This window comes from Pseudomonas syringae group sp. J248-6, from assembly GCF_032586995.1.
Classification (GTDB): Bacteria; Pseudomonadota; Gammaproteobacteria; order Pseudomonadales; family Pseudomonadaceae; genus Aquipseudomonas; species Aquipseudomonas amygdali.
Genome location: NZ_JAWHOP010000007.1, coordinates 1 through 106,843, shown reverse-complemented (window position 1 = coordinate 106,843; position 106,843 = coordinate 1). Strand labels below are relative to the sequence as shown.

99 protein-coding genes are annotated in these 106,843 nt (G+C 58.7%); 54 read left to right on the top strand and 45 right to left on the bottom strand.

Annotation, left to right across the window (positions count from 1 at the left end):
* Positions 1 to 390 precede the first annotated feature (390 nt).
* The 8 genes from RYC17_RS11900 to RYC17_RS11865 all read right to left on the bottom strand — a co-directional run bounded on the left by RYC17_RS11900 (position 391) and on the right by RYC17_RS11865 (position 7,847).
* Positions 391 to 1,323: a glutathione S-transferase family protein gene (locus RYC17_RS11900; RefSeq protein WP_058409297.1), complete on the bottom strand. Its 933-nt coding sequence runs from the start codon at positions 1,321 to 1,323 to the stop codon at positions 391 to 393.
* 103 nt (positions 1,324 to 1,426) lie between these two features.
* The gene (locus RYC17_RS11895) at positions 1,427 to 1,729 is read right to left on the bottom strand and encodes a GIY-YIG nuclease family protein (RefSeq protein WP_058409298.1); all 303 of its coding nucleotides are present in this window, start codon (positions 1,727 to 1,729) and stop codon (positions 1,427 to 1,429) included.
* Complete coding sequence (locus RYC17_RS11890) at positions 1,722 to 2,213, bottom strand: nuclear transport factor 2 family protein (protein WP_316903166.1); 492 nt, start codon at positions 2,211 to 2,213, stop codon at positions 1,722 to 1,724. The genes RYC17_RS11895 and RYC17_RS11890 overlap by 8 nt, the downstream gene beginning before the upstream one ends.
* Positions 2,214 to 2,286: 73 nt before the next feature.
* A complete protein-coding gene (locus RYC17_RS11885; protein ID WP_316903163.1) occupies positions 2,287 to 3,516 on the bottom strand; it encodes a CynX/NimT family MFS transporter in 1,230 nt (409 codons plus the stop codon).
* A 167-nt stretch (positions 3,517 to 3,683) separates the two neighbouring features.
* The gene (locus RYC17_RS11880) at positions 3,684 to 4,448 is read right to left on the bottom strand and encodes an amino acid ABC transporter ATP-binding protein (RefSeq protein ID WP_003365366.1); all 765 of its coding nucleotides are present in this window, start codon (positions 4,446 to 4,448) and stop codon (positions 3,684 to 3,686) included.
* A gap of 10 nt (positions 4,449 to 4,458) precedes the next feature.
* On the bottom strand, positions 4,459 to 5,556 hold the full coding sequence (locus tag RYC17_RS11875; RefSeq protein ID WP_058400626.1) for an amino acid ABC transporter permease: 1,098 nt from the start codon (positions 5,554 to 5,556) through the stop codon (positions 4,459 to 4,461).
* Positions 5,557 to 5,566: 10 nt separating this feature from the next.
* Positions 5,567 to 6,748 (bottom strand): amino acid ABC transporter permease, encoded by a 1,182-nt coding sequence (locus tag RYC17_RS11870; RefSeq protein WP_002552269.1) that lies wholly within the window; start codon positions 6,746 to 6,748, stop codon positions 5,567 to 5,569.
* Between the two features lie 70 nt (positions 6,749 to 6,818).
* Entirely contained in the window at positions 6,819 to 7,847 is a 1,029-nt protein-coding gene (locus RYC17_RS11865; RefSeq protein ID WP_002552268.1) for an amino acid ABC transporter substrate-binding protein, read from the bottom strand.
* A 485-nt stretch (positions 7,848 to 8,332) separates the two neighbouring features.
* On the opposite strand from RYC17_RS11865, the gene RYC17_RS11860 reads away from it, so the two are divergent.
* Complete coding sequence (locus tag RYC17_RS11860) at positions 8,333 to 8,992, top strand: alpha/beta hydrolase (protein WP_316903161.1); 660 nt, start codon at positions 8,333 to 8,335, stop codon at positions 8,990 to 8,992.
* A 116-nt stretch (positions 8,993 to 9,108) separates the two neighbouring features.
* Complete coding sequence (rhlB, locus tag RYC17_RS11855) at positions 9,109 to 10,563, top strand: ATP-dependent RNA helicase RhlB (RefSeq protein WP_316903160.1); 1,455 nt, start codon at positions 9,109 to 9,111, stop codon at positions 10,561 to 10,563.
* 79 nt (positions 10,564 to 10,642) lie between these two features.
* Here the strand turns inward: rhlB and RYC17_RS11850 are convergent, their stop codons facing one another.
* The 8 genes from RYC17_RS11850 to RYC17_RS11815 form a co-directional block, all read right to left on the bottom strand.
* Positions 10,643 to 11,302: a DUF799 domain-containing protein gene (locus tag RYC17_RS11850; RefSeq protein WP_005746009.1), complete on the bottom strand. Its 660-nt coding sequence runs from the start codon at positions 11,300 to 11,302 to the stop codon at positions 10,643 to 10,645.
* The gene (locus RYC17_RS11845) at positions 11,299 to 11,670 is read right to left on the bottom strand and encodes a DUF4810 domain-containing protein (RefSeq protein ID WP_005778092.1); all 372 of its coding nucleotides are present in this window, start codon (positions 11,668 to 11,670) and stop codon (positions 11,299 to 11,301) included. Before RYC17_RS11845 ends, RYC17_RS11850 begins: the two co-directional genes overlap by 4 nt.
* Positions 11,671 to 11,697: 27 nt before the next feature.
* Positions 11,698 to 12,348, bottom strand: coding sequence for a CsgG/HfaB family protein (locus RYC17_RS11840; RefSeq protein WP_044423792.1), 651 nt, complete (start codon positions 12,346 to 12,348; stop codon positions 11,698 to 11,700).
* Positions 12,349 to 12,608: 260 nt separating this feature from the next.
* Complete coding sequence (moaE, locus tag RYC17_RS11835) at positions 12,609 to 13,055, bottom strand: molybdopterin synthase catalytic subunit MoaE (protein ID WP_044323196.1); 447 nt, start codon at positions 13,053 to 13,055, stop codon at positions 12,609 to 12,611.
* Positions 13,056 to 13,057: 2 nt separating this feature from the next.
* Positions 13,058 to 13,303: a molybdopterin converting factor subunit 1 gene (gene moaD / locus RYC17_RS11830; protein WP_004658311.1), complete on the bottom strand. Its 246-nt coding sequence runs from the start codon at positions 13,301 to 13,303 to the stop codon at positions 13,058 to 13,060.
* Positions 13,300 to 13,785, bottom strand: a complete 486-nt coding sequence (gene moaC / locus RYC17_RS11825; protein ID WP_044320541.1) for a cyclic pyranopterin monophosphate synthase MoaC — start codon at positions 13,783 to 13,785, stop codon at positions 13,300 to 13,302. Before moaC ends, moaD begins: the two co-directional genes overlap by 4 nt.
* 115 nt (positions 13,786 to 13,900) lie before the next feature.
* Positions 13,901 to 15,295, bottom strand: coding sequence for a PhoH family protein (locus RYC17_RS11820; protein ID WP_002552259.1), 1,395 nt, complete (start codon positions 15,293 to 15,295; stop codon positions 13,901 to 13,903).
* Between the two features lie 294 nt (positions 15,296 to 15,589).
* Positions 15,590 to 16,768, bottom strand: a complete 1,179-nt coding sequence (locus tag RYC17_RS11815) for a polysaccharide deacetylase family protein (protein ID WP_316890579.1) — start codon at positions 16,766 to 16,768, stop codon at positions 15,590 to 15,592.
* Between the two features lie 202 nt (positions 16,769 to 16,970).
* Between RYC17_RS11815 and yaaA the strand changes: the two genes are divergently transcribed.
* The 16 genes from yaaA to RYC17_RS11735 all read left to right on the top strand — a co-directional run bounded on the left by yaaA (position 16,971) and on the right by RYC17_RS11735 (position 37,036).
* Positions 16,971 to 17,750: a peroxide stress protein YaaA gene (gene yaaA, locus RYC17_RS11810; RefSeq protein WP_058400621.1), complete on the top strand. Its 780-nt coding sequence runs from the start codon at positions 16,971 to 16,973 to the stop codon at positions 17,748 to 17,750.
* An 812-nt stretch (positions 17,751 to 18,562) separates the two neighbouring features.
* Complete coding sequence (locus RYC17_RS11805) at positions 18,563 to 19,879, top strand: nucleotide sugar dehydrogenase (protein ID WP_002552256.1); 1,317 nt, start codon at positions 18,563 to 18,565, stop codon at positions 19,877 to 19,879.
* A gap of 100 nt (positions 19,880 to 19,979) precedes the next feature.
* Complete coding sequence (gene alg8 / locus RYC17_RS11800; protein WP_002552255.1) at positions 19,980 to 21,461, top strand: mannuronan synthase; 1,482 nt, start codon at positions 19,980 to 19,982, stop codon at positions 21,459 to 21,461.
* A 40-nt stretch (positions 21,462 to 21,501) separates the two neighbouring features.
* The gene (locus RYC17_RS11795; RefSeq protein ID WP_002552254.1) at positions 21,502 to 22,674 is read left to right on the top strand and encodes an alginate biosynthesis protein Alg44; all 1,173 of its coding nucleotides are present in this window, start codon (positions 21,502 to 21,504) and stop codon (positions 22,672 to 22,674) included.
* A 2-nt stretch (positions 22,675 to 22,676) separates the two neighbouring features.
* Positions 22,677 to 24,089, top strand: coding sequence for an alginate biosynthesis TPR repeat lipoprotein AlgK (gene algK / locus RYC17_RS11790; RefSeq protein ID WP_230017611.1), 1,413 nt, complete (start codon positions 22,677 to 22,679; stop codon positions 24,087 to 24,089).
* Complete coding sequence (locus RYC17_RS11785) at positions 24,086 to 25,570, top strand: alginate export family protein (protein ID WP_058409304.1); 1,485 nt, start codon at positions 24,086 to 24,088, stop codon at positions 25,568 to 25,570. Before algK ends, RYC17_RS11785 begins: the two co-directional genes overlap by 4 nt.
* Before the next feature lie 26 nt (positions 25,571 to 25,596).
* Positions 25,597 to 27,207 (top strand): mannuronan 5-epimerase AlgG, encoded by a 1,611-nt coding sequence (gene algG / locus RYC17_RS11780; protein ID WP_058409305.1) that lies wholly within the window; start codon positions 25,597 to 25,599, stop codon positions 27,205 to 27,207.
* Positions 27,208 to 27,221: 14 nt separating this feature from the next.
* On the top strand, positions 27,222 to 28,661 hold the full coding sequence (locus RYC17_RS11775; protein WP_316903157.1) for an alginate O-acetyltransferase AlgX-related protein: 1,440 nt from the start codon (positions 27,222 to 27,224) through the stop codon (positions 28,659 to 28,661).
* Positions 28,662 to 28,669: 8 nt separating this feature from the next.
* A complete protein-coding gene (locus tag RYC17_RS11770; protein ID WP_005752927.1) occupies positions 28,670 to 29,806 on the top strand; it encodes a mannuronate-specific alginate lyase in 1,137 nt (378 codons plus the stop codon).
* A gap of 190 nt (positions 29,807 to 29,996) precedes the next feature.
* Positions 29,997 to 31,553, top strand: coding sequence for an MBOAT family O-acyltransferase (locus RYC17_RS11765; RefSeq protein WP_058400616.1), 1,557 nt, complete (start codon positions 29,997 to 29,999; stop codon positions 31,551 to 31,553).
* A gap of 10 nt (positions 31,554 to 31,563) precedes the next feature.
* The gene (locus RYC17_RS11760; RefSeq protein ID WP_031595142.1) at positions 31,564 to 32,739 is read left to right on the top strand and encodes an alginate O-acetyltransferase; all 1,176 of its coding nucleotides are present in this window, start codon (positions 31,564 to 31,566) and stop codon (positions 32,737 to 32,739) included.
* A 12-nt stretch (positions 32,740 to 32,751) separates the two neighbouring features.
* Complete coding sequence (locus RYC17_RS11755; RefSeq protein WP_002552248.1) at positions 32,752 to 33,420, top strand: alginate O-acetyltransferase AlgF; 669 nt, start codon at positions 32,752 to 32,754, stop codon at positions 33,418 to 33,420.
* A 118-nt stretch (positions 33,421 to 33,538) separates the two neighbouring features.
* Positions 33,539 to 34,990, top strand: coding sequence for a mannose-1-phosphate guanylyltransferase/mannose-6-phosphate isomerase (locus tag RYC17_RS11750; protein ID WP_004663964.1), 1,452 nt, complete (start codon positions 33,539 to 33,541; stop codon positions 34,988 to 34,990).
* Between the two features lie 259 nt (positions 34,991 to 35,249).
* On the top strand, positions 35,250 to 35,609 hold the full coding sequence (locus tag RYC17_RS11745) for a hypothetical protein (RefSeq protein WP_058400613.1): 360 nt from the start codon (positions 35,250 to 35,252) through the stop codon (positions 35,607 to 35,609).
* Positions 35,610 to 35,735: 126 nt separating this feature from the next.
* Positions 35,736 to 36,200 (top strand): hypothetical protein, encoded by a 465-nt coding sequence (locus tag RYC17_RS11740; protein WP_054077852.1) that lies wholly within the window; start codon positions 35,736 to 35,738, stop codon positions 36,198 to 36,200.
* A 17-nt stretch (positions 36,201 to 36,217) separates the two neighbouring features.
* Positions 36,218 to 37,036 carry an SDR family oxidoreductase gene (locus tag RYC17_RS11735; RefSeq protein ID WP_058400612.1) on the top strand — a complete coding sequence of 273 codons (819 nt, stop codon included), beginning with the start codon at positions 36,218 to 36,220 and terminating at the stop codon, positions 37,034 to 37,036.
* 309 nt (positions 37,037 to 37,345) lie between these two features.
* Here the strand turns inward: RYC17_RS11735 and RYC17_RS11730 are convergent, their stop codons facing one another.
* Genes RYC17_RS11730 through RYC17_RS11715 form a run of 4 tightly spaced genes read right to left on the bottom strand, consistent with a single transcriptional unit; the run spans position 37,346 to position 42,084 of the window.
* Positions 37,346 to 38,206: an HlyD family secretion protein gene (locus RYC17_RS11730; RefSeq protein WP_058400611.1), complete on the bottom strand. Its 861-nt coding sequence runs from the start codon at positions 38,204 to 38,206 to the stop codon at positions 37,346 to 37,348.
* A 23-nt stretch (positions 38,207 to 38,229) separates the two neighbouring features.
* Positions 38,230 to 38,430 carry a DUF1656 domain-containing protein gene (locus tag RYC17_RS11725; RefSeq protein ID WP_058408858.1) on the bottom strand — a complete coding sequence of 67 codons (201 nt, stop codon included), beginning with the start codon at positions 38,428 to 38,430 and terminating at the stop codon, positions 38,230 to 38,232.
* On the bottom strand, positions 38,420 to 40,606 hold the full coding sequence (locus RYC17_RS11720; RefSeq protein WP_316889935.1) for an FUSC family protein: 2,187 nt from the start codon (positions 40,604 to 40,606) through the stop codon (positions 38,420 to 38,422). The genes RYC17_RS11725 and RYC17_RS11720 overlap by 11 nt, the downstream gene beginning before the upstream one ends.
* Complete coding sequence (locus RYC17_RS11715) at positions 40,603 to 42,084, bottom strand: efflux transporter outer membrane subunit (RefSeq protein ID WP_316889938.1); 1,482 nt, start codon at positions 42,082 to 42,084, stop codon at positions 40,603 to 40,605. Before RYC17_RS11715 ends, RYC17_RS11720 begins: the two co-directional genes overlap by 4 nt.
* 183 nt (positions 42,085 to 42,267) lie before the next feature.
* Between RYC17_RS11715 and RYC17_RS11710 the strand changes: the two genes are divergently transcribed.
* Together RYC17_RS11710 and RYC17_RS11705 are read left to right on the top strand one after the other, a co-directional pair.
* Positions 42,268 to 43,215: a LysR family transcriptional regulator gene (locus tag RYC17_RS11710; RefSeq protein WP_002552240.1), complete on the top strand. Its 948-nt coding sequence runs from the start codon at positions 42,268 to 42,270 to the stop codon at positions 43,213 to 43,215.
* 87 nt (positions 43,216 to 43,302) lie between these two features.
* Positions 43,303 to 44,277: a 2-hydroxyacid dehydrogenase gene (locus RYC17_RS11705; protein ID WP_122258164.1), complete on the top strand. Its 975-nt coding sequence runs from the start codon at positions 43,303 to 43,305 to the stop codon at positions 44,275 to 44,277.
* Between the two features lie 36 nt (positions 44,278 to 44,313).
* Here the strand turns inward: RYC17_RS11705 and RYC17_RS11700 are convergent, their stop codons facing one another.
* Positions 44,314 to 45,216, bottom strand: coding sequence for a DMT family transporter (locus tag RYC17_RS11700; RefSeq protein ID WP_057422374.1), 903 nt, complete (start codon positions 45,214 to 45,216; stop codon positions 44,314 to 44,316).
* Positions 45,217 to 45,352: 136 nt separating this feature from the next.
* Between RYC17_RS11700 and RYC17_RS11695 the strand changes: the two genes are divergently transcribed.
* Positions 45,353 to 46,228: an AraC family transcriptional regulator gene (locus RYC17_RS11695; RefSeq protein ID WP_058400606.1), complete on the top strand. Its 876-nt coding sequence runs from the start codon at positions 45,353 to 45,355 to the stop codon at positions 46,226 to 46,228.
* Here the strand turns inward: RYC17_RS11695 and RYC17_RS11690 are convergent.
* From RYC17_RS11690 to RYC17_RS11680, 3 genes are read right to left on the bottom strand one after another with little or no spacing between them, the layout of a single operon-like run.
* Positions 46,217 to 46,549: a DUF3325 domain-containing protein gene (locus RYC17_RS11690; RefSeq protein WP_122258162.1), complete on the bottom strand. Its 333-nt coding sequence runs from the start codon at positions 46,547 to 46,549 to the stop codon at positions 46,217 to 46,219. The genes RYC17_RS11695 and RYC17_RS11690 overlap by 12 nt on opposite strands.
* Positions 46,549 to 48,090, bottom strand: coding sequence for a PepSY-associated TM helix domain-containing protein (locus RYC17_RS11685; protein ID WP_193600935.1), 1,542 nt, complete (start codon positions 48,088 to 48,090; stop codon positions 46,549 to 46,551). The genes RYC17_RS11690 and RYC17_RS11685 overlap by 1 nt, the downstream gene beginning before the upstream one ends.
* A 20-nt stretch (positions 48,091 to 48,110) precedes the next feature.
* Entirely contained in the window at positions 48,111 to 48,455 is a 345-nt protein-coding gene (locus tag RYC17_RS11680; RefSeq protein WP_122258160.1) for a DUF3649 domain-containing protein, read from the bottom strand.
* 201 nt (positions 48,456 to 48,656) lie between these two features.
* On the opposite strand from RYC17_RS11680, the gene RYC17_RS11675 reads away from it, so the two are divergent.
* The 6 genes from RYC17_RS11675 (at position 48,657) to RYC17_RS11650 (ending at position 55,532) form a co-directional block, all read left to right on the top strand.
* Positions 48,657 to 49,160 (top strand): sigma-70 family RNA polymerase sigma factor, encoded by a 504-nt coding sequence (locus RYC17_RS11675; RefSeq protein ID WP_005746036.1) that lies wholly within the window; start codon positions 48,657 to 48,659, stop codon positions 49,158 to 49,160.
* Entirely contained in the window at positions 49,157 to 50,134 is a 978-nt protein-coding gene (locus tag RYC17_RS11670) for a FecR domain-containing protein (protein WP_058408865.1), read from the top strand. Before RYC17_RS11675 ends, RYC17_RS11670 begins: the two co-directional genes overlap by 4 nt.
* Before the next feature lie 428 nt (positions 50,135 to 50,562).
* Positions 50,563 to 52,911: a TonB-dependent Fe(3+) dicitrate receptor FecA gene (gene fecA, locus RYC17_RS11665; protein ID WP_004658341.1), complete on the top strand. Its 2,349-nt coding sequence runs from the start codon at positions 50,563 to 50,565 to the stop codon at positions 52,909 to 52,911.
* Between the two features lie 274 nt (positions 52,912 to 53,185).
* A complete protein-coding gene (locus tag RYC17_RS11660) occupies positions 53,186 to 53,614 on the top strand; it encodes an HPF/RaiA family ribosome-associated protein (RefSeq protein ID WP_002552231.1) in 429 nt (142 codons plus the stop codon).
* Positions 53,615 to 54,528: 914 nt separating this feature from the next.
* The gene (locus tag RYC17_RS11655) at positions 54,529 to 54,861 is read left to right on the top strand and encodes a DUF3509 domain-containing protein (protein WP_122258176.1); all 333 of its coding nucleotides are present in this window, start codon (positions 54,529 to 54,531) and stop codon (positions 54,859 to 54,861) included.
* Between the two features lie 338 nt (positions 54,862 to 55,199).
* Positions 55,200 to 55,532 (top strand): YXWGXW repeat-containing protein, encoded by a 333-nt coding sequence (locus tag RYC17_RS11650; protein ID WP_011167889.1) that lies wholly within the window; start codon positions 55,200 to 55,202, stop codon positions 55,530 to 55,532.
* A gap of 60 nt (positions 55,533 to 55,592) precedes the next feature.
* On the opposite strand, the gene RYC17_RS11645 is transcribed toward RYC17_RS11650, so the two are convergent.
* Complete coding sequence (locus RYC17_RS11645) at positions 55,593 to 56,081, bottom strand: phosphate-starvation-inducible protein PsiE (RefSeq protein WP_054077840.1); 489 nt, start codon at positions 56,079 to 56,081, stop codon at positions 55,593 to 55,595.
* A gap of 428 nt (positions 56,082 to 56,509) precedes the next feature.
* On the opposite strand from RYC17_RS11645, the gene RYC17_RS11640 reads away from it, so the two are divergent.
* The 7 genes from RYC17_RS11640 to RYC17_RS11610 all read left to right on the top strand — a co-directional run bounded on the left by RYC17_RS11640 (position 56,510) and on the right by RYC17_RS11610 (position 66,994).
* A complete protein-coding gene (locus tag RYC17_RS11640) occupies positions 56,510 to 56,776 on the top strand; it encodes a YebG family protein (RefSeq protein WP_005615333.1) in 267 nt (88 codons plus the stop codon).
* 698 nt (positions 56,777 to 57,474) lie between these two features.
* Positions 57,475 to 58,731, top strand: a complete 1,257-nt coding sequence (wecB, locus tag RYC17_RS11635; RefSeq protein ID WP_058400600.1) for a non-hydrolyzing UDP-N-acetylglucosamine 2-epimerase — start codon at positions 57,475 to 57,477, stop codon at positions 58,729 to 58,731.
* A gap of 166 nt (positions 58,732 to 58,897) precedes the next feature.
* Entirely contained in the window at positions 58,898 to 61,111 is a 2,214-nt protein-coding gene (locus RYC17_RS11630) for a cellulose biosynthesis cyclic di-GMP-binding regulatory protein BcsB (protein ID WP_122258156.1), read from the top strand.
* A gap of 12 nt (positions 61,112 to 61,123) precedes the next feature.
* Entirely contained in the window at positions 61,124 to 63,244 is a 2,121-nt protein-coding gene (locus RYC17_RS11625) for a glycosyl transferase family protein (RefSeq protein WP_316903153.1), read from the top strand.
* A complete protein-coding gene (locus RYC17_RS11620) occupies positions 63,241 to 65,205 on the top strand; it encodes an NfrA family protein (protein ID WP_316903151.1) in 1,965 nt (654 codons plus the stop codon). Before RYC17_RS11625 ends, RYC17_RS11620 begins: the two co-directional genes overlap by 4 nt.
* Before the next feature lie 31 nt (positions 65,206 to 65,236).
* The gene (locus tag RYC17_RS11615) at positions 65,237 to 66,109 is read left to right on the top strand and encodes a hypothetical protein (protein WP_316903149.1); all 873 of its coding nucleotides are present in this window, start codon (positions 65,237 to 65,239) and stop codon (positions 66,107 to 66,109) included.
* 81 nt (positions 66,110 to 66,190) lie between these two features.
* Positions 66,191 to 66,994, top strand: a complete 804-nt coding sequence (locus RYC17_RS11610) for a SirB1 family protein (protein WP_219171021.1) — start codon at positions 66,191 to 66,193, stop codon at positions 66,992 to 66,994.
* Between the two features lie 212 nt (positions 66,995 to 67,206).
* On the opposite strand, the gene RYC17_RS11605 is transcribed toward RYC17_RS11610, so the two are convergent.
* The 3 genes from RYC17_RS11605 to RYC17_RS11595 form a co-directional block, all read right to left on the bottom strand.
* Positions 67,207 to 67,752 (bottom strand): hypothetical protein, encoded by a 546-nt coding sequence (locus tag RYC17_RS11605; RefSeq protein ID WP_058400594.1) that lies wholly within the window; start codon positions 67,750 to 67,752, stop codon positions 67,207 to 67,209.
* A gap of 223 nt (positions 67,753 to 67,975) precedes the next feature.
* Entirely contained in the window at positions 67,976 to 68,887 is a 912-nt protein-coding gene (locus RYC17_RS11600; RefSeq protein ID WP_058408868.1) for an SDR family oxidoreductase, read from the bottom strand.
* 111 nt (positions 68,888 to 68,998) lie between these two features.
* Positions 68,999 to 69,451 carry a flavodoxin gene (locus RYC17_RS11595; protein WP_002552219.1) on the bottom strand — a complete coding sequence of 151 codons (453 nt, stop codon included), beginning with the start codon at positions 69,449 to 69,451 and terminating at the stop codon, positions 68,999 to 69,001.
* A 209-nt stretch (positions 69,452 to 69,660) separates the two neighbouring features.
* Here RYC17_RS11595 and RYC17_RS11590 point away from each other — a divergent pair, with 209 nt between their 5' ends.
* From RYC17_RS11590 to RYC17_RS11560, 7 genes are all read left to right on the top strand, one after another.
* Positions 69,661 to 70,266 carry a hypothetical protein gene (locus RYC17_RS11590; protein WP_002552218.1) on the top strand — a complete coding sequence of 202 codons (606 nt, stop codon included), beginning with the start codon at positions 69,661 to 69,663 and terminating at the stop codon, positions 70,264 to 70,266.
* 151 nt (positions 70,267 to 70,417) lie between these two features.
* Positions 70,418 to 70,984, top strand: a complete 567-nt coding sequence (locus tag RYC17_RS11585; RefSeq protein WP_058408869.1) for a hypothetical protein — start codon at positions 70,418 to 70,420, stop codon at positions 70,982 to 70,984.
* Between the two features lie 233 nt (positions 70,985 to 71,217).
* Positions 71,218 to 71,928 (top strand): dihydromonapterin reductase, encoded by a 711-nt coding sequence (gene folM, locus RYC17_RS11580; RefSeq protein WP_316903146.1) that lies wholly within the window; start codon positions 71,218 to 71,220, stop codon positions 71,926 to 71,928.
* A 21-nt stretch (positions 71,929 to 71,949) separates the two neighbouring features.
* Complete coding sequence (gene folE / locus RYC17_RS11575) at positions 71,950 to 72,513, top strand: GTP cyclohydrolase I FolE (protein ID WP_058400591.1); 564 nt, start codon at positions 71,950 to 71,952, stop codon at positions 72,511 to 72,513.
* Complete coding sequence (folX, locus tag RYC17_RS11570) at positions 72,513 to 72,884, top strand: dihydroneopterin triphosphate 2'-epimerase (protein ID WP_002552214.1); 372 nt, start codon at positions 72,513 to 72,515, stop codon at positions 72,882 to 72,884. The genes folE and folX overlap by 1 nt, the downstream gene beginning before the upstream one ends.
* Before the next feature lie 43 nt (positions 72,885 to 72,927).
* Positions 72,928 to 73,224, top strand: a complete 297-nt coding sequence (locus tag RYC17_RS11565; RefSeq protein WP_316889958.1) for a DUF1244 domain-containing protein — start codon at positions 72,928 to 72,930, stop codon at positions 73,222 to 73,224.
* Complete coding sequence (locus RYC17_RS11560) at positions 73,217 to 73,558, top strand: HopJ type III effector protein (RefSeq protein ID WP_230017560.1); 342 nt, start codon at positions 73,217 to 73,219, stop codon at positions 73,556 to 73,558. Before RYC17_RS11565 ends, RYC17_RS11560 begins: the two co-directional genes overlap by 8 nt.
* A gap of 67 nt (positions 73,559 to 73,625) precedes the next feature.
* Here the strand turns inward: RYC17_RS11560 and trxB are convergent, their stop codons facing one another.
* On the bottom strand, positions 73,626 to 74,588 hold the full coding sequence (trxB, locus tag RYC17_RS11555; protein ID WP_004659967.1) for a thioredoxin-disulfide reductase: 963 nt from the start codon (positions 74,586 to 74,588) through the stop codon (positions 73,626 to 73,628).
* Between the two features lie 366 nt (positions 74,589 to 74,954).
* On the opposite strand from trxB, the gene cysZ reads away from it, so the two are divergent.
* Both cysZ and RYC17_RS11545 read left to right on the top strand, forming a co-directional pair.
* Positions 74,955 to 75,716 (top strand): sulfate transporter CysZ, encoded by a 762-nt coding sequence (cysZ, locus tag RYC17_RS11550; protein WP_058400588.1) that lies wholly within the window; start codon positions 74,955 to 74,957, stop codon positions 75,714 to 75,716.
* A gap of 181 nt (positions 75,717 to 75,897) precedes the next feature.
* Positions 75,898 to 76,242 (top strand): hypothetical protein, encoded by a 345-nt coding sequence (locus RYC17_RS11545; RefSeq protein ID WP_004659963.1) that lies wholly within the window; start codon positions 75,898 to 75,900, stop codon positions 76,240 to 76,242.
* A 97-nt stretch (positions 76,243 to 76,339) separates the two neighbouring features.
* Here RYC17_RS11545 and RYC17_RS11540 read toward each other — a convergent pair whose 3' ends face one another.
* On the bottom strand, positions 76,340 to 76,936 hold the full coding sequence (locus RYC17_RS11540; protein WP_122258150.1) for a hypothetical protein: 597 nt from the start codon (positions 76,934 to 76,936) through the stop codon (positions 76,340 to 76,342).
* Between the two features lie 348 nt (positions 76,937 to 77,284).
* On the opposite strand from RYC17_RS11540, the gene RYC17_RS11535 reads away from it, so the two are divergent.
* Positions 77,285 to 77,773, top strand: coding sequence for a hypothetical protein (locus RYC17_RS11535; RefSeq protein ID WP_316903143.1), 489 nt, complete (start codon positions 77,285 to 77,287; stop codon positions 77,771 to 77,773).
* Positions 77,774 to 77,814: 41 nt separating this feature from the next.
* On the opposite strand, the gene RYC17_RS11530 is transcribed toward RYC17_RS11535, so the two are convergent.
* Entirely contained in the window at positions 77,815 to 78,237 is a 423-nt protein-coding gene (locus RYC17_RS11530; RefSeq protein ID WP_316903141.1) for a flagellar protein FlhE, read from the bottom strand.
* A 343-nt stretch (positions 78,238 to 78,580) separates the two neighbouring features.
* On the opposite strand from RYC17_RS11530, the gene RYC17_RS11525 reads away from it, so the two are divergent.
* The gene (locus RYC17_RS11525) at positions 78,581 to 79,801 is read left to right on the top strand and encodes a glycosyltransferase family 1 protein (RefSeq protein ID WP_316903138.1); all 1,221 of its coding nucleotides are present in this window, start codon (positions 78,581 to 78,583) and stop codon (positions 79,799 to 79,801) included.
* On the opposite strand, the gene RYC17_RS11520 is transcribed toward RYC17_RS11525, so the two are convergent.
* The 3 genes from RYC17_RS11520 to RYC17_RS11510 all read right to left on the bottom strand — a co-directional run bounded on the left by RYC17_RS11520 (position 79,770) and on the right by RYC17_RS11510 (position 82,164).
* Positions 79,770 to 80,873 (bottom strand): NADH:flavin oxidoreductase, encoded by a 1,104-nt coding sequence (locus tag RYC17_RS11520; protein WP_316903136.1) that lies wholly within the window; start codon positions 80,871 to 80,873, stop codon positions 79,770 to 79,772. The genes RYC17_RS11525 and RYC17_RS11520 overlap by 32 nt on opposite strands.
* A gap of 184 nt (positions 80,874 to 81,057) precedes the next feature.
* Positions 81,058 to 81,546, bottom strand: coding sequence for a glutathione peroxidase (locus RYC17_RS11515; protein WP_002552206.1), 489 nt, complete (start codon positions 81,544 to 81,546; stop codon positions 81,058 to 81,060).
* A 132-nt stretch (positions 81,547 to 81,678) separates the two neighbouring features.
* Positions 81,679 to 82,164 (bottom strand): peptidylprolyl isomerase, encoded by a 486-nt coding sequence (locus tag RYC17_RS11510; RefSeq protein WP_002552205.1) that lies wholly within the window; start codon positions 82,162 to 82,164, stop codon positions 81,679 to 81,681.
* A 14-nt stretch (positions 82,165 to 82,178) separates the two neighbouring features.
* Between RYC17_RS11510 and RYC17_RS11505 the strand changes: the two genes are divergently transcribed.
* The 3 genes from RYC17_RS11505 to RYC17_RS11495 all read left to right on the top strand — a co-directional run bounded on the left by RYC17_RS11505 (position 82,179) and on the right by RYC17_RS11495 (position 85,621).
* A complete protein-coding gene (locus RYC17_RS11505; protein ID WP_005733216.1) occupies positions 82,179 to 82,484 on the top strand; it encodes a DUF3565 domain-containing protein in 306 nt (101 codons plus the stop codon).
* Between the two features lie 77 nt (positions 82,485 to 82,561).
* Complete coding sequence (gene pta, locus RYC17_RS11500; protein ID WP_058400583.1) at positions 82,562 to 84,652, top strand: phosphate acetyltransferase; 2,091 nt, start codon at positions 82,562 to 82,564, stop codon at positions 84,650 to 84,652.
* Between the two features lie 63 nt (positions 84,653 to 84,715).
* Complete coding sequence (locus tag RYC17_RS11495; RefSeq protein ID WP_316903134.1) at positions 84,716 to 85,621, top strand: acyltransferase; 906 nt, start codon at positions 84,716 to 84,718, stop codon at positions 85,619 to 85,621.
* Between the two features lie 143 nt (positions 85,622 to 85,764).
* Here the strand turns inward: RYC17_RS11495 and RYC17_RS11490 are convergent, their stop codons facing one another.
* The 6 genes from RYC17_RS11490 to rutR all read right to left on the bottom strand — a co-directional run bounded on the left by RYC17_RS11490 (position 85,765) and on the right by rutR (position 92,148).
* Entirely contained in the window at positions 85,765 to 86,454 is a 690-nt protein-coding gene (locus RYC17_RS11490) for an OmpA family protein (RefSeq protein ID WP_005733218.1), read from the bottom strand.
* Between the two features lie 113 nt (positions 86,455 to 86,567).
* The gene (locus RYC17_RS11485; RefSeq protein WP_316903131.1) at positions 86,568 to 87,494 is read right to left on the bottom strand and encodes an ABC transporter permease; all 927 of its coding nucleotides are present in this window, start codon (positions 87,492 to 87,494) and stop codon (positions 86,568 to 86,570) included.
* Positions 87,494 to 88,609, bottom strand: a complete 1,116-nt coding sequence (locus tag RYC17_RS11480) for an ABC transporter permease (protein ID WP_316903129.1) — start codon at positions 88,607 to 88,609, stop codon at positions 87,494 to 87,496. Before RYC17_RS11480 ends, RYC17_RS11485 begins: the two co-directional genes overlap by 1 nt.
* Positions 88,602 to 90,110: an ABC transporter ATP-binding protein gene (locus RYC17_RS11475; protein ID WP_316903127.1), complete on the bottom strand. Its 1,509-nt coding sequence runs from the start codon at positions 90,108 to 90,110 to the stop codon at positions 88,602 to 88,604. Before RYC17_RS11475 ends, RYC17_RS11480 begins: the two co-directional genes overlap by 8 nt.
* Positions 90,107 to 91,198: a BMP family ABC transporter substrate-binding protein gene (locus tag RYC17_RS11470; protein ID WP_058408872.1), complete on the bottom strand. Its 1,092-nt coding sequence runs from the start codon at positions 91,196 to 91,198 to the stop codon at positions 90,107 to 90,109. The genes RYC17_RS11475 and RYC17_RS11470 overlap by 4 nt, the downstream gene beginning before the upstream one ends.
* 221 nt (positions 91,199 to 91,419) lie before the next feature.
* Entirely contained in the window at positions 91,420 to 92,148 is a 729-nt protein-coding gene (gene rutR, locus RYC17_RS11465; protein ID WP_005752985.1) for a pyrimidine utilization regulatory protein R, read from the bottom strand.
* Between the two features lie 270 nt (positions 92,149 to 92,418).
* On the opposite strand from rutR, the gene rutA reads away from it, so the two are divergent.
* From rutA to RYC17_RS11435, 6 genes are all read left to right on the top strand, one after another.
* Positions 92,419 to 93,501 (top strand): pyrimidine utilization protein A, encoded by a 1,083-nt coding sequence (gene rutA, locus RYC17_RS11460; RefSeq protein ID WP_058400631.1) that lies wholly within the window; start codon positions 92,419 to 92,421, stop codon positions 93,499 to 93,501.
* Positions 93,501 to 94,238: a pyrimidine utilization protein B gene (rutB, locus tag RYC17_RS11455; protein WP_316903125.1), complete on the top strand. Its 738-nt coding sequence runs from the start codon at positions 93,501 to 93,503 to the stop codon at positions 94,236 to 94,238. Before rutA ends, rutB begins: the two co-directional genes overlap by 1 nt.
* A 10-nt stretch (positions 94,239 to 94,248) precedes the next feature.
* Positions 94,249 to 94,632 (top strand): pyrimidine utilization protein C, encoded by a 384-nt coding sequence (gene rutC, locus RYC17_RS11450; RefSeq protein WP_002552194.1) that lies wholly within the window; start codon positions 94,249 to 94,251, stop codon positions 94,630 to 94,632.
* A gap of 44 nt (positions 94,633 to 94,676) precedes the next feature.
* The gene (rutD, locus tag RYC17_RS11445; RefSeq protein ID WP_316903123.1) at positions 94,677 to 95,456 is read left to right on the top strand and encodes a pyrimidine utilization protein D; all 780 of its coding nucleotides are present in this window, start codon (positions 94,677 to 94,679) and stop codon (positions 95,454 to 95,456) included.
* Positions 95,457 to 95,469: 13 nt separating this feature from the next.
* Positions 95,470 to 96,006 carry an NADH-dependent FMN reductase RutF gene (gene rutF / locus RYC17_RS11440; protein ID WP_316903121.1) on the top strand — a complete coding sequence of 179 codons (537 nt, stop codon included), beginning with the start codon at positions 95,470 to 95,472 and terminating at the stop codon, positions 96,004 to 96,006.
* 287 nt (positions 96,007 to 96,293) lie between these two features.
* Positions 96,294 to 97,481, top strand: a complete 1,188-nt coding sequence (locus RYC17_RS11435) for an HD-GYP domain-containing protein (protein WP_058408873.1) — start codon at positions 96,294 to 96,296, stop codon at positions 97,479 to 97,481.
* Between the two features lie 24 nt (positions 97,482 to 97,505).
* On the opposite strand, the gene RYC17_RS11430 is transcribed toward RYC17_RS11435, so the two are convergent.
* The 5 genes from RYC17_RS11430 to RYC17_RS11410 all read right to left on the bottom strand — a co-directional run bounded on the left by RYC17_RS11430 (position 97,506) and on the right by RYC17_RS11410 (position 106,572).
* The gene (locus RYC17_RS11430; protein ID WP_193601337.1) at positions 97,506 to 100,235 is read right to left on the bottom strand and encodes a LuxR C-terminal-related transcriptional regulator; all 2,730 of its coding nucleotides are present in this window, start codon (positions 100,233 to 100,235) and stop codon (positions 97,506 to 97,508) included.
* A gap of 209 nt (positions 100,236 to 100,444) precedes the next feature.
* Positions 100,445 to 101,809, bottom strand: a complete 1,365-nt coding sequence (locus tag RYC17_RS11425; RefSeq protein WP_193601336.1) for a DUF1329 domain-containing protein — start codon at positions 101,807 to 101,809, stop codon at positions 100,445 to 100,447.
* 28 nt (positions 101,810 to 101,837) lie between these two features.
* On the bottom strand, positions 101,838 to 103,775 hold the full coding sequence (locus RYC17_RS11420) for a DUF1302 domain-containing protein (protein ID WP_005778004.1): 1,938 nt from the start codon (positions 103,773 to 103,775) through the stop codon (positions 101,838 to 101,840).
* A gap of 313 nt (positions 103,776 to 104,088) precedes the next feature.
* Positions 104,089 to 105,771 carry a fatty acid--CoA ligase gene (locus RYC17_RS11415; RefSeq protein WP_316903119.1) on the bottom strand — a complete coding sequence of 561 codons (1,683 nt, stop codon included), beginning with the start codon at positions 105,769 to 105,771 and terminating at the stop codon, positions 104,089 to 104,091.
* A gap of 168 nt (positions 105,772 to 105,939) precedes the next feature.
* Positions 105,940 to 106,572 carry a LysE family translocator gene (locus tag RYC17_RS11410; protein WP_002552186.1) on the bottom strand — a complete coding sequence of 211 codons (633 nt, stop codon included), beginning with the start codon at positions 106,570 to 106,572 and terminating at the stop codon, positions 105,940 to 105,942.
* Between the last annotated feature and the right edge of the window lie 271 nt (positions 106,573 to 106,843).

Sequence of the window (106,843 nt, the reverse complement as noted above, 5' to 3'; positions counted from 1 at the left end):
CGAGATTACGGCATGTCGGCGTGGCTCCGCACGATAGTCGAGATTATCGTTCCTCACGCTCCAGCGTGGGAATGCCTTGGGTGACGCTCCGCGTCACAGATCTGTGCCGCATTGCACACTCAAGAGAGGACGCAGAGCGTCCAGAACGGCATGCGACGCAGAGCGTCGCACGATAATCGAGATTACGGCATGTCGGCGTGGCTCCGCACGATAGTCGAGATTATCGTTCCTCACGCTCCAGCGTGGGAATGCCTTGGGTGACGCTCCGCGTCACAGATCTGTGCCGCATTGCACACTCAAGAGAGGACGCAGAGCGTCCAGAACGGCATGCGACGCAGAGCGTCGCACGATAATCGAGATTACGGCATGCAACACAGAGCTTCGTAACCTTCAGCGCTTCTCGACCCGGAATCCCATTCTCGGGAAGTGCACATGCACGACGCCAGCGCGTTCATCTTCGCGGCGCAGGATCAACTCTTCGCGCCCGGTAAAGATCAGTTCACCCTCAACCGCCTCGACGCCATAGTCGACTGCCGAGACAGCGACCTCGTCGCCCGCCTTGAAGCCATTCGGATCAACAAAGACTTCGTCGGGCAGTGGCGCAGGCGTTGCATTTCTGGCGACTTCAATGGCATCAGCCGAACTCAGGTCGCTGAACGTGCCATGCCCAAACCCCAGAACGCGATCAAGCCAGGCACTGACACCCGGATAATCATCGACAAAGGGCGCAGTCACTGGCGTTTGCTTGAGAAACCACAGCGTATGGGCAACCGAAAAATCGGCAATCGAGGGTACGCCAAACAGAAAATCACCACCGCGCGACAACTGCAACTCCAGGCGTGACATCAGCGTGGGCCATTGATGCTTGACCTGCTCGACAGGCGGGCGTGAAGCCGTACCACCGTTGAACAGCGTGGAACGGTCAGCAATGAACGCCTTGGCAGCGTCTGGCGGCACTTTGGCAAATCGTACAGCCATAGATTCAGGCTGAAACACCAGGCTCACGGCATGCAGGAACAGCACCGAATCCGCCCAGGCGGCCAGACCGGCAACCGAAAACTCCTGACCTTGCGGATAAAACGCTGGCGAAGCCTTTTCCTGCTCAAGGCGGCGTGCCATCAATGCCGTGTCACAGTAGATATCTGCGCCAGCCTGCAACACGGGCGTCCTGCGATAACCGCCTGTCAGCGCGGTCAGGTCGGGCTTGGGCATGATCGACGGGATAGTCACCGAGCGCCATGTGAGGCCTTTGAAACCCAGCATCAGGCGGGCTTTTTCGGCAAACAGTGACGTGGGGTAATGGTGAAGAATCAACTCGGACATGTTCAGCCTCTGCGCACTCGGGAAGCACACAGCTTAACCCGCAGTACCCTGCCCGCCCACAGACTCAAGCTGATGGCACGACATCACGCTCATGGATCGGGGGTCAGGCGTAACTGGCTGCCAGTGCCTCTTTGGCGCTTTTTCTGAGTTTCTTGATCAGCCGCTCCTGACGCAACGCCTCACCCTTGCTGGGCCACTGTTCGACGTAGACCAGCGCCATTGCCGGGCTGGAAGAGAAAAAGCGCGCGCCCTTGCCGCTCTTGTGCATAGCGAATCGGCGCTGCGGATCATCACTGATGCCACAGTACAGCGAGCCGTTGGCAGCGCGCACCAGATAGACAAACCAGGGTTTGCCGACCGCCTGTTCGGAAGTCGGCGCACTCGCGGTGCTGGCAACCTCAGGCACGGCGATTCTCTGAAAAGGTCTTCAGGCCCTTGAGCGCCTGAGCCCTGACGGCATTGCGTACCAAAGGCGTCCAGCCCAGCAGCAGGCCTTTCAAACCCAGTGCCTGACGCGACCAGCGCCACATATCGAAGTGATCGTGATGCTCGCAGATCTTCCCATCACGAAACATGAAACGGGCCTGAATATCGTTGACCACCGTGCGCCCGGTCTGACTGAACAGATAGGTCGCCACCCAATGCGCAGTGCCCGCGCGGTCATCGGCACGCACCTGATCGAAGACCACCGAGAAATTTTTCGCCCGGGAAGTCAGCATGCGCCACATGTCGCCGACCTGAGCGCCACGCAATTCACCAAATGCCGGGTCGCTGAACAGCACGTCCTCGGTGTAACAAGCGCTCATCGCCTCTGCATCGAGTTGAGCGAACGCTTCGTAAAAGCGAGTGATCAGAGCACTGTTGGCCTGGCTTTGTTCTTCGTAGCTCATGCATGCAAATCCCTTGGCGAATTATGCGTGCACGATAAGCGGCGCGGAGAAAAATGGCGAGAGATTGATGGCCTTATACCTTCTCGCTGTTCACCTGCACCTGCAGCGCCCGACCGGCACCCATGCCCGCGATGATGGCACCCAGCCCCAGCACTGCGAAGATCCAGCCAATCGCGTTCCAGCTACCGGTCATGTCGTGAACCACGCCCACGGCAAATGGCCCGGTCGAGGCGATGGTGTAGCCAAAGCCTTGCGCCATGCTCGACAGGTTGGCGGCGACATGTGAGTCACGCGAGCGCAGGACGATCAAGGCCAGCGCCAGACTGAACGTGCCGCCCTGCCCGATCCCCAGCAGAATGGCCCAGCCCCACAGCCCGCCGAGTGGCGCGTACAGGCAACCGAACAGGCCGGTCAGGGTGAGCGACATGACCAGCATGATCGCCAGACGCTGATCCTTGCCGCGTGTGGCCAGATACGGCACCGCCAGGGCGCTGATGACTTGCGCGATGATCGAGCCGGACAGCAGCAGACCGGCCTGGGTCGGCGTCAGGCCGCGACCGATGAGGATCGACGGCAACCAGCCGAAGACAATGTACGACAGCGACGATTGCAGGCCCATGTACAGCGTGACCTGCCACGCCAGCGGGTCACGCAGCAGGCCGCGCACCCGATAGACATCACGGTGTGAACCATGCATTTCACGCGCCTGTGGGAACCAGAACAGCGCCGCAATCAAAGCCGGGACCAGCCAGAAACCCAGACCTATTTGCCAGCTGTCGCCGACGTACTGGCTCAGCGGCACCGTCGAACCGGCTGCAATCGCAGCGCCCAGGCACAGCGCCATGGTGTAGACACCGGTCATCGCCCCGGCCTTGTGCGGGAAATCGCGCTTGACGATACCGGGCAACAATACGCCGATGATCCCGATGCTCGCGCCCGCCAGCAGGCTGCCAGTAAACAGGCCGACTTCGCCGAACAGGCTGCGTACTGCCAACCCCGACGCCAGAGTCAGGAGGACCACCAAAACCACCCGCTCACTGCCAAAACGCCGGGCAAGAATCGGTGCCAATGGCGCGAACAGGCCCAGACACAAAACCGGCAAGGTGGTCAGCAAACCCGCTTCGGCAGCCGACATCCCAAGGCTTGCGGACACCTCGTTAAGCAACGGCGCAACGCTGGATAACGCGGGGCGCAGGTTGAGGGCGACCAGCACCAGCCCCAGCAGCAATAGCCAGGGGCGCTTCAGAACAGGATGGGCTTGATCGGTAATCGGTTGGGGGCTGGATTGAGCCTTGGCAGTCATCGGTTTCTCGGTAATCAGGTATGTCGACCCTTTTCAGGGGGGCGGTATCCTGTTGGAGAATCATCGCGAATACAAGGTTCAGCCAGAATTGCATACAAGATGCATGGCAAATGCAGGCGAAAAAAAACCGGGCGCTTGGCCCGGTTTTCCGTGGAGCAGCTACTGACTCAGTGAATGATCTGACTGAGGAACAGCTTGGTACGATCGCTTTGCGGGTTGTCGAAGAAGTCGTTCGGCGCGGCCTGTTCGACGATTTCGCCTTTGTCCATGAAGATCACCCGGTTCGCCACGGTGCGGGCAAAGCCCATCTCGTGAGTCACGCACAGCATGGTCATGCCTTCTTCTGCCAGGCCAACCATGGTGTCGAGCACTTCCTTGACCATTTCCGGGTCAAGCGCCGAAGTCGGCTCATCGAACAGCATGATTTTCGGCTTCATGCACAAGGCACGGGCAATCGCTACACGCTGCTGCTGACCACCGGAAAGCTGACCCGGAAACTTGTGGGCCTGCTCCGGAATACGCACACGCTCCAGATAATGCATGGCGATTTCTTCGGCTTTCTTTTTCGGCATGTTGCGTACCCACATCGGTGCCAGCGTGCAGTTCTGCAGAATGGTCAGGTGCGGGAACAGGTTGAAATGCTGAAACACCATGCCGACTTCACGGCGGATGGTCTCGATCTGCTTCAAGTCGGAAGTCAGTTCGGTGCCATCAACGATGATACGACCCTGCTGGTGCTCTTCCAGACGGTTGAGGCAACGAATGGTGGTCGATTTGCCCGAGCCCGATGGGCCGCACAGCACGATACGTTCGCCCTGACGCACGTTCAGGTTGATGTCCTTGAGTACATGGAACTGGCCGTACCACTTGTGGACGCCCTCCATGCGGATCATGCCTTCAGCGCCCAGAGGCTTATTGATAACTTCACTCATCACAAAACTCCTAACGCTTGTGGCCTGTGTCCAGCTTACGTTCCAAATGCATGGAATAGCGGGACATACCGAAACAGAAGATCCAGAACACCAGGGCCGCGAAGACATAGCCTTCAGTGGCCATACCCAGCCATGCCGGGTCGGCGGTGGCTTGCTTGACGCTGTTGAGCAGGTCGAACAGGCCGATAATGATCACCAGACTGGTGTCTTTGAACAAGGCAATGAAGGTGTTGACGATGCCGGGAATGACCATCTTCAACGCCTGCGGCAAAATCACCAGCCCCATGCTGCGCCAGTAACCCAGGCCCATGGCCGCGGATGCTTCGTACTGGCCCTTGGGGATGGCCTGCATGCCGCCGCGTACCACTTCGGCGATGTACGCCGACTGGAACAGAATCACGCCGATCAGCGCCCGTAGCAGTTTGTCGAAGTTCATCCCTTCGGGCATGAACAGCGGCAGCATCACCGACGACATGAACAGCACGGTGATCAGCGGCACGCCGCGCCAGAACTCGATGAACGTGACGCACACCACACGCACAGCCGGCATGTTGGAGCGACGGCCGAGCGCCAGCAAAATACCCAGCGGCAAGGCACCGACGATACCCACGGTGGCAATCACCAGGGTCAGCATCAGGCCGCCCCACTGGCTGGTCGGTACGTTGGTCAGACCAAAAGCACCGCCGTGCAGCAGGTAGAAGGCGACAATCGGGTAAATCACCAGAAAGGCAATACCGTAGACAGCCTTGCGCTGAAACTTCGAGATGAACAGCGGCGCAGCACCGACAATCGCCAGGACGGCGGTCAGGTCGACCCGCCAGCGCAGCTCATTGGGGAAGTAGCCGTACATGAACTGGCCGAAGCGCTGCTCGATGAACACCCAGCAGGCGCCCGCCTTGGTGCAGTCTTCCTTGGTCGTGCCGACCCAGTTGGCGTCCAGCAGAGCCCAACTGATGATCGGCGGAACGACCAGATAGATCAGGTAGAGCGAGAACAGGGTCAGCAGGGTGTTGATCCAGCTGGAGAACAGGTTCTGCCGCATCCACGCCATCGGGCCGAACACTTTGCCCGGTGGTGGCATATCAGGTTTGAAAGTATGAGTCGTCATGCGCGTTTCCTCACCGCTCGATCAGCGCAATGCGCTTGTTGTACCAGTTCATCAGCAGGGAAATGCTGATACTGATCGCCAGGTACACACTCATGGTGATGGCAATGACTTCAATGGCCTGTCCGGTCTGGTTGAGCACCGTACCGGCGAACAGGGAAACCATTTCCGGATAACCGATGGCTGCTGCCAGCGAAGAGTTCTTCGCCAGGTTCAGGAACTGACTGGTCAACGGTGGAATGATCACTCGCAGCGCCTGCGGAATGATGACCTTGCGCAGCGTCGGCCCGGGGCGCAGCCCCAGCGAGCGGGCAGCTTCGGTCTGACCGTGACTGACCGACTTGATGCCCGAACGCACGATTTCAGCGATGAACGCCGCCGTGTAGATGGTCAGTGCCAGGGTCAGGGAGATCAGTTCCGGGATCAGCACCCAGCCACCGGTGAAGTTGAAGCCCTTCAGTTGCGGCAGTTCCCAATGCACCGGGCTGCCGAAGACCAGCATGCTCAGGCCCGGGATCACCAGCAACAACGCCAGACCGACCCAGAACTTGTGAAACGGCTGACCAGTGGCTTCGAAGCGCTTGTTGGCCCAGCGCACCATCATCACGATCGCAATCACGGCAACCACGATGCTGATCAGGAACGCCCATGCACCTTCGGCCGGCAACGCTCTGGGCATATTGAGCCCGCGGCTGCTGACGAAGAACATGTCCAGATAACCATGCGCCTGACGCGGACCAGGCAGCGTGAGGAATACGGCGGTGTACCAGAAGAGGATCTGCAGCAGTGGCGGAATGTTGCGGAAGACTTCGACATAAACAGTTGCCAGCTTGCTGATCATCCAGTTCGGAGACAAGCGAGCGACACCAATGACAAAGCCCAGCAAGGTCGCCAGGACAATACCGATGACCGACACCAGCAAGGTATTCAGCAAGCCGATGACGAATACGCGGGCATAACTGTCCGCTTCGCTGTAGTCGATCAGGTGTTGAGCAATACCGAAACCGGCACTGTTCTCAAGAAAACCGAAACCCGAGGTAATACCACGGTGTTGCAAGTTGGTCTGGGTATTGTCGAAGATGAACCAGCCCAACGCGATCACCGCCACGACAGTGATGATCTGAAATAACCACGCGCGCACTTTCGGATCGCTCAGAGAGAGCTTTTGCTTGGGTGCGACGATTTGCTTTTCCATGAAATGCCCCAGGAAAAATCCAACAGAACAACGCCCGACAGGCTGGGAAGCCTGTCGGGCGCCGGGTCAATCAACGAATAGGTGGAGCGTACTGAATGCCGCCGGCATTCCACAGAGCGTTCTGGCCGCGCTTGATTTTCAGCGGGGTACCTTCGCCCAGGTTGCGTTCGAACACTTCGCCGTAGTTACCGACCTGCTTGACGATCTGCACGACCCAGTCTTTCGGCAGCTTGAGGTCCTTGCCGTAAGTACCGTCGGCACCCAGCATACGGGCTACGTCAGGGTTCTTGGTCGACTTGGCTTCAGCTTCAACGTTCTTGGAAGTGATTTTGGCTTCCTCGGCGTTGAGCATGGCGAACAGGGTCCAGCGAACGATCGAGAACCAGTCTTCGTCGCCTTTACGTACGACAGGACCCAGCGGCTCCTTGGAGATCACTTCAGGCAGAACGATGTAATCGTCCGGCTTGGCCAGCTTGCTGCGCTGTGCGTAGAGTTGCGACTGGTCGGAAGTCAGTACGTCGCAACGACCGCCTTCCAGCGACTTGGCGCTTTCGTCGGAGGTGTCGAAGGTGATCGGGGTGTATTTCAGGCCGTTCGAACGGAAGTAGTCGGAGACGTTCAGCTCGGTAGTGGTACCGGCCTGGATGCAGATGGTTGCACCGTCCAGTTCCTTGGCGCTTTTGACGCCCAGCTTGTTGTTTACCAGGAAGCCGATACCGTCGTAGTAAGTTACGCCGGTGAACACCAGGCCCATGCCCGCATCACGGGAGCTGGTCCAGGTGGTGTTACGCGAAAGGATGTCGATCTCGCCGGATTGCAGTGCAGTGAAGCGCTCCTTGGCGTTCAACTGGCTGAACTTGACCTTGGTGGCGTCGCCGAATACTGCGGCGGCTACTGCGCGGCAGACATCAGCGTCAATACCGGTGATCTTGCCGGTGGAGTCCGGAACGGAGAACCCTGGCAGGCCATCGCTGACGCCGCACTGAACAAAACCTTTCTTCTGAATAGCGTCAAGGGTGGCACCGGCGTTGGCAGCCCCGGTTACACCAAATGCGGCCAGGGCGGTGACGACAGCCAGGGTGGATTTCAACATCTTCATTCAAAAACCTCCAGTTTGCTCTTTGTTGTGTAGGTGTTTAAGTCGCGTCGCACCTTTGTGAGGCGCTAATGACCCGTGCTGGCTTATTTTTGGGTCATGCAACGCTGGGCCTGAATCACGAATCGTCTGCGGGATCATCCCGTCATTCGTCTTCATCATTCAGAATCGGCCCCGTGGACTGAAACCCCATGATTTTCCCGGACCAGAGCGGTACAGGTTGAATCTTGCCGCGAATCCTGACGCATGGACTCCCGAGCTGCTTTTCGATCGCTATAAGTACTAGCCTTATAGTGTTACCGAACGATGAGAGCGCCTCGACTCCAGTCCTGCTGTAGCAAAGCCCGTACCAGCATGCTGGCTATGTCGAATTAGCGACAGGTCAAGACAAAAACTTGTAATCTTGCGACATCTTCTTTCATTTTTAATCTAACCGCGCACCCTATTAATGCGCTCTAAATGAGCCAGCGCACACAAATGGAGCAGACATGAGCGAACCTTTGATCATCCAACCTTCAGGCATAGCGGATGCCTGCGTTATCTGGCTGCACGGGTTGGGCGCCGACCGCTATGATTTTCTTCCGGTCGCCGAGATGCTGCAGGAGTCGCTGACGACCACACGTTTCGTCCTGCCTCAGGCACCGACACGCGCCGTAACGGTCAATGGCGGCTATGAAATGCCAAGCTGGTACGACATCAAGGCCATGAGTTCCGAGGCCCGCGCCATTGATCACGATCAGATGGAAGCCTCGGCACAGAAGGTGCTGGACCTGATCGAGCAACAACGCGACAGCGGCATCGACCCGTCACGGATATTTCTGGCAGGCTTTTCCCAGGGCGGCGCGGTGGTGTTACACGCAGGCTATAGACGCTGGCAGGGTCCGCTGGGCGGTGTACTCGCGCTGTCCACTTATGCCCCGACATTCAGCAATGAGATGACGCTGTCTGCCAGCCAACAGCGCATCCCTGCCTACTGCCTGCATGGCCAGCACGACGAAGTGGTGCACAACCCCATGGGCCGGACGGTGTACGAGCAACTCAAAGCTCAGGGTGTAACCGCTCAATGGCAAGAGTACCCAATGGGGCACCAAGTGTTACCGCAGGAAATCCATGACATCGGCGTCTGGCTGGCTGACAAGCTGCGCTAAAGCGCCCTGGGCCCGCCTGCAACTGACCGCTTTTGTAGCTCGCCACGGATGGCACTACGCCGAGCACGGTTCTTGCTTTACACTGCTCGGCGTACATTCCTTAACCAATTGATGAGATGACCGTGCTCAAAGCACTTAAAAAGATGTTCGGTAAAAGTGAGGCTGAGCAGCGCGCGCCTGGTCCGACAGCCTTTATTCCCGCCTCCCCCGCTGCCGCAGGCGACACACCGGATCATGCCCAGACTCAGCTTTCGGACACCGTCAACGAGCCCTCCAAAGCCAGAGCACCGCGCACCGACAAGCCAAGGGCCGAGCGCCCGCGTCGTGAGCGCATGGTAAAACCGCCTGCGCCAGCATGGAAACTCGAAGATTTCGTCGTCGAACCGCAGGAAGGCAAGACCCGCTTCCACGATTTCAACCTTGCGCCTGAACTGATGCACGCGATTCAGGACCTTGGTTTCCCGTACTGCACACCGATTCAGGCGGGCGTACTGGGCTTCACGCTCAAAGGCAAGGACGCGATCGGTCGCGCCCAGACCGGTACCGGCAAGACCGCTGCGTTCCTGATCTCGATCATCGAGCAACTGACCCAGACGCCACCGCCAGCCGAACGCTACATGGGTGAGCCCCGAGCGCTGATCATTGCGCCCACTCGCGAACTGGTGGTGCAGATCGCCAAGGACGCTGCCGACCTGACCAAATACACCAACCTGAACGTCATGACGTTCGTCGGTGGCATGGATTTCGACAAGCAGCTCAAACAACTTGAAGCACGGCACTGCGATATTCTGGTGGCCACGCCTGGCCGCCTGCTGGACTTCAACCAGCGCGGCGAAGTGCATCTGGACATGGTCGAAGTGATGGTCCTGGACGAAGCCGACCGCATGCTCGACATGGGTTTCATCCCGCAGGTGCGTCAGATCATTCGCCAAACCCCACACAAGGGTGAACGCCAGACGCTGCTGTTCTCCGCGACTTTCACAGAAGACGTGATGAACCTCGCCAAACAGTGGACGACGGACCCTTCCATCGTCGAAATCGAATCGTTGAACGTCGCCAGTGACAACGTCGAGCAGCATATCTATGCCGTTGCCGGTGCCGACAAGTACAAGCTGCTCTACAACCTGGTCACCGACAACGGTTGGGAACGGGTGATGGTCTTTGCCAACCGCAAGGACGAGGTGCGACGCATCGAAGAGCGCTTGGTACGCGACGGTGTCAATGCCGCGCAACTGTCGGGCGATGTGCCGCAGCATAAGCGCATCAAGACCCTTGAAGGCTTCCGCGAAGGCAAGATCCGCGTACTGGTAGCCACCGATGTCGCCGGTCGCGGTATCCACATTGATGGCATCAGCCACGTGATCAACTTCACCCTGCCTGAGGTGCCGGACGACTACGTGCACCGCATCGGCCGTACCGGTCGCGCAGGTGCCGATGGCGTATCCATCAGCTTCGCCGGCGAAGACGACTCCTACCAGTTGCCCGCCATCGAAGAGAAGCTGGGTCGCAAGATCAGTTGTGAAACGCCGCCGACTCACCTGCTCAGAGCAGTAGTGCGGCAAACGACCTGATACATGTGGCCAACAAAAAAGCGCAGCCCTTACGGGGCTGCGCTTTTTTTGTGCCTGCCGGAAATCAGCAGCGTGAGGGTCAGTCAGTACCGTACTTCGGCGAACGTGGACCATAAAGCAGGCCCGCCGGCCGACCAGCAGTGAGCAGTCGGTTGCTGGCTATCCCGGCGATGGGATGACCGGCATCGGTCGAACTGTTGATGATCTGCTTGACCGCCGCTGTAATCAGCATACCCACCAGACCGCCACCGCTGTTGTTGCCGCCCTCTTCACTGGACGCCGACGCGGTACCCGTCCACAGCGCAGTACCGGTGCGCAGATCAACCAGCTTTGCCGTGACCGTCACGACGGTCTGGCTACTGATGACCACGTAACTGGTGCCGTATTGCTTGACCGTGATGTACATCGCAGCATCGGCGCCGAAGATCTCGCGTAGCTTGGCAGGCGATGTTGCCTGAATATCGTTGGCATTGGTCAGGCCGTTGTTGCGAAATGTCTCGTCAACCAGCGCCACAGGCAACACGTAGTAGCCCGACTCGGCCAGCGGGTAGGTCACCTGCGAGAAGGTGCTGTACGTCGCCTTGACGTCAGGCGATTCGTTGACCGGCGGCAGTACCAGAATCGAACGCGGTTTGCTTTCCTTGAAGGCCGAGTAGTCCACCGTCGGCGGGGTAACGCAACCCGACAGCAGGGCAACGGCAAACAGGCTTACAGCAACTTTCAGATGAGCGAGGTTCATTTGACGACTCCTGCGTGGGCGTTCTTGAGCAGGAAGTCCATATAAGTGGCCGACTCGGGAAACAGTGCCTTTTCCGTGCGCAACTCCTGAACCATCTGGTCATCCTTGCCAATGCTGCCGTATAGCATGCCCAACTGAGCATGGTAGCCCGGTGGCGGCGTTGCGTTGGTAGAGCGGATTTTCTGCAGGTCTTCTTCGAGCTTGGCGACCTGAGCTTCCTTGGACTCGCCTTTGAAATACTCGTACACCTCAGGCTGATAACTGCCCCACTGGTACAAGGTTTTCGGCTGTTGGACACAGCCCGTCAGGCACGCGCCGGCGACTAAAAGCATTGCGACATTGCGCAACGAAACATTAAAACGATTCATGAACACCACAAATTCCCTTTTGAAATATCAGTTGGCAGTCGGTTTCCAGGCACCGCTGTCGAGCGCACGCACCATGTTGTTGACGGCTTCGCGCATGGCCAGGTCCAGAACCTTGCCGTTGAGTGTCGAGTCATAACTGGCGGTGCCGCCAAAGCCGACGACTTCACGGTTGGAAAGCTCGAATTCGCCTGCGCCCTGAGTCGAGTACACCACTTCCGAAGTGCTGATATTGACGATGTTCAACGCGACTTTCGCGTAGGCAATCTGGGATTTGCCGCGGCCCAGCAGGCCGAACAGTTGCTGATCGCCGACTTCCTTGCGACCGAACTCCGTCACGTCACCGGTCACTACGTAGTCAGCACCTTTCAAGCGCTGAGCGGTAGATTTAATAGCGGCTTCCTGCTTGATCTCCTCCATGTTGTCGCGATCCAGCACATTGAACCGGTTGGTTTGCTGCATGTGGGTGATCAGGATGGTCTTGGCTTGACCGCCAAGACGATCGACGCCATCGGAAAAGATCCCGCGCATATAGCTGGAGCGGTTATCGAACTTGCCGACCGCAACCGGATAGCGCACACCGGCATAGGCAACTCCAGCACTTTCAACCTTTGTCACAGGCAGCGCCCGCGAGCTTTCCGTTGCACAACCAGCAACCAGCAATAAAGCCGCTGTCGTCATCCCTGAAACCAAAAACTGCTGAAGTTTCTTCACATTCTGCTCCGAGCGTTTACGAAAAACTGTCCGCAACGTGGCTCGCAAAACGCGATCACGTTCGGACAGTTATTGAATAGGATTGGGCAAAGCCAATAGGCCGCTTCTTCGCGGCCGCGCATGATAGCCCGAAGCCATCTTTCTGTACCGAGAAAGATGCAAATAGACGATATAAAAAGCGGAAGGTCAGACGTTCAGGCAAAAAAGATGGGCACAACGACCAACGACTACCAGCGCCGGGCTGCTGCCTGATCGCTATCGCGGCCTTCAACCCACTGCGGTCCCTCGGAAGTCTTTTCCTTCTTCCAGAACGGCGCGCGGGTCTTGAGGTAGTCCATGACGAAATCGCAGGCTTCGAACGCTGCCTGCCGGTGAGCGCTGGCAACGCCCACGAATACTATCGGCTCGCCGGGCTCCAGCGCTCCCACCCGATGCAGCACATCGACACGCAGCAACGGCCAGCGCTGTTCGGCCTCGGCAACGATTTTTGCCAGTGCCTTTTCGGTCATGCCCGGGTAGTGCTCCAGAAACATGCCGGACACTTCACGCCCTTCGTTGAAATCCCGCACATAGCCGACAAAACTGACCACCGCGCCGATGCCGAGGTTGGCAGCATGCAGCGCGTTGACTTCAGTGCCGGGGTCGAACGCCGCAGCCTGAACACGAATGGTCATGTTCAGCCTCCGGTCACGGGCGGAAAGAACGCGACTTCATCACCATCAGACAGCGGCTCGGTCGGCTTGCAAAGCTCCTGGTTGCGGGCACACATCAGGTTCTGCTCGGCAAGGACCTGCCAGGCCTCGCCACGCTGCAACAGCGTTTGGCGCAGTGCGTCCAGCGTGTCGAACGTGCCTTCGACAGACTCGCTGTCCAGGCCAAGGACTTCACGGTAACGGGCAAAATACTGAACCTGTACCTTCATGACGAGACCTGTGCCTGATCGGCAATGAAGTGACCGCTCTTGCCGCCGAGCTTTTCCAGCAGCCGAACCGACTCGATGACCATGCCGCGATCAACCGCCTTGCACATATCGTAAATAGTCAGCGCCGCAACGCTGGCGGCAGTCAGGGCTTCCATTTCCACACCGGTCTGCCCGGCCAGCTTGCAGCTCGCAGTAATACGCACCGCATCATCGCCGTCAGCGGCGAGGTGAACCTTGATGCTGGTGAGCATCAATGGATGGCAGAGCGGGATCAGATCACTGGTTTTCTTTGCCGCCTGAATACCGGCGATACGCGCGACAGCAAATACATCCCCCTTGGGATGACCGCCGCTGACAATCATTTGCAGCGTGGTGGGCAGCATGCGTACCACTGCTTCGGCCACCGCCTCACGGGACGTCACGGCTTTATCCGTGACATCGACCATATTGGCGCGACCCTGGGAATCGAGATGAGTGAGCACAACGTTACTCCTTGGCAGAAGCAAGAAGTGTAGAGGGAGTGGCAGTTACACGCTACAAGCCGTGAGCTGCAAGCAAGGAACCCACTCACACATGGGCTCCCCGCATGCATCTGATTTACAAATGACTCTCCGCGTATTCGGCCAGTATCGAGCGTGGCACGCCTTGCAGGGTGATGTGCACGCCGTTCGGGAAGTCCTTGAAGCGCTCCGTCAGGTAGGTCAGCCCGGAACTGGTGGCTGACAGGTAAGGGGTGTCGATCTGCGCCAGGTTGCCCAGGCAGACCACTTTGGAACCGGCACCGGCACGGGTGATGATGGTCTTCATCTGGTGCGGGGTCAGGTTCTGGCATTCATCGATCAGGATCAGGCTTTGCTGGAAGCTGCGACCTCGAATGTAGTTGAGGGATTTGAACTGCAACGGCACCTTGCTGAGGATGTAGTCGACACTGCCATGAGTGTTTTCATCATCCATGTGCAGGGCTTCAAGGTTGTCGGTGATCGCGCCGAGCCAAGGCTCCATCTTTTCCGCCTCGGTGCCGGGCAGGAAGCCAATCTCCTGATCCAGGCCCTGAACACTGCGGGTAGCGATGATGCGCCGGTAGCGCTTGGTGACCATGGTCTGCTCGATGGCAGCGGCCAACGCCAGAATGGTTTTACCCGAACCCGCGGCACCGGACAGGTTGACCAGGTGAATATCCGGGTCAAGCAGTGCGAACAACGCCAGCCCCTGATAGATATCACGCGGTTTCAGGCCCCAGGCTTCCTGATGCAGCAGTGGCTCCTGATGCATGTCCAGAATCAGCAGTTCGTCGTTCTTGACGCCCTTGATCCAGCCTACGAAGCCCTGTTCATCGACAATAAACTCGTTGATATGAACCGCAGGCAGCATTTCATTGAGCTGTACGCGGTGCCAGGTACGGCCACGCTCCTGACGGGTGTCGACCTTGTTGACGCGGTCCCAGAACGAACCGGTCATGTCGTGGTAGCCACGCGATAACAGCGAAACGTCGTCGACCAGCTGGTCGGTGCTGTAATCCTCGGCCGCAATGCCACAGGCGCGGGCCTTGAGGCGCATGTTGATGTCTTTGGTCACCAGCACAACGCTCAAGTCCTTGTTGCGCGCATGCAGGTCGATCAATTGGTTGATGATGATGTTGTCGTTGAGGTGTTCGGGGAGCAGGCTGTTGGGTTCCTCGCGTTTGCTCATCAAAATCGACAGAAAACCTTTGAAAACACCGGTCCCGCGGTCGATCGGCACGCCCTTTTCAACTTCTTCAGGGTTAGCCTCGCCGAGGGTCTTGTCGATCAGGCGGATGGCCTGGCGGCACTCGGCAGCAACCGAATGTTTACCGGCCTTGAGTTTGTCCAGTTCCTCCAGAACCGTCATGGGGATGGCGACGTGGTGTTCTTCGAAATTCAGCAGTGCGTTTGGGTCATGAATCAATACGTTGGTATCGAGCACGTAAAGGATTGGCTGGTTAGTGGAAGGGGTGCGTCCGTGGTCATCCATACTCGCTCACCTTTGTAGAAGCCGGGCGACGCAGAACCACGACAGTACTGCGCCACGAAAAGGCCGCCGGATTCTTCCCTTCAGGCAGGGGAGAAATGTCGCTCAAGGTGGGTCTTGGAAGACGCCACCTGTGTTGCAGGTTTCGGCGGTCTGTATTCGTAATACAGCAAAAGGGATGACAGAAAAAAGCTCTTTGACAGTTTTTTGAAGTTTATTTCACAGCCTGACGAATAGAGCTTGGCGGACGTACACAGCACGTTTAAAGTCGGAAGTCCACCCACGCCGAATCTGCCTTCATTCCCCCTCGGGCGCAGCCTCTTCACTGCTCTGCGGCCCTTGTTCTACGGGGCTTTCAGAGATATTCCGGCAATCGTCCCAGATCAACTCGCTTTGCGCGGTATTGGCCAGCAGCAACGGCAGTGCGGACTGCGCCTTGTTGGCCACGTCGTGGAAGACCACCGTGCCCTTGCGCCAGAGCAGCATGAGGGTCAGCACGCGGTCGCCCACCTGCTCTGCCGAAAGCCGCCCGGTGTTGTCATCGGCGTCGATGTTCCACAATGACACGCGTAAATGCTCGGCGCGGAAGAAGTCTCCGCTATCGGCCCGCCGATGGCCGTAAGGCGGGCGAAACAGCGGCACGAAATTATCCGGCAGCACACGCTGAACCAGTGCCGCACTGCGTTGCACTGAATCCTGCCAGTCCAGCCACTGGCTATGCGAACGATACTCCCACCCTTGAATGCCCACGCACTGCTGGCGATACAGCGCCTGCAAGCTTGTGGTCGATGTGCTGTCGAGGCGCTCCTGAAGGCTCTTGCCCAGCACAAAGAAGGTGGCGGTCATCTTCTGCTGGCGCATGAAGTCGGCCAGCCAGTCGGTTCCGCCATCGACCGGGCTCGGGCCGCTTTCGAAATTGAGCATGAAGGTGCGGTCCGGCATCTCGTCGCCACTCATCTCATCAGAGTTGTAGCGCTCGATCTCGCTGCTGGTCTGCGGGAACAAGGCAGCCATGAATAGCAGCTCGTTCAAATAACGCTGATGGAACACGGCGCCGGGTCTGGCCCAGTTGGCGTAGAACGAGTCGTTCGACACCTGAAACTCTTCAGCGCGCTGACGTAACTGGTCCATGTCCTCGACCAGCACGCAAAAGTTGGCATCCTGCTCGCAGCTCTTTTGGGCATTCTGATAGTTTTCCAGCAAGCGCAGCCACAGACGATGGCGGACCACGTTCAACGAAGGCACGTTGACGAAGCGCAGGCCGAGGCGCTGCTTGAGCCCTTCCTCGTCCAGCTTCTCGCTGAGGTACAGTTCGTGGGCAAAGGCAAGGATTTCCGCGCGCGACGCGACGTCGAACAACCCCGGCGTTTCAAGGCGCTCAGGCCACACACTGCGGTCTATGGTGGCAGTGACCGGCACTGCCGCCTGCGCCTGGAGCCAGAACAGACCTGCACACACTGCTAAAACAATACGCAAACCCGATGCCCTCTCGATCAACCGTTAACATCATGACCAACGCGCCACTATAGCTGATATGAGCCTGGCTTCTTATGTCGGTGCGCATACAAAGCCGCACGACATGCTGGCGTGACAAACACGCCGAATTCTATCGTTACCATAGCTGGAGTCATGAGCCATCAGCCCCTAGAATCCCCGGACGATCAAAGGAGACGACTTCATGCTGATGGTGATTTCCCCGGCAAAAACCCTCGATTTCGAGACCCCGCCCACTACCGGACGCTTCACTCAGCCGCAGTATCTGGATCATTCTCAGGAGCTGATCACCCAACTGCGTGAACTGACGCCGGCGCAGATCAGCGAACTTATGCACCTGTCCGACAAGCTTGCCGGGCTGAACGCGGCACGCTTCGGCAGCTGGAACCCGGCCTTTACACTCGACAATGCCAAGCAGGCGCTGCTGGCCTTCAAAGGCGATGTGTATACCGGCCTGCAGGCCGAAACACTGAGCGACGCGCAGCTCGACTACGCCCAGGATCACCTGCGCATGCTGTCCGGCCTCTATGGGCTGTTGCGCCCGCTGGACCTGATGCAGCCGTATCGCCTGGAAATGGGCACGCGACTGGCCAACGCTCGTGGCAAGGATCTCTACGCGTTCTGGGGCACGCAGATCAGCGAATGGTTGAATGAAGCGCTGGCAGCTCAGGGCGACGACCTGCTGCTCAATCTTGCATCTACCGAGTACTTCTCTGCGGTCAAACGTTCAGCGCTCAACGCCCGGATCATTGACACCGAGTTCAAGGACTTCAAGAACGGGCAGTACAAGATCATCAGCTTCTATGCCAAGAAAGCGCGCGGCATGATGAGCCGTTTCGTCATTGAGGAACGTATCAACAGCCCCGAGGCGTTACAGGCGTTCGATGTTCAGGGCTATCGTTATAACCGTGAGCAGTCGACGCCCGACAAGTTGGTGTTTTTGCGCAACGTCACAGAAGACTAGATACTGTAACCGTCGTGTAACGCATGGTTGTTACACGACCTGTCCTACGATCCAACAGCAAATGCCAACATCGTGACGCCAGATAAACGTCAACTTTTCGACGGCACACTCCCGCCTGATTTTTTCATGAAAAAAAATCCATTTTTTTACGTAGTGGCTTTTTAGCTTTTTACCGTAATAGCACTTCAATATCTACCCCTCTGTAATCCCCGCAAACTAAGGCTTTTAAGAAAAAAGCCATCATCGCGATACTGCCCCCGTCACAAACTGGATACACCAAAATCCGCAAATCAGGACGAGCGGCCCGGAACTAAATGGGAATTCCTACGCTCCTACATCCCGTAACAATTCTGGGCTGACGTGTAAGAGATCACTTACAGGTCGACCGGAAAAACGGGAAGTTACCGACAGGGAAGCCAGGTTCACACAACACTGGCGTCAGGTATCAGAACTAAACTCACATCACTAGTTGATGTTGTAGACAGGCGAAGCGCCAAACAGGTGTGATGCGCAGGATTCGACAAGGTCTGCCAAGGCTCTAGCCACAGGTTTTCCGAACGAGGTCCGCCGTCAATCGTCAAACAGGAGTGGTTTACTGCATCCAAGGAGAGCAGGGCCCTGCCCACCGGACAGGTCACTTGCCGCTTGTACTTAGTGTCATTTGAGTTCGCCTCACCTATTTGGGCACTCACTCATTAAATATGCCTGCGTTAGTTCTACGGCGTTGTTAGCCGTAACGGATAGCGCGTGACATCTGCTGGCCAAAATTAATATCCAGCCAATTTATGGCGTGAAAAATCGAGGAGAATACGATGCGTATCAGCATATTTGGTTTGGGTTATGTCGGTGCAGTCTGTGCCGGTTGCCTGTCTGCCCGCGGTCACGATGTAGTTGGTGTGGATATTTCCAGCACCAAGATCGATCTGATCAACAACGGCAAATCACCTATCGTTGAACCGGGTCTGGAAGAACTGCTGCAGAAAGGTATCAGTACCGGAAAACTGCGCGGCACTACCGACTTCGCCGAAGCCATTCGCGCCACTGACCTGTCGATGATCTGTGTCGGTACGCCGAGCAAGAAGAACGGCGATCTGGAACTCGATTACATCGAGTCGGTATGCCGCGAAATCGGCTATGTCCTGCGTGACAAAGCCACCCGCCACACCATCGTTGTTCGCAGTACTGTGTTGCCAGGCACGGTTGCCAACGTGGTCATCCCGATTCTGGAAGACTGCTCCGGCAAAAAAGCCGGTGTTGATTTCGGTGTCGCCGTAAACCCTGAGTTCCTGCGTGAAAGTACCGCAATCAAGGACTACGATCTGCCGCCAATGACCGTGATCGGCGAGTTCGATAAAGCCTCGGGCGACGTACTGCAATCGCTGTACGAAGAACTCGACGCACCGATCATCCGCAAGGACATCGCCGTTGCCGAAATGATCAAGTACACCTGCAACGTGTGGCACGCCACCAAGGTTACTTTCGCCAACGAAATCGGCAACATTGCCAAGGCCGTCGGCGTCGATGGTCGTGAAGTGATGGACGTGGTCTGCCAGGACAAGGCGCTGAACCTGTCCCAGTACTACATGCGCCCAGGCTTCGCATTCGGCGGCTCCTGCCTGCCAAAAGACGTTCGCGCCCTGACCTACCGCGCCAGCAGCCTGGATGTCGAAGCGCCGTTGCTCAACTCGTTGATGCGCAGCAACACCTCGCAAGTGCAGAACGCTTTCGACATGGTTGCCAGCTACGACACCCGCAAGGTTGCACTGCTGGGTCTGAGCTTCAAGGCCGGTACTGACGACCTGCGCGAAAGCCCGCTGGTAGAACTGGCCGAAATGCTGATCGGCAAGGGCTTCGACCTGAGCATCTTCGACAGCAACGTCGAATATGCACGCGTTCACGGTGCCAACAAGGACTACATCGAATCCAAGATTCCGCACGTATCGTCGCTGCTGAATTCGGACTTCGATCAGGTCATCAACGACTCTGACGTGATCATCCTTGGCAACCGCGATGAGCGTTTCCGCGCCCTCGCCAACAAGACTCCCGAAGGCAAGCGCGTCATCGATCTGGTGGGTTTCATGACCAACGCCACCAGCGAAGACGGTCGCGCCGAAGGTATCTGCTGGTAAATCAGCCGCAAGCCACAAGCGCCAGGCTCCAGGCCACAGGCTCAAGCAATGTGCTTGCAGCCTGGGGCTTGAGGCTCGCAACTGACTTAGGGATACGATTATGCAGAGGCTCAAGCACGGCCTGTTACAGGCCGCAGGTTGGCTGTTCTATTTAAGTTTACTCATGGGCCTTGCCGCGGCATTGCCTACCAGTATCTTCGACTCACAGTCGAAGAACTTTATATTCCTGATTGGTGCCGTTGGTATCTGGCGCTACTCGATGGGGATCACGCACTTCGTGCGCGGGATGATTTTCCTGTACATCGTCTACCCGCACTTGCGCCGCAAGGTTCGCAAGCTGGGCAGTGCAGCAGACCCGTCCCATGTGTTTCTGATGGTCACCAGCTTCCGCATCGACGCGCTGACCACCGCACAGGTCTACAACTCGGTTATCCGCGAAGCCATCGACTGTGGCCTGCCGACGACTATCGTCTGCTCGCTGGTGGAAATGTCCGATGAGCTGCTGGTCAAGAGCATGTGGGCGAAGTTCAACCCGCCGGAGCGGGTCAAGCTGGACTTCGTACGCATTCCGGGCACCGGCAAGCGCGATGGTCTGGCCTATGGCTTCCGCGCCATCTCGCGTCACTTGCCTGACAGCCGTGCCGTGGTTGCAGTGATCGACGGCGACACCGTGCTCAACGAAGGTGTAGTCGCCAAGACCGTGCCGTGGTTCCAGCTGTTCGACAACGTCGGCGGCCTGACCACCAACGAGTTCTGTGAAGTACGTGGCGGCTACATCATGAGCGAGTGGCACAAGCTGCGTTTCGCTCAGCGTCACATCAACATGTGCTCGATGGCCCTGTCCAAACGCGTATTGACCATGACCGGTCGCATGTCGGTGTTCCGCGCAACCGTGGTAACCGACCCCGAGTTCATTGCCGACGTGGAAAGCGACTCGCTCAATCACTGGCGTCTGGGTACCTTCCGCTTCCTGACCGGCGACGACAAGTCCAGCTGGTTCAGCCTGATGCGCCTGGGGTACGACACGTTCTACGTGCCGGACGCAGCGATCAACACCGTGGAACACCCGCCCGAGAAGAGCTTCCTGAAGGCCAGCCGCAAGCTGATGTATCGCTGGTACGGCAATAACCTGCGTCAGAACTCGCGTGCGTTGGGTCTGGGCGTACGTCGCCTGGGGATTTTCACCAGCATCGTGCTGTTCGACCAGCGTGTGTCGATGTGGACCTCCATCCTCGGTCTGACCGTCGCCCTGATCGCCAGCTTCAAGTATGGCGGCGCGTTCCTGTTGATGTATCTGCTGTGGATCGGCATGACCCGTCTGATCCTCACCCTGCTGCTGTCCCTCTCGGGACATAGAATCGGGCCTGCCTACCCGATCATTCTCTATTACAACCAGATCGTCGGCGCGCTGATGAAGATCTATGTCTTCTTCCGCCTGGACCGCCAGTCCTGGACTCGCCAGGACACCAAACTAAGCCGCGACATGGCCAGCTTTCAGGGCTGGTTCAACACGTGGTCGTCCCGAACCATGACTTTCTCGGCTGGCACCATCTTCGTCGCTGTGCTGTTGACGATGGTTTGACCGGGCCAACGGATTAATCGCTTAAGTAGGAAAATTAGCCATGAATACAGCCGTGAATGCGAACGTCGTACATGAATCCGAAGCCCAGCGCCAACACGCGCGGATCAAGATCCCTGCCAAGCTGCGCCTGCTGAATGACCAGCCCAACGCGCCGCTGGTACGTATCGAAGACCTGTCGGCCGGTGGCCTGAGCTTCGTTGCTCCGTCCGGGCAGAAATTCAGCGAAGGGCAGATCGTCAAGGGACGCCTGCAATTCATCATCGACAACCTTGGCCTGGCCATGGACGTCGATCTGCAGGTGCGCTCGATCGACAACGCCAGCAACCGCATCGGTTGCCAGTTCCAGAATCTGGAACCTCAGGACATCGCTACCCTGCGCCACCTGATCACCTCGCACCTGTCCGGCGAAGTCGTCACCCTGGGCGAAGTGCTGGCCACGCTGCAGCGCGACAACTTCACCAAGGCACGCAAGGTCAAGGGCAAGGACAGCGGCATGAGCGCCATGGGTCGCCTGCGCGCCGTGACTTTCAGCCTGGGCGTGTTCATTGTCGGTCTGGCCGCTTTCGGCTTCATCTTCAAGACGATCTACGGCCTGTACTTCGTCAGCCATGCATCGGCCGGTCTGGTCACCATTCCAAGCATGGATGTGACCATGCCGCGTGAAGGTACCGTACAAAGCCTGGTCGCTCAGAATGGCGAAGCCGCCAAAGGCGCGCCACTGGCAACCTTCAACACCAGCATGCTGGAAATGCTCAAAGGCAGCCTGACCGGTGAAGACCTGCAGCCCGCCAAGATCGAAGAGCTGTATGGCAAGCAGATGAGCGGCACCATGACCAGCCCGTGCGATTGCGTCGTAGCTCGCCAACTGGTTGCCGACGGTCAGTTCGCGTCCAAGGGTCAGGTGATCTTCCAACTGGTGCCACGCAACGCGCCGGCCACGGTTGAAGCTCGCTTCACCTATCGCCAGTTCAACGACGTCAAGCCAGGCACACGTGTCAGCTTCCAGATCGCTGGCGAAGACAAACTGCGCACCGGTCAGATCGTCAGCAGCACCAACCTGAGCGACGCCGACCTGTCCACCGACATCCGTGTGCAGATCAAGCCTGACGAAAGCCTGAGCAGCTCGCTTGCCGGTCGCCCTGTCGAAGTGGTCAGCGATCGTGGCCCGTCCGTGAACTGGCTGATCGATAAAGCAATGGCTGCGGGTCTGTAACCATGAACAGCCCACTACGACGCCTGTCGACCCCCACGCTACTGAGCCTCGCCGTCGCGCTCGGCCTGAGCGGCTGTGCCGGCCTGCCTGATCAACGCCTTGCCAATGAAGCCCTGAAAAACGGCGACACTGCATTGGCGGAGCAGAACTATCGGCAGCTGGCGGACCTGGGCTACAGCGACGCGCAAGTCGGCCTTGCTGATATTCAGGTCGCTACCCGCGACCCGGCTCAGCTCAAGCAGGCCGAGGCTACCTACCGCGCTGCCGCGCAGACCTCTCCTCGGGCGCAGTCGCGCCTGGGCCGTCTGCTGGCTGCCAAGCCCGACGCTACCGAAGCCGAACATCGCGAAGCCGAAGGCCTGCTGAAAAAGGCCTTCGCCAATGGCGAATCCGGCACCCTGATCCCGCTGGCGATGCTGTATCTGCAATACCCGCACACCTTCCCTGAAGTGAATGCGCAGCAGAAGATCAGTGAGTGGCGCGCTGCCGGTTATCCGGAGGCAGGTCTGGCTCAGGTGCTGCTGTACCGCACGCAAGGCACTTATGCTCAACACCTCGATGAGGTCGAGAGCATCTGCAAACAGGCACTGTCAGCCACGGATATCTGCTACGTCGAACTGGCTACTGTCTACCAGACACGCGGCCAGGCCGAGCAACGCACGGCCTTGATCGAAAAGCTCAAGAGCGACTACGCCGCTGGCCGCGTCAATGCTCAACGAGTGGACAGCGTCGCGCGCGTACTGGGTGACTCCACCATCGGTACGCCCGACGAAAAAACCGCTCAGCAATTGCTGGAAAGCGTTGCGCCGGGCTACCCGGTCTCGTGGGTCACGCTGGCCAAACTGCTTTACGACTTCCCCGAACTGGGCGACGTCAACAAGATGATGGAATACCTGAACAACGGCCGCGCGGCGGATCAGCCTCGCGCCGAGCTGCTGCTTGGACGCCTGTACTACGAAGGCAAATGGGTCACGCCCGATGCCTTCAAGGCCGAGGAGCACCTGAAGAAAGCCACAGCAACGGAAATTTCCGCCCATTACTACCTGGGTCAGATCTACCGCCGTGGCTACCTCGGTCAGGTGTACTCGCAAAAAGCCGTGGACGAGTTGCTGACCGCCGCCCGTGGTGGCCAGAACAGCGCCGACTTCGCACTCGCGCAACTGTTCTCGCAGGGCAAGGGCACGATGCCCGACCCGGTCAACGCCTGGGTGTTCGCGCAACTGGCGCTGGCCAGTCAGACCCCGCAAGCGACCGAGCTTGCCGAGGCCCTCAATACACAACTGCCGCCTGAAAAGCTCGCCACCGCCAAAGACCTGTTGGCACGCGAGCAAAAAGTCCGGGGCGCTAACGCTACTCAGAACGCGATGGCATTGCAGGCCCTGCAAGAAGAAAAAGACGGTGAGGAAGCATTATGAAGTTGAATCCCCTGATGGCCGCCGGCATGGGCCTTGGCTTCACCCTGTTGTGGGCCTGCCCGACACTGGCAGCGCTGACCGAACAACCGCAAAATTTCGGTATCGAAATCAAAGCCACGGCGCAGGCCGAGGATGATCGCGATCTGGGCACCCGTTCGGGCGGCGACGTCAACGGTGTGGGCCTGGACCTGCGCCCTTGGGTCTATGGCGAGCGCGGCGACTGGAGCGGTTACGCGATGGGCCAGGTGGTCACCGCCACCGACATCATTCAGACCGACCCGCTGGAGCAGAGCAACAGCGACGGCAGCGGCACCCAGACTTCGCGTGGCACGGCCAGCGAGCGCGAAACCGACAAGACCTACGCCGCACTGCGTGAGTTCTGGATCGGCTACAGCGGTTTCACGCCCTACCCTGGCGAGATCCTGAAAGTCGGTCGTCAGCGTCTGCGTAACGACGACGGTCAATGGCACGACACCAATATCGAGGCCATCAACTGGTCGTTCGATACCACGCTGCTGCGCGCTGAACTGGGTGCTGCCCAGCGTTTCAGCGAATACCGCACCGACCTGACCGAACTGGCACCTGACGACGAAGATCGCAAGCACCTGTTCGGCTCGGTGAGCTACCAGTGGACACCAGGCCATTGGGCCGGTATCCGTGCTCACCACAGTGCCGACGACGGCAAGCTCAAGTCGCAGGGCCAGGTGCTGGATGATCTGGACAAGACCTCCAATGGCGATCTGACCTGGGTCGGCCTGCAGGCTGACAGCGATGCCTACAACTATCGCAGCAACACCAATCAGCTCAACTACTGGGGCAGCCTGACCTGGCTGAACGGAACGCGCGACGAGATCGGCGTGACCTCCGCTCCCAACGACCAGTTCATCGCCGGCGAAAAGAATAGCCGTGACATGAATGGCTGGGCCACCGACCTGGGCCTGCGCCTGCGTCTGGACCCGCAATGGCAAGTCGGTGCCGCCTACTCGCGCGCCAGCAAGGACTACGTCCAGAACGGTCTGGAAAGTAACCGCTCCAACTGGACCGGTACGCGTTCGCGCATCCATCGTTTCGGTGAAGCCTTCCAGGGCGAAATGGCCAACGTGGAAACCGGCTCGCTGTTCGCCTCCTGGCAGATGAACGAGGAATACGACGCGTCGCTGATCTACCACAAGTTCCGTCGCGTGGACGGCAACACCGGTATCGGTGGCTCGGGCATCAACGCGGTGAACGACAACCAGAACGGTACGTTCAGCTCGCTGCCGCTGGAAGACGGCAGCAAGGACCTGGGTCAGGAAATGGACCTGGTCGTGACCAAGTACTTCAAGCAAGGCCTGCTGCCGGCTTCGCTGAGCCAGTCGTTCGATGAACCTTCGGCACTGGTGCGCCTGCGCGCAGGTGTCTTCAAGCCAGGCGACGCGTATCAGAACAACGTGGACAGCTACATGCACCGCGCTGTTGTCGACGTCATCTGGCGCTTCTGATGCGAACCGCCAAAGGAGTGCCAGAGATGAACAGTCATACAAGCAACGGGCGTAGCCGACACTGGCCGCACACCCTGCTCGAAAGCGCACTGCTGACCAGCGCCCTGCTGCTGGCCAGCGGTGTGGCGCTGGCCAACGCGCCTGTCGTACCCGACACACAGAAGGCGGTGGTCAAGGAGTTGCACCAGGCCAAGACCTACACCATCACCAGCCCGCCGACCGAGCCGTTGGAAATGGCCAAGCCGGTGTTGCCCGACCTCAAGGGCTACACCGCCGAAGCCGCCCTGAAAAAGATCGTGCGCAACAAACCGGGCAAGGTCACTGTTTCGCGGATGATGGAAGAAACCGGCCTGAAGGAATTCATCGGCGGCGATAACAAGATGGCCGAATGGGTCAACCGTCAGCGCGGCATCCCGCAGGCCATCATGATTTCCGACGGCTACGTGAACCTGCAGGACCTGGCCAAAAAGGTGCCCAAGCAGTTCCTCAATGAAGTGTCGCCGGGTGTCTACGTGGCGCGCCTGCCGATCCTGGTCAAGGAGACCGGGATCTTCGAGATCGACAGCAAGACCAAGGAATTGCGTCTGTCTCAGGAAAAAGGTTCGTTCATCGTCAGCGAAGGCAAGATGCTGATCACCCACACTCAGGTCAATGCCTGGAGTGAAACCCGCAACAGCCTGGCGACCTATCGCAAGCCTGACGAGTTTCGTCCGTTCCTGTTGACCTGGGGTGGCTCGGAAACCTGGATCGCCAACACCAAAATGGCGAGCATGGGTTACGACCAGAGCAAGTCCTACGGCATCAGTATTTCCCAGTACACGCCCAACACCGCGAAGATTCTCAAGCGTGCCGAACCGACGGGCTGGATCATCGATTCAGAGTTCTCGGACATGTGGTACGGCTTCTACTGCTATGAAACCCGCGACTTCGTGGTCAAAGGCAACACCTACCGCGACAACATCATTTACGGCATTGACCCGCACGACCGTTCGCACGGTCTGATCATCGCCGAAAACGACGTTTACGGGACCAAGAAGAAGCACGGGATCATCATTTCCCGGGAAGTCGACAACAGCTTCATCTTCCGCAACAAGAGCCACAACAACAAATTGTCCGGCGTGGTTCTGGACCGTAACAGCGTCGGCAACATCGTCGCCTACAACGAGATTTACCAGAACCACACTGACGGCATCACCCTGTACGAAAGCGGCAACAACCTGCTGTGGGGCAATCGCGTGATCGCCAACCGCCGCCACGGTATCCGCGTGCGTAACAGCGTGAACATCAAGCTGTACGAGAACGTCGCCATGGGCAACGGCCTGATGGGCGTTTATGGCCACATCAAGGACTTGAGCGACACCGACCGCGACATTGAGCTCGATCCGTTCGACGCTCAGGTCTCGCTGATCATGGTTGGCGGCGAACTGTCCAGCAATGGTTCCGGCCCGCTGTCCATCGACTCGCCACTGAGTGTCGAGCTGTATCGCGTCTCGATGCTGATGCCTACCAAAGAAGTCGGCATCAGCCTCAACGGCGTCCTCGGTGAGCGCCAGGACGAAATCCTCGACCTGCTGGTACGCCAGAAGAAAGCCGTATTGATCGACCCCGTCGAAAGCCAGACCGAGCTGCGGGAATGAGGAAGGGTATTGTTATGCACGCACATCTGATCAAGCTGTTGAGCCTGTCCAGCCTCACCGCCGCCTTGATGGCCGCCGCTGGTGTCGCTCGGGCAGACGACTCGCAAGCGCCGACGTTCAAGGCCGAGCCTTGCTGCTCGCTGTGCCCGGCCGCGCATGATGCGAAAAACTACACCACGCGCTATCAGCAGAACTTCACCACACTGGTCCAGGCGCAGGGCGACTGGCTGTTCCGGACTCAGGAAGACCTGCGCACCGAGTTCGACACCACGCCTGCCGGCTACCGCCGCATGAAAGAACTGCACGATGCGTTCAAGAGCAAGGGTGTCGAACTGGTCGTGGTCTATCAACCGACCCGTGGTCTGGTAGATCGCAACAAGCTTTTTCCGGCTGAACGCGACAAGTTCGACTATGACAAGGCGCTGAAAAACTATCAGACCATGCTCGGCCGCTTCAGCAAGATGGGTTACTGGGTCCCGGACCTGTCGCCATTGACCAACGAGCAGCAGGCGCATGACTTCTACTTCCGCGGTGACCAGCACTGGACGCCTTACGGCGCACAACGCACGGCAAAAATCGTCGCCGAAACCGTCAAGAAGGTTCCGGGTTACAGCGACATCCCCAAGCGTGAGTTCGAAAGCCATATTTCCGGACGCATGGGCAAAACGGGCACTTTGCACAATATGGCGGGTCAATTGTGCGGCACCAGCTATGCGATCCAGTACATGGATCAGTTCACCACCGAACCCAAGGGTGAGGCGGGCGACGGTGACCTGTTCGGCGATTCCGGCAACCCGGAGATCACGCTGGTCGGCACCAGTCACAGCGGCAAGAACTACAACTTCGCTGGCTTCCTGCAGGAATACATGGGTGCCGACGTGTTGAACGTAGCGTTCCCTGGTGGTGGTCTGGAAGGTTCGATGCTGCAGTACCTGGGCAGTGAAGACTTCCAGAAGCGTCCGCCGAAAATTCTCATCTGGGAATTCTCGCCGCTGTATCGCCTGGATCAGGAAACCATCTATCGCCAGATGATGGCGCTGCTGGACAACGGCTGCGAAGGCAAGCCTGCGGTAATGAGCGCCAGCACCACCCTCAAGCCGGGCACCAACGAAGTGTTGGTCAATGGCAAGAATGGCATCAAGGATATCCGCAACGGCAGCAATCAGATCGATATCAAGTTTGACGATACTTCGGTGAAAGTCCTTCAAGCCAGGCTCTGGTACATGAACGGGCGTCACGAAGATCTGAAAATCGAAAAACCGGAAACGTCCGATACTGACGGACGCTTCGCGTTCGAACTGCGCGAAGACGAGGACTGGGCTAACCAGCAATTGCTGGCGCTGGAGATCCAGGGACCGGAAGCAGGCACGGCACCACAGAAAGTCGAAGCCAAAGTATGCAAACGCAACGTGTTCCCGAGCGCTGCGACACACACCGCTCAAGCCGGACTATGAGGTGACTTATGCAGACTCCTAAACTGATACGCCCTACCCTGCTGTCGATGGCAATTCTGTCATCGATGGCCTGGGCTACGGGTGCGTCCGCCGCACTGGTTCCACCCAAGGGCTATGACGCCCCGATCGAAAAAATGAAGACTGGCGATCACAACTTCAGCTGTGAAGCCATTCCAAAGCCGTACACCGACAAGCTGGTTTTCCGCAGCAAGTACGAAGGTTCGGACAAGGCACGTGCGACCCTCAACGCCGTGTCGGAAGAAGCATTTCGCGATGCGACCAAGGACATCACTGACCTTGAGCGCGGCGTCAGCAAAGTCGTGATGCAGTACATGCGTGACGGTCGTCCGGAACAGCTCGATTGCGCGCTGAACATGATGACCACCTGGGCCAAGGCCGATGCGCTGGAGTCGCGCGAGTTCAACCACACCGGCAAGTCCATGCGCAAATGGGCACTGGGCAGCATGTCCTCCGCCTACCTGCGTCTGAAGTTCTCCGAGTCGCACCCGCTGGCCAATCGTCAGCAGGACGCGAAGATCATCGAAGCATGGTTCAGCAAGCTGGCCGACCAGGTGGTCAGCGACTGGAGCAACCTGCCGCTGGAAAAAATCAACAACCACTCGTACTGGGCCGCCTGGTCAGTGATGGCAACCGCCGTCGCCACCAACCGCCAGGACCTGTTCGACTGGGCTGTGAAGGAATACAAGGTCGCCGCCAATCAGGTGGACAAGGACGGTTTCCTGCCTAACGAGATGAAGCGTCGTCAACGCGCGCTGTCGTATCACAACTACGCCCTGCCGCCGCTCGCGATGATCGCCAGTTTCGCCCAGGCCAACGGTGTCGATCTGCGTCCGGAAAACAATGGTGCCTTGAAGCGTCTGGGTGACCGTGTGCTGGCCGGCGTCAAAGACCCTTCGATTTTCGCTGAACACAACGGCGAGAAACAGGACATGACGGACTTGAAGAAAGATCCGAAATTCGCCTGGCTCGAACCGTACTGCTCGCTCTACACCTGCAGCCCGGATGTGCTGGAAGAGAAACACGAAAAGCAGCCGTTCAAGACTTTCCGCCTCGGCGGTGACCTGACCAAGGTCTACGACCCGACGCACGAGAAAGGCGACAAGGGCGACAACGACGGCTCGTGATTCACAGAGTTCTTTGTAGGAGCGAGCTTGCTCGCGAAGAGGCACGCCCAGGCGCTGAATCCGTGAGACCGGACCTCGCCTGAGCTGCTTCACCGACAAGCCGTAACGCGACGTGTTTTACCCCCCAATTTCAACGGGGGGTTTGGGGGGGCTTTGAGCCCTTGAATGTTGGACAAACGGAGAGATAAGGATGGTTTTCTCATCCAACGTGTTCCTGTTCCTGTTCATGCCGATCTTCCTCGGCTTGTACTACTTGAGCGGGCAACGCTATCGCAATCTGCTGTTGCTGATTGCCAGCTATATCTTCTACGCCTGGTGGCGTGTGGACTTTCTGGCGTTGTTCATCGGCGTGACCGTCTGGAACTACTGGATCGGTCTCAAGGTAGGCGCAGCAGGTGTGCGGACCAAACCGGCACAGCGCTGGCTGCTGCTCGGCGTAATCGTGGACCTGTGTATTCTGGGCTACTTCAAATACGCCAACTTCGGTGTGGACAGCATCAACGCAGCCATGACCTCGATGGGTCTGGAACCGTTCATCCTGACCCACGTGCTGTTGCCGATCGGTATCTCGTTCTATGTCTTCGAGTCCATCAGCTACATCATCGACGTTTACCGCGGTGACACCCCGGCCACGCGCAACCTGATCGACTTCGCTGCATTCGTCGCGATCTTCCCGCACCTGATCGCCGGCCCCGTGCTGCGTTTCCGCGATCTGGCCGACCAGTTCAACAACCGTACACACACGCTGGACAAGTTCTCTGAGGGTGCCACGCGCTTCATGCAGGGCTTCATCAAGAAAGTGTTCATCGCCGACACCCTGGCGGTGGTCGCCGACCACTGCTTCGCCTTGCAAAACCCGACCACCGGCGACGCCTGGCTGGGTGCGCTGGCCTACACCGCGCAGCTGTACTTCGACTTCTCCGGTTATAGCGACATGGCCATCGGTCTGGGTCTGATGATGGGTTTCCGCTTCATGGAAAACTTCAAACAGCCCTACATCAGCCAGTCGATCACCGAGTTCTGGCGTCGCTGGCACATCAGCCTGTCCACCTGGCTGCGTGACTACCTGTACATCACGCTGGGCGGCAACCGTGGCGGCAAGGTTGCGACCTACCGCAACCTGTTCCTGACCATGCTGCTCGGCGGTCTGTGGCACGGTGCCAACGTCACCTACATCATCTGGGGTGCCTGGCACGGCATGTGGCTGGCGATCGAAAAAGCGGTCGGTATCAACACCAAACCCTACAGTTTCAACCCGATCCGCTGGGCACTGACCTTCCTGCTGGTGGTCATAGGCTGGGTCATCTTCCGCGCTGAAAACCTGCATGTCGCCGGTCGTATGTACAGCGCCATGTTCAGCTTCGGCGAGTGGCAGCTGTCGGAACTCAACCGCGCCAGCCTGACCGGTCTGCAAGTGGCAACACTGGTGGTGGCGTATCTGACGCTGGCGTTCTTCGGTCTGCGCGACTTCTACCAGAACCGCGAAAAAGACACCGGCAAGAGCGCCAAGGCTGACGGTCCTGCGACCGCCCAACCGGGCACCATCAAGGCCGTTCCCGGCGATGCTCCCGGCAGTCTGCACCTGCCAGGCTACACCGTGGGCAGCGAAGCCCAGGTGCAGCCCGCGTACTGGGTTGCCGACTGGCCACGTTACGCCATGCGTGCACTGATCCTGCTGCTGTTCGTGGCTTCGATTCTCAAACTCTCGGCGCAAAGCTTCTCGCCGTTCCTTTACTTCCAGTTCTGAGGAGCCTGACATGACCCGTTCATTACGAATCCTCTATATCGCCATCTTCCTGGCCATTCTGCTGGTCCTGGGCGTCTGGTCGCTGCGCAGCTTCAGCACCTTCTCGACGTCGGCCGAGACCACTGTGCTCAACGGCAAATGGACCAAGGCGGCGGAAACTCATTACGACGATGAGTTCCCGATCAAGCGCCTGGGCACCAACCTCTGGGCGGCGCTGGATTTCAAACTGTTCAACGAAGGTCGTCCGGGCGTAGTGCTCGGCAAGGACCAGTGGTTGTACACCGACGAAGAGTTCGACGCGGTTGCCAACGGCGAGCAGAACGAAGCCGACAACCTGGCGATCATTCAGGGTGTGCGTGACGCGCTGGAAAAACAGGGCACCAAACTGGTCCTGGCGATTGTTCCGGCAAAAACCCGTCTGTACCCGGAGCACATCGGTGACAGCAAGCCTGCCAGCCTGCACACCGACCTGTATCAGCAGTTCCACGCTCAGGTCGCCAAGGCCGGGATCTTTGCCCCGGACCTGTTGGCACCGCTGCAAGCTGCCAAGCAACAGGGCCAGGTTTTCCTACGCACCGACACCCACTGGACGCCAATGGGTGCCGAAGTCGCCGCGCAGCAACTGAGCGCCGCGATTGCCCAGAAAACACCACTGGAAGGTGAACCTGAGCAGTTCGTCACACAAGCCAAGGGAACCGAAGCCTACAAAGGTGACCTGACTACATTCCTGCCGCTCGATCCGCTGTTCAGCAACATGCTGCCCAAGCCGGACGAGTTGCAGAAACGCAGTACCGATCCGGTAGCAGGCGAAGCGGCAGGCGGTGACGCACTGTTCGCAGACAGCGACATCCCGGTGGGTCTGGTGGGCACCAGCTACAGCGCCAACCCTAACTGGAACTTCGTCGGTGCCTTGAAAGAAGCGCTGCGCAGCGATGTCGTCAACTACGCCGAAGACGGCCATGGCCCAATTCTGCCGATGCTCAAGTACCTGCAGACCGATGCTTTCAAGAACACCCCGCCGCAAGTGGTGATCTGGGAATTCCCGGAGCGCTACCTGCCGGCACACAACGATCTTGGCGAGTTCGATCCGAAGTGGATCGCCGAGCTGAAGAAATCGCGTGACACCCAAGAAAACGTGGCGCTCAACGCCAAACAATCCGAGTCGCCCAACCGGGCGCAAAACTGAGAGGACTGACTCATGACTTTTAACACTACTGCCAACCGTTCGGCCGCAAAACGCATTTTCAAAACCTGCGCAATGGCCGCAGGTCTGGGCCTGATGTCCCTGCAGGCTTTCGCCGGTGACTCCGCCCTGTACGGCCCGACCGCACCAAAAGGCTCGACCTTCGTGCGTGTCTACAACGCCAGCAACGCCGAAATCAGCGCCACCGTTGGCAACACCAACCTCAACGAAGTCGCGCCACTGGGCAGCACTGCGTTCAGCTTCATGCCACAGGGCGACTACACCGCCAAGCTGGGCAGCCAGAGCCTGCCGGTGAAACTGGCGGGTGATCACTACTACACCATCGTCAACAACGCCAGCGGCAAACCGCAGCTGGTTGAAGAGCCGCCGTTCAAGAACAAGCAGAAATCCCTGGTTCGCGTTCAGAACCTCAGCGACAAGTCCCTGACTCTGAAAACCGCCGACGGCAAGACCGAAGTGGTCAACGCCGTAGCGGCCAAAGGCACCGGCGAGCGTGAGATCAACCCGGTCAAAGTCAGCCTGGCGCTGTACGACGGCGACAAGAAAGTCACCGATGTGAAACCAGTGGCACTGGAGCGTGGCGAAGCCGCTGTGCTCTACATCACCGGCAGTGGCAGCAGCCTCTCGCCAGTGTGGGTCAAGCCACCGGTTGCAACCCGCTAAACGGATTATGCAGGTCGGTTCAGGGCATCAGCGCTGAACCGACCCGCGCGGAACAAGAACAAGACAGAAACGACAGACACCTCGTACGGCCCTAATTGAATGCTTTTGGAGAAACAAAATGATTCCAGTTATCTTGTCAGGCGGTAGTGGTTCACGACTCTGGCCGCTTTCGCGTAAACAATTCCCTAAACAGTTCCTGGCACTGACCGGCGAGCACACCCTGTTCCAGCAAACCCTGGAGCGTTTGGTGTTCGAGGGCATGCAGGAGCCTATCGTGGTCTGCAACAAGGACCACCGTTTCATCGTCAACGAGCAACTCGCTGCACTGAACCTGGAAACCCAGGCGATCCTCATGGAACCGTTCGGCCGCAACACGGCGCCAGCCGTTGCCCTGACCGCCATGAAGCTGGTAAACGAAGGCAATGACGGCCTGATGCTGGTGCTGCCAGCCGACCACGTCATCGAAGACCAGAAAGCCCTGCAACGCGCACTGGCACTGGCGACCGTCGCCGCAGAGCGTGGCGAAATGGTGCTGTTCGGCGTACCTGCCAACAAGCCTGAAACCGGCTATGGCTACATCAAGTCCACCGCCGATGCCCTGCTGCCGGAAGGCGTCAGCCGCGTGTCGCAGTTCGTCGAAAAACCTGACGAAAAACGCGCCAGGGAATTCGTCGAAGCCGGTGGTTACTACTGGAACAGCGGCATGTTCCTGTTCCGCGCCAGCCGCTTCCTGGAAGAGCTGAAAAAGCACGATCCGGACATCTACGACACCTGCCTGCTGACCCTTGAGCGCAGCGTGCAGGACGGCGATGCGCTGGAAATCGACGCTTCCACCTTCGCTTGCTGCCCGGACAACTCCATCGACTACGCGGTCATGGAAAAAACCCAGCGCGCCTGCGTCGTACCGCTGTCGGCCGGCTGGAGCGATGTCGGCTGCTGGTCGTCGCTGTGGGAAGTCAACGCCAAGGACGCCAACGGCAACGTCACCAAGGGCGACGTCGTCATCCAGGACAGCCGCAACTGCATGATCCACGGCAACGGCAAACTGGTGTCGGTGATCGGTCTGGACAACATCGTGGTCGTCGAAACCAAGGACGCGATGATGATTGCCCACAAGGACAAGGTCCAGGGCGTCAAGCAGATGGTCGCCACCCTCAACGAACAGGGCCGCACCGAGACCCAGAACCACCTCGAAGTGTACCGTCCGTGGGGCTCCTACGATTCGGTGGACATGGGCGGTCGCTTCCAGGTCAAGCGTATCTCCGTCAAGCCGGGTGCCTGCCTGTCGCTGCAGATGCACCACCACCGCGCCGAACACTGGATCGTGGTATCCGGTACTGCGCAGGTGACCTGTGACGAGAACGTGTTCCTGCTCACCGAAAACCAGTCCACCTACATCCCGATCGCCTCGGTCCATCGCCTGCGCAACCCAGGCAAGATCCCGTTGGAAATCATCGAAGTGCAATCGGGCAGCTACCTGGGCGAAGACGACATCGAGCGTTTCGAAGATATCTACGGTCGTTCGAACGCGCTTGAAGCGGGTGTGAAGACGCAAACTATCGCTCGTTGATAGGGTTTTAGCTGCACGCTACATAGCCTCCGGCGACTCATTGTTGCCGGGGGCTTTTTCATTTGCATAGGTATGCTTGCTTATACACATTCATAACCCGCCAGGTACTTACAGTTCTGTAAACCTCAAGTCCCTGCAACCTTAAATACGCGGCTATTAGCCACTGTCATTTCTGTCAGTAGTACTACCTGCCCACCATGGTTAGGATTGTTTGAACGCAGCCAGCCAACGCTGCACGTTCAAACAGGAGCTATCCGATATGGCTACGCCATCTGCACCCACCCTCCCGACCCCGGTTGTACAAGGAGCGTCAGCAAAAAAAGAAATCTCGTTGAGTAAAGGCATCGTTCTGGAATTACCCGCATTCAAAGACCCACGCTGTACCTTCGTCATACTGAACCTGGTCAATGCAGATAACAGCAACCGTCCGCTGTTATCAGGCTCATCGCCCATAACATCAGGTGAACCAACAATCATAACGCTTGAGAATACAGGCACGGATCCATCCATGATCTTTAAACCGACCCACAAGGCCAGGATTACCGGCACTGTGCAGGTGACAGATATGGACACTTGGCCCGATACCCCGGAATCTGCCGTTTACAGCTTTATTGAGTAATATCAGCCTGGCGCGAAGAGACCTCGGTGAGCATCGGAGTTTCTTTGACCTGTCTCATGTACCGTCATTGGTCAACCACACTGGTTTCTGTAGGATGTCCGGCACTGCCCCCTGCTGGAGACCTGCATGTTTATCGGCATCCTGTTGATCCTGACCTGGCTTGTGTTGTTATTGCGCTACCCCGCCAAGGCCTTGCCGGTCTCGTTGGCTGCGGCGGTCGGGCTTGGGGTCGTGGCGGCTGTGGTGATCTGGCAGGACAGCCAGGAAACGCGCCAGCTTGAGCGCCTGGAAATCCGCCTCGGATACGATCCGCAAGGCTGCCCGGCAGATCGTCCCTTGCAGGTCAGCATCACCAATACCAATCAGGTCGCGTTGCAGGAACTGCGCTGGCGGATCGCGGCCTATGCGCCCGGCGACTCGGTGAATCTGGCGGATAACACCTACACCTCTGCACGCTACCGCGGCCCCGGCGAACTTCAGGCCAAAGGTACGTGGCAGGATTGCGTGCCACTGCCTGCACTGCGCAATGGCTATCGCCCGCAAACCCTGGAATTTCGCGCAGAACATCTACAAGGCAGTTTCTCGGACTGACCACAAGGATCTCCCTCATGCCCATCGCTTTGATTACAGGCTGTTCCAGCGGAATCGGTCGTGCACTGGCCGATGCGTTCAAGGCCACTGGCTATGAAGTCTGGGCCACTGCACGCAAGGCCGAGGATGTCGCTGCACTCAGTGCCGCGGGCTTCATTGCCGTGCAGCTGGATGTCAACGACGGACTGGCGCTGGAGCAACTGGCCGTCGGCCTGGAGCACAGCGGTCTGGATGTGTTGATCAATAACGCTGGCTATGGCGCGATGGGGCCGCTGCTCGACGGCGGCGTGGATGCCTTGCAGCGGCAGTTTGAAACCAATGTGTTTTCCGTCATCGGCGTTACCCGCGCGCTGTTTGCGGCGCTGCGTCGCAACAAAGGCCTGGTAGTCAATATCGGTAGCGTTTCAGGTGTATTGGTCACCCCTTTTGCGGGTGCTTACTGCGCTTCCAAGGCCGCGGTGCATGCCCTCAGCGATGCGCTGCGTCTGGAGTTGGCACCATTTGGCGTACAGGTGATGGAGGTCCAGCCCGGCGCCATTGCTTCAAGCTTCGCAAAAAACGCCAGTCACGAAGCCGAGCAGTTGATCAGCGAGCAATCACCCTGGTGGCCGATCCGCGAAGGCATTCGCGCACGCGCCAAGGCTTCACTGGACAACCCTACACCCGCAACAGAATTCGCCCGCGACCTGCTCAAAGCCGTGCAACACACCCATCCGCCACGCCTTCTGCGTCTTGGCAACGGCTCACGCCTGCTGCCGCTGATGGCGTGGTTGCTGCCCAAAGGGCTACTGGATATGGGCCTGAGAAAACGCTTTGGATTGAACACCGACTTGTGACGCAGAGCGTCACGAACTGCATTCCCACGCTGGAGCGTGCGGAACGATCACCTGCCTATCGTGCAACGCTCCGATTCGTCAATCCCAATGCTGGAGCGTAGGGAGCGATCATCGCAATTATCGTGCGACGCTCCGCGTCGCATGCCGTTCTGGACGCTCTGCGTCCTCAAGCATCAGCCGCCTATCGGCCTGACAATCACCGTGCAGGTCATTCCCGCCGCCAGCACCGCTGTTCTGTAGCCGAGTCTTGTAACTATCGTGCGACGCTCCGCGTCGCATGCCGTTCTGGACGCTCTGCGTCCTCAAGCATCAGCCGCCTATCGGCCTGACGATCACCGTGCAGGTCATTCCCGCAGCCAGCAATACGCTTTCCGGTACGGAATCCAGATGAATGCGCACCGGCACGCGCTGGGCCAGACGCACCCAGTTGAAGGTCGGGTTCACATCAGCGATCAATTCACGACTTTGCGGGTTGTCGCGGTCGTAGATACCGCGTGCGATGCTTTCGACATGGCCTTTGAGCACCTCGCCGCTCATTAACTGCATATCGGCAGGATCGCCCACGTTCAGGTGCGGCAACTTGGTTTCCTCGAAAAAACCGTAGACCCAGAACGAGTTCATATCGACCACGGCCATCTTCGCTTCGCCAATGCGTGCATAGTCGCCACGATGGACATTGAGGTTGGTGACGTAACCGTCCACCGCCGCCAACACCCGCGTGCGGGACAGGTTAAGTTCGGCCGCTTCCAGTTGCGCCTGCGCCAGCTGGTAATCAGCCAGCGCCGAGGTGGCGACATTGCTCGCGTCATCACGGTTTTCTGCCGAGATGACCAGTTCATCCATGTCGGCACGGCGCTTCGCGTTGAGCTTGCGCATCTCCCACGTCGCCTTGCGTGAAGCCAGCAATGCCTGCGCCTGGCGGACTGCGATCCGGTAATGTTCCGGGTCGATCTGCATCAGCAAATCGCCGCGTTTTACCCGTTGATTGTCGTGCACCGGCACATCGACCACGGTGCCGGACACATCGGCGGCTACATTGATGATATCGGCGCGTACCCGACCATCACGAGTCCACGGCGTATCCATGTAGTCGACCCACAGCGTACGACCAACCCAGAGCGCGATTGCCAACACCAACAATGTGGCAAGAAGGCTATAGAACTTTTTCATGCGGATATTTCTCGACTCAGGCGTCAACGATAAAGGGGCAGCGCCAGAGCGCCGAAGATGCAGATAAACACGCACAAGCGCAGCAAGGCCGGGTGCCAGAAATGCCGATACAGGTCAAAACCAGCCAGCAGACGATCCAGCGCCCATGCCAGAACGACAGCCAGCAGAAACATCAGCGTCAGGCTCGGCATGTACAGACCGTGGAAGGCTATTTCACGCGGCATGGGCCATTCCTGAATGGGCGCGTTCGACGCCATAGGCGGCCAGCGGCGATTGCGGGTCCAGCAGCGAGGTGCGGATAAAGTGCAGATAGCTTTTCACCCGACGCAGCACCGAGGTGTCGAAATGCGAGGCGAAGGGTTCATCGGCCTCCTGCACCCGTTTGATGGCCTGATCGACCGCCGACAGGCCGCGCTGCAGATTGACCGCATCGGGCTGGATGAACAGGCGTACCAAGGCGCGTCCCATGACGCGCAACGCGATGCGCCAGGGTTGGTATTCGGCGTAGGCCGGATGAATCGGCAGAATTGCCTGTTCGCGGCGCAGCTCGATAATGGCGTGGCCGATTTCCAGCACCACGAACATCCAGCGCAACAGCTCGCGCTGCACCAAGGGTTTGCTGATCGCCAGACCGTACGCCTGATGCATCAGGTCGCGGGTCTGGCTTTCGAAGCTTGAACCCAGACGCTTGAGCGGTGCGCCAATCGCAAACACCACCTGATTGCGCAAGGCCTGCTCCAGACGCTGCCACATCCAGCGGCTGTTGGGTGGCAGGATGATCGCCCCCGCTGCGGCACAGATCAGCATGCCGATGACCATCGCGAGGTAATCGTTGATGAAGGTGTAAGGGTTGTAGACCGTCAGGTTGTCCGGCACCGAGCCCAGGCTGAAAAAAATCAGCAGCCCCAGGCCGTATCCCGTCCACTGCGGACGTGAACCCAGAAAGGCGCCGAGCACAAACACCGGGGCCAATAGCAGGCACAGCAGCGGGAAGCCGTCGATGTGCGGGAACAGAAAAAAGGTTTCGACAAAACCCAGCAGTGCGCCGAGCAAAGTACCGCCGGCCATCTGCAACGACATGCGCCTGGGGTTGTGGGTGGTCGATGACAGCGCGACAGTCGCCGCCGAAGCCAGGACCATGCTCGCGCCGCTGGGCCAGGCTGTCAGCACCCAATATGCACTCATCAGGCCGACTACGCAGGTCGCGCGGGCTCCGGACGCCAGGGCTGTCATCCAGTGGGTACGCGGCACGAATGAAGCGTTCCACTGCTCACGCGCATGGATGTGATCGGCCAGCGATGCGTGGGTCAGTGCGTAATCATGCAGCTCGCTGACCAGCCGGTACAGCAGCTCGAACGCCGTATGAAAATCGAGTCGTTCGGCGTCGCTCGGCAGGGTGTGTTCCAGCTCGGCGCGCAGGCTTCTGACCCGCTCGGGCAACTGCGCCCTGCACGTCTCAAGGCGCGTGACCAGCAGCGCAGCATCATCGTTGGTCAACGCGCGGTCGGCGAACACATCAAGCAGCTCTGCGAGGGTTTCAAGACCGGGACCGATGTACCTCAACACCGTATCGGCACGTTCCAGCCGCAGCCGTTCAAGCAACTGATGCAGTGCATTGAAGCGCGTCGTAACGGCCATGAACTCGCTGTTCAAACGATTGAGCCGCCCGTTGCGTCGGCGCATGTGCGGGTCCTCGAACACTGTGACGCTGCGCAGCCCTTCCAGACCGATGGCCTCGGCGACGAAGCGCACGTTTCCGGTTTCAAATGCCGTGCGTGCAATCTCCCCGCGCAAACCCTCGGCCATGAAACGGGCGAATACGCCGAAGCGCTGGTACAGCGCATTGCGCATGGCGGCACTGGAACTCTGCGGCAGAATTGCCGCACTCACCGCAGTGGAACAGAGGATCCCCAGGGTGATTTCCAGCACTCGCCACACCGCTGACATGAATGAACCTTCGGGATGCGCCAGGGCGGGCAGCCCTACCATCGCGGCCGTATACCCCGCCAACACGAAGCCGTAAGCACGAAAGTTGCGATAACGCGCCGCACCTGCGGAACAGATACCGACCCAAAGCGCCAGGCTGCCGAGAAACGGCAGCGGGTTCTGCGCAAACAGGGCCATCAGCAGCACCATCATGGCCGACCCGGCCAGCGTACCCAGCAGGCGGTAAAAACTTTTGGCGAACACCTGCCCGCTCTGCGGCTGCATGACGATGAACACGGTGATAATCGCCGTGTGCGGCTGCGGCAACTCCAGGCGCAGAGCCAGCCAGTACGTCAGAAATGCAGCGATCAATACCTTGAAAAGGTAAACCCAGGTCACCCCGTCACTGCGCGCCCAACTACGAAATTCACGACGCCAAGGCAAAGCGGTCACGCGCTCAAAGGCAGCAATCATTTCGCACACTCAAGATCAGCAGTGGTGCCTGAAGAATGGCAACCGCCGCTCTCCCCGCCCAGCGCTACCACCAGCCCGGCATAGGCATTAAGGCGCGCAGCCTCAACCTGTTGCTGAATCTGCTGCTGGCGAAACAACTGGGTCCGGGCGTTGAGCACGTTCAGGTAATCGGTCAGCCCGCGCTGCCAGGCAATCAATGCGATGTCGTAGGTCTTTTGTGCCGACGTTACCGACTCGGCGGCCAATGCCTGTTGCTTGTCCATCGAGGCGCGACGAATAAGCTGGTCGGAAATACTTTTCAACGCCATCACCAGCGTCTGGTTGTAATGCGCCACGGCCTGGTCATAAGCGGCCGACGCCTGACCCAGCTGCGCCCGCAAGCGCCCGCCGTCAAAAATCGGCAAGCTGATGGCTGGCCCGACCTTGTAACCCAGCTTACTGCCGGTCAGAAACTCCAGCATGCCGCCGCCCGTGGCCATGTAGCTCAGGCTGCCGACCAGATCGACATTGGGATAAAAGCCCGCATGCGCAACGTCGATACCGCGCGCCTGCGCCGCAACCTGCCAGCGCGCGGCCACCACATCGGGCCGCCGTCCCAACAGTTCGGCGGGCAATGCCGACGGCATTTTCAGCTCGGTGTGCAACGACAGCGTGGGCCGTTGCAGCGCCGCGCTCTCTCCCGGCCCTTTACCTGCCAGAGCAGCCAGCTGATTGCGGCTCAGGGCGATGGCCTCTTGCAGCGCATCAATCTGCCGGTGGGCCTCGGGCAATGGCGTTTCGGCCTGACTGATCTCGAAATGCGTGCCGATCCCGCCCTTGAGGCGACGCTGCGCCAGATCGAGTATCTGTTGCTGCTGGGCCAGCGCTGCCTCGGCGATGTCCAGTCGGGCGTATTCAAGGGCCAGCTGGATGTAGGCGCGAACCACGTTTTCCTGCAATTCGAGCTGCGCCTGACGCTGCTCGGCAGCACTCACGTGCGCCAGATCAAGGGCCTGCTCGCTGGCGTTGCGTTCACGCCCCCACAGGTCCAGCGCGTAGCTCAGGCCCAGCGACGCATTGTTGTCCCAGGTGCGAGTATCGGCCAGCGCTCCGGGACCATAAAACTGATCCTCGGGCCAGTCGTGGCGCATCAGGCTGGCACTGCCCTGCACCTGCACCGACTCGGATGACTCGGCGATCTGCGCCATCGCTCTTGCCTGGCGCACACGGGCAGCGGCCAGCGCCAGACCCGGGCTGCCAAGCGTAGCAATATCGACCCAGTGATTGAGTTGCGCATCGCCGTAGGCACGCCACCATTGCGCTGCGGGCCAATGGGCGTCGAGGGCAGCGCTCTGAATCGCCTGATCGGTGGCCAGGCTGTCCGCGTGCAGAAGACTGCCCTGCGGTTTGATTCCATGTGTTCCGATACAGCCGTTGAGGACCAGCGTAAAAGCCAGGATACCGACGGGCCAGAGCCCTCTGATGATGCGACGCGGCACAGCTGCGAGTTCCCGAACGGAGGTAATACACCTTGAATGGCGGCGATTCTAGGCGGCGCTTGACGCGGCGATAAGCGGGGATATTTGTGAATCTTTGTTACTGAAACGGCGATAATCCTTTGGTCTGGATACATGCATCCGTTACTTCATGTCACAATTTGCCATCTACTCAGAGAAGTACCCATGGACACCCTGCAAAACATGCGTGCCTTCAGTTGCGTGGCGCAAGCGGGCAGCTTCACTGCTGCCGCCGCCGTGCTGGATACCACCACCGCCAACGTCTCGCGCGCGGTCTCCAACCTTGAAGCACATTTACAGACGCGCCTGCTCAATCGCACCACCCGACGCATTGCCCTCACAGAAGCAGGCAAGCGCTACTTGTTGCGCTGCGAGCAGATTCTGGCCTCGGTAGAAGAAGCCGAGGCCGAAGCCAGCGACGCCCACGCCCGCCCGGCCGGGCAACTCAAGGTGCATTCGATGCCCGGTGTCGGCCAGCATTACGTGATCGACGCCATCGCCCGTTATCGCCGCAACCACCCTGACGTCGCGTTCGACCTGACCATGACCCACCGCGTGCCGGACTTGCTGGAAGAAGGCTATGACGTGTCGATCGTGCTGGCCAGCGAACTGGCAGACTCCGGCTTTGTGTCTCAGCGGCTGGGCATTACCTACAGCATCGTGTGTGCATCGCCCGAGTACGTCAAAACCTTCGGCATGGCCCACAAGCCTGCCGACCTGCTGAATCATGCGTGCCTGCGCCTGGTCAGCCCGGTGTTCCCGCTGGACAAGTGGCTGTTCGATGGCCCGGAAGGTCAGGAGATGGTCACCATCAACAGCTCGCCGCTGCTGGTCAATTCTGCGGATGCCATGAAAACCGCGATTTCCAGCGGCATGGGAATTGGCATTCTGCCGATCTATTCGGCAATAGAAGGGTTGCGCAACGGCACGTTGGTGCGAGTGCTGTCGGATTACCGTTCGCAGGAGCTGAACCTGTACGCCATCTATCCGTCACGCCAGTATCTGGATGCCAAGATCAGAACCTGGGTCGAATACCTGCGCGGTTCCCTGCCGGAAATTCTCGCGGCCGATGAGGCGGATCTGCATGTGCAGGCACTCAAGTCCTCGTTCTGACATCGTACAACTGTAAAAAGCGGCTGCCAAAGAGCGGAGATGAATGTTAGCGTGCTACTCATTCAACCGCTCAAGAGTGACTGCCCAATGAAAAAAACCGTACTCGCCTTCAGCCGTGTTACTCCAGAAATGGCCGAGCGCCTGGCACAAGACTTCAACGTGATCGTGCCCAACCCCAAGCTGGGCGACATCAGCGCCCAGTTTAACGAAGCCTTGCCTGAATCCCATGGGCTGATCGGCTCAGGCCGCAAGCTGGGTCGCGAGCAGCTGCAAAATGCAACGAAACTGGAAGTGGTTTCCAGCATCTCGGTGGGCTACGACAACTACGATGTCGACTACCTGAACGAGCGCGGCATTCTGCTCACCAATACGCCGGATGTACTGACCGAGAGCACCGCCGACCTGGGCTTCTCGCTAATCATGAGCAGCGCCCGCCGCGTCGCCGAACTGGATGCCTACACCAAGGCCGGACAGTGGACGCGCAGTATCGAGCCTCCGCACTTCGGCACCGACGTGCACGGCAAGACGCTGGGCATCGTCGGCATGGGCAATATCGGCGCAGCCATTGCCCGCCGTGGTCGTCTGGGCTTCAACATGCCAATCCTGTACAGCGGCAACAGCCGCAAGACCGAGCTTGAAAAGGAACTGGGTGCACAGTTTCGCAGCCTGGACCAATTGCTGGCCGAAGCGGATTTCGTCTGCCTGGTAGTGCCGCTGAGCGAAAAGACCAAACACTTGATCGGCCGTCGCGAACTGAGCCTGATGAAGCCCGGCGCCATCCTGATCAACATCGCCCGTGGCCCGATTGTCGACGAGCCCGCGCTGATCGAAGCCCTGCAGAACGGCACCATTCGCGGTGCCGGTCTGGACGTTTACGAAAAAGAACCGCTGCAAGAATCGCCGCTGTTCCAGCTCAAGAACGCCGTCACCCTGCCGCACATCGGCTCAGCCACCACCGAAACCCGTCAGGCGATGGCCGAGCGCGCTTATCACAACCTGCGCAACGCGTTGCTGGGCGAGCGGCCGCAGGACCTGGTCAATCCGCAGGTGTGGAAGGGCTAAGGCGTTCCTGCTCTATAACCGAGGATGAACATCGACTCAGGCCAGTTTGCCGCCGACCAGGACGGCAACCGGCCTGGTCTTCCTGAACACCAGCACATTGCCCGCCATCACCAGCACCAGCCCGAGCAAGGCAGCCACGGTCCACTGGTAGCCTTCGACCCACGTCGAGATGTTCAGCGCCACAATCGGGAACAGCACAGTGCAATAAGCTGCGCGTTCCGGCCCCATGCGCCCGACCAGGGTCAGGTAGGCGGTGAACGCAATCACCGAGCCGGGAATAACCAGGAACAGCAGTGAGCCTACGTAACGTGTATTCCATTCAAACGTGAACGGCGTGCCGCTAAGCAGGCAGTAGAGCCCCAGTATCGTCGCCCCGTAGAACATTCCCCACGCATTGGTGGTCAGCGGACGCAGGCCGGCTTTCTGTTGCAGGCTCGACAGCATGTTGCCCGCCGAGAAGCACAGTGTGCCCAGCAGGGCCAGGCCCAGACCGATCAGGGTCTCGCGGCTGGCGCTGTGCCCGGACAGCTCGGGCCAGAACAGACATGCCAGCCCGATCAGGCCCATGGCACCACCGGCCATAACGTTACCGGCGATTTTCTGGCGAAAGAACACCCGCGCATTCAGCGCATTCCACAGCGTCGAAGTCGAGAACACCACAGCGATCAGCCCGCTGGGTATCCACTGGCTGGCCGTGTAGAAACACATGAAGTTGACGCAGAACAGGCACACGCCTTGCGCAAGACAAATCAACTGACCACGACGGTTGACCGGTTGCAGACGCTTTGTCAGCAACAGGAATGCAAACAGCACCAGAGCCGCCAGCGCGAAGCGATAGACGATCGATACCGGAATCGCGACATCGCCGAGTTGAAGTTTCAGGGCGATCCAGGTCGTACCCCAGATCAGCACAGTCAGCAGATAAAGCGAAATGTTCATGGTGCAGGCTCCTTGATGAGCCATCAGTCTGCTGCGTGCCGGTCTGCCAGCGCTTGCACAATCTTGCGCATTTGCTTCAAGCGCTACTGGCAGCGGCGTCGCCAGCGAGTAGGATACAAATCCTAGAGGAATCGTCATGCCCGCCATTGAATCCATCCAGGTCTTTCAGGCCCTGAACAGTTCACCCAATGCCAATCTGGAGCAGAGCGCGCCGCTGGGCGACGGGTTGGTGGCGGCGTTGTGGAACAATCGGCATGACTCGCAGGAATATCACGCACCGACCCACCACACGCTGTCGTGCTACATCGAGGACGGCACCGGGACCTTTCGCCGCGGCAGACCCGACCAGAAAGGTGCGCCGGGCAAGCTGTGCATCTTGCCTGCCGGTCATGAGTCCGCCTGGGTGGTGAACGGCGAGATCCGTCTGGCGCATCTGTATTTCAGCCCGGAACAGTTTGCGCTGGGCTGCGTGACACTACTGGATCGCGAGCCGCGTGAGATGCAACTGCGGGAAAACACCTTTCTGGAAGACCCCGCACAAGCCGCACGCTTCCGGCAGTTGATCCGCCTGAACTGGGCAGAACCCGGTGAGCGTTTGCTGACCAGCAGCCTGGCGCACGAGATGGTCAGCCATGCGTTGCTCAGTCAGGTAGGGTTGCGCGAGGGGTTGCGCCTGAAAGGCGGCCTGGCACCACACCTGCGGCGGCATCTGGTGGACTTCATCGAAATGCACCTCGCCGACCCGCTGAGCCTCGGTCAACTGGCAGGCCTGTGTGCGCTGTCGGAATACCACTTCGCGCGAATGTTTCGCGAAAGCTTCGGCTTGCCGCCACACCAGTACCTATTGGCGCGACGTATCGAACAGGCTCGCCAGTTGCTGCGCAGCACCGGCAAGCCGCTGGGCGAGATCGCGCTGGCCTGCGGCTTCGCCAGCGCCAGCCATTTCAGCAACCGGTTTCGTCAGGCAACGGGGGCCACGCCGGGCGAATACCGGCTGGCGTTAGGCCAATAATTGACTCACGGCTGCCAACGGGCTGAGCAGCACGCCACAGCCTGCCAGCGCCAGCACCCAACGCGGCCGGAACGGCAGTAGCGCAACCAGCAACACCGCGCTGCTCATCAATGCGGCGAACCAGTGCACCGTGCCCATCATCCAGCCATCGGCCTGAACCGCCGCCCATGACGACAACAGCAGCGCGCCCCAGCCGACCAGCTTGAGCGATCGACGCCGCCGTTCGGTCAACGGGCCTTTGAGCAGTTCGCTGTAATGGCGCGCCATGGACAGGCACAGGCAGGTGAACCCTACGTAGCACAACAAGGCAGCCAACAGCATCAGTGGCTCTCCTGAGGTGTGGGCTGCAAGGCAACGCCGGATGTTTTACGGGCGGGTACAGCCGTGAACTTCAGTGCCGCCCAGCCAAGGAACAGCCCGGTGACCAGCGCCGTCAGGTCAAAGGCCGTCATTACCCAGCTTCCCGACATCAGCGAACCCAGCAGATAGCGGCCACTGGTCAGCAGATCGAGCAGCGGCAGCCCGGCAAACAGCACCGCGCCCAGCCCCAGTTGTTCGCGCCATGCACTGCGCCCTTTGCGCACCAGGGCGTGCACCACTGACAACGCCCAGCATGTGAAGAACACGCTGACTTCCCAATCAGCACGCCCGGTGAAACCCGAAGGCAGCAGGCGATTGGCCCAGAAGAAGCTGGCCACGGCAATCATCAACCCGGACATGCTGGCGATGTTCAGCACTTCCACCAGACGCAACTCCAGTGGCAGCACGCCGGTTTTGGCGTGCTTGAGCTGACGCTTGCCCAGCCACATCACCAGCCCGGTGCCGATCATTGCGGTTCCGGCGACCCCGAAAATGAAGTACATCCAGCGCAGCAGCGGCTCGGCGAAATGGCCTACATGCAAACCGTACATCCCGCTGGAAATCAGCAGCGCGACCGGGCGCTCGGGTACTTCGTTCAGCAACGCGCCGCTCGCCCCGCTGAACGTCAGCGCCCCGCCCCGATCCGGCACGATGCTGCCCTTGTCATCACGCGTCAGCAGAACCGAGGCGGTGCTGTCGCCCGGATTATTGACGATCACCCTACCCACCTGCCCGCTGTCCCACTTCGCGTTCGCCGCATTGACCAACGGCGCAAGTGCCACCAGCGGCGCAGGTTTGCCTTCTCGCTTGAGCATTTCCGGGGTCGGATAGGCTTCGCGGTAGAACGCCTGAACCGTGTCGTACTGGCTGAGGATGCTCGCGGGCATCACCATCGACATGAAGATCACCAGACTGCTGTAAGTGATCATCAGATGGAACGGCAACACCAGCACGCCAAGCGCGTTATGCCCATCCAGCCAGGAACGCTGGCCCTTGCGTGGACGAAACGTGAAGAATTCTTTGAAGACTTTTTTGTGAATGATGATGCCGGTGATCAACGCGACCAGCATCACCATCGCGGCGCTGGTTGCCAACCATCGGCCCCAGGGATATGGCATCTGCAGTTGATAGTGAAACCGGTAGAAGAAATCGCCACCGCGTGTGTCACGCGCCTGCACCTCACTGCCGGTCTGCGGATCGAGCAGCTTGCGTACGAAGTTGTTGCGCTGGCCCTGTTTGCCTTCGGGCAGCCAGCCGACCATCAGGCCGGGCGTGCGCTGATCGGGCAGACTGATGAACCAGCGCGTAGCCCCGGCGGCATGGCTTTGCAGATAATCCTGAGCCCGCTGCACGCTGGCACCGGCATCCAGAGCGCGCACCGGAATTTCCGGCTGCATCCACTGGGTAATTTCATCCTTGAAGTAGGAAAGCGTGCCGGTCAGAAAAATAGCGAACAACAGCCAGCCGAACAGTAAACCGACCCAGGTGTGCAACCAGGCCATCGACTGACGAAAACCCTCTTTCACAATAGCCACCGACCGCAGGCGCAGGCAGCCGCCAGCAATGCGCACGGCGCCAGCACTCCGACCCAGGCCTGCAACGCCGTGCGGCAGGCAAAACACCAGAGCACCGCGACCAGATAAACCAGAAAGGACAGCATCATGCCTGTCACCACTGCTTCGGCGCGGGGGATGGGCAGCCACTGCGCAACGCAGATGCTGACCACTGAGGCGAGCAGATAACCGGCAAACACGGCCGCCAGCGCCCGCGAGGTAACGGCAAGCCGATAGGCAACCGTCAGGCCCTTGCTTCTGGATTTCGCCATGCGTTTTTCCGGCAGCGAACCGCTTGCGGTGGTGACATCCATCAAAGGGTCTTCATTGATTCATCAAATCTGGGAAGCCGGATCACCAGCCCTCGGGAAGAGGCCGCGATGAATGCCAGCTGTTTGCGCCATTCGTCCCTGAGTGGGATAAATGAACCGCAATATTAATGATAAATATTCTCATACGCAAAAGAGTCTGCCAGAATCCACGCCATCAACGAGTCCCCGTGGATTGTTCCCGTGATGCCCATCGCCCACTCCGCTCTCAATCACACTGTCGAAAGCCTGTACAGGGCACACAACACCTGGCTGACGACCTGGTTGCGACGCAGGCTCGGCTGTCCGCACAGCGCAGCGGATCTGGCCCAGGACACCTTCATCAAGGTATTGGGCGCACGCGATACGCCGCAGATCATCGAGCCTCGCGCTTTTCTGACGACGATTGCCAAACGTGTATTGTGCAATCACTACCGGCGTCAGGACCTGGAGCACGCCTACTATCAGGCGCTGGCTGAGCTGCCGGAATGCGTGGCACCTTCGGAAGAAGAGCGGGCGATCATTCTCGAAACCCTGGTGGAACTCGATCAACTGCTGGACGGCCTGCCGGTGCTGGTCAAGCGGGCGTTCCTGATGTCGCAGGTCGACGGGTTGAGCCACGGCCAGATTGCCGCCGAACTGGGCATCTCCATCGCAACGGTCAAACGCCATCTGAACAAGGCCGCACTGCGCTGCTATTTCGCCTTATGAACCCGAGCAACGAGTCCTTGAACAAATCCGACATCTCGCCTGGCGTAGCGCAGCAAGCGGTCGGCTGGCTGCTGGAAATGCAGGAAGGCACGCTGGATGCGCGTCGTCAGCAGGCCTGGCAGCTCTGGCTCAATGGCAACGCCGAACATCAGCGGGCCTGGGCGCATATGCAGCGGGTCAATCAGCGCCTCAGCGGGCTGTCTTCGCCGCTGGCGCATGCGACACTCAATGCGCCGAAATCCGCCAGCCGTCGGCACGCTCTGAAACTGCTGTTGTTGCTCGGCGCAGGCTCGGCAGCAGGCTGGAGTCTGCGCGAGCAGATCGCCCTGCAACCCTTGCTGGCCGACTACAACAGTGGCGTTGGCGAGCAGCGCAAGGTGGCCTTGAGCGATGGCAGTCAGGTGCAGTTGAATACGGCCAGCGCGGTCGATGTGCGTTTCGATGCACAGCAGCGCCTGATCAAGCTGTTGCAGGGCGAAATCCTCATGACCGCCTCGGCGGACAGCCGCCCGCTGAGCCTGTTGAGCGCCGAGGGCACGGTCAGGGCATCGACAGGCGCCAGCCGTTTCAACCTGCGCCAGCTGGATGGGCGCACGCAATTGGCGGTGTTTGCCGGAGCCCTTGAAATAGCCCCTGCCGGCAAAAGCGGCCCCGGTTTAATGCTGCGGGCCAGCCAGCAAGTGACCTTCAGCCGTGATGCCTGGGACAGCGTGAAACCGATAGATGCGGGCAGTGGCGCGTGGGCGGACGGGATGCTGGTGGCGTCGCGCATGAAGCTGTCCGACTTCCTCGCCGAGCTGGGCCGCTATCGACGCGGTCGTTTGAACTGCGATGCAAAAATCGCCAGCCTGCTGATTTCCGGCAGCTATCCGCTGGCCGACAGCGAGCGCATCCTCGACATGCTGGAACTCGCCCTCCCGGTGCATGTACAACGCCTCACCCGCTATTGGGTGAACGTGCAGGCGCGGGTTTGATGTCTCCTCAAATGCTGACCGCTCGCTCCTGCGTTCCAGTGTTTATGGAGATACCGAAATACGAGGCTGAAACCACGCTAACTATCGTTCCCACGCTCCGCGTGGTAATGCAGTTCGTGACGCTCCGCGTCACACAACTCTGCGATTCAGTGAGATTTCGGCTCGACTCAAGTCACCTTTTCGCCCCTCGGCGAGTTACTTTGAAGGGGCCAAAGTAACCAAAGCCCTTCGCTCCTGTTTCCGGCCCGACTTCGTCGGGTTCCTTCGCCCTGTCACCGATCCGGGGGTCGCCAAACGCATCACCACGCGAGGCGCGGGTGCGATAATCAAACCCGGAAAAATAATTTCAAAACCCGTGAGCCGTTTTCTGTTGCTCGCGTGACAGACAGTGAAAGCCTCTCTCAACCTTCCGGTCAAAGGACTCCTGCATGTCAGCCCGCCCTACCCAACTTTCTCCGCTGGTGCGTACGTTGCGCCATGTCATTTTCGGTGCCAGCCTTTCGGTCGGCAGTCTGTCGATGGCGCAAGCTGCCGAGGTGGCACCCAAGGCGTATCACATTGCGCCAAGCGAGCTTGAAGCTGCGCTGAGCCAGTTCGGTCGAGAGTCCGGTGTGTTGATTTCCTATGGTTCGCAAATCACCAGCGGCCTGAAGAGCCGAGGCCTGGAAGGTCAGTACACGCCCGAGCAGGGCCTCAATGCGTTGCTCGAAGGCACCGGGCTGCAGGCCCTGGCCGACGGCAATAACGGCTTCACCCTGCAACCGGTCAATGCTGCTGGCGCGCCTATCGAGCTGGGTGTGTCCACCGTGGTCGGCGACTGGCTGGGTGCCGCGCAGCAGACCAACGTTTTCGAACACCCCGGCGCACGTGATGTGATCCGTCGTGAAGAATTCGAGCGTGTCGGCGCAACCTCGGCGCGTGAAGTGCTCAATCGCATCCCGGGCGTCAATGCCCCGGACAACAACGGCACCGGCAGCCACGACATGGCGCTTAACTTCGGCATTCGTGGCCTCAACCCGCGTCTGGCGTCACGCTCCACCGTATTGATGGACGGCATCCCGGTGCCGTTCGCACCTTATGGTCAGCCGCAGCTGTCCTTCGCGCCGATCAGCATGGGCAACATGGACGCAGTCGATGTGGTGCGTGGCGGTGGTGCGGTGCGTTACGGGCCGCAGAACGTGGGCGGTATCGTCAACTTCGTGACCCGTGCCATCCCCGACGCACCTACCCTCAAAGGCGGCATACAGACCGAAACCAGCCCGTCGTCCAGCCACGATGGTTTCAAGACCACCGGCAACCTGCTGGCAGGTGGTACGGCGGACAATGGTCTGGGCGGCGCGATTCTGTATTCCGGCGTACGCGGCGGTGACTGGCGCGAGCACAGCGATACCCAGATCGACGACTTGATCCTCAAGGGCAAATACCAGATCGACGAAGCCAACAGCCTCAATGCCATGGCGCAGTATTACGATGGCGAAGCGCAGATGCCCGGCGGCCTGAACGTCAGGGATTACGATGCCGATCCGTACCAGTCGACGCGTCTGAAGGACAAGTTCTGGGGCCGTCGCACCATGTTCAACTTCGGCTACCGCTATGAAGAGGATGCGCGCGTCTTCACCGCCAACACGTTCTTCACCAAAACCCTGCGCAGCGGCTATCTGGATCAGGGCAGCTTCGTTTCCCTGTCGCCCCGCGAATATTGGGTACGCGGTCTGGAAACGCGCTTCTCGCAAGGCTTTGCACTGGGCGAGACCTGGCATGAAGTGGGCGTCGGCTACCGCTACGTCAACGAAGCGGGTCACGAACTGCGCTATCGCGAACCGGTGACCGGTAACCTGCCGACCACCGCCAGCCGCAACGACCGTGACACCCGCGGCGCGACTGAAGCGCATGCGTTCTACATTGATGACCGTATCGACATCGGCAAGTGGACCATCACGCCCGGCGTTCGCTACGAGATGATCGACACCGCGCAGAACAACAACCTGACCAACGCCCGCTATCAAGGCGACTACAGCACCGCACTGCCAGCGCTGAATGTGCTTTATCACCTGACCGACACCTGGAACCTGTACGCCAACACCGAAGGCTCGTTCGGCAGCGTGCAGTACAGCCAGATGCCCAACCGCGTTACCGGCGATGAAGTCAAACCGGAAAAAGCCCGCACCTGGGAACTGGGTACGCGCTACGACAACGGCAACCTGCGAGCCGAGATCGGTGCATTCCTGATCAACTTCGATAACCAGTACGACAGCAATCAGACCAACGACACCGTGATCGCACGCGGCGAGACGCGTCATCAGGGGATCGAGACCAGCGTCAACTATGCGCTGGAAGGCCTGAGCCCGGTATTGGCAGGTTACGATGTCTACGCGAGCTACGCTTTCGTTGACGCGACAATCCGTGAAGACGGCCCGAATAAAGGCAACCGCGTGCCGTTCTCGTCAAAACACAAAGGAACGATGGGCGTCAGCTACACCGAAGGGCCGTGGAAGCTGAATTTTGACAGCTCTTTCCAAAGCGACCAGTTCGCCGACAACGCCAACACAGCGGCCGAAAGCGCCGACGGCAGCACTGGCAAGATCCCTGGTTACATGCTGTTCAGCACCCGCGCCAACTACGACTTCGGCCCGCAACTGTCGGACCTCAACGTAGCGGTCGGGATGAAGAACATCTTCAACCGCCAGTACTACACCCGCTCGTTCGACGACAACAACCGTGGCAAATACGTCGGCGAACCGCGCACGGTGTACGTACAAACGTCAGTTGCATTCTAGTTCCCGGACGCCAGAGCGTGAGAGAAGTGTTATCCCGGACACCTCTCGTTCCTCACGCTCCGCGTGGGCGTGCCGTTCTGGACGCTCTGCGTACGCTCCTGATTCTCAGCCTTGAATCAGGGCGGCCATTTTTTGCTGCGAAATATTTCTTACACATTGGGGTTGAATTGTCAGGCCATTGCCGCCAACACTGTGAATGAGCGCAAACGAAATCGATTCCGCAAGGAATCACGTAGTCCAGCCTCGCACGAGCAAGCCCTAATAAGGATTAACTATGCAAATCCAGGTCAATAGCGATAATCACATCGAAAGCAGTATCCGACTGGAGGAGTGGGTTCGTACCACCGTTGAAAGCACGCTCGAACACTACGATGAAAACCTGACCCGCGTGGAAGTCCACATCCGCGACGAAAACGGCGACAAGCCTGGCCCGCACGACATCAAGTGCCAGATGGAAGCTCGCCCCAAAGGACACCAACCTATTTCTGTTTCCCACAAGGCCGATACGGTAGATCAGGCTGTGGATGGCGCTGCTGTAAAACTCGATCACGCCCTCGAGCATCTGTTTGGCAAGCTGCGCGGCAAACGAGGTGCCGCACCGATCATCGCCGAGCAGGATGAAGATCCGGTCAGCCCGGACGCGCTGCTCGAAGAAGAATTTCTGGAAAAAGAGCAGGAGAAAGAAGCCGCTCGTCTGACCTGATGTTCCACTGACACGTTTTGCAAAAAAAGGGCGAACCGGCAACGGTTCGCCCTTTTTGTTTGCCATGGATTGTTCCCCATGAGCAGGCAAACGCAGCGCTCCACGCACGCCGACAATCTGTCGACCAGCGTGCCCTACACACGGTTGTGCCCCAATCAGTGCGCACCACAAACGCTCGCTGCACAGCTTTGGCCACCTTGCCCCATCGCTCGCCTCGCAGCGATCTCGATCGCCGGTTGCCGTCTATCGAATTTAACATTCAGCACCGGGCAGTCCGAGCACGGCACCTGACAGCCATAGGCGAGCAAAAAATCATGCCCCTTGCCTACATGAGCAGGCGGGTCAGCCCTTCAAACCGACAAGCGTTCAACACTCACCCTGCCGCTCTGCAGCAAGACGCTCAACGTCAGGACCTGGGCAGCAGGCGAGTACGGTTTTGACCCGTCTTTACGAATCTCTGACGCCAGAATTCGGTTGTCGGAGTGTCAGACAATCACTCGAAAAAGTCGTACGCAAACTGCATTCGCGAAAGGAGCAGGCCATGTCAGGGACGTGTTCTTCGCGCCTCTTCAAGAGCTCTTTTGCCAACCAAATCACCGGTTCGCATTGAAGCCAAACAAGCCGTGAAGCAACTGCAATGGGCTCCCGTTCAGCGGCTTATCGCGCATCACACATGCAATATGGCCCGAACCATGCAATGTCCTGCAGTACGCGCTACGAGGCTGGCCATCAGGAGGGCCACTTCCAGGCGCGGACTCGTTAAAGCGTCTCAAACGAAACCTGTCATCCACGCGAAAGACGACAGCAAACTGTCAGCAGCAGGCGAAGGAGTAACGCAACCGCTGATCAGTCGTCGAGAACCAAAAGGACTATTACCCGGTCAACTTATGCAGACCATTGAGCAGGTGAATGATATGGACAATCCTTTTCAGATGATCACGGACACTTTTCACCCCGACTATCGGGTGAATCTGAGCATTCAAGGGCTGGACGGCAGCATCATGCTGACCCTGTCCAACGAATGCGGAGTCGTTGCCAAACGCCTGATCAGCGCCGCGCAACGCAATGACCCTCTACGCCTGCGCAAGCTTATCGAAAGCGTGCAATTCGGCATCGCCATCGAGCGTGGCGAAAGCGCGATCAAGATTCTTGCAGCGATGACTGATGGTGCCACGCTCAAAAAGACACCTGGCCCGGCCAATGGTCTGTGGTCGCAGAATCAGGCCGCGGTGAATGCCGGGGTTTGACGGGCGCTTTCTTCTTCCGATTCAGTGCCTTTGATGGCGCTGAATCGGGATGGAATTCATTGATGCCGTTTTTCATCAGTTACGTTAACTGAATATCTTCAGCGGCGTGTATCGCGGCCGATTGGTCATCAACTTCAAGAAAAAACCCATACTCGCCATGCCCCCTTATGCAGCCTGCAAGGCCTGAAAAATCAGGCACTTCGCCATCAAACTCCCTCCCGCCTCTTCAGCAAAAGTACAGATACATCCTGCTACAACAATCCTTGCGCAGAAACATTCGAGCGACTGGGCACTGCGTTCAGCGCCACTGCACCTGCGGATGATTCCGAGGAGGCAACATGTTCTTAAGGTATGGGGTATTGATCGCATCACTTGCGATAGCGTCAGGCTGTGTCGAAGAGCGGGTAGTCCATGAGCGACCACACGTACATCATGAATACGTCGAAGAAGTCATCGCGCCACAACCACCCCCTGAGCGGGTAATTGAAGTAGAACCGGCGCCTCGTCCCGGCTACATCTGGGCACGCGGTTACTGGCACTGGAACGGGCAGCGGTTCGTACCGGTTCATGGTCACTGGGAGGCGGAACGACCTGGCTACCACTATGTGCATCCGCACTGGGAAAGCGCCGGAGACGGCTGGCACTGGCGTGCCGGTGTGTGGCTTAACTGACAGGCGACTTCCATAGCAACGTACTGGCGGCATCGATCACGGATGCCGCCAGTGTCTCGATCAGACCTCGCCTTTCTCTTCGGTCACAGCGCCTTTGACCGAACTGGACGAATCAGGAATTTTCGCCGACGGGTATTTGTACGACGCGTAGCGCACCACCAGAATTGCAAACGCCAGCAACAGAATGCCGCCACACAGGTAGATGATGCCAATGTCCGGCGGGTTGTGGTGGGATACGTCGGAAATCAGCAGACGGGTCAGTGCAGTGATCGCAACGTAGATCAGGAAGCGCACGGGCATGTGGTTGGTCTTGAAATAAATCCCGGTCATCGCCCCCAGCTCCAGGTAGATGAACAGCAGCAGGATGTCATCGACCGTGACGTTGCCTTTCTCGACCATGCCCAGGAACGCAACCACTGACGCCCAGGCAGTGATCGCGCCAATCGCGAACAGCGCCAGAAAGTGAAAGCTCTCGACGCAGAGATTACCCAGTGACTCGGCCTGACCATGCACGCGGTGTCTTATCTTTACTGCCCATTTGTTTCCCATGACGCTCTACCTCTGAACCTTCGTTTATGCCGACCGGATGATGCCGGGTACTGGTGACACCTTTAGTGGCCTGCTTTTTAAAGCAGGAACAGGGCCATAGGCTATGGTTGAGAGCGCAACGGGTTGTCGCAAGGCACATTTGCAGCGCAAAAAAGATGCTTAAACGCCACTATTCAGGGAGGGGTTGATTGGTGCAGGCTTTTTACTGTATAAAAACACAGTAATCAAGAAATCACCTTCAACGCCGATGCGTCGGAGAGCGGCCTTCATGCAGACCCTCATATGGATATGCATGCAGCGCCCCGCTACACCTGACCGGCATGCTGGTCTTGCAGGATCAATGCTTTTGCATACCCGCTGGTCAGAGCGTGAAGCGCTGAACGTCCGGGTCTAGCCCTTTCAACACTGGATAACACGACGAGGCCAAAATGGCTGTTGAAACCCTTTACCGCAGTACCCGCGATCTGGAGACTACTTTCGTGGACCGTAAACTCGCCGATGCGCACGATCAAATGCTCGAGCTGGCCGAGCTTCTCACCGACGTCCTGATCAAGAACGTGCCGGGGATCTCGGAGAAGCATGCAGAGGATGCGAGTATCTACATGGCGAAAAATCGCGCCGTCTTTGCCGCAGCCTTCAAAAACAACGCGACTGCGCTCAGCGAGCTGTCGGAGCCTGCCGAGTCGGAAGGCTGATTGCGTTCTGCACCGCGACCCCCTCATTTGGAGGGGTTCGCTAATCATTCTCATTTAATAACCGGGCAATTTCCTGCATTACTGCTACAACTCAATAGTGCAGCTCACTTAACTTTAGCGGTATGTAAGCTATTCCTTAACATCTCGTTCACCTGCAGCGCATCAAACTCGATACAAAAGCAAAGTTCCACACTGTCATTATATCAGCGCCATTTTTGTGAACCCCTTCGCTTTTCCTGTCATTAATCAGGCGTCAGTATTCTGCTGTAGTGATGCACGCCACAGCACGGCGATTTTTGTTGGAACTTTTTGCCATCATGGCGACTTTCAGCACATTAGCGTCCTTTGAAAACAGCCTGACCGACGCTATCATGCGCCCGCAAAACCCCCGTATTCATTGGGCAAAACGGATTTTTCAAAAGTTATAACCCTGAACTGACCATCCTGAAAAACCAAAGTTCCTGAAAACTATTACTTTGAAAAATAGTTAATAAAACATTTTGCTTTATTATTTTGTTCTGCTAATAATCCCGACAATTCCGGGTAACAAGGCACATTGCTACATCACATTGAAGTGAATATCGAGCTACGCACTCCGATCTTCCCCGCCCGAGAAACTCATTAACTCGCCAGCTGGTCACGCTGCTCTCAGCCTGGCTTTGCTATTGCGCGGCGCGCTCAAAGCGCGGGAGGAAATAATGGCTGGTCAGCAACCGAGGATGAAGGTCCTTTCCATATTCGGTACTCGTCCAGAGGCCATCAAGATGGCTCCGTTGGTCAGAGCACTGGCCGCAGAGCCGGGTATCGATTCGAGAATCTGCATCACCGGACAGCATCAGAGCATGCTGCAACAGGTGCTGGACATGTTCGAGCTCAAGGCCGATTACAGCCTTGATGTGATGCGCCCCGATCAGACGCTGAACTCCCTGACCGCGGCGCTTTACGCGGCGATCGATCCGATTCTGGACGAGATGAAACCGGACAAGGTGCTGGTTCATGGCGACACCACCTCAGCAATGGTGGCGGCCATGTCGGCTTTTCATCGCCGCATCCCCATCGGCCACGTCGAAGCCGGTTTGCGCACCGGTGACATCCGTCAGCCATGGCCTGAAGAGATGAACCGCCGCTGCATCGATCTGATTTCCGATCATCTGTTTGCACCGACGGCAGAGTCGCGCCGCAACGTGCTGGGCGAGCGCCTGCAAGGTATCTCGTTCGTGACCGGTAATACCGTGATCGACGCCCTGCACTTGACCGCTCAGCGGATCGACAGCAACCGCCAGTTGCGCCACGCACTGGATCGCCAGTTTTCGTTTCTGGTACCTGAACGCAGGGTGTTGGTGGTGACCGGGCATCGGCGCGAGAATTTTGGCGACGGCTTCCTGAATATCTGCAAGGCGCTGGGCGAACTGGCCCGACGCGACGACATACAAATCGTCTACCCGGTGCATCTGAACCCCAACGTTCTGGGGCCGGTCACCGAGCACCTGGGCGATTTGCCCAACGTGCACCTGATCAAGCCTCTGGATTACCTGTCGTTCGTGCGCCTGATGCAACGCGCCCACGTCATCCTTACCGACTCCGGCGGCGTGCAGGAAGAAGCGCCGTCGCTGGGCAAGCCGGTGCTGGTCATGCGTGATGTCACCGAGCGTCCCGAGGCAGTCGCAGCGGGTACTGTACGTTTGGTAGGCACCGAGACCGACGCGATCATTAGTGGCGTGAACGCCCTGTTTGATGACGACGCCTTGTGGCAGAGAGCCTCCCATGCCGCCAACCCTTACGGCGACGGCAAGGCCAGTGCGCGCATCGTCGATGCCCTGATGGGTCGTCCGGTGGATGAATTTGTCGCCGAGCTGCCGCGTTATCGCACCGACCCGGTCGATGTGCAGCTCGACACGCTTATCCAGCCTCAGCCTCAGCACCAGCATAACCAGATGCGCTCGATGGCAGGTTAGCGAGAACACGCGCAGGTAGCGCAAAAGAACACCAAACATATCCGCAGGAAGCAGTCCGCAGACGATACGGGCACCCGGTTCACACCGAGTGCCCGAAAAACGTTGTAGCAGACCGGCAGCCTGTATCAAGACCCAATGGCCTTGAGCCTTTACCGAGATCTGCACGATGAAATCTTCCGTTGCCGTAAACATGGGCGCGTTGAACGTCCTTGCCTGCGGGATGAGCCTGCTGGCTCTGATGCCTGCATTTGCCCTGGCTGCCGAAAGCCCGTTGACCCAGGCGATCAACCGAATCACTGCCGACAGCCGTCAGGAGCGAGTGATCGAGCTGCGGGAACTGGGCATTGATCGCCCGATCATTCTCAGTGCCACTGATGCGCGCCGTGAGCTTTACCTGCCGGTGCCCGCCAATGTGCCGCTCACGGATGCGACGCTGAATTTTGACGCTAGCTATCTGAATGGCGAAGCAGGCCGCAACACGCTGCTACTGTCGCTGGACGGTTATCCGGTGCGCGCGCTGGGCCTCAACGAAGAACAGGGTAATGCCAGTGCCGTACTGGGCGTCGACAAGGCAGCCCGGGAAAGCGGCTCGGTGCGCCTGGGCATTGCCTGGTCCTCGGTGATCTCGAAAGTGCTCTGCGAAGACGAACGCGCCATCGGCAATGTGCTGCGCATTGATCCGCACACGCGCCTGACTTACGGCTATGACGCCAGCCAGTTGCAGGATGTGGGTGCGGCGTGGAATGCACTGCCCGGCAAACCTGGCCTGTTGGTCGCCCCAGGCACCTTGTCGAGCGCCAGCTACGACGCCGCCTGGCGTCTGGGCGTAGCGCTGGAACGCATCGGTAAACAAGCGCGTATCCTGCCGTTTCCTGCCGTGCAGGACAGTGTGGACCTGAGCGGCCTGAATATTCCGGCAGAACTCAAGCAGATTCCGGCATTCGCCAGCCTTGACGGCAAAGGCCAATACACCTTGCTCGACCCGGCGCAGATCGGCGCATTGCTGATGCTTGGCCAGACCCCGGCATTGCAGGGCGATCTTGCGATCAGCGATCCGCAACTGCTCAAGGCAATCGACGACGCTCTGAACGCCCTTCAGGCACAGGTACAAGGACTTGACGCAACCGCCGCCGCAGCACTGGGCCAGTGGCGCGAACGTCATATCAAGCAACCGCTCGCCAACAGCAGCGAAGACGTGAGTCTGGCCCTGCTGGGCAATCGCGCGCTGCTGATGATCAAGCCGGAGTCGGCGAACAAGGCCATCGGCCTGTTCAGTTCGGCTTGGAACAAACTGGCGCGCAATCGCCAGTTGACCATCGGTGAAGAAACCGCGATGCCGCTCAGCGAAGACGGTCGCGTTGCGCTGACGCGCCTGGGCGGCAAGCCCGGCACTGTGGATGTGCTGGCTAAAACCGATTGGAGCGCCTCGTTCCCGCTGGGCAGCGTGGCCTATGACGGGCGCGTACCGGTAACCGCGATGATTGATGTTGCTGCGGCCCCCGGCGCATCCGGAACGCCACCGGTTGCGACACTGTTTCTCAACGACTACCTGATCGGTGCGATGCAACTGACTGCCGATGGCAAGAAAGAGCGCATCGAAGCAAGAATTCCGCAATATGCACTGGCAGCGCAGAACACCTTGCGCGTCTCGTTCCAGCGTCAGCCGGTCAGCAACCAGTGCCTGGAGACGCCGCAGGCGTTCCCGATCTCGGTATTGCCGACCAGCCATGTGGTACTGGACAAGGTCACGCCTGACGAAAACTTTTCGGGCATGGCAGCACGCTTCGCTACGGACACTCAGATAATGGTGCCCAAGGCCTATCTCGAGCGCCCGGCCAGCAGCCTGCCGCAAGTGATCCGCGTCGCCAGCGCTTCCGGTGTCTCGCCGCTGCGTGCGCAACTCAGCGTCAGCGATGACGCCAGCGTAGCCGTGACGCCCGCCAAAGCGTTTCTGGCGTTCGAACTGCCAGTCAAGGATGGCGCCGAGTCGGTCAAGGCCAGCAACGACGGGCATCTGCTGATCAATCACAAAGAGCAGACGCTGCTCGACCTCAAATCCCTCAACCACCTGGCCTCGTTGCAAGTGATCGACGCGGGCGGCCAGCACGGCATGATCTATCGCACGCTTGGCGGTCAGGCCCCGGTTTTCGAGCGCCCGCTACTGCTGGAGCGCGGCAACGCCACGCTGTTGGCTGACAACGGCCCGATCGCCACCTTTGACGCCAAGGATCCGACCGGCAGCCAGATGATCGAAGACGAGCAAAGCACTGGCCTCGACGCCTGGCGCAAACCGTCGCTGCTGTGGCTGATTCCGGCTGGCATCGTACTCTTTCTCATCCTGTTGCTGGCTGGCCGTAGCGCCCGTCGCAATCGCTCGTAACGGGCCGCCGCAATGACGTCGCTCTATTGGCCTTACTGGCTGGCCCATTACTACAGCGTGCTGGAAGTCGCGACGATCGTTGTCGGGCTGATTATCCTGGTATCGAGTATCGATGACCTGTTCATCGATATCTGGTACTGGGCCAGGCGGCTGTACCGCAAGTTCACCGCCGAACGCCGCTACCGGCCACTGACCGCCGAGCAGTTGATTGCCCGCGACGAGCAGCCGCTGGCAATCATGGTCCCGGCCTGGCTGGAATACGACGTCATCGCGCCGATGATCGAAAACATGGTGTCGACGCTCGATTACCAGAACTACGTTGTGTTCGTCGGCACCTACATCAACGACCAGCGCACCATCGATGAAGTGGAGCGCATGCGTCGCCGTTACAAGCAATTGCATCGCGTGGAGGTGCCGCACGCCGGCCCGACCTGCAAGGCCGACTGCCTGAACTGGGTCATCCAGGCGATTTTTCTGTACGAAAAGACTCACGCCGTACAGTTTGCCGGGACCATCCTGCACGACAGCGAAGACGTGCTGCACCCGCTTGAACTGCGCCTGTTCAATTACCTGCTGCCACGCAAGGACATGATCCAGTTGCCGGTCGTGTCACTGGAGCGCAACTGGTACGAATGGGTTGCAGGCACCTACATGGACGAGTTTGCCGAATGGCACGGCAAGGATTTGGTCGTGCGCGAAAGCATGACTGATACCGTGCCTTCGGCTGGCGTCGGCACCTGCTTCTCGCGACGTGCACTGATGGTGCTGGCCGATGAAAACCAGAACCAGCCTTTCAATACCGAAAGCCTGACGGAAGACTACGACGTAGGCGCTCGGCTGGCGAAATACGGTATGCAGGCGATCTTTGTGCGCTTCCCGGTGCAATTTCGGGTGTTGCGCAAATCGTGGTTCCGCAAGCCGTATGAGTCGACGCTGGAAATGCCGCTGTGTGTGCGTGAATTTTTCCCGGACACCTTCCGTACCGCCTTTCGCCAGAAAGCGCGCTGGACTCTGGGCATCGGCCTGCAGGGCTGGGAGCAAATGGGCTGGACCGGGTCGCTGGCCAACCGTTACCTGCTGTTTCGGGATCGCAAGGGCGTAGTGACTTCGTTCGTCAGCATCCTCGCTTACTTTATCCTCATTCAATTGCTGGCCTTGATTGTGCTGCGCTCCAGCGGACTGTGGAACACCAGCTTTCCGACCCCGTTTGAAACCACAGGTCTGATTCAGTACCTGCTGGTGGCCAACGGCATCGCGTTGCTGTGGCGGATCCTGCACCGCTGCTACTTCACTACCGTGCTTTACGGCTGGCAGCACGGCTTGTTGTCGATACCGCGCATGGTGGTGGGCAACTTCGTCAACTTCATGGCTGCGGCACGCGCCTGGCGCATGTTTCTGGTGGGCAAAGTGCTCAACCGCAAGCTGGTCTGGGACAAGACCATGCATGACTTTCCGTCTACCGATCTGGTCGCCGTCGCGCCACGTCGTCTGGGCAGCGTGCTGATCTCATGGCAGGCCATCAACGACGAAAAACTGCAGACCGCGCTGACTGAGCAACAGACTCGCCAAGTGCCACTGGGCCGGATTCTGTTGAGCCATGGCTGGCTCGATGACGAGACCCTGGCTGAGGCCATCGCCTTCCAGAACGACCTGCCGCGGGTCTTCGACGTCGCTGGCAAACGTTCGGCAACCAGTGTCCTGGCCGATGAGTTCTGCCTGCGCTGGCGCGTTGTACCGTTGCAAATGAATGCGCTGGGCCGTCAGGAAATTGCCGTGGCCAGCCCGTTGACGGATGAAGGTCTGCAACAGATTACCGAGCAACTGGGTGCCGAGCCGGTGCAGTTGATTGCGCGTGAAAGCGACATCGTCGCGCAATTGCGTCAGCTTCAGGTGGTCGAGGGTCAGCCGCTTCCAGCCAGAGCGCCACTGCTCGGCGATCTGCTGATCGAGCAAGGCCTGCTGGACCGCGAAGTGTTCCAGAAAGCCATGCTCGGCTACCGCCCGCATGTGCATGGCCGGATCGGCGATTACCTGGTCGACATCGGCGTGCTTTCCAGAGAAACCATCGAACAGGCTGTGGCACGTCAGCACAACCATTACCGATCTGACGATCAAACGGAGCAGCCACTATGAAGCGCCCCTTCATCCTGTCGCTGCTGGTGAGCGGCATGAGTCTTGTTGCCCCCCTCAGCCAGGCAGAAACACTGCCTTTGCCGTTGACCGGTCCTGCGTATGCCATCGCCAACGAAGCCTACATGGCCTACAACCGCAAAGACTACGACCTCGCTATTGCCAAAGCGCGAGAGGCATTGCGCCAGCGTGCGGATGCCGATCAGTTGCGTGATCTGATTGCCCTGGCAGAACGTGACAAATACCGCCGCGATCACCCCCAGCGCTTTCCCAAGGCTCGCCCAAAGCCGGGCTACCTGGAGGGCAATCAGGCGCTGCGCGCGTACGCCAAGCGCGACTATGACGGCTCGGCAAACCATGCGCGCAAGGCCATTGCACAGGCACCGAAAAATCTCGATTACCGCATGATGCTGATCGAGGCGCTGCAACGTCAGCAGCGTCTGGACGAAGCGCAGGCAGCGATCAACGAGGCCGAGCAGGCACTGGGGCCGCAACAGGTCCTGACGCGTCGTCGGCAGGCGATTCAGGAGCAGGTGGCGGTCGACAAGGCAGCCACTGGCTATAAAGCATTGGCACGCGGCGATAACGACACCGCAGTCAGCGAGGCGCGGGAGGCTGTGCGCAGTTTTCCCAAACAGATGGCCTATCGCAAGCTACTGGTCAGCGCATTGATCGCTCAAGGGCAGTATGCCGAAGCGCGCTCTGCGGCCACCGAAGCGCTGGCGCTGAATGGCAACGACGCCACCCCGCTCGTCCAGCGCGGACAAATGCGTCAACGCTTGGGCGATCAGGACGGTGCACGTCAGGACTTCGCTCAGGCAATGGCGGTCGGCAACCTGCCGCTGCGTGAGCAGGCCTCGTTGTATGCCGCCATGGGCCAGCCGAGTGAAGCACTGCAACGTCTGCAGAAAGCTCGCGATGCGGGCGAACTGCAACCCGGCGATGAAGTGCAGATTGCCTATTTCCTAAGCCAGGCGGGCGACGATCGTGGCGCGCTGGACGAGTTCAAACGGGTCGACCGCAGCTCCGGGCTCAAGCCGCGTGAAGTTCAGGACGCAGCCTACAGCGCCATGCGTACACCAGACGACGCACAGGCCATCGCCTACTTCAAACGCGTGCTCGACTATCAGCAGGCCGGTGATTTGCAGATGCCCGCGCAACAGGTGTTCGATACCCGGCGCGCCGTTTCCGATCTTTCCCGTGAATGGGGTTTGACCAACACCACGACGTACCGCGGTGCCAGCACCAGCAGCGGCCTGAACGGCGCGCCGAGCAGCAACACTGACAGTGTGCAGAACAGCACCGAAGTGTTCTGGCGACCACTGGGCTACCGCAATGCGCGCTTCGTCGAGCTTTACGGGCGCGTGACCGACACGTTGTGGAGCAAGAACGGCGACTCCGATACCGGCGCGGATGCATTGCAGGGAGCGCTGGGGGTCAGGGTCAAGCCGTTCAGCTCAGTCAACGTCATCGGTGCCTTTGAGCGTACCTTTCCCTTGGGCAACTCCAACGCTGACGGCGACTGGCTGGTACGTCTGGGCTATGGTTCCAGCATCGGTACTGATTTGCGCGTCGACGTGCCCAGCTGGTGGACCTCGCAGCTGTATGCTGAGGGCGGCCGTTATTTGCAGGACAAGCGCAACTATTTCAACAGTGAATGGCAGGTCGGACGCAGCTTTCGTCTGGACAGCATCAGCCCCAGACTGGTGGTGTTTCCACACGTGGTCGCCGCAGTGGATTACGATTCGAAGATGCGCAGCGAAGTCGACAGCAGTGGCCGCAGCAGTACGTCATCCGGCAACGCTGGCGGGCTGGGTGTCGGCACCGGCGTGCGCTACTGGTTTCGCGAGGACACGTACAAGGCGCCACAGTCGTATGTCGACTTCTCGGTGCAGTACCGCGAGAAAGTCTTTGGCGACGACCGCGCAGAAGGCGTGTTCGCACGCATGACATTCTCGTGGTGACAATCGCGAGTCATCCATCAGGGAGTAATGTTTGAAGGCTTTGGCCGCACTGCTACGACAGACAGCATTGATCAAGACCTCGCTGGCAGCCGCACTGGTAGGTGCGCTGACCCTCGTCTCCAGCGAGCTGTATCAACTGATACAGCCCAGTGGGCCGGGAATTGTCGGCATCGTCTGGCAACCGGATAACGCAACGGTGGGGATAAGCGGCAACTGGGACAAACTCGGCGCACGGCAGTTGCTCGTGCAATGGACGGCGGTCGATGACCAGTCGTTCATACCAGGTACCCAGATGGCCAACGTGCCGGTGCTGCCGGACTGGGCGCGGATCGGCAAGGAACCTTGGGCGCAGGAGGTGATTCTCGGGCTGGCCGGGTACTTCAGCGAAAACCGCTCAAGGGACAATATCGAACAGTTGGCAGTGCTTTCGGCACAACTGGCCAAAGTGAAAACGCCGCTCAATGTCACCGGCTGGTATTTCCCGGCCGAGGTCGACCCCAGCTGGAGTCGCGCCAAGGAATTACCCGCGCTGCTGGCGAAGCTGCCCAGGCCGTTATGGATCAGCGTCTACGATGGTGCCAACATCGGCCCCGCCGCCACTGCGGACTGGCTGAAAACCTGGCTGCCGGACGATATCGGCGTGTTCTTTCAGGACGGTGTGGGTGTCTATGCGCGCACCGCTCCGGTTGCCCGAACCTACGCAGACGCGTTACGTAAACGGCTGGGCAAAAATCGCGTCAGAATCATCGTCGAAGCGTTTCGCCCGCAAGTGGGTGGAGGTTTCCGACCGGCGACGGCTGCCGAGCTGAAACCGCAAATAGCGGCTTTCGATGGCTATCCACTGTACCTGTTCGACGGCCCGCACTATGTGACGCCCGACTTGATAGAAGCCCTGAACAAGTAGAAACAAGTGGCGCTGGACGAAATTCCCGCGCGGGGCTAAAAAGAGTCTTCCTACTGGATTTTCAGTTGCACGGAGCGGTCGATGACTCCACGTCAGCATTGCCTGGCCTGTCTGCAACAGACACCGCCCTCGGTGTTTGAAGCAGCGCTATGGGTGTCGAGCGAGCATGACGCACACTTTGCCCGGCATGCGGTGATCAGTGACATGGACCTGTTACAGCGCCAGATCGACGCTGCGCTGCCGGTCTTGCCAGCCCCTGAACTCGCGCAACCGCTTTTACGACAACTCAATGCGCTGGGTTTTCAGCAAGATGACTGGAACCCGCCCAAACCCGACTCGGCGCTGCTGCACAAGGTCGTGCAGCAGCGTCGCGGCCAGCCATTGGGGCTGGCACTGATCGCGCTGGAGATTGCACGGCGGCTGGAGATTGCGCTGGAGGGCGTGAACTTTCCAGGCCACTTTCTGCTGCGCGTGCCGGGCGCCGATCATTTGCTCGACCCCTGCAGCGGACGCAGGCTTTACCCAAGAGACTGCCGCGAGCTGTTGATCCGGCAATTCGGCCCGACCATGCAACTGCGCGCCGAACACATGACACGCGCAACACCCACCAGCATGCTGCAGCGATTGTCGCGTAACCTGCGGCATCTGCATCAGATCAACGATGACTTTCTCGCTGCGCTCAAGGACGCCGACCGCATCGTCGAGCTGGGTCAGGCAACCAGCGGAGATCACCTGGCCCGCGCCAGCCTTTATCAACGCCTTGAATGCCCGCAGGCCGAACGTTTCGACCTGGAGCGCGCGCTGTTGCTCAGCGAAGACCCGCTGCAACGAATCGAGCTTGCCGAGCGCCTGAGCCGGTTGCCGGCGAACCACAGCGTTCACTGACGCCCTTGCACATTCCCCGCGAATTATTACCTGCGGAGTAATGCTGCATATCCTGTACGGGGATTTTTCAGAACAGTAATGGCAGGTAACCTGCGCCCGTTAAATCGACGTGGATTTGCAAGCTCCCTTGATCCTGCGTTTTGTTTGGCCGCTGCGTGGCTATCCATGCAGCGGCCTTTTTTATTGCCGGACGTTTTAGTGTCGAAACACCCTCACGCCTTGGCGTTTGGTGTTTTTTTGACCAGCCCCTTGTTTTCCATGTCCTTGATCTTGAGCATCTCGTAACTGTCGCCCGACTCGGCAAACGTCTGAAGATTCTGCATGATATGGATCGTGCGAATGTAATCAGGCAATAACACTTTGGCGTACGGGTCTCCGCTCATTGCCTTTTCTTTCATTTCAATAATTCGATTGGCAAAGAATTCCAGTGCATTGATTTCCTTGCTCGGGTCGACCAGTTTGCCTTTCTTGTCGAATTCATCGCCTGCTCGGCTCATGAGTTCGGCCGTATGATTGTCGATCATGCCGAACTTGTACAAGATCATCCCTGCCCTGTTGAGGTCCTTGGGCGTAATCTGCTCAGGGTTGAATCCCTTGAACAGCGGCTTCATCTTACGCTTTTCCATCGCCAGCGAGTTGAGCGCAACGGCGTTCTCACCGACCTCCTGCAACACCTGGCTAACCTGAGCTGCGGCCTTCTTGAGCTTGAGTCTTTCAGGCGGCGCAGCGACAGTTACCGGTGGCAGGTCACCCCACATTGTTCTTCCCACGAGATACTCCCTATATGAATGCGTTCAAACTTCATATCGGAGCAAAAACTGCCTAATTAATAGCCACACCAAAATCCATACCGAGCCTACAAAGCCAAAAGACAGTTCTTACAGGACACGGTAACAATTCCGATAAATAACTAACCAGTTATAAAATCGTGCACCTAACAGAGACTTCTTTTCCAAAGCCGCCTCGTATCCCAGAACCTGCTTAATTAGCGTATTTCTGCAGATTGGCCATCATTTCTTTCAACGCCTCGATATTGTCGGCGGGGTGCGCGGCCTGATCGAAATCAGCAATCGTCTGCCATTGTGCAGCAACGTCTTCGGGGCTGAAGCCTGCCTGCGGATCGAAGCATGCTCCCTGACTGCGCTCCCAACGGACCTTGCCGATCCAGCCGCCGCCCACTTCAAACAGGTCGCCGCTGTCCTGACACTGTTCGCTGCCCAGGTACACCACCAACGGGCTGATCAGTTCAGGTTTGAGCAGCTCGAATACGTTGGCAGGAATAAGCCCCTCGGTCATGCGCGTGCCCCCGGTCGGGGCTATGGCGTTAACGAAAATCCGGTGCTTGCGGCCTTCCAGCGCGAGGGTGCGAGTCAGTCCGTAAAGCCCGAGCTTGGCGGTTGCATAATTCGATTGGCCGAAGTTGCCATATATGCCGGATGTCGATGAAGTGAAGATCACACGCCCGTAATTCTGCTCACGCAGGTATGGCCAGGCGGCATGTGTGACCTTATAGGCGCCCTCGACATGGACGCGGTAAACCAGGTCCCAGTCGGCGTCCTCCATTTTGGCGAAGGTCTTGTCGCGCAGGATGCCAGCGTTGTTGACCAGCACATCTATGCGACCGAAGGCATCAAGCGCGTGTTGCACTATGCGCCCGCCGTCAGTCACCGAGTCATGGTTGGCTACAGCGGTGCCACCGGCTTCACGAATCTCGGCCACAACGCGATCGGCAGCAGAAGCACTGGCCCCTTCGCCATGGGCAGAACCGCCCAGGTCGTTGACCACTACCCGCGCGCCGTGCTGTGCAAACAGCAGCGCATGAGCCCTTCCCAGCCCGCCTCCTGCGCCCGTCACAATCACGACTTTATCTTCAAAACGCACTGACTCACTCATCGCAGGCTCCAGGATCAAAGGAAACGTTGCGATGAGTGTCGTCCAGGCACCTGCCAGTCACAATCAACACGCGCAGTGCTGAATCATGCTCAATAAAGCAGCGGGATGATTTCAGCCCAAGTGCTTGATGAACGCTGCCAGCCAAGGCTCGGCGTCGGTTTCCGGGGTCACGCTTTCACTTCCGTCCAGACGCAGCATGTCCTGCACTTCATTCACACCCAGTTCAGCGAACAATTCACGCATCTGCTCGCCGCCTGCACAGAAGGTGTCGCCGTAGCTGGCATCACCCAATGCGATCACACCACCCGGCAAGCCACGCAGTTGGCCAGGCAAAAGATCACGAAGCTCTGAATAGAGAGGCATGAGGTTGTCGGGCAGCTCACCCATCCCGGTGGTCGACGTCACCGCAAGGATGGCTTGAGGCTCGAAAGCCAGCACATCAGGCAACGCGAGCCTAGGGTTGACGAGTGTTTCGTGACCAGCGGCACGCAACAGTGCAGAGGCGTGTCTGGCAACTTCTTCGGCCGATCCGTAAACCGTTCCACACACGATGGCAACTTTCATGGCTATTCCTGCAGCAGCTGAAAAAAAGTGAAACATTATGCCCTAGAATGCCATCTGAATTTTCTACGGACCCTTTTGCCTTTGGCCGGCACGGAAAAAGCACAGCCAAGTTGAAACATTAAAATGGAAAAATATGATGAGCGGTCCGAACAACTTGCGGAATCAATGGTCTTTGTTCTCAATAACCGGTCAGACCGAGCCTTCCGCCAATGCAACCTGATTCTCTCCTCACACAGGCTGAACTGGATTTTATCCAGAGCATGCAGCGCAATCCGAAGCTGAACGTGCGCGACAGCACGCGTAGCCTTCTGGTCAATGGCGGGGTTCAGATTCAGGATCTGCTGACACGTCTGGCTGCTCACGAGCAGGTCACGATCCATGCGCAGTTCGAAAACCAGCAGATGAATTTCCCTCTGCATCTGGTCGAGGACGAATTCCATGCTCTGCATCTGGAACTGGGCGCACCGAGTATTTTCGAGGAAGGCCCGAAGATTCGCCCCTGGCGGCTCGTGCTTGAAGAGCCGATCCCGCTTGAGACCGAAAAGGGTGCATTGACGGCGCTCTGGGTTCACGAGCTGTCGTTCAAGGGCGTGCTGCTTGAGTACCGCAAGGAAGGCAAGCTGCCGAGAAACTTCTCAGCCTGGTTCAACCCGCCAGGTCAGGCTCCTATCCCGATGCGTGGCAAGCTGGAGCGAATGACCGAACACAGTTTCGGCGCCTATCACTTCAGCAAGCATGGCAAGGACGACGCCGAGCGCTTGCGTCAGTACATCCTCCAAGAGCATCGCCGCAAGCACCCGTCCCTGCACAAGTAATCAGCCAACACCGCAAAGCTCTACCGGTCCGTCAGCGTTTCAGGAATAATCCTTGCTTGCTTTTCAAGTGAAGCTGTCGCGACCCACCACCCCGGATCGCGGCATGTGACCTCCCTACCCGGGAATCTCACGCCTCTACCGGAGATACACAATGTCTACCTCACCCGTCACCTTGATGGTCGCCCGCCGCGTGGCACAGGGTCGCTACCATGAAATGATGGCCTGGCTGCACGAAGGCGAACAGTTGGCCACGGATTTCCCGGGGTATCTGGGTTCCGGTGTGCTGGCTCCTCCGCCTGGCGATGATGAATTTCAGATCATTTTCCGCTTTACCGATGAGCACACCATGCACGCCTGGGAGCATTCCGCCTCAAGACGCTCCTGGCTGGTGCGCGGCAGCGGTCTTTTCGCACAACCTTCGGAGCATCGGGTCAGCGGCATCGACGGCTGGTTCGGCGCAATCGATCAGCGTCCGCCACGCTGGAAACAGGCTGTCGCGATCTGGCTGGCGTTTTTCCCCGTGTCGCTGATCTTCAACTTTCTACTCGGCCCGTTGCTCAATCATCTGGACCTGTTACCGCGCATCATGATCAGTACAGCGGTGCTCACCCCGCTGATGGTCTACCTGTTCATCCCGCTGTCCACGCGCCTGCTCGCACCCTGGCTGCAGAGCACGCCTGCACCGGTACGCCCTACGCAATCACCTTCCCCTCGCTAGACTCATAAAGACCTGTACACCTTTACACCTCGGTACAGGTCTTGGTCGCGTCTCAGCCCCGCTCGCTCCCTCAGCCTCCCCGTGCTCAGCGCCTGCGAGCACTGCCTCGGCGAGTTTCATGATGCCCAGGGTTGTACAAAAAAATCCCCTGGTATAACTTTGCCTGTAAACCGGAAGAAACAATCGACCGTACAATCCCCGTCCACTGTGGATAACCGATACGTGAGCTGTCGATGACATTATCTTCTGCACCGATTCTGATCACCGGAGCCAGCCAGCGCGTAGGCCTGCATTGCGCCTTGCGACTGCTTGAGCATGGACATCGGGTCATCATCAGTTATCGCACTGAACACGCAAGCGTGACGGAACTGCGCCAGGCCGGAGCGGTGGCCCTCTACGGCGATTTTTCGTGCGAAACCGGGATCATGGCGTTCATCGATCTGCTGAAAACCCAGACTTCAAGCTTGCGCGCCGTTGTACACAATGCTTCCGAGTGGCTGGCAGAAAACCCGGGCGAGGAAGCCGATAACTTCACGCGCATGTTCAGCGTACACATGCTGGCGCCCTACCTGATCAATCTGCACTGTGAGCCGTTGCTGACCGCCAGTGAGGTCGCTGACATCGTGCATATCAGCGATGACGTGACCCGCAAGGGCAGCAGCAAGCACATCGCCTACTGCGCAACCAAGGCCGGCCTGGAAAGCCTGACGCTGTCCTTCGCTGCCCGTTTCGCCCCTCTTGTCAAAGTCAACGGCATAGCACCGGCGCTGTTGATGTTTCAACCCAAGGACGATGCGACCTACCGCGCCAACGCCCTGGCCAAGTCGGCCCTGGGCATAGAGCCTGGTGCAGAAGTGATCTACCAGAGCCTGCGCTACCTTCTGGACAGCACCTATGTCACCGGCATAACACTGACCGTAAACGGCGGACGGCACGTTAAGTAAGCCGCCCCGAGGAACATTCTGATGAGCTCATCCCTGCCACAGCATTACCGGGAAATCCTGCTCGGTCTTGGAGAAGATCCAGACCGCGAAGGCCTTCTGGACACGCCAAAACGCGCTTCCAAAGCGATGCAGTATCTGTGTCACGGCTACACCCAGAGTGTCGACGAAATCGTCAACGGCGCCCTGTTCGCTTCGGACAATGATGAGATGGTCATTGTCCAGAACATCGAGCTGTATTCACTCTGCGAGCACCACCTGTTGCCATTCATAGGCAAGGCGCATGTGGCCTATATACCTACCGGCAAAGTGCTGGGCCTGTCGAAGATCGCGCGCATTGTGGACATGTTTGCCCGTCGCCTGCAGATTCAGGAAAATCTGACCAAACAGATTGCCGACGCCATTCAGCAAGTCACCGGGGCCGCAGGTGTAGCCGTGGTCATCGAGGCAAAGCACATGTGCATGATGATGCGCGGTGTCGAAAAACAGAATTCGACCATGAACACTTCCGTGATGCTGGGTGCCTTCCGCGACTCGAGCACCACCCGCATGGAGTTTCTGCAATTGATCGGACGGAGCAGACAATAATGGCAAGACTCGAACCTGGCACCGCGCGCATCCGGGTCAAAGACCTGCGCCTGCGCACGTATATCGGTATCAACGAAGACGAAATCGTCAACAAGCAGGATGTGCTGATCAACCTGACGATTCTCTACGCCGCACAGGAAGCCGTTCGCGATAACGACATCGAGCATGCTCTCAACTATCGCACCATCACCAAGGCCATCATTCAGCATGTCGAGGGCAACCGCTTTGCCCTGCTGGAAAGACTGACGCAGGAAGTGCTGGACCTGGTGATGAGCCACAAGGCTGTGACCTACGCCGAAGTGGAAGTCGACAAGCCGCATGCGCTGCGCTTTGCCGAATCGGTATCGATCACGCTCGCCGGTCAACGCTGAAACTCTTATCATGACGCAAACCGTCTATTGAAAAGAGCCCGTCATGACCGAGCAAGAACGCCTCGAACTCGAAGCTGCAGCCTTCCGTCGCCTGGTCGCGCATCTGGACAGCCGCAAGGATGTCCAGAACATCGACCTGATGAACCTGTCCGGTTTCTGCCGTAACTGCCTGTCCAAGTGGTACAAGGCCGCCGCCGATGAAAAGCACATCGACATCAGCCTTGAGGATGCGCGCGAAGTGGTTTACGGCATGCCGTACAGCGACTGGAAAGCCCAATACCAGAAAGAAGCAAACGCCGAACAACAGGCGGCGTTCGCCAAGGAACCCAAACATGACTGATCTGAACTCCCTGCGCACCAGCCTGCGCAGCGGCGAGCATGTGTTCGCTGATACCCTGGCCTTTATCGCAGAAGGTTACGATTATCAGCCTCAGCCGTTCAGAAACGGCGACGTCGACAATGCCGCCGGGCAAAACGAAGGGTCTTGCAAGACTCTGGGCCTGGCGCTACTCGAAGGTTTGAGCGATGAAGAGGCACTGTTGGCATTTGGCGAGCACTACCGCTCGGTGCAAGCCACGCCCAAAGGCAGCGACCACGGCAATATCCGTGCGCTGATCAAACATGGGCTGGCAGGTGTGAAATTCGAAGGCGAACCGCTCAAGCGCAAGGCTTGAGCTGACGGGTTCTCGTGCCAACGCATTGGCACGAGAACCTGGTTGCAGAGGCTTGGAGGGACGCCAATCAGAACGTGGCGTTTGCCAGACCGTCCAGATAACGCTCGACGTCCAGTGCCGCCATGCAGCCTGCACCAGCCGAGGTGATGGCCTGACGGTAAACGTGGTCAGCCACGTCACCGGCCGCGAACACACCTTCAACGCTGGTCGCAGTCGCATTGCCTTCACGGCCACCGTGCACAACCATGTAGCCATCTTTCAAAGCCAGTTGCCCTTCGAACAGCGAGGTGTTCGGCGTGTGGCCGATGGCGATGAATACGCCGTCGACTTTCAGCTCGTCACTGGTCCCGTCATTGTTCTTCAGACGCGCACCGGTCACGCCCATGTTGTCACCCAATACCTCGTCCAGCGTGGCATTGAGCTTGAGCTCGATCTTGCCTTCGGCGACACGTGCGTGCAGCTTGTCGATCAGGATCTTCTCGGCGCGAAAGGTTTCGCGACGGTGAACCAGAGTCACCTTGCTGGCGATGTTGGCCAGATACAGCGCTTCTTCCACCGCCGTGTTACCGCCACCGACTACCGCGACTTCACGGTTGCGGTAGAAGAAGCCATCGCATGTGGCGCAGGCAGAAACCCCCTTGCCCATGAACGCTTCTTCCGAAGGCAGGCCCAGGTAACGGGCGCTGGCACCGGTGGCGATGATCAGTGCATCGCAGGTGTAGGTTGCGCTATCGCCCTGAAGGCTGAACGGCTTGCCGGCCAGATCAACGGAGTTGATGTGGTCGAAGACGATTTCAGTCTCGAAACGCTCGGCATGCTCACGCATACGCTCCATCAGCGCCGGACCGGTCAGGCCATGGGGGTCGCCCGGCCAATTGTCGACTTCAGTGGTGGTGGTCAACTGACCACCAGCCTGCATGCCGGTGATCAGCAGAGGCTTGAGGTTGGCGCGGGCGGCGTAAACCGCAGCGCTGTAACCGGCAGGGCCGGAACCGAGAATGATCACTCGGGAATGACGTACGTCTGACATGACACACTCCTGTCGACCGACTGTTCAAGCCGCAATCGAAACAGCTGGATAAAAAAGGACCGCCGAAACACTTGGGGAAGTGCCATTCACTCGGCGGATCCTGAAAGTTCTGACTCCTGAGACAGGTCCTGAAATTGGTGCCAAGCCTATCGGGGTAGCAAAGGTTAAGGAAATATCGTTTCACAATCCACCCCATAGGTCACTTCTATAGGGTGACTGACCGACAGCAGTGTACTCGCGCGAACATCCGGCCGCGGCAAGCGCGTTCAGGGCTCGGGGAATGGTGCTGAGCGCCGACAGCCATCAACTCTTTCATGGCTATCACAAAGCCGGTAAGGTCACGCCTTTCAGCACCTGGAGACTGCCATGCCCGCGCCCGCCCTTACCGGCCCGCAATACCTCAGAGAGGGCCTGAAACTGGTCCTCAGTCCTGGTTTGCGATTATTCGTCCTGCTGCCCTTGAGCATCAATGTGGTGTTGTTCTGCGGCCTGATCTACCTGGCGGTGCACCAGTTCGAGCTGTGGGTCGACACCTTCATGCCTACGCTCCCTCACTGGTTGAGCTTTCTCAGCTATATCCTCTGGCCGCTGTTCGTGGTGCTGGTCCTGCTGATGGTGTTTTTCACCTTCACCGTGGTCGCCAACATCATCGCCGCGCCGTTTAACGGGTTTCTTTCCGAAAAAGTCGAAGCCGTGGTTCGTGGCGTGGATGATTCGCCGGATTTCAGCTGGACCGAACTGGTGGCCATGGTGCCACGTACCCTGGCCCGCGAAGCCCGCAAGCTGGGCTATATGCTGCCGCGCATGCTCGGGCTGTTCATCCTGTCGTTCATCCCTGTGGCCAACATCATCGCCGCTCCGCTGTGGCTGTTGTTCGGCGTGTGGATGATGGCGATCCAGTACATTGACTACCCCGCCGACAACCACAAACTGGGCTGGAACGAAATGCTTGGCTGGCTGAAAAGCAAGCGCTGGCAAAGCCTGAGCTTCGGCGGCATTGTCTACGTCGCCTTGCTGATTCCGGTGGTCAACCTGCTGATGATGCCTGCTGCAGTGGCCGGAGCGACATTGTTCTGGGTGCGCGAGCGCGGCGCAGATGCGTTGCCGGTGACGCAGGCACGAGGCTGAATTCCAAAATGTTGCCGCGCCGCGCAATGCGGCCCGGCATATCTAAAAAAATCACTCGCTATATATATTTACCACACAAGGCTCTGGCGACTGAGGCTCAATAGAGTCTCAACCAACCCGTTCATGTGAAGCTCGCTTCCATCGAACATGCGACACATGAACTTAACAAGGAAGTTAAATCATGAATACTCCAGTAAACCCTGCTGCATTTGCCGCCGAAAACGCCACAGTCGAAGAAAAGATTCGTGCGTTTCTGGTCAGTGAACTGGCCGAATGGTCGATCAATCCGGACAACGTTTACATCAACGGCGTAAACAACCCGGAAGAACGTTTGGTCATCAGTTCCAGCTCCCTGACTGCCGAGGCAGCCAACCGTGTTTTCGAGAAAGACGCTCCGTCTTACTCTACTCGCACCGCAGGTCTGTTCACCGTGGCGTATTCGTATGCTGATGAACATCGCCTGGCTGCGCCGGACCTGGCCAAGGTAGGTGAAGTGATCGGCCAACTGGTCAATGACCTGGGCTGATTGCTCTGATTGACTGGCTGAGTGACGACAAAGCCTGAAAGAGTGCCGAATAGATAATGGATGATCTGTTCGGCACTTCAATTGGCGTCAGTAGTATCTACGCTGCAGCAGACGCAGAGAGGTAGGTCGGTATACTCATCAACCAGATTGCACACCCGGCAAGAATCCATAGGCCATTGGCCCATGTCAATCTTGAGTTGGTACTTGCGTCTGGATCAAGCGCCGCGGCGTTCATCTTCGACTGCACCAGCATTAAATTAAATGTTTGCGCAGTTGCCAGCAGAACCGCCCATACCAGCCAACCGCCGACCGGTTTGAATTGCACATGCCCAGCGACACCTTGCGAAAGCACCATCCCCGCAATAGTCAACGCCAACAACACCAAGCCGCTAATCGCCCAGTACGCCATCTGACCACGCCCCTGTCGCCGCAGACTTTTGTCCACAGTGCGAAATAGTGGAAAGGCGTAAATAACGGCGAAGATCACACGCGCAACGGGCCACACCTTACTGCCTGAAAATTTCTTGTTCAGCGACCAGTTTCGATAAAACCAGTAAATCGCGAAAAAGCCCGATGTCAAAAGATACAGAATGAAGAATTTCTTTAGAGACACGACATAAAATTCCGGACCTCTACTGCCCGCTTCATCTTTTTCCAGGCTGGCTTTCGGTGGCGCATACATTAAATCTGACATTTCATATCCCTTTGAAAAGAGAGCGGATGCTATCAGACGAATCAAAACCCTGCAAAAAATATAGCTATTAAAGAAGCTTCCTACAAACAAAAACCTCAAGCCTTACAACCATGACCAAACTCGTCTACCTGACAGTCGGCAAGCGGTTGCCGCTAAAGAACAAACGTTGCCAGCGTTTCAAAAAATTTCATGTAGGCCGTCTCTGTAGGCCAAAAAAATTAACACCTTGTCCAATTGGCTCAAGCGTGTAGGACCAAACTAATATATCAATATTGGCATTACGCTTGCTCTGTTGCGTATAGACAACAGGAGCCATAGAGCAATGAAAAGTAAGAGAGGACCGCTGAAATGACTTATAGCAACTCTACGCCGTTTCTGAACGTTACACCGTTGGGGGTGCGACAAAAAACAACACCACTCACCACCACATCGACACCTGGAATCTTCGCTAACGTGCTCCAAAAAACCATCCTTGAGAAAGAAGCACCTCATACAATTCTCCGAGGGGGAGAGCTCAGGCACAAGTTGATGGCACAGGCTGAAAACCACCCAAGTGAAGCAAGCTTCCTTGCCACGCAATATGCTCATAACTCACTGAATGGTGAAGCAGTGGATTTATCTGATTACCCTGTAATTCGTTACTGTGCTACTGGAAAAGTCGTAACACCCGAGTCAAGCGCTTACTTTCAGAAAATAGAGGGTTGGATGCATAAAGAGAGAAGAGCCCTTTATGAAGAGGAGCACTTGAAAGGTACGCCCGCAGCTAAAATCCTTGAGAAAATATTAAACTTTAATGACTCTCTTCCTAAAGCATTTCGAGACATGGCTAATTGGTAGCATGAGCGCCCTCCCCAGTTGAGGGGAGGGCGCCTGTGAAATTACCAATCGACAGTGATTCTTCCTTGCTGCCCTGCCACCGGGACTCTTCCTGTATCTCCAATCTTCATCGTGTAATAAAACGTGCGACTTGCCAATTGATTGCCAAAGAAAGTTGTGGAGCCCGTTCGCTGGCGGGATACGTTAAGGCACACGCTGGCCCCTTGCCATAAATAGACCTCAAGGCCTTGAGGCCAGCCTGCCACGTTCCAGTTCCAACTGACATTTTTGATCGTTGCTACCGGGGGCACATGCCTGCTTACTGGCAGCGCGGCAGTGTGCATGTAGCCTTTTGAATGAATAACCGGCAAAGCGACCGATGATTGATAGTTCCCAGCCAGTGCAAGATTTGAATAGGCTAAAAGCGCCAAAGCAATTCCTGAGGCCGAACGAATCCACTTTAACTTTTTGTCATTAAATTTCATTTTATTTTTCCAGTATAGGTATAAGCAGAAATAACTGAAAAACTCAGTCTTTCCAACTCAGAGTTCACGAACCATTAAGTTCGATAACCAGACATTACCGGGCAGACCGTCAACATCAACACCTATTGGAGCGCACTACACACCTTTGGGAAATCTTGTAAACTTTTGTAGGACGCCAATATGCTTAATCATGTTTTTTATAAAAAACACTTTACAGCTAATCTATTTACCTATTGGCTATTACGCGCAATTTCACGCCCGCTAACCTATCTCCCAGCGTCCTATCACCAATCCATCACACAACCGCCACATAACCGAAATGTAACCAGCCGAAACTGCTCCCATGAGCAAAATTCTTAACGTCACCCTGATTACTGAAACCTTCATTCCCGAGATCAACGGCGTTGCCAATACCCTGGGGCGTCTTTGTGAAGGGTTGCGGTTGCGCGGGCACCGGGTCGAGCTGGTACGGCCGCGCCAGAATGACGAGACCAACGCAAATGCCGCAGAAGACCTGTTGCTATGCCGGGGCTGGCCGATACCGGGCTATCCAGGGTTGCAATGGGGTCAGTCTTCTATGCACAAGCTGTTGCGCCGCTGGCAGCGGCGTCGACCGGATGTGTTGTACATCGCCACTGAAGGCCCGCTGGGTTTGTCAGCGCTACGGGCGGCGCGGCGCCTGGGAATAGCGGTGATCAGCGGCTTTCACACCAACTTTCCACAGTACACGCAGCAATACGGCATGGGTTTTATCACTCGGCTGCTGACCCACTACCTACGCTGGTTCCACAACCGCTCGCGCATGACGCTGGTGCCGAGCATCAGCCAGAAGGTGGAACTGGAGCGGCGCGGCTTTGAAAGGATCGAGTTGTTGTCTCGCGGCGTCGACAGCCAGTTGTTCACCCCGTCCAGGCGTTCGCAGGCTCTGCGCGAAAGCTGGGGCCTGCAAGCAGGTGATATCGGCGTCATACACGTCGGCCGCCTGGCACCCGAGAAAAACCTGGGCTTGCTCAAAGTCAGCTTCGAAACGCTCAAGGACAGTTACCCGCAACGTAATATCAAACTGATTGTTGTCGGCGAAGGGCCTCAGCGCCAGCAGCTTGAGCAGCAGATCCCGGATGCGATCTTCTGCGGCACTCAGCGCGGTGAAGTGCTGGCCATGCACTATGCCTCGGCAGATATGTTTCTGTTCCCCAGCATGACCGAAACGTTCGGCAACGTGGTCCTTGAAGCGTTGGCCTCAGGGCTGGGTGTGGTCGCTTACGACGAAGCCGCTGCCGGGCAGCATATTCGTCATGGCCACAATGGGGCCCTTGCCATGCCGGGTGACGAGACGGCGTTCATCGACGCGGCGCGTTGGTTGCTGGAAGACAGCGAAACGTTGCGCCGGGTGCGCCTCAATGCTCGTCAACACGCCAGTCGCCAGGGCTGGACGGCAATCATCGATCAGTTCGAACGACAATTGCGTGAGGCCTGCCCGGGCGAAAAACCTGTAAATGTCAAAGAGACCAGGCAGGCAGCTACCAAGAAGATCAGGCCAGTGTCGTCAGTGCCTCTCGACTGAATGGCAGGATGTCCTGCTCGCGCCCCTCACGCACTTTCAATGCCCAGTCAGGATCGACCAGCAAGGCACGTCCCACCGCCACCAGATCAAACTCATCGTTGCCCAGCCGCTTCAGTAGATTTTCCAGGCTGGCCGGTTGAGCGACCTTGTCGGTGTTGACCATGAACTGCAGAAACTCACCGTCCAGCCCGACACTGCCGACGGTAATGGTCGGTTTGCCGGTCAGCTTGCGCGTCCAGCCTGCGAGGTTCAGGTCAGAGCCTTCAAACTCGGGCTCCCAGAAACGCCGCGTAGAACAATGGAAGATATCCACCCCGGCGTCAGCCAGCGGTTGCAGGAATTCGCCCAGCGCTTCGGGCGTCTGCACCAGACGTGCGGTGTAATCCTGCTGTTTCCATTGTGAGAAACGGAAGATGATCGGGTAGTCCGCACCAACCGTGACGCGCACCGCCTTGATCAGCTCGATGGCAAATCGCGAACGGTTGGCCAGGCTGCCACCGTACTCGTCACTGCGCTGATTGCTGCCCTCCCAGAAGAACTGATCAATCAGATAACCGTGGGCCCCATGAATTTCGACACCGTCCATGCCAATCGCCTTGGCATCGACAGCGGCCTGAGCAAAAGCGGCCACAACATCGTCGATGTCCTGTTTGCTCATGCCATGCACCAGCACTTGACCGTCCTTGACCTTCTCCATCGGCCCATAGGCAGGCACGCTTCCGTCCGGCTCGGTACCAAGACGACGAACCGCACCGACGTGCCAGAGTTGCGGGACGATCTTGCCACCCTCAGCGTGCACCGCCTCAACTACCTTGCGCCAGCCCGCCAGTGGCGCATCACCAAAAAACTGCGGAACGTTCGGGTAACCGTTGGAGGCCTTGTGGTTGACCGTCGTCCCTTCGGTGACAATCAGCCCGACCCCTGCCGCCGCGCGACGCCGGTAGTACTCGATAACCTTTGAGTTGGGCACATGCCCCGGCGAGAACGAACGGGTCATGGGTGCCATCACCACCCGCGACGACAATTCCAGGCGGCCCAGACGGAAAGGCGTGAACAAGGCTTCTACCGACATGTGAAACTCCGGAAAAATGGTCGATTGCACTACGGCGACAAGCGCCGGATCAGAGGCGCAGAATATCGCCGGGCATCAGCGCTGGCCCAGTACTATTGATTTGGCTGATTTGAGTGCAAAAGCCGCCAAGGCGCAAGACAGCCGGGCGAGCACACGCTAACCCGGTGCTTCCCCGGCGAGGTGATCAGCTTTGTGCCAGGGCCTTTTCAATGGCCTGAATCACTGCAGGATCATCCGGTGCTGTACGCGGAGAGAAACGCGCGCTCACGCCACCGTTCTTGCCGACCAGAAACTTTTCGAAATTCCAGGTGATATCCCCGGGAAACTCGGCGCCTTCGCCAGCCAGCAGGCGATAAAGCGAATGCCGGTCAGGCCCGTTGACGTCGAGTTTTTCACCCAGCGTAAAGGTCACGCCGTAATTGAGCTCGCAAAATTCGGCGATCTCTTTTTCGCTGCCCGGCTCCTGCCCGGCAAACTGGTTGCACGGCAGCCCGAGAATCTCAAGGCCCTTGTCCTTGTATTGCTGATAGAGGTTTTCAAGTGCTGCGTATTGCGGTGTCAGCCCGCATTTGGACGCGACGTTGACCACCAGAACCACTTTGTTCTTGAAACCCGCCATCGGCAGTTCCTGACCACCCAGCGCTTTCAATTTGATGTCGTGAAAAGCACTCATGAGAACCCCTTTTGAAACAAGTAACCCAAAGCCACAACCTGAAAAAAGGCACCGTGACCGCACGCGTAACGAAAGTCGTCATCGCAGAACAGCCAGGGCGCCTTTTCAGTGACCTGAGCTTAGCAGCACAAATCAGTGTTGATGACCGCCTTCACCGTGAACATGGCCGTGAGCCATTTCTTCTTCACTGGCATCGCGGATAGCCACAACCTTTACGTCGAAGTTCAGGCGCTGGCCAGCGAGCGGGTGGTTGCCGTCAACAGTGACGTCGTCGCCGTCCAGATCGCGGATGGTCACGATCTGCATGCCGCCGTCCGGGCCGGATGCGTGGAACTGCATGCCGACTTCGAGTTTGTCGACACCTTCGAACATGCTGGCGCTCAGGGTGCTGACCAGTTCGGCGGAGTATTCACCATAGGCATCCTCCGGCTCGACGGCTACCTTCAGCTCGTCACCGACGTCCTTGCCTTCCAGTGCCTTTTCCAGGCCCGGGATGATGTTGCCTGCACCTTGCAGGTAAACCAGCGGCGCACCACCGGCAGAGCTGTCGATGACCTCACCAGCGTCGTTGGTCAGGGTATAGTCAATGGAGACAGCCTTATTGGCGGCGATCGGCATGGGGACAAGACCTTTTGCTTAAGATTGAAGAACGAGCAAGTTTAACCAAGCAATCGCCCGAAAGCGAACGCAACTCTGACAAACGGCCCAGAATGGAAGGTTCAACTGTTATCAACTTGCAACAGGATCAAGAAGGGCACTGGATTGCCGTGCTGTCCTGCGGCCACACTCAGCACCTGCGCCATCAGCCGCCATGGCAGTCGCGAGCCTGGGTTCTTGACCCGATAAAACGCCAACAGATGACAGGTCAGGCTTTTCGCTGCGGCTGGTGTGCTAATGCCGCAGATAACGATAGTCTTGCCGCAGAGAAATCGCGTTAGACGGTTTCCGGACTTTTTTGGTCAGCAGCTGTTCCCTATGTGCTGCGACCCTTGCACTGCTCAATCGAGAAGCCAGTATGCAGACTTTTTTTATCGCCCCCACTGACTTCGGCGTGGGGTTGACCTCTATCAGCCTGGGCCTGGTGCGCACACTGGAGCGCGCAGGCTTGAAAGTAGGTTTTTTCAAACCGATTGCCCAGCCGCACCCCGGCGATCTGGGCCCCGAACGCTCGACCGAACTGATGGCCCGCACCCACGGCCTGAAACCGCCCAAGCCTCTGGGGCTGGCGCATGTCGAGCGCATGCTCGGCGATGGTCAGCTGGATGAACTGCTCGAAGAGATCATCAATCTTTATCAGCAGGCAGCGGTCGGCAAGGACGTGCTGGTGGTCGAAGGCATGGTCCCGACCCGCAGCGCGAGCTATGCCGCGCGGGTCAATCTGCATCTGGCCAAGAGCCTGGATGCTGACGTCATTCTGGTCTCTGCCCCGGAAAACGAAGTGCTTGCCGAGCTGTCGGGCAGGGTCGAATTGCAGGCCCAGCTGTTTGGTGGCCCCAAGGACCCGAAGGTGCTGGGCGTCATACTCAACAAGGTGCGCACCGAAGAGAGCATGGAAGTCTTCGCCTCACGCCTGAAAGAGCACTCTCCACTGCTGCGCAGTGGCGATTTCCGACTGCTGGGCTGCATCCCCTATCGCGCTGAACTGAATGCGCCGCGCACTCGTGACGTGGCCGAATTGCTGGGCGCGCAGGTGCTCAACGCAGGCGATTACGATCAGCGGCGCATGTCCAGAATCATTATCTGTGCCCGAACGGTGCTCAATACCGTTCCGCTGCTCAAGCCGGGCGTGCTGGTAGTAACGCCGGGCGACCGTGACGACATCATTCTGGCGGTGAGCCTCGCGGCAATAAATGGCGTGCCGCTGGCGGGCCTGCTGCTGACCAGCGATACGGTGCCCGACCCGCGCATCATGGAACTGTGCCGAGGTGCATTCCAGGCCGGTCTGCCTGTGCTGTCGGTCAGCAGCGGTTCCTATGACACGGCAAACCGGCTCAATCAGTTGAACAAGGAAATTCCCATCGATGACCGCGAGCGCGCGGAAAACATCACCGATTTCGTGGCCAGCCATCTGGACGCAAGCTGGCTGCACCAGCGCTGCGGCACCCCCCGCGAGCTGCGCCTGTCGCCTGCCGTGTTTCGCTATCAACTGATCCAGCGAGCGCAGGCAGCCAACAAGCGTATTGTCCTGCCCGAAGGCAATGAACCGCTGACCATTCAGGCGGCGGCCATCTGCCAGGCGCGCGGTATCGCCCGCTGTGTGTTACTGGCCAGACCCGAGGAAGTGCAGGCCGTGGCTCAGGCACACGGTATCGAGCTGCCACCGGGGCTGGAGATTCTTGACCCGGAGCTGATTCGCGAGCGCTATATTGCGCCGATGGTGGAACTGCGCAAAAACAAAAGCCTGAACGCGCCCATGGCCGAGCAACAGCTCGAAGACCCGGTGGTTATCGGCACCGTAATGCTGGCGCTGGACGAGGTCGACGGACTGGTGTCAGGCGTCATTCACTCCACCGCCAACACCATCCGGCCAGCCCTACAACTGATCAAGACCGCACCAGGCTGCACGCTGGTGTCTTCAGTGTTCTTCATGCTGTTCCCCGAGCAGGTGCTGATGTACGGCGACTGCATCATGAACCCGCACCCGAGTGCCAGCGAGCTGTCCGAGATCGCCTTGCAAAGCGCCGACTCAGCCACTGCGTTTGGCATTTCGCCACGGGTAGCGATGATCAGCTATTCCAGCGGCAACTCGGCCAGCGGCGAAGAAGTCGAGAAGGTCCGCGAAGCAACGCAACTGGCACGGGAAACCCGGCGCGATCTATTGATCGACGGGCCGCTGCAGTATGATGCGGCCGCCAACGAACATGTCGCCCGACAGCTGGCTCCGGATAGCCCGGTGGCAGGACGTGCCAACGTGTTCGTGTTCCCGGACCTCAATACTGGTAATACCACTTACAAGGCGGTGCAACGCAGTGCCGACTGCGTAAGCCTTGGCCCGATGCTGCAAGGCCTGCGCAAGCCGGTGAACGACCTGCCACGTGGCGCACAGGTGGATGACATCGTCTATACCATCGCACTGACGGCGATACAGGCCGACACGCTGTCCTGATGCCTACTCATGATGCCGCAGCCCCATCTGCGGCTTCCGATAACTTGCGGAGCCATCACCTTCATGGATTTCCTGCCTGCCCCGTTACGCGGCGTCATTGCCTCGCTGTTATTGGCGCTGAACACCATCGTCTGTTGCACGGTGCTGTTCGCGGTCACGATCTTCAAGATCTGCCTGCCCTTCTCTGCGGCACAGCGCTTTACCGACTGGCTGATGAGCCACATCCATGAAACCTGGATCGGCAACAACAATGCCTGGATCAAGCTGCTGTGCCACACCCGCTGGCACCTGAGCGGTCTGGAAGGGCTGGATTACAAACACTCGTATCTGGTCACCAGCAATCACCAGAGCTGGGTCGACATCATGGTCTTGCAATACGTGCTCAACCGGCGCATTCGCCCGTTGAAATTCTTCCTCAAGCAGGAGTTGATCTGGGTCCCGATCATCGGTCTGGCGTGGTGGGCGTTGGGTTTTCCGTTCATGAAGCGTTACTCCAAGGCTTACCTTGCGAAACACCCGGAAAAGAAAGGCAAGGACCTGGAAACCACCCGGCGCACCTGCGCGAAGTTTCGTCACAACCCGGTGGGGATTTTCAACTTCGCAGAAGGCACGCGCTTCACCGCTGGCAAACACGCGCAGCAGAACTCGCCGTTCCGCCACTTGCTAAAACCCAAGGCTGGCGGCATCGCTTTCGTGCTCGATGCGATGGGCGAACAGCTGGAGTCGATCATCAACGTGACCATCCACTATCCGGGCGGGCAACCTGGCTATTGGGACCTGCTGTGCGGCAATGTCAAGGAAGTGGTTGCCCACTTCGAAGAGATCAAAATCCCGCAGCAGTTTCTCGGCAAAAATTACGACCAGGACGGCGAGTACCGCCTGGAATTCCAGCAGTGGATCAATGCGCTATGGGAAGAAAAAGACCGGCTGCTGGACCGGCTGCATGAGCAGTATCCAGCGCAGCATTGATAGTGACTTGTGGGAGCGAGCTTGCTCGCGAAGAGGCCATCAAGGCCGCCGCAAACCTCGCGTTTGAGCCATCGCCTTCGCGAGCAAGCTCGCTCCCACTTTGCCACGCATTCAACCAGTCCGAGAAGCGACGGTGGTGTTGATCAATACTGCTGACCCGGAATCGGCTTGAGGTTGACCTCTACGCGGCGGTTCTGGGCGCGGCCGTTGACGTCGGCGTTGCTGGCAATCGGTTGGTCGGGGCCCGCGCCTCGCACGGAGAGGTGCGATTGATCAACGCCCTGCGAAGTCAGGTACGTCGCAACGCTTTGTGCGCGCTGTTGCGACAGGTCCATGTTGTGCTGACGGCTGCCGGTGCTGTCGGTATAGCCGACGATTTCAATGTTGTTCTGGTTGAACTGCTTAAGCGAATTCGCCAGGTTGTTGAGCGGCGAATAGAAGCTGCTGGCGATTGCCGACGAGTCCGTCGCGAAGGTGATGTTACCCGGCATGATCAGTTTGATCTGGTCACCCTGACGCTGCACCTCGACACCAGTATTGGCCATGCTCGCGCGCAATGCTGCTTCCTGCTTGTCTGCGTAATAGCCATACCCCGCCGATGCAGCGCCCGCAACAGCAGCGCCAATCAATGCGCCCTTGCCACGATGATTGTGGTCGATGGCGGCACCAGCTACTGCACCGGCCAATGCGCCGAGTCCGCCGTACTTGGCTGTTTTGCTCATGCCACCGGAGCTTTGCGCCTGGCCTTGATTGTCATAGGGATTGGATGTTGCACAGCCCGACAGCATGGCTACGGCGGTGGCAACAATGATCAAACGACGCGAGGTAAACATTCAGGAGCTCCTGGTTTTGACGAACGCTGGTAACCGGATTAGAGCATGCCGGCTGTCAAAAATTCCTTAACCCCTGCTGAACCGCCCGTATTACGGCGCTTGACGTGTTTTGCTCAGCGTCGTTCCTCACGAATATAAGGCTCGCCCAACGCACCCGGCTGACTGCTGGATTGACGCTTGCCGCTTGCCACCCAGACCATCACCAACAACGTGACCGCATAGGGCGTCATCAAGACGAAATACTGAGGCAGGCGCACCCCCGTGGCCGCCAATTGCGGAATCAGCGCCTCGATGCCACCGAACAGCAAAGCACCGGCCAGCGCACGCCAGGGCGACCAGCGCGCGAAGATCACCAGCGAAACCGCAATCCAGCCGCGTCCGCCTGTCATGTCCGCGATCCACATCTTGGTACTGAGTACGGCAATGAAGCCGCCCGCCAGCCCCATCAATGCAGAACCGGCGACAATTGCCGCCAGGCGGTAACCCAACACAGAAATGCCTGCGGCATCGGCGGCCTGCGGGTTCTCGCCAACTGCCCGCAAACGCAGCCCGGTTCGGGTGCGGTCAAGCAGCCAGACCACCGCAATGAAAATCACCACGGTCAAATACACCAGCGGGTTCTGGACAAACACACGGCCCACCACCGGTAGCTCGGACAACGGCCACAGTTCCACCGCTTGCAAGCCGCTGACCGGACGATTGGTCCAGCCAAGCAGCGTGCCCAGCAGCCCGGTCAAGCCCTGACAGAAGAACACCAGCGCCAGCCCGGCAATCACCTGATTGATCCGCAGCACCAGTACCATCAGCGCAAACAGCAACGAAACCAGACCTGCCGCCACCATCGACGTCAGCAACGAAAGGCCAGGCGAGCCCAGGCTCAATTGCATGCCGATGCCCGCCAATGCGCCGACCAGCATCAGCCCCTCGACACCCAGCGCCAATACGCCACTGCGCTCGATGAGGATCAGGCCCAGCGCGGCCAGGGCGAACGGCACGGCAAAATCCGGTGCGCTGCCCAGCCAGTGGGAAATAAGCTCCATCAACGTTCTCCTGCCTGAATGCGCCGCAGGCGATGGCGGATGAAAAAGTTCGACGACGCGACGCAGATCACCAGGATTGCCTGGATCAGTTGCACCATCGAAAACGGAATCTGATAGAACACCTGCAGGTTGCGCCCGGCCACGAACAGCATGGCGATCAGCAGCGCGACCACGGTGGCGGCCACCGGGTTATTGCGGGCCAGAAAGGCGATGAGAATCCCGGAAAACCCGTAGCCCTGATAGAACGACTGGGTAAGGCGCCCTTCCTGCCCGGACGTCACAACGAAACCTGCGAGCCCCGCCAGTGCACCTGAAAGCAGCACAGTGCCAATGATCATCTTGCGCACCGGCACTCCCACAGCCCCGGCGACCTTCGGGTTGGCATCGACGAAGCGCAGGTACAGCCCGGCCCGCGAGACGCCGACAAACCACAGGGTCAGGCCGGTGACCAATAGCGCCAAGGGGATCGCCGCGTTATACCCCGCAAACAGATCAGGCAAACGCTCAAAGCTCTGAAACGCAGGCGAGTAGGGAAAGTTGTCTCGCGGGTCTTTCCAACTGCCGTAAACCAGATGCAGGAGGAAATTGGCGGCAATGTAATTGAGCATCAGGGTCGAGATGATCTCGTTGACCTGCCACTTGAGCTTCAACAGCACCGGCACCAGGCTCCACAGCAACCCGCAGATCACAGCCGCCGCCATCATCAGCGGCAGGCGCAGAACTTCCGGCCCCACCTGGAACAGCGAAATCGCGGTGGCACCAATCGCTCCCCAGATCATCTGGCCTTCCAGCCCCAGGTTCCAGAAGCGCGCGCGAAACGCCATGCACCCGGCCAGGCCGACCATAATCATCGGCGATGCCTGAAACAGCACAGCCTTGAAGTTCTGGGCATCGAACACCGTCTGAACGACGAATTCGTTGAGTAACTCGTCAGCAGGCACCCCGGCAAGAATCAGGATAGTGGTACAGATCGCCAGGCCGACCAGCAACGCCACGGCTATGATCAGCGCCTGCAAGGGCCAGCCGGTCTGCTGACGAAGTTCCAGCGTGTAGCGGCGCGACAGCAACGGTTGGCGTGCCGGAGCAGTCTGTTGCAATGCAGTTGTGTCACTCATGGCTCACCATCGCTTTGCCGATGGCCTGACGATCAGCGGGGTAATCGAACTCGGCGACGATACGCCCGCCGTTCATTACGCCAATACGGTCAGCCAGGCTCAATACTTCGTCCAGGTCTTCGCTGATCACCAGCACCGCAGCGCCTGTGTCGCGTGCTGCGCGCAGGCGGGCATGCACCGCCTGTGTGGCACGCACGTCCAGGCCCCGGCTCGGGCTATGCACCAGCACCAATTGCGGGTCGCGGCTGAATTCACGGGCGATCACCAGTTTCTGTGCGTTGCCGCCCGACAGCAGTGCAGCTTTCTGATCGAGAGAGCGCACGCCCTGCACATCGAAGTCCGCCACCGCGCGTTGCGCGTCCTGTTTCAGGCGCTTGTAGCCCAGACGCCAGAAAGAACCGTATTGCCCGCTATGGATGTTGCCGATGCCGAAGTTTTCGGCCACCGACAGCGACCCGGCCAGCGCCGCGCCGTAGCGGTCCGCCGGGATGGAAGCGATGCGCAGTTGCCGACGCTGATCAGCTGACGCACTGCGCAGGTCGCCGAAAGAGGTCATGTGGATATCACCCTCAGTGGCCTGCGGCAGCCCCATCAATGCGTTGGCCAGTTCGGCCTGACCATTGCCGCCAACGCCTGCAATACCGTAGATCTGCCCGGCGTGCAGGGTCATGTTCACGCCGTTGAGTGCGCCGCCGACGCTGCGCAAATCGCGTACCTGTAAACGCACCTCACCTGGCGTTGCGCAATGATGCTCTGCGACCGGCACCGATTCGCCCACGGTCAGTTGCACCAGTTGCTCGACACTCACCTTCTGCGGATCAACAGTCTGCACGGTGCGCCCGCCGCGCATCACGGTCACCCGGTCGGCATAGCGTTTGACGTCGGCCATCTTGTGCGTCACCAGAATCACCGCAGCGCCCTGCCGCGCAAAGGCCTGAACGGTCAGCAGCAAACGTTCGGCCTCCTGATCGGTCAGGACCGCGGTCGGCTCATCAAGAATCAGAATGCGCGCACCGGCCAGCAGCACCTTGAGAATCTCGACGCGCTGCTGCTCGGCAACCGACAGGCTGTCGACGGTCCGGGTCGGGTCAATCGCAAACCCCAGTTCGTCCGCCTTGCTGACAATCTCTTGCTCCAGCGCACGCAGACGCTTTCGATAGCTGCCTTCGCCCGGTTGCTCGGGCAGTGCCAACAGAATGTTCTGCGCCACTGTAAAGGGCTTCACCAGCTTGAAGTGCTGGTGAACCATGCCAATCCGGTAACGGCTGGCGTCCCTGGGCCCCTGAAGCTGAACCGGATTGTCGTCCAGCAGCAGCGTGCCGGTTTCCGGTGCGTACAGCCCCGCTGCAATGTTCATCAGCGATGACTTGCCTGCACCGTTCTCGCCCAGCAACGCATGCACTTCGCCCCAACAGGCGGTGAAATCGGCATCGATCAGCGCCTTGAAGCCATCGAACGATTTACTGATGCCGGTGAGTTGCAGCGCGTTGACCTGACTCATTGCTGAGTCTTCACGCCTTCGACAAACCAGTCCATTTTCCACAGATCCGGGTCAGACAATTGCTGACCGGCCGCAACCCGCTCCTTGCCGTCACGGTCCGCCAGCGGTCCGCTGTAGATGATTTTCCTGCCTGCCAGCAGTTCGTCACGCTCGGCCATGATCTTCTTGCGATTGTCTTCCGAAATGATCGGGTCTTTGCTCAGCATGATATCGGTGCCGCCCTGCTGCATCGACAGCAGTGCACCGTTGGCGGGCGGGGTCCAGTTGCCCGCGATGACCTTTTTGAGCTCTGGCCCCAGGAAGCGGTCCCAGACCCACAACGAGGAACAGACGGTTGCCTTGGGGGCAAACTCGCTCAGATCCCGATGGTGGCCGGTGCCATGAATGCCGCGCTCCTGAGCGACGATCTGCGGTGTCGGGCTGTCGACGTGCTGGCCGACCACATCGACGCCGTTGTCGATCAATGCCATGGTTGCCGCGCGCTCCTTGACCGGGTCATTCCAGGCGCCGGTATAAACCACAGTGACGGTGGCTTTCGGATTGATCTGCCGGGCACCCAGTTCGTAGGCGTTGATGGTCCAGTTGACCTGGCCGAACGGGTTGGCGGCGACGAAGCCCAGCTTGCCGGTTTTCGACGCAGCACCAGCGGCCATGCCGCACAGGTACTGGCTCTCGTAGGTACGGCCATAAAACGATTCGAGGTTCGCCGCGTTGGTGGTGCCCGAGCCGTTCAGGAACGCGACATCAGGGTATTTTTTGGCCAGCGCAAGGAAGGTGTCTGAGTAACCGAATGCAGTACCGACGATGATATTGGCACCGCGCGCGATGAGCCGGTCGACAACTGGGGTAATGGCAGCGGCGTTCTCGGGCACGCTTTCAACGAACTGGATTTTTGTGTCCAGATCCTTCTCAAGCTTCACGCGCGCCTCATCGAATGCCTGAGTCCAGCCGCCGTCATTGCGCGGGCTGATGTAGACCATGGCGATTTTCGCAGGTCCCTTCAGGGTCAAGCCCTCGGCCTGAGCGAAGCCGGCGGCCCCGAACGCTACAGCCGCACACAATGTCCCGGGCAACAGTTTCTTGTACATAGACGTTTTCCTGAGGGTAATGGCCGATGAGGGCAGCACGTGGCCGACTCTCAGGCCGTAGCAGCATCCATGCCACTACCGGAAAAACGCTATGGAACAACGGCCTGACTCGATTTCAGCGCGCAGAACAGATCAAATGGTCTGAATCAGAGCACTTGGTTTGTGCATGACCTGCATTCACTGCGCGTCCAGGGTGCGCGTGTCGGGGCCCGCGCAATTTTTCAGGCAGTACGCGGCAGGATGCCGTCCAGGATCATGCTGCGCAGGCTCGCCAGCACTTCTTCGAAAAACACCGGGTCGTCCAGCGTCTTGCCGGTCACGGCCTCGACCTGAGTGCGGAAATCGGCGTAATGCTGAGTGGTCGCCCACAGGGTGAAAATCAGATGGTGCGGGTTGATCGGGGCCAACTGGCCGCTGTCGATCCAGTGCTGAATGACTGCCACCTTGGCCTGCACCGTGTCGCGCAACGGGTGCTGCAACTCGCCCTGAATCAGTGGCGCGCCCTGCATCACTTCCATACAGAACAGCCGTGATTCGGCCGGGTGATCACGGGACATTTCCAGTTTGGCCTTGATGTAGGCGCCGATAGCCTGCACCGGCTCCTTGTCGGCAGTGAAATGCACCAGCGGGCTCAGCCAGACTTCAAGCAACTGACGCAGTACGTTGAGGTACAGATCATCCTTGCTGCTGAAGTAATACAGCAGGTTGGTCTTGGAAACATCCGCCAGGCTCGCGACCTGATCCAGGCTGCTGCCGTGCACGCCATAGCGGGAAAATATCTCCAGCGCCGCATCGAGAATCAGCGTGCGCTTGCCTTCCATCAGGCGCATGCGCCGCTTCAGTGAAGTAGCGCTGGGCTCGCGAGTGGTCTTGACCACGGTTTCGGGCTTGACCTTGCGTCCGCGCTTGCTCGCGGGCTCCGTCACAGGAGGTTTCTTGTTCACGCACATCCATCCAGTGATGCCGAAATGAGCGGGCATCTTAACGGGCGCAGCTGTTTTGTCGATATGGGTTACCCACCCGGTCGGCTCTGCCCCATCTGCGTGCGCCCTGCACAAACCAAGTGCTCTGATTCAGACCAAATGGTCTGCAAAAAATGAGTTTTATTTGTAAGCAATTGAATAAAAACAATAAAAAATTATGGCCCGCTTAATGCAGTGGCGAATTAAGAGATGAATCAAGTGCTCTGGCACGCATCGACCAACGCAGAGAGGCCTTATATGGACATCGGTATCTTCATCCCCATCGGCAACAACGGCTGGCTGATTTCCAGCAACGCACCGCAGTACATGCCGACTTTCGAGCTGAACAAACAGATCGTGCAGACGGCCGAGGGCTACGGTTTCGACTTTGCGTTATCGATGATCAAACTGCGCGGCTTCGGCGGCAAGACAGAGTTCTGGGAGCACAACCTGGAGTCCTTCACGCTGATGGCGGGGCTGGCGGCAGTGACCAGCAAGATCCAGCTGTTCGCCACCGTGGCCACTCTGACCATTCCACCTGCCATCGCGGCACGCATGGCCTCGACCATCGATTCGATCTCCAATGGCCGCTTCGGGATCAACCTGGTCACCGGCTGGCAGAAACCCGAATACGAGCAGATGGGCCTGTGGCCCGGCGATGAGTTCTTCCATACCCGCTATGAATACCTGGCCGAATACGCCCAGGTTCTGCGCGACCTGTGGGCCACCGGCAGCAGTGATTTCAAGGGCGAGCATTTCAGCATGCAGGACTGCCGCGTCAGCCCTCGTCCAAAGGCCGACATGAAGCTGATCTGCGCCGGTCAAAGCGAAGCAGGCATGGCTTTCTCGGCGCAGTACGCCGACTACAACTTCTGCTTCGGCAAAGGCGTGAACACCCCTACAGCCTTTGCGCCCACCGCACAGAAACTGATCGAAGCCAACGAAAAGACCGGCCGCAACGTTACCTCCTGTGTGCTGTTCATGATCATCGCCGACGATACCGATGAAGCAGCAAGGGCTCGCTGGGAGCACATCAAGGCGGGTGCCGACGAAGAGGCCATCGCCTGGTTGAGCGAGAAGGGCTCGGCGGATAAAAGCGCTGGTTCGAATCTGCGGCAGATGGCCGACCCGACCTCGGCGGTCAACATCAACATGGGCACGCTGGTCGGCTCTTGGGCCACCGTGGCGCGAATGCTTGATGAAGTCGCCAGTGTGCCGGGGACTCAGGGCGTGATGCTGACCTTCGATGACTTCGTGAAAGGCGTCGAGGATTTCGGCGAGAAAATCCAGCCGTTGATGACCAGTCGCAAGCACATCGCGCAGCTCAAGGAGGTGGTCTGATGAATGCTACGGCAACTGTCGCAGGCGTTGACCTGCCGGACGGACAACCCGCCCGCGTGCTGCCCGCCCGTCCCGAGCCGCTGCGCATGAAGCCCGGCGAAACCGCGCTAGTGGTGGTCGACATGCAGAACGCCTACGCATCGCTGGGGGGTTATCTGGACCTTGCCGGGTTCGATGTCAGCAGCACCGGGCCGGTCATCGCCAATATCAACAAGGCCTGTGCTGCCGCACGTGCGGCAGACATCCCGGTGATCTTTTTCCAGAACGGCTGGGACCCGGCCTATGTCGAGGCCGGAGGGCCCGGCTCGCCGAACTGGCATAAGTCCAATGCCCTGAAAACCATGCGCAAGCGCCCGGAGCTCCAAGGGCAACTGCTGGCCAAAGGCGGATGGGACTATCAACTGGTCGATGAACTCAAGCCACAGCCTGGCGACATTGTGGTGCCGAAAATCCGTTACAGCGGCTTCTTCAATTCCAGCTTCGACAGCGTGTTGCGCAGCCGTGGCATTCGCAACCTGGTGTTCACCGGCATCGCCACCAACGTCTGCGTTGAGTCCACCCTGCGTGACGGCTTTCACCTGGAGTACTTCGGCGTGGTGCTGGCGGATGCAACCCATCAGGCAGGCCCCGAATTCGCTCAGCAAGCCGCGCTGTTCAACATCGAAACCTTCTTCGGCTGGGTTTCCAGCGTCGATGACTTCTGCACCACTTTCAGCCCTGTCGGGCAACCTTCGTGAGGACATACGCATGACCAAGAAAGCGATTATTCCTGCTGGCACCACCAAGCCCATTGCTCCATTTGTGCCGGGTTCAATGGCCGATGGCGTGCTCTACGTTTCCGGCACCCTGCCGTTCGACAAGGACAACAATGTGGTGCATGTCGGCGATGCGACCGCCCAGACCCGTCATGTGCTGGAAACCATCAAAAGCGTGGTCGAAACCGCTGGCGGGACAATGGACGACGTCACCTTCAACATGATCATGATTCGCGACTGGGCCGATTACGCCAAGGTCAACGAGGTGTACGCCGAATACTTCGCGGGCGAGAAACCGGCGCGTTACTGCATCCAGTGCGGTCTGGTGAAACCCGAAGCCCTGATCGAAATCGCCAGCATCGCCCACATCGGCTGAGCACTGACTTAAAAACCGACCTGAAGCCCACCCGGAGAACGTGCATGTTTCATGAAATTCATCGATGTCAGCATGCCGATGCGCCCCTGTTGGTGCTCAGTTCCGGGTTGGGCGGGTCCAGCCGTTACTGGGCGGATGACCTGGCAGCGCTGACCCGCAACCATGACGTACTGGTCTACGATCACGCCGGGACCGGACGCAGCCCTGCGGCTTTGCCGGCAGATTATTCGATCCGCCATATGGCCATGGAATTGCTGACCCTGCTCGACTCGCTCGATATCCAGCGCTGTCATTTCATAGGCCATGCGCTGGGCGGACTGGTGGGCCTCGAGCTTGCACTGTTGCGCCCCGGATTGTTGCAAAGTCAGGTGCTGATCAATGCCTGGAGCAGCCCCAACCCACACAGCGCGCGCTGCTTTTCAGTGCGCAAAAAACTGTTGTTGAACAGCGGGCCGGACGCTTACGTGCAAGCGCAGGCACTGTTTCTGTACCCGGCAGACTGGATCGCCGCCAACGGTGCCCGGCTGGCCGATGACGAGGCCCATGCGCTGGCGCATTTTCCCGACACCGACAACCTGCTGCGACGTATTCATGCACTGCAAACCTTCAACGTCGAGGCCAGTCTGGCTCGTATCCAGACGCCGACCCTGCTGATTGCCAACCGCGACGACATGCTGGTGCCCTGGCAACAATCGCAACATCTGGCCGAGGCACTGCCCAACGCCAGGCTGGTGTTGCTGGAATATGGCGGCCACGCCTCGAACATTACCGACCCATTGCCCTTCCAACGCACCCTGCTCGACTTTCTCAACGCACAGACCTGAAAGGACTCATCCCATGCATGCCGACTCTGAAGCCCTTGCCATCCTCTCCGCTGACCCGGTCAGCCAGCTGGCGTTTCGCGATGCGATGTCCAGCCTTGCTGCAGCCGTCAACGTCATCACCACCGATGGCCCCGGCGGCCGCGCCGGTTTTACTGCGACAGCGGTTTGCAGCGTGACCGACCAGCCTCCCACGCTACTGGTTTGTATCAATCGCAGCGCATCGGTATACGAAACCTTCATCGAGAACGGCCTGTTGTGCGTCAACACACTGGGCAACGGTCAGCAGGACTTGTCCAACCTGTTCGGCGGCAAGCGTTCACAGCAGGAGCGTTTTGACGGTGGCCAGTGGGAAAGCGGAGTGACGGGTGCGCCGATACTGAACAGCGCCAAACTGGCCCTCGACTGCAAAGTGACCCAATCCGTCAGCGTCGGCACGCACGACATTCTTTTTTGCCAAGTGCTGGATATCAGGCATCAGGGTGAGTCAGACGCCTTGGTGTACTTTGCCCGTCAGTATCATCACTTGCCAGGTGTGGCACCCGCTGCCTGAAGATGCTTTTCAGCACTTGAACGCGTCAGAAAATCTACACTGCGCCTGTTTTGCACAGGGCACTGCGGGCTGCCTGACGGGTTGCTGACACACAACAAATAGACAAGATTTTTTTGCAGGCAGCGCCGTATACTGGCACCTTGAGATCAGGATGATCCTTGCAGTCAACGAGGTGAAACCATGTCGATCGGTAGCTGTTGCACTCTGCTGGCCTCAGCCGGTAGTCGGCCGTCTGCTTTCTTCGCTTGCCCGTTGCCTGCCATGCCAACGCTCCAGGGTGACTGAGCATGCTGAAAAAAATCCCTGTCGCTGACCTTGCCCTTGGCATGCACATCCATAAAATCTGTCGCCGCTGGACCAACGATCCGTTCTGGATAGGCCTGGTCGAAGTCATGCTTGATGACGTCGAGGTGCTCAAGCGCATCCAGCAATCGGGCACCCGGGAAGTCTGGATCGAAACCGGAAAAAGCCGAGTACTGGCACCTCAAACCGCAGCAGCCTTCGCATCAGCCATAGATGACACCGCGCCAGCCAGTCTGGACAAGGAAGTCCTGCGCGCCCGGGCCATTTGCGGTAGAGCCAGAAACGCCGTCATGGCCATGTTTACCGAAGCCCGCATGGGCCAGGCGATGGATGTGGATAACGTGCAGTTGCTGGTGGAAGAAATCTCCAGTTCGATCCTGCGCCACCCGCACGCGCTGATCAGCCTGTCACGCCTGAAAACGTCCGATGAGTACACCTACATGCATTCGGTGGCGGTCTGCGCGCTGATGGTTGCGCTCGCCAGACGCATGGGCCTGCCTGATGACCAGGTGCGCGAAGCGGGTGTGGCCGGGCTGATGCACGATGTCGGCAAAATGATGATTGCTCCGCACGTGCTCAATAAACCGGGCCGCCTTACTCATGACGAATTCGAGATCATGAAGGCTCACCCCGAACTGGGTCTGAAGATCCTCAAGGAAAATCAACCCGTGGCGGCGACGGTGATGGATGTGTGCTTGCACCACCATGAGAAGGTCGACGGCTCGGGCTATCCCCACGGCCTGAAAGGCGACCAGATCAGCATCTTTGCGCGCATGGGCGCAGTCTGCGATGTGTATGACGCCATCACCTCCGACCGTCCCTACAAAAAGGGCTGGGGCGTTGCCCATTCGATTCGCGAGATGGCTTCATGGAAAGGCCATTTTGATGATGTGGTGTTTCAAAGCTTCGTCAAGACCGTAGGCATTTACCCGACCGGTACGCTGGTGCGTCTGGAAAGCGGGCGCCTCGGCGTTGTGGTCGAGCAAAGTGAGGCGTCGCTGCTGAAACCGAGGGTGAAGGTCTTCATGTCGGCGCGGACCGGCAAGACGTTCGCCGCGCAGATCATCGATCTGGGCAGTTTTGCCGACCCGGACGCGATCGTCAAAATCGAAACGCCGACCGACTGGGGGCTGGAAGAGGTTGATACGCTGTGGGCGGGCAGCCCGGCCTGATCAGTTGATGAGTCGCCCTGCCGGCTAACCCAGCAAGCCCAGTACCTTCGCCCTCGCCACCGCCTGGGTACGCCGCTCGACGCCCAGCTTGCTGTTGATGTGGCTGGCGTGAGTCTTGACGGTGTGCAGGGAAATGAACAGTTGCTCGCTGATCTCCTGGTTGGAACAGCCCTGTGCAATCAAATGCAGTACGCCCAGCTCACGCACACTCAGGCAGTCGCTGCCATGCGCAGGCTCGGGTGTCTGCGTGCAAGAGGCCGGGAGCGCTTCCATCAAGGCCTCGCGAACCTTGCAGGACGGCAGTTGCAGCAGCTGCTCATGCAGCCACTGGGAATGCTCGCCCAGCAGCGTTTTAAAGGGAATAAGAGCCCCTCCGGCCGCTGACTGCAGGCTGCGCAGTAACAGCTCTCGCGCTTCGTCGTACCGCGTCTGGCTCAGCAGCAGACCAATTTGCTGGGTCATCGCTATAAGCCCGAGCAGTTGCGCCCCCACCTCCTCAGCGCGCAGCTCAAGCGCCTGCAAGCGCTGCTCGCAGGCAACGCCGTCACCCAGCAACCGTTCGAGTACGGCACGCTGCAACTCGATGTGTTGCGGCAGTTGTGGATGGCATTCGGGGGCCGCAGCGCCGAGACCGCCGTTGTAGGTCTGAGTCAGGCGCAGCAGCCACGCTTCGGCAAGGTCCATGCGCCCTTGCAGCAGCCACAATTCGCATTTCACCAGAGTCACCATCGCCAGGTAGTAGATCGGTGGCACATCCCAGATGTGCATCAGACGTTCGGCCTCGGCAAGTTCGGCGAAAGCTTCGGCAAACCGGCCGGCGCAGCCCTCCATGGTGGCAATCACACAGTGGCCGATCAGCACACTGATGTCGCGACAGGCGCGCGCTTCGGCCAGTCCGGCCAGCAATAAAACCCGCCCTTGATCCACTTGCAGGCGCAGGGTCAGCAAATAGCCTTCATACAGCGTCAGGCGCGCGCGAACCGCGTACAGGCGCACGGTGGACAACCCTTTGAGGCGCTGCTGCCCCCGGCGTACTTCATCAAGCGCACGCAGAATTTCGCCCCGAGCCTGCAAAACCCTGGCGCGGTCGTAATGCGCCAGCGCTTCGAACAATGGATTGGCAACCCGCTGTGCCAGCTCCAGCGCATCACGATTGAACAGGCGGGCGCGCCACAGATCACCATTGGCAACCGCAAGGTTGGCCAGCGTCGACAGGCAGACAAGCCGTTGGCCATAGCGTTTTTCCGGCAAGGTCAGCAGGGCTTCAGTGCAATAGCGCTCGGTCTTTTCACTGTCTCCACGGCCACGCGCGATAATGCCGCTGAGCGCCAGCCACTGGGCAAGCATGGATTTTTGCGCGGTCGCCGAGGGCGCTGGCAGGAACCGGCTCAATTGATTGGCCAGTTCCTCGGCGGCATCCAGTTGGCAGGCCAGTCCCAGCGCCCAGGCGTAGAGCACAATCAGGCGTGGCGTGCTGGTCAACAGATCATCCGGCAAGTCCATCTTCCAGCGCAGCAACATGCCGACATTCTGCTCGGCCAGCAATTGCTCTTCAGAGAGGTTCTGCACCAGATTGGCGGCTACATCCAGATGCCCGGCGCGCAATGCCTGTTCCACCGCTTCATCCAGCTGGCCCTGAGCGCTGAACCAGCGGCAGGCGTTGAGGTGCAGGCGAGTCGGTTGCGCACCGCCAGCCTGGCGGGCGCGCAACAGATCGGAAAACAGATGGTGATAGCGAAACCAGTGGCCCTGCTCGTCCAGCGGCACCAGAAAGACCTGATGCGCCTGTAGATAACGGAGCATCTCGGCACTGTCATGGCTGTCCCGCGCGGCGTCGCACAGCTCGGCGCAAAAGCGCTCCAGACACGCAGTGTCATAAAGAAACGCCTGAACATCGGCTGGCAGACAGTCGATCACCTCTTCAAGCAGGTACTCGCGAATCAGCACCTCACTGCCGCGCAGCGCCTGCGACAAGGCGCTTTCGTCACCCGCTTCGGAGGCCGCCAGCAACCAGAATCGCAACCCGGCCACCCAGCCTTCACTGCGCTGAATCAGGTTTTTCAGCACCTCACTGTCGAGCGAGCTGCTATGCCGGTCCAGCACTGCCATCGATTCTGCGTGTGTCAGGCGCAGATCCTGCTCGTTGATTTCCAGCAACTGGCGCGTCAGACGCAGGCGTGCCAGGTGCCAGTCCGGGCGCTGGCGGCTGGTCACCATGACCACTAGCCCAACCGGCAGATGATTGAGAAAAAACTGCAGGCAGCGGTCAAGCACCGGGCCTTGGGCCAGATGATAATCATCCAGTACCAACAGCAGTGGCTTGCTCAGCATCAGGTGCATGGCCAGTTCGTCGAGCAGGCCGTCGAGCCATTCCTCGAACGCGAAAGGCTGATGACGCTGGCGCATTTTCAGCAGGCCCATTGCCTCGGTGCCCAGTTGCGGGAAAAACTGCTGAAGGCTGCCCAGCAAGCGTTCGAGGAAACGGCCCGGATCGCTGTCACGTGCGCTCAGGCCCAGCCATACGTTCTGCCATTGGTCCGGCAAGCCCTGACAGAATTCAACGGCCAGCGAACTCTTGCCAAACCCGGCCGGGGCGCATACCAGCAGCAGCCTGCCGCTCAGCCCCTCATCAAGGCGTTGGCACAGGCGGGAACGAGGGACGTAACCCTCAGGGAGTGGCGGGCGAAAAAATCGCCCCTCCAACGCAGGAATCGCGCTGTCTGCGAACCCTTGCATTCGGGACAGATCAGTCATGGCCGGCTCGTGTGAAAATCGTTGTCGCGGCATAGCGGTGTTCGGAGACTAGCGGGTAAATCGCCTCTTTTGAAAGGTCATCACGGAAAAGACTGTAACAAAATTCCTACAGCTTATAAGACCATTTCCTCGACGTGAAAAAGCCCCATTAAAGGGGCTTTTCAAGCACATGGCCAAGACGTTGATTTACAGCGTGTATCGGTCAGGTATCAACGAACCCCTTCCTGACGCAGCGCGTTGGGGGAGAAATCGCTGGTGCCTGCGGTGAAGCCGAACTCATACGCCCTCTTCTCTTCGTTTTTCATGCCCAGTGCCACGTAGCGACCGGATTGCAGGTCGTATAGGGTTTCAATCGCGTACCAAGGCACTTGTTTGTCGTAGTAGTTTTCCGAGTGGGCTTCAGCAACGCGCCACAGCTGGCCACGGCCGTCATAGTGGTCGATAACGGCCGCTTGCCAGGTGTCTTCGTCGATGAAGAAGTCACGCTTGGCGTAGATATGACGCTGACCTTCCTTGAGGGTGGCGGTCACGTGCCAGACGCGACGCAACTCATAGCGGGTCAGGTCCTGGTTGATATGGCCGGCCTTGATGATGTCGGCGTACTTGAGCGTCGGATCATCCAGCTTGTGGCTGTTGGAGGCGATGTACATTTCCTGCTTGCCGATCAGTTTCCAGTCATAGCGATCAGGCGCGCCGTTGTACATGTCCAGGTTGTCGGAGGTACGCAGACCATCCGACGCGGTGCCCGGCCCGTCATACGACACCTGCGGCGCACGCCGTACACGGCGCTGACCGGTGTTGTACAGCCATGCCGAGCGCGGTTCGGCGACCTGATCCAGCGTTTCATGCACCAACAGCACACCACCTGCCAGACGTGCCGGAGCGGTCACTTCCTGTTTGAAGTAGAACAGGATGTTGCCCGGGTTTTTCGGGTCGAAATCCCTCATCTTGTCGCGAAACACGAACTGATCGGAGAAATACACCAGGCTGTACGAGCCGTTGGGCTGCGGCGTGGCCTGGGTGACCAGACGCTTGACGCTGCCGCCCCGGTAACGGGTGATGTGGTTCCAGATAACCTCGACACCACTGGCCGGGATCGGGAACGGGATGGCCGTATCGAAGTTCTCCAGACCACTGCCGCCACCCACCAGTTTGGTGGTCGTCGCGTTCTTTTTGATGGCGGCAAACACCTCATCCGGCACGGTGGCACCGCGATGGGTCGGGTAGACCGGAATCCGGTAGCTGTCCGGATAACGTTTGAACATCGCGTACTGGCCCGGCGCGAGTTTGTCCTTGTACTGCTCCACATTGGCCGCAGTGATGGTAAACAACGGCTTTTCGCTGGCATACGGGTTGGCGAGGAACCCTTTGCTGTCAACCGCTCCGGCATTTTTCGGCAGCGGGCTCCAGGCAGGGATGGTGTTGGCCGCATTGCCGGCCTTTTCAGCGCCCATCGGCGTCAGCGAGGTACCCAGCTTTGCCGCGTCGGATGCGGAGACCGCCGCCATCACGCTGGTCGCCAGCAACGACATGCCCAGAACCCCGGCTTGCAACAGACTTTTTGTTATTTTCATATTCATCGTCATCCTGAAAACCATGTTCTTAGAAGTTCATGCCAAAGCTGAGCGCCACGAAATCCCGGTCATCAACCGTGGTGTACTTGCCATCAAAGAAGTTGGTGTAGGAAAGGTTCGCGGTGTAGGTGTTCTGGTACTCGGCATCGAGCCCCAGGCTGACGGCCTTGCGTCCCTCTTCAAAGTTGCCGCCAGGGCCTGGCGAATAGCCTTTGACGTCGTGCGACCAGGCCACGCTCGGCTTGAGGTTGACCCCGGCAAACACACTGTTGTAATCCCAGATGGCGCGGGCGCGGTAGCCCCAGGAGTTGGCCGTGGTAAAGCCGTCGTCTTCGCAATAACGGGTCAGGTTGTTCTGCTCTGCACCGGTCAGCGTGCCCGCGTTGAGCGTCGCGCATTGGCCGCCAGGCAGCGGGCCAGGGCCGTACACCGGGTCGCGGCCGTAGCGGATTTTGGAAGTGCTTTCCAGGCCACCCACGTGGGTCCAGCCCACTTCACCGACCACGGTCAGACGCTCTGCGCCCATGACCTGGTCGAAGAACTGGGTGAACGTGGTTTGCAGTTGAGTGATTTCCTTGCGTCGATAACCGGGCTGATCAGTATTGGGCTGCCCGCTCAGCAGCGAAACGTTGGGGTTGAGCGGCGAAATACCCGAATACAGGATGTCGGTGGTGTTGACCTGAATAGGTGCATTCGGGCGGTAGCTGATCTCGCCGCTCCACGCGGTGCCGGTAGGCAAGGTGGTCGAGAAGCTCAGACCGTATAGACGGATGTCTTCCGGGTATTCGACGTAGTAACTGGAGTTGCCTGCCACGACAACCGGCAGTAGCGTGGGTGCGAGTCGCGTCGCCGTTGCTGCCGGTATACCGTTACGGACCAGCGAGCCCACCAGGCCTTGAGGGCTGAACGAAGCAGCCGAGCCGCCGCGTCCGCTGAAGATCGGCGCACGGCTGTGGTAATTCATCATGTACGCACCGAACTCGGTATCCAGCGGCTCGAAGTTGTAACGCAGGGCAAAGCCGAACTGGCCACTGTCACGCGCATCGCGGTCAGGGCCACGGCGCACCACAGCGCCCTCATCCGGGTTACCGAACACTACGCCCTGCTGCGACAACGAGTTGAACACCGCGCCGCGTGCGCCTGCTGGCAAACCGGCAGCCGTCAGCGAACTGTTCAGGCCGCTGCGGCTGCGCAATACCGCGAGGTTGTTGTTGCAGCCATCGGCGATCACGTCCGGCTGCGAGAAGAAGGTGCCGCAGTTGTCGACGACAGTCTGGTCCCACTCCAGCTGGTAGAAGCCCTCGGCAGACAGGTTGTCGGTCAGGCTTTGCGACAGGTAGAACATGTTGACCGGGATCAGGCCTTCCTTGATTTCAGAGCCTGGACGCCGAAAGGCCGAGACATCGACCGGGTTGACGCTGTTGATGCCGCCCTGAATGAAGGTGCTTTCACCCCAACTGATAACCTGCTTGCCGAAGCGCACGGCACCCGGCTGATCAGCGATCGAATAGTTGTGGTAGACAAACGCATCCAGCAACTGGAACCCGGACGACTTGGCGCCCTCTTTGCGGCCCGAGTCGCTGATGTCCTTGAACTCACGGTTTTCATCCTTGAGCTCAAAGTCGTACCAGTATTTGCCACGCAGGAACACCCCGGTATCGCCGTACTTGAGTTCCAGGTCATGGATGCCCTTGAAAATCTTCGAAAACGTTTCCCCACGCTTGAAGTTCAAGTGGCCGTCATCGGAGGTCTGCGACAGACCACGCCCGCCATTGTTGGCGCCGATCAGGTTTTTATTGGGGTTTGCAGTCGACCAGCTGGCGCCTACCGACAGCGATGAGTCGAAACTGCCTTCGATTTCACCGACGTTGAAGGTCACGCCAAAGGCGGGGCCGGCGAGCGAGGAAGCAAGGCTGACGGCCAGAGGCAGCCTGGCCCGACGCCAGAATGGGGGTGTGCTTGTCATCGACGCTACTCCTTGTGTTTTATTGTTATGGCAGTGGGGAAATCCAAAAACGACTCTGTCTTCGAATCACTACACACAGCCAGCTCCGCTCTTGCTCATTCCCTGTGCTGACTATAGCCAGCACGCCCTGACGCTAGATCCCTCTAAAGTGTGATTTGCAGGACCAACGCCTCTGGCCCGCCCGTTTCCGGAAGGCCGCTAAAAAACCTGTGGCGGGGAGGATGGATTAAATTGGAAATTTGGCAAGTCGCAGAACAGGACCTGCGACGCAGACACTTGCCGCGCCCGATGGGCGCGGCAAGATAAGAAGGTGTCACAGCGTGGAAAGGAACGTGCTGTTGCTGTTCTGCCATTCCACAATATCCAGACGCATGCGCTTCTTGTCGAGCTTGCCGACGCTGGTCTTGGGAATTTCAGTAACAAGCGCGATCTGGCTGGGAATTGCCCACTTGTTGATGTGACCTTGCTCGACGAACGGTTTGAGATGCTCCTTCAAGCCCTTGGCATCAAGCTGATGGCCGTCGCGAATCACCAGCAAGGCAAAAGGCCGCTCACCCCATTGCGGGTCGGCGATACCGACCACAGCCACTTCGCGCACAGCCGGATGCCGGCTGCACAGGTCTTCAAGCTCCAGCGAAGAAATCCATTCGCCACCGGTCTTGATCACATCCTTGATACGGTCGCGAATATCGATGAAGCCCATACCGTCCAGCGTTGCCACATCGCCAGTGTGCATCCAGCCGCCCGCCCACAACTCAGCACCTTTCTCGGGCTCGCGGAAATAGCTTTCGGTCAGCCAGGGCGCACGCAGAACCAGCTCACCCTGGGTTTCGCCATCGGCCGGAAGGAAGTTGCCTTGCTGATCGACGATGGCTGCTTCTACCAGCATGCCAGGCACACCGGCCTTGATGCGGTAGGTAATCTGCTCGTCTTCGCTGCCGGCCTTCAGCTCGTCGTTGATGTGCGCAACGGAAATCAGCGGCCCGGTTTCAGACATGCCATACGCCGCGGTGAGCTGGATGCCCTTGGCCTTGGCGGCCTGATAAAGGCTGCGGTTCAGCGAGCTGCCGCCAATGATGATTTTCCAGCCGCCAAAGTCCGCATCCTGCGCAGACTTGGCGTTGAGCAGCATTTGCAGGATGGTCGGCACGCAATGCGAGAACGTGACTTTCTCCTTGCGCCAAAGCTCTACCAGCAGCTCGGGCTCGTAGCGGCCGGGGTACACCTGTTTCAGGCCCAGCATGGTCGCTACATAGGGAATGCCCCAGGCATGCACGTGGAACATCGGTGTGATAGGCATGTAGACGTCATCGTTGCCCAACTGCCGCGGACTTTCGACGCACCCCAGGATGGCCGCCACGCCCATGGTGTGCAACACCAACTGGCGATGGGTGAAATAGACGCCTTTGGGATTGCCCGTAGTGCCTGTGGTGTAAAACGTGGTCGCGACCGAGTTCTCGTCGAAATCCTCGAAAGCGTACTCGGGGCTGGCTGCCGCCAGCAGGGTCTCGTATTCGCCGACGAGGTTTGGCAAGTCGGCGGTCTTGTCGGGCAGGTCCGTCAGCAGCAGGGTCTTTTCAACGGTGGTCAAATGTCCGGACATAGCCTGATACAGGCCCGTGAATTCGCTGTTTATCAATACCAGCCGGTCATCGGCATGGTTAATGGTATAGGCGATCTGCTCGGGCGATAGCCGCACGTTGACGGTGTGGATCACTGCGCCAATCATCGGGATGGCGAACATGCATTCCAGATAGCGATGGCTGTCCCAGTCCATGACTGCCACGGTGTCGCCAGCTTTCACGCCTGCCGCCGTCAAGACGTTGGCCAGGCGGCAGATGCGCTCGTTGAGGGTCGGGTAGGTATAGCGAACGGAGTCGCGGTAAATAATTTCACGCGTCTTTTCATAACGACTGCCGGACGACAACAGGCGCTTGATCAACAGAGGGTACTGGTAAGCGCCATCGGCGGGCGCAAGAACGCGAGTCTGTAACATATGAGTCCCTTTTCAAAGTCCACAGGCGGAGCTGGAAATATGGACTCTAGAGCCCTAGCCTGCCAGTGAAATCAGTAAAAGGGATGATTTTTCGAAGCGCCTCTCGCTGTCTGCGAGAGGCGCTCGCACTCGTTATACGCTCGGTAAAAGCGTTGTTGAATGCAGGTTTCAGTGCACTTCGGTGAACGCCAGTTTGATACCCAGCGCGACCAGCACTCCGCCCATGGCCCGATCGAACCAGTGGCCCATGCGCGCAAAACCCGCGCGTACCCGCGCCTGGCTGAACAGCCGCGCCACCAGGCAGAACCACGCGGCCGTCGCCACGGCGAGGTAGACCCCATAACCGCCCTGCACCAGCAGCGGCGTGTGCGGATTGATCACTACGGTGAACAGCGAGAGGAAAAACAGCGTGGCCTTGGGGTTAAGGCCGTTGGTGACGAAACCGCTGATGTAGGCACTCTTTGCTGTGCGCTCGCCCGGGATCGCCTTGATGGCGGCATCGCCTGTCGCCGCAGCCGGTCTGGCACGCAGGGCCTTTATACCGATGTACAGCAGGTACGCGGCGGCCGCCCATTTCAGCGCGTTGAACAGCACGATGGACTGGGAAACGATAATCCCGATACCCAGCAGCGAATAGCCCACATGAAGAAAGATGGCCGAGCCGACGCCAAGCGCTGACCAGGTACCGGCCTTACGCCCATGCGTGACGCTTTCACGCACCACCACCGCGAAGTCCGGACCGGGGCTGGCGACGGCCAGCAGGTGGATCAGCGCAACGGTAAGAAATTCTGCCCAATACATGTGGGACCTCCTGGAGGATTGACGTCAGACCCGGCAGATTACGCTGTCTGATGTCTGCGCAACAGTTACTGACAACGATCACCTCAACTATCGTGCGATCATCGCAATTATCGTGCGGCGCTCCGCGTCGCATGCCGTTCCGGACGCTCCGCGTCCTCTTGACGACGCAGAGCGTCGAGAACTGCATTCCCACGCTGGAGCGTGCGGAACGATCATCTCAACTATCGTGCGATCATCTCGATCATCGTGCGACGCTCCGCGTCGCATGCCG

What these genes read in the sequence shown, in the direction of transcription:
- RYC17_RS11415 (WP_316903119.1), bottom strand. Translation starts at nt 105,771, where the DNA reads ATGTTACAGACTCGCGTTCTTGCGCCCGCCGATGGCGCTTACCAGTAC.
- RYC17_RS11640 (WP_005615333.1), top strand. Translation starts at nt 56,510, where the DNA reads ATGGCTGTTGAAACCCTTTACCGCAGTACCCGCGATCTGGAGACTACT.
- rutD (WP_316903123.1), top strand. Translation starts at nt 94,677, where the DNA reads ATGTTTCATGAAATTCATCGATGTCAGCATGCCGATGCGCCCCTGTTG.
- RYC17_RS11530 (WP_316903141.1), bottom strand. Translation starts at nt 78,237, where the DNA reads ATGAAATTTAATGACAAAAAGTTAAAGTGGATTCGTTCGGCCTCAGGA.
- RYC17_RS11515 (WP_002552206.1), bottom strand. Translation starts at nt 81,546, where the DNA reads ATGAGTGCTTTTCACGACATCAAATTGAAAGCGCTGGGTGGTCAGGAA.
- trxB (WP_004659967.1), bottom strand. Translation starts at nt 74,588, where the DNA reads ATGTCAGACGTACGTCATTCCCGAGTGATCATTCTCGGTTCCGGCCCT.
- RYC17_RS11720 (WP_316889935.1), bottom strand. Translation starts at nt 40,606, where the DNA reads ATGATTGCTGCCTTTGAGCGCGTGACCGCTTTGCCTTGGCGTCGTGAA.
- rutF (WP_316903121.1), top strand. Translation starts at nt 95,470, where the DNA reads ATGCATGCCGACTCTGAAGCCCTTGCCATCCTCTCCGCTGACCCGGTC.
- RYC17_RS11820 (WP_002552259.1), bottom strand. Translation starts at nt 15,295, where the DNA reads ATGGATGACCACGGACGCACCCCTTCCACTAACCAGCCAATCCTTTAC.
- pta (WP_058400583.1), top strand. Translation starts at nt 82,562, where the DNA reads ATGCAGACTTTTTTTATCGCCCCCACTGACTTCGGCGTGGGGTTGACC.
- RYC17_RS11700 (WP_057422374.1), bottom strand. Translation starts at nt 45,216, where the DNA reads ATGAACATTTCGCTTTATCTGCTGACTGTGCTGATCTGGGGTACGACC.
- RYC17_RS11525 (WP_316903138.1), top strand. Translation starts at nt 78,581, where the DNA reads ATGAGCAAAATTCTTAACGTCACCCTGATTACTGAAACCTTCATTCCC.
- RYC17_RS11630 (WP_122258156.1), top strand. Translation starts at nt 58,898, where the DNA reads ATGAAATCTTCCGTTGCCGTAAACATGGGCGCGTTGAACGTCCTTGCC.
- RYC17_RS11690 (WP_122258162.1), bottom strand. Translation starts at nt 46,549, where the DNA reads ATGCTGTTGGCTGCCTTGTTGTGCTACGTAGGGTTCACCTGCCTGTGC.
- RYC17_RS11435 (WP_058408873.1), top strand. Translation starts at nt 96,294, where the DNA reads ATGCTGAAAAAAATCCCTGTCGCTGACCTTGCCCTTGGCATGCACATC.
- RYC17_RS11610 (WP_219171021.1), top strand. Translation starts at nt 66,191, where the DNA reads ATGACTCCACGTCAGCATTGCCTGGCCTGTCTGCAACAGACACCGCCC.
- RYC17_RS11845 (WP_005778092.1), bottom strand. Translation starts at nt 11,670, where the DNA reads ATGAATCGTTTTAATGTTTCGTTGCGCAATGTCGCAATGCTTTTAGTC.
- RYC17_RS11420 (WP_005778004.1), bottom strand. Translation starts at nt 103,775, where the DNA reads ATGACAAGCACACCCCCATTCTGGCGTCGGGCCAGGCTGCCTCTGGCC.
- RYC17_RS11560 (WP_230017560.1), top strand. Translation starts at nt 73,217, where the DNA reads ATGACTGATCTGAACTCCCTGCGCACCAGCCTGCGCAGCGGCGAGCAT.
- RYC17_RS11495 (WP_316903134.1), top strand. Translation starts at nt 84,716, where the DNA reads ATGGATTTCCTGCCTGCCCCGTTACGCGGCGTCATTGCCTCGCTGTTA.
- cysZ (WP_058400588.1), top strand. Translation starts at nt 74,955, where the DNA reads ATGCCCGCGCCCGCCCTTACCGGCCCGCAATACCTCAGAGAGGGCCTG.
- RYC17_RS11765 (WP_058400616.1), top strand. Translation starts at nt 29,997, where the DNA reads ATGGTTTTCTCATCCAACGTGTTCCTGTTCCTGTTCATGCCGATCTTC.
- RYC17_RS11730 (WP_058400611.1), bottom strand. Translation starts at nt 38,206, where the DNA reads ATGAAAAAGTTCTATAGCCTTCTTGCCACATTGTTGGTGTTGGCAATC.
- rutA (WP_058400631.1), top strand. Translation starts at nt 92,419, where the DNA reads ATGGACATCGGTATCTTCATCCCCATCGGCAACAACGGCTGGCTGATT.
- RYC17_RS11430 (WP_193601337.1), bottom strand. Translation starts at nt 100,235, where the DNA reads ATGACTGATCTGTCCCGAATGCAAGGGTTCGCAGACAGCGCGATTCCT.
- RYC17_RS11410 (WP_002552186.1), bottom strand. Translation starts at nt 106,572, where the DNA reads ATGTATTGGGCAGAATTTCTTACCGTTGCGCTGATCCACCTGCTGGCC.
- RYC17_RS11475 (WP_316903127.1), bottom strand. Translation starts at nt 90,110, where the DNA reads ATGAGTCAGGTCAACGCGCTGCAACTCACCGGCATCAGTAAATCGTTC.
- moaE (WP_044323196.1), bottom strand. Translation starts at nt 13,055, where the DNA reads ATGACCATTCGTGTTCAGGCTGCGGCGTTCGACCCCGGCACTGAAGTC.
- RYC17_RS11645 (WP_054077840.1), bottom strand. Translation starts at nt 56,081, where the DNA reads ATGGGAAACAAATGGGCAGTAAAGATAAGACACCGCGTGCATGGTCAG.
- RYC17_RS11510 (WP_002552205.1), bottom strand. Translation starts at nt 82,164, where the DNA reads ATGCCGATCGCCGCCAATAAGGCTGTCTCCATTGACTATACCCTGACC.
- RYC17_RS11870 (WP_002552269.1), bottom strand. Translation starts at nt 6,748, where the DNA reads ATGGAAAAGCAAATCGTCGCACCCAAGCAAAAGCTCTCTCTGAGCGAT.
- RYC17_RS11660 (WP_002552231.1), top strand. Translation starts at nt 53,186, where the DNA reads ATGCAAATCCAGGTCAATAGCGATAATCACATCGAAAGCAGTATCCGA.
- folE (WP_058400591.1), top strand. Translation starts at nt 71,950, where the DNA reads ATGAGCTCATCCCTGCCACAGCATTACCGGGAAATCCTGCTCGGTCTT.
- RYC17_RS11650 (WP_011167889.1), top strand. Translation starts at nt 55,200, where the DNA reads ATGTTCTTAAGGTATGGGGTATTGATCGCATCACTTGCGATAGCGTCA.
- RYC17_RS11685 (WP_193600935.1), bottom strand. Translation starts at nt 48,090, where the DNA reads ATGGCCTGGTTGCACACCTGGGTCGGTTTACTGTTCGGCTGGCTGTTG.
- RYC17_RS11900 (WP_058409297.1), bottom strand. Translation starts at nt 1,323, where the DNA reads ATGTCCGAGTTGATTCTTCACCATTACCCCACGTCACTGTTTGCCGAA.
- RYC17_RS11605 (WP_058400594.1), bottom strand. Translation starts at nt 67,752, where the DNA reads ATGTGGGGTGACCTGCCACCGGTAACTGTCGCTGCGCCGCCTGAAAGA.
- RYC17_RS11535 (WP_316903143.1), top strand. Translation starts at nt 77,285, where the DNA reads ATGACTTATAGCAACTCTACGCCGTTTCTGAACGTTACACCGTTGGGG.
- algG (WP_058409305.1), top strand. Translation starts at nt 25,597, where the DNA reads ATGAACAGTCATACAAGCAACGGGCGTAGCCGACACTGGCCGCACACC.
- RYC17_RS11850 (WP_005746009.1), bottom strand. Translation starts at nt 11,302, where the DNA reads ATGAACCTCGCTCATCTGAAAGTTGCTGTAAGCCTGTTTGCCGTTGCC.
- RYC17_RS11785 (WP_058409304.1), top strand. Translation starts at nt 24,086, where the DNA reads ATGAAGTTGAATCCCCTGATGGCCGCCGGCATGGGCCTTGGCTTCACC.
- RYC17_RS11670 (WP_058408865.1), top strand. Translation starts at nt 49,157, where the DNA reads ATGAACCCGAGCAACGAGTCCTTGAACAAATCCGACATCTCGCCTGGC.
- RYC17_RS11805 (WP_002552256.1), top strand. Translation starts at nt 18,563, where the DNA reads ATGCGTATCAGCATATTTGGTTTGGGTTATGTCGGTGCAGTCTGTGCC.
- RYC17_RS11625 (WP_316903153.1), top strand. Translation starts at nt 61,124, where the DNA reads ATGACGTCGCTCTATTGGCCTTACTGGCTGGCCCATTACTACAGCGTG.
- RYC17_RS11795 (WP_002552254.1), top strand. Translation starts at nt 21,502, where the DNA reads ATGAATACAGCCGTGAATGCGAACGTCGTACATGAATCCGAAGCCCAG.
- RYC17_RS11600 (WP_058408868.1), bottom strand. Translation starts at nt 68,887, where the DNA reads ATGAGTGAGTCAGTGCGTTTTGAAGATAAAGTCGTGATTGTGACGGGC.
- RYC17_RS11565 (WP_316889958.1), top strand. Translation starts at nt 72,928, where the DNA reads ATGACCGAGCAAGAACGCCTCGAACTCGAAGCTGCAGCCTTCCGTCGC.
- RYC17_RS11710 (WP_002552240.1), top strand. Translation starts at nt 42,268, where the DNA reads ATGGACACCCTGCAAAACATGCGTGCCTTCAGTTGCGTGGCGCAAGCG.
- RYC17_RS11755 (WP_002552248.1), top strand. Translation starts at nt 32,752, where the DNA reads ATGACTTTTAACACTACTGCCAACCGTTCGGCCGCAAAACGCATTTTC.
- RYC17_RS11860 (WP_316903161.1), top strand. Translation starts at nt 8,333, where the DNA reads ATGAGCGAACCTTTGATCATCCAACCTTCAGGCATAGCGGATGCCTGC.
- RYC17_RS11695 (WP_058400606.1), top strand. Translation starts at nt 45,353, where the DNA reads ATGCCCGCCATTGAATCCATCCAGGTCTTTCAGGCCCTGAACAGTTCA.
- RYC17_RS11655 (WP_122258176.1), top strand. Translation starts at nt 54,529, where the DNA reads ATGGACAATCCTTTTCAGATGATCACGGACACTTTTCACCCCGACTAT.
- RYC17_RS11745 (WP_058400613.1), top strand. Translation starts at nt 35,250, where the DNA reads ATGGCTACGCCATCTGCACCCACCCTCCCGACCCCGGTTGTACAAGGA.
- rhlB (WP_316903160.1), top strand. Translation starts at nt 9,109, where the DNA reads ATGACCGTGCTCAAAGCACTTAAAAAGATGTTCGGTAAAAGTGAGGCT.
- rutB (WP_316903125.1), top strand. Translation starts at nt 93,501, where the DNA reads ATGAATGCTACGGCAACTGTCGCAGGCGTTGACCTGCCGGACGGACAA.
- RYC17_RS11750 (WP_004663964.1), top strand. Translation starts at nt 33,539, where the DNA reads ATGATTCCAGTTATCTTGTCAGGCGGTAGTGGTTCACGACTCTGGCCG.
- moaD (WP_004658311.1), bottom strand. Translation starts at nt 13,303, where the DNA reads ATGAAGGTACAGGTTCAGTATTTTGCCCGTTACCGTGAAGTCCTTGGC.
- RYC17_RS11425 (WP_193601336.1), bottom strand. Translation starts at nt 101,809, where the DNA reads ATGAAAATAACAAAAAGTCTGTTGCAAGCCGGGGTTCTGGGCATGTCG.
- RYC17_RS11880 (WP_003365366.1), bottom strand. Translation starts at nt 4,448, where the DNA reads ATGAGTGAAGTTATCAATAAGCCTCTGGGCGCTGAAGGCATGATCCGC.
- RYC17_RS11590 (WP_002552218.1), top strand. Translation starts at nt 69,661, where the DNA reads ATGCAACCTGATTCTCTCCTCACACAGGCTGAACTGGATTTTATCCAG.
- RYC17_RS11775 (WP_316903157.1), top strand. Translation starts at nt 27,222, where the DNA reads ATGCACGCACATCTGATCAAGCTGTTGAGCCTGTCCAGCCTCACCGCC.
- folX (WP_002552214.1), top strand. Translation starts at nt 72,513, where the DNA reads ATGGCAAGACTCGAACCTGGCACCGCGCGCATCCGGGTCAAAGACCTG.
- fecA (WP_004658341.1), top strand. Translation starts at nt 50,563, where the DNA reads ATGTCAGCCCGCCCTACCCAACTTTCTCCGCTGGTGCGTACGTTGCGC.
- RYC17_RS11890 (WP_316903166.1), bottom strand. Translation starts at nt 2,213, where the DNA reads ATGAGCTACGAAGAACAAAGCCAGGCCAACAGTGCTCTGATCACTCGC.
- RYC17_RS11725 (WP_058408858.1), bottom strand. Translation starts at nt 38,430, where the DNA reads ATGCCGCGTGAAATAGCCTTCCACGGTCTGTACATGCCGAGCCTGACG.
- RYC17_RS11485 (WP_316903131.1), bottom strand. Translation starts at nt 87,494, where the DNA reads ATGGAGCTTATTTCCCACTGGCTGGGCAGCGCACCGGATTTTGCCGTG.
- RYC17_RS11470 (WP_058408872.1), bottom strand. Translation starts at nt 91,198, where the DNA reads ATGTACAAGAAACTGTTGCCCGGGACATTGTGTGCGGCTGTAGCGTTC.
- RYC17_RS11680 (WP_122258160.1), bottom strand. Translation starts at nt 48,455, where the DNA reads ATGGATGTCACCACCGCAAGCGGTTCGCTGCCGGAAAAACGCATGGCG.
- RYC17_RS11595 (WP_002552219.1), bottom strand. Translation starts at nt 69,451, where the DNA reads ATGAAAGTTGCCATCGTGTGTGGAACGGTTTACGGATCGGCCGAAGAA.
- RYC17_RS11520 (WP_316903136.1), bottom strand. Translation starts at nt 80,873, where the DNA reads ATGTCGGTAGAAGCCTTGTTCACGCCTTTCCGTCTGGGCCGCCTGGAA.
- RYC17_RS11735 (WP_058400612.1), top strand. Translation starts at nt 36,218, where the DNA reads ATGCCCATCGCTTTGATTACAGGCTGTTCCAGCGGAATCGGTCGTGCA.
- RYC17_RS11770 (WP_005752927.1), top strand. Translation starts at nt 28,670, where the DNA reads ATGCAGACTCCTAAACTGATACGCCCTACCCTGCTGTCGATGGCAATT.
- rutR (WP_005752985.1), bottom strand. Translation starts at nt 92,148, where the DNA reads ATGTGCGTGAACAAGAAACCTCCTGTGACGGAGCCCGCGAGCAAGCGC.
- yaaA (WP_058400621.1), top strand. Translation starts at nt 16,971, where the DNA reads ATGCTGATGGTGATTTCCCCGGCAAAAACCCTCGATTTCGAGACCCCG.
- RYC17_RS11490 (WP_005733218.1), bottom strand. Translation starts at nt 86,454, where the DNA reads ATGTTTACCTCGCGTCGTTTGATCATTGTTGCCACCGCCGTAGCCATG.
- wecB (WP_058400600.1), top strand. Translation starts at nt 57,475, where the DNA reads ATGGCTGGTCAGCAACCGAGGATGAAGGTCCTTTCCATATTCGGTACT.
- alg8 (WP_002552255.1), top strand. Translation starts at nt 19,980, where the DNA reads ATGCAGAGGCTCAAGCACGGCCTGTTACAGGCCGCAGGTTGGCTGTTC.
- RYC17_RS11585 (WP_058408869.1), top strand. Translation starts at nt 70,418, where the DNA reads ATGTCTACCTCACCCGTCACCTTGATGGTCGCCCGCCGCGTGGCACAG.
- RYC17_RS11545 (WP_004659963.1), top strand. Translation starts at nt 75,898, where the DNA reads ATGAATACTCCAGTAAACCCTGCTGCATTTGCCGCCGAAAACGCCACA.
- RYC17_RS11840 (WP_044423792.1), bottom strand. Translation starts at nt 12,348, where the DNA reads ATGACGACAGCGGCTTTATTGCTGGTTGCTGGTTGTGCAACGGAAAGC.
- RYC17_RS11875 (WP_058400626.1), bottom strand. Translation starts at nt 5,556, where the DNA reads ATGACGACTCATACTTTCAAACCTGATATGCCACCACCGGGCAAAGTG.
- RYC17_RS11705 (WP_122258164.1), top strand. Translation starts at nt 43,303, where the DNA reads ATGAAAAAAACCGTACTCGCCTTCAGCCGTGTTACTCCAGAAATGGCC.
- RYC17_RS11760 (WP_031595142.1), top strand. Translation starts at nt 31,564, where the DNA reads ATGACCCGTTCATTACGAATCCTCTATATCGCCATCTTCCTGGCCATT.
- RYC17_RS11740 (WP_054077852.1), top strand. Translation starts at nt 35,736, where the DNA reads ATGTTTATCGGCATCCTGTTGATCCTGACCTGGCTTGTGTTGTTATTG.
- RYC17_RS11675 (WP_005746036.1), top strand. Translation starts at nt 48,657, where the DNA reads ATGCCCATCGCCCACTCCGCTCTCAATCACACTGTCGAAAGCCTGTAC.
- folM (WP_316903146.1), top strand. Translation starts at nt 71,218, where the DNA reads ATGACATTATCTTCTGCACCGATTCTGATCACCGGAGCCAGCCAGCGC.
- RYC17_RS11540 (WP_122258150.1), bottom strand. Translation starts at nt 76,936, where the DNA reads ATGTCAGATTTAATGTATGCGCCACCGAAAGCCAGCCTGGAAAAAGAT.
- RYC17_RS11865 (WP_002552268.1), bottom strand. Translation starts at nt 7,847, where the DNA reads ATGAAGATGTTGAAATCCACCCTGGCTGTCGTCACCGCCCTGGCCGCA.
- RYC17_RS11885 (WP_316903163.1), bottom strand. Translation starts at nt 3,516, where the DNA reads ATGACTGCCAAGGCTCAATCCAGCCCCCAACCGATTACCGATCAAGCC.
- algK (WP_230017611.1), top strand. Translation starts at nt 22,677, where the DNA reads ATGAACAGCCCACTACGACGCCTGTCGACCCCCACGCTACTGAGCCTC.
- rutC (WP_002552194.1), top strand. Translation starts at nt 94,249, where the DNA reads ATGACCAAGAAAGCGATTATTCCTGCTGGCACCACCAAGCCCATTGCT.
- RYC17_RS11480 (WP_316903129.1), bottom strand. Translation starts at nt 88,609, where the DNA reads ATGAGTGACACAACTGCATTGCAACAGACTGCTCCGGCACGCCAACCG.
- RYC17_RS11620 (WP_316903151.1), top strand. Translation starts at nt 63,241, where the DNA reads ATGAAGCGCCCCTTCATCCTGTCGCTGCTGGTGAGCGGCATGAGTCTT.